Here is a 115,343-nt window from a genome sequence, read left to right as displayed (position 1 = left end):
GACCTTCGAGCAGCGCGGCGACGTCGCGAACCTGCTGCGCATCGGTGCATCGAACGATGAGACTCGATGCGCCGAACACCTCGGCCTGTGCTGCCTCGGAGGTCAGGAACGTATCGGCATCGGTCTCGAACAGCGCTGCGCGGCAGGCGTTCGGGGCGTCCGTTTCGGTACCCCGGGCGATCTCGGTGACCGAGTTGGAGAGCTTAGCAACCCCGTCCGCATAACTCGACGCGATGTTCGGGGTCAGCATCGTGCTGGGGGTCGACTCCTGTACCGCGGCCCTTGCTGCCTCGGTGAAGGACTGCAGTCCGGGCCCGTCCACGGCGATGACGAGACCGGGGTTGGTGCAGAACTGACCCGAGCCCATCGTCAGCGATGCGACGAAGGCGCGGCCGAGTTCGGTGCCACGGGCGGCGAGTGCGCCGTCCATGACGAACACCGGGTTGATGGAACTCATCTCGGCGTACACCGGGATCGGCTCACGCCGACCGGCTGCGGCGGCGACGAGAGCAGTTCCACCCGAACGTGATCCGGTGAAGCCGACGGCCTTGATGCGAGGGTCGGTCACCAGAGCGGTGCCGAGTCCACGGCCGGAGCCGAAGAGCAGAGAGAATGTGCCCGAGGGCATTCCGGTGGAAGCGACGGCGTCGGCGATTGCGCGACCGACCAGTTCGGACGTTCCCGGATGAGCATCGTGGGCCTTGACCACAACGGGGCATCCGGCCGCGAGAGCGGAAGCGGTGTCGCCGCCGGCGACGGAAAAAGCGAGTGGGAAGTTGCTGGCTCCGAACACTGCAACCGGGCCCAGCGGAATCTGCCGCTGGCGGATGTCGGCGCGGGGGAGTGGCGTGCGATCGGGCTGGGCCGGATCGATGCGGGCACCGTTCCAACTACCCTCGCGCAGAACCGAAGCGAACAAGCGGAGCTGCCCGGTGGTGCGACCGACCTCGCCGGTGATGCGGGCCAACGGAAGTCCGGACTCGGCGACGGTGCGCTCGATCAGCGTGTCGCCGAGAGCTGCGATGTTGTCGGCGATGGTGTCGAGAAACTGTGCACGGGTCTCCGAGGAGGTGGCACGGTAATCGGCGAATGCTTCGGCCGCTGCGACACAAGCCTTCTCGACGTCGGTATTGTCGCCGTGACCGTAGGCGGGTTCGAGGTTCGCGCCGGTGCTGGGGTCGATTCCGTGAATCTGCGTGCCGCCACCGAAGACCGGGACGCCGGCGATGATCATCCGGCCGGTGAGGTGGGTGGACTGTGTCGTCGACGCTGTCATGGGGTGACTCCTAAGGCTGTGGTGCGGTGCGTGCGCTGACGCCAGGGCGTGACCTGGCTCATAGGTCACCACGCTAGAAGGCTGATCGATACATGTCCAAGTCTAAAAAAGTCGTATTTGATTCAGTCTCGGTATCGATCTTGCTGCCAGGCGCGATGAGCACCGACTGCAGTTGCCGATACCTCTACTGCATCGGTCGATGCGTAGATGGTCTTGGACATGCATCGATCCGGAGTCCTACTGTTTCATGTGAGCCCAATCACTGGGTCGATCCATGCCTGTGCCGGTCACACTCGCGCATCGGTAGCGGGAAACCGCTCGAGCCACAGAACGGAGCGATCGATGTCGATCACTCTCCCGCCGACGCCGGCAGTCGATTCTGCCGTCGCGAAGATATTCCGGCGAGTCGTGCCCTTGTTCATCATCATGCTGATCTGCAATCAGCTGAACCGATCGAACATCGGCTACGCCCGCGAATACCTCGAAGCCGACGTCGGTATCGGAGCTGCGGCATACGGATTCGGTGCCGGCGTGTTCTTCATCGCGTACGCGCTCTTCGAGCTTCCGAGCAACGTGATGATGGAGAAGTTCGGTGCCAAGATCTGGCTGACCCGCATCATGGTCAGTTGGGGCACCATCTCGTTCGCCATGGCCTTCGTCAACGGTCCCGAGATGTTCTACATCCTGCGGTTCCTGCTCGGAGCGGCCGAGGCCGGATTCTTCCCGGCCATCATCTTCTACTTCGCCAAGTGGTTGCCCAACAGCCACCGCGGCCGTGCCACCGCGTTGTTCGTCGCAGGGTCGTCGGTGGCCGCGGCGATCTCCGGCCCACTGTCGGGTCCGCTGCTTTCTCTCGACGGACTCTTCGGGGCCCGAGGCTGGCAGTACCTGTTCGGCATCGAGGGCCTGCTGTCCGTTGTCGTCGGCATCATCGCCTACTTCCTCATCGACTCGCACGTCAAGGATGCGAAGTGGCTGACCGACGAGGAGAAGCACGATCTGAACGCTGCTATCGCCGTCGAGGAAGCAGAGAAGGCACGTACCTCCGGCATGGGCGACGGCAGGTCGCGCTGGAAGATGTTGCTCGATCCCAAGCTGCTGCTGTTCATCTGGATCTACTTCGCAATCCAGCTCTCGATCTACGCCAACACATTCTGGCTCCCGTCCATCGTCCGACGGATCGACGGAACCAACGACATCACCGTCGGCTTGCTCTCGTCGCTGCCATGGATCTGCGCCGTGTTCGCCATGTACTACATGTCCAAGATCGGCGACCGCACCGGAAACCGTCGACCACTGTTGATCATCGCTCTGCTCACCGCTGCAGTCGGCACACTGTTGGCCGCCGTCGCGACGCCGTGGATCGCGCTGATCTTCCTGTGCATCGCTGCCATGGGATTCAAGAGCGCGAGCCCGCTGTTCTGGTCCTTCCCGCAGTCCACTCTGCATCCGATGGTGCTTGCCGCCGCCATCGCCGTCATCAACTCGGTGGGCAACCTCGGCGGCTTCGTCGCACCGTTCGGATTCGGATTGATCCAGGAGGCCACCGGTTCGGTGACCTGGGGACTGTATGCGCTGGCCGGTGCATCCGCACTGGCTGCGCTGTCGGTCCTACTGATCAAGAAGCCGCGCGGAGTGGTGGCCGATACCGAGGGCAGCGTCGAACCCGTCACCCTGACCAAATAGCATCCGATACCACCGGCCGAGAGGGTCCGATCATGAACTCCCAGAACAGCACCCCCGTCGTCACCGAGATGCGCGTGATTCCGATTGCGGGCCACGACGACATGCTGCTCAACCTCAGCGGAGCCCACGCCCCGTACTTCACCCGCAATCTGGTGGTGCTCACCGACTCGGACGGGCGCACCGGCGTCGGCGAAGTGCCGGGCGGAGAGGCGATTCGGCAGACTCTCGAGGACGCTCGTTCGCTCGTCGAGGGTAAGGGTATCGGCCGCTACAACGCTGTGCTGGCCGAGATGCGTCGCGCGTTCGCCGATCGTGATGCCGGGGGACGCGGAGCGCAGACCTTCGATCTGCGGGTCGCGATCCATGCGGTGACCGCGGTGGAATCGGCGTTGCTCGATCTGTTGGGTCAACACCTCGGGGTCAGCGTCGCAGCGCTGTTGGGAGAAGGTCAGCAGCGTGACAAGGTCCAAGCTCTGGGCTATCTGTTCTTCGTGGCCGATCGGAACAAGACCGATCTCGCGTACCGCAGCGCAGCCGACGAGGCCGCCGGAGCCGACGACTGGATGCGCATCAGGCACGAGGAAGCGATGGATCCCGAGTCGATCGTGCGCCTCGCCGAGGCAGCCCAGGCGCGGTACGGGTTCCAGGACTTCAAGCTCAAAGGTGGTGCGCTGCCCGCGGCCGAGGAGGCTGCTGCGGTGCGCGCGCTGGCCGAGCGATTCCCCGAGGCTCGAATCACGTTGGATCCCAACGGTGGCTGGCTTCTGAAGGACGCGATCGACACCTGCCGTGGCCTGCGTGACGTGCTGGCCTATGCCGAGGACCCCGTCGGACCGGAGGGTGGATTCTCGGGCCGCGAAGTGATGACCGAATTCAAGCGCGCCACCGGATTGCAGACCGCCACGAACATGGTCGCCACCGACTGGCGCGAGATGGGCCACACCATCCGATCCGGTGCGGTGGACATCCCACTCGCCGACCCGCACTTCTGGACGATGGCTGGTTCCGTCCGCGTAGCGCAGCTGTGCGATGCGTGGGGTCTGACGTGGGGTTCGCACTCCAACAACCACTTCGACGTTTCACTGGCCATGTTCACCCACGTCGCCGCGGCCGCTCCAGGGACGATCACTGCCATCGATACGCACTGGATCTGGCAGGACGGACAGCGAGTGACCAAGGAGCCGTTCACGATCGAGGACGGCTACCTCACCGTGCCCGACAAGCCAGGCCTGGGTGTCGAACTCGACTTCGAGCAGATCGATGCGGCGCACGAGTTGTACCAGAAGGAAGGTCTCGGTTCGCGCGACGACGCCATCGGCATGCAGTATCTCATCGAGGGTTGGACGTTCGACAGCAAGCGGCCGGCCCTGGTTCGATGAGTTCTGGTCCGCTGGTGAAGATCGTCGTCGGCGATCGAAACGTGCTGCCCCATCGGGAGCAGTTCGAGGCGGGCCTGCCCGCCGACGTCGAGGTGATCTGGTGCGTGCCGTTCGACGAGACTCGGGTCATCGCCGAACTCGCCGACGCAGACGTCTACGTCGGTGGCAAGTTCAGTGCGGCCATGGGTGCCGCAGCGCCGAAATTGCGTATGGTCCACGTCGCGGGTGCCGGAACGGACAACGTCGATCGCTCCGGACTGGGCCCCGATGTGCAGGTGTGCAACACCTTTCATCACGAGCAGTCGATCGCGGAATACGTCGTGGCTGCGACCGTGATGCTGCGCCGCAAGTTTCTGGAGCAGGACCGCGCACTCCGCTCCGGAGTGTTCGCCACCGCCGTCTACGACCCGACCATCGCGCAACCGTTGTCGCTGAGTGGTGCCCGCATCGGATTCGTCGGCTTCGGGCACATCGGCAGGCGAACGTGGCAGCTGTTTCGGGCATACGGCGCAGTGGGCGCTGCGGTCACCGGAAGCGGGCGGGCTCCGGACGAGGGGCTCGAATGGGTCTCGGGGACAGATGATCTGGGATCACTGGTCGATTTCGCCGACGTCCTGGTGGTCTCCGCACCCCTGAACGAGCGAACGCGCGGCATGATCGGTGCCGAGGAACTCAGCAGGCTCGGCAGCGACGGGGTACTCGTCAACGTCGGTCGTGGGCCATTGGTACAGGAGCAGCCACTGTTCGACGCCCTGTCTCGCAACGAGATTGCCGCAGCCGCGATCGACGTCTGGTACCGCTACCCCGGGCCGGACGGGGTGGGAGAGCCGAGTGTGTTGCCGTTTCGCGATCTCGACAACGTGCTGATGACCCCACACTCGTCCGGCGTCACGCATCACACGTTCGTGGGCAGGGTTGCCGATATTGCATCCAACATCGATGCACTGTCGGCATCGATCGGCCGATAAATGGTGTTGGACGTGCATTGTTCGTCGAAATAGGCTGTTAAGCAACACAATCGACGATTTTGAGGAGTCACAGATGACCATCGGCACTGACACACCGACCAGCGGACTCTCTGCCCCGGATGCTGCGATCACGGCGCTTGCTCCCGGTGCGGCGACCATCGACCGCATCGTCGAGGTGACACTGTCCTCGATCGTGTTGCCGCTGAAGAATCCGATCAGCGATGCCAAGGTGCTCACCGGTCGGCAGAAGGCGATGACCGAGGTGGTGTTCCTGTTCGCCGAAATTCGCACCGAACAGGGCCATGAGGGAATCGGATTCGGGTACTCCAAGCGTGCGGGCGGGCCGGCCCAATTTGCGCATGCCCAGGAAATCGCTCCGGTACTCATCGGCGAGGACCCGAACGACATCGGCAAGATCTGGACCAAGCTGGTGTGGGCAGGAGCCTCGGTGGGCCGCAGTGGTGTTGCGACGCAGGCGATTGCGGCGATCGACATCGCGCTGTGGGATCTCAAGGCCAAGCGTGCCGGGTTGCCACTGGCCAAGCTGATCGGCTCGGCGCGTGACTCGGTGCAGACGTACAACACCTCCGGCGGATTTCTGCACACTCCGATCGAAGAGGTCATGGAGAATGCCGCCATCTCCCTCGCAAACGGAATCGGTGGCATCAAACTGAAGGTGGGTCAGCCGGATTGGCGCACCGACATCGCCCGCGTCACCGCGGTGCGCGAGTTTCTCGGCGACGACGTTCCGCTGATGGTCGACGCCAATCAGCAATGGGATCGGCCCACGGCGCAGCGTATGGGCCGCATTCTCGAACAGTTCGATCTCGTGTGGATCGAGGAGCCCCTCGACGCCTATGACGCAGAGGGGCATGCGCAGCTCGCTCGTAGCCTCGACACCTCCATCGCGACGGGGGAGATGCTGGCCAGTGTCGGCGAGCACGTCCGCCTCATCGAGGCCGGTTCGGTGGACATCCTGCAGCCCGACGCTCCGCGCATCGGCGGAATCACGCAGTTCCTGAAATTGGCGACGTTGGCCGAGCACCACAATCTGCAGCTCGCCCCGCATTTCGCCATGGAGATCCACCTGCACCTCGCGGCGGTGTATCCCCTGCAGACGTGGGTGGAGCACTTCGACTGGTTGGACCCATTGTTCGACGAGCACCTCGAGACCCGAGACGGACGTATGCATCTGTCCGCTCGCCCGGGATTGGGCTTCACGTTGAGCGAGCAGGGTCGTGCCTGGACCGTCGCGAAGGCTGTGGTGCGCTGACGTGGAATGCTGACGCGTGGAGCGCTGACGCGCAGGTGAGCGGAAACTCGACCCCTGCTACGAAGTTTCGCTCACATGCCGCGAAGCGGCTCTACCGCACTCCCTCGGCCCGAAGCTCCCGGGCCCAGGCGGCGGCGTGGTCGGTGAGCACCCCGGCGATTCGTTCGAGTTCGCCCGGGTACGAGGCGACTTCCGCGGGCATCGAGACGCTGAGCGCATCGGTGGCCGGGATCCGATAGGGCACGACGGTCGCTATGCAGACCACGCCGGCGGTGCCCTGCTCCTGTTCCAACGACCAACCGCGACGGCGAACCTGGCCGAGTTCGGCGATGAGGGCATCACGATCGACGATGGTGTTCTCGGTGTACCGCTCGAGTTTCTTCGGCAGCAGCTGTGTCACCTCGTCGGTCGTGAGTTCGGCGAGCAATGCCTGGCCGAGGGCAGTGACGTGGCACGGCAGCTTGCGTCCGACGCGGTGCATGCGCCGCACCTCGAGCTTGGAACCGCGGCTGGCGAGGTAGATGACGCAGTCCTCGTCGCGTCGGGCGAAGTGGACGGTGTGCCGGACGTCCGAGCGCAGCGTTTCCAGTACTGCCGCCGCTCGACCGACGACGGAATCCTTGTCGAGGTAGGACGTGCCGGTGAGCAAGGCATGGGTGCCGATGCCGTACCGCGAGCCGGACTCGTCGGCCTCGATCCAGCGCAGGTCCTTGAGCGTCCTCAGCAAGGCGTGCAGACTCGATCGGGGATACCCGCACGCCTCCTGCAGTTCGCCGAGGCTCATGCGCGTGGGGGATGCGGCCAGCGTCTCGAGGATGTGGATCGTGCGTTCCGCGGATTTCACCGGCTGGCTCTCGGACACTGCAGCAGCCGCGACATCGTTCACCATGGAGACAGTGTCCCTCATGATGAACGATGCTTCATACGCGGACACGGATGTCGTCGACGGACACTAGTACTCGGCAATCAAATTGTTCGAGATGTACTCCAGGTCGATGTCCTCACCCAGGCCTGGTCGCAATGGCATCTGCACCATCCCGTTCGCGTCTATCGGATCGACGATGGACTTCAGATGCGGCGGCACCCAGTCGTAGTCGACCAGTGGATGCAGCAGGCCACGTTCGTACCACTGGATGTTCGGAGCGCCGCCTACCAGTGCGAGATTGGGGGCACCGTTGCCGTGGATCTCGCACTCGAGCCCGAAGCCGTCGGCCATGTGCACGGTCTTCAGTGCCGGGGTGATGCCGCCGCCGTTCATCGCACCGACGCGCAGGATGTCGCAGGCATCGTCGGCAATCCAGTCCGCTCGCGAACGATGCCGACCGGGAGTGGTCTCCGGGCCGATGACGGGAGTATCGATCTGATCCGCCAACCACTTGTACGAGCGCATCGAGAATTCGTCCATGGGCTCCTCGAACCAGTCGAACTTCAGTGCGTCGAGTTCCCGGCCGAGCTTGAGGGCGTCGGTACGTGAGTACCAGTGATAGCCGTCGAGCATCAACGAGAACCCTGGTCCGACGGCATCTCTCACCGCCGCGCAGGCCTCGATGTCCCGCGTGAGGCTCGGTGCCCCTTCGAGCGGCGGCATCCAGGTGTGCAGTTTGATTCCCTGGTAGCCCTGATTCTTCAGCGCCACTGCGAAATTCGCATACTCCTGTGGACTGGACAGGCCACCCTCGATGGTATCGCCGCACATGGTGCTCGCGTAGGCCTTGACCTCGCTGCGCGCTCCGCCCAGCAGCTTCCACACGGGGGTATCGAATCGGTTGCCCGCCAGGTCCCACAGTGCCTGATCGAGGTAGCTGCAGGTGTGTTCGGGAAGTTCGACGGCTCGCGTCCGTTGCCGAATTGCGAATTTGCGGTCCATTTCCTCGCGGTGCAGCGGATCGGTGCCGATGAGGACCGGTCGAAAGTGTTGCTCCACTTGATCTTCACGCAGATAGTTGGTCTTGCCCAGGACGTAACCGCTGACGCCGTCGGAATCTGTGATGCGCAGCAGTGCCTGAGTGGTGGGTATCGACGGACCGGGGTGTCGATGCCCGTAGGAATCGACGGCGGTGCGAGCCTCGGTCTTGAAGACCTGGACGGCAACCTCGGTGATGACGCTGGACATGGTGATGAGTCCCCTATTTACCCTGTCGGGCATCGTATTTGGCCTTGGAGCGGTTGAGCTTCTCGGCGAAGTCGTCGGCGAAATCCTGGGCGCTGAGCTGTCCGATGAGGACCTTCTGCCACTGACCCAGCATCTGGACCTGCACGATCTTGCCGAAATCGGGCAGATAGTCGGGCGGGGTGACCAACACGGTCTCCGGATCGTCGAGGGCGGCCTGGGCGGCTTGCACGGACGGCATCGCCCCGAAGGCGGGCGCGGAGCGGGCGTCGGCGTTGACCGGGATCTGCCCCACGTTCTCGTTCCAGTAGGCCTGCGACTCCGGAGAGGTCATGAACTCGAGGAACTTCCAGGCCGCTGCCTGGTGCTGGCTGCTCTTGAACACCGTGTACGACGGGAACGGGTCGGTCATCACGGTGCGGACGCCGTTGTCCGCGAGAGGCAGGGCGACGGCACCGACCTTGTCGCCGAGCGCCTTGCGGTGATTGCTCAGTGATCCGAGGTTGTGCTGCATCATCGCCACCGAACCACCACCGAAGCTGGCGACCATCTGTGGAAAACCGTTGTTGACATCGGCGGTAGGTGTGTCGACGTCGTAGAGGGCCGCGAAACGTTCGATGGCTCGAACCATCTCGGGCCGGTTGACGGTGGATTCGCTGCCGTCGAAGAAGTTGTCGATGCCGGTGACGGCGAACATGTGTTGCAACAGTGGATAGATCGAGCCGGCACCGCCTCGGATGGTGAACCCGTATCTTCCGGCGGACTTGTCGGTCAGTTCGTCTGCGGCGTCGTAGAACTCGTCCCAGGTATCGGGTGGCTCGATTCCGGCCTCGTCGAACCAGTCCGCTCGATACCACAGGGTGGCGTTGTTACTGGTGAACGGCAGACCGTACAGGTTCTCGCCGCCGCCGGACTCCATGGCCGATTCGATGATCTTGGGATCGTATTGGTCCTTCTGAGGAGAGGATGCCATGAAGTCGTCGAGCGGGATCACGGCGTTCTGCGCGACGAGGGGCGCGAGATATGCGGTGGAGACGATGCCCAGGTCGGGTGCGGACCCACCCGCGAGAGCCGTCTGATATTTCTGCTGCGCACTGTCGGATGGTAGACCGACGTACTGAATGTCGATGCCGGGATTGATCTCCTCGAAACGTCGAATCAGCTCCTCGTACAACGGGGTTCGATCCGGCCCGGCATTGTTGTCCCAGAAGGTGAGGGTGCCGCTGTTCGGATCTCCGAGGGCACCGTCGGGCAGGGAGGTTTCGGAACTGCAGGATGCCAGCACGAGCGTGGCTACCGCACCGACGAGGGTGGTGCGCAGCAGGGTGCGTCGATTCATGTCGATTCTCTTTCCGTACGTCATGATCAGCCCTTGACCGCGCCGGCGCTGAGGCCCTGGACGAGATACTTCTGGATGACGGCGAACACAGCGACCACCGGTACCGCGGCGATCAGACCGCCCGCTGCGAGCACACCGAAGTCGACGTTGTACGAGCCGATCGTGTAGCTCAATCCGACTGGGAGGGTGAACTTGTCCTGGCTACTGATGAACATCAGGCCGAACAGGAAGTTGTTCCAGCTGCCGATGAACGCGAAGGAGCCGACGGCGATCAGGCCGGGCCGCAGCAGCGGCAACATGATGATACGGAAGGCCTTCAGGCGTGAGCAGCCGTCGACCATGGCTGCCTCCTCCAGTTCCACCGGGATCTGAGAGATGAACCCTGCCATCAGCATTGCCGCCAACGGTAGTTGGAAGACGGTATCGGCGACGATGAGTCCGAACAGGTTGTTCACCAGTCCCATCTCGCGGAACACCTGGAACAGTGGGATGAGCAGCATCGCACCGGGGACGAACTGGCTGCACAGCAGGGCCATCACCAGGGGGATCTTGGCGCGGAACTTGAAGCGTGCCAACGCATAGCCGGTCGCCAGTGCGACGAAGGTGGTGAGTACCAGCGACAGACCGGCGACGATGAGGCTGTTCTTGAAGAAGAAGCTGAAGCCGAGGGTGTTCCAGACGGTATCGAAATGGTCGAGCGTGATGGGCCAGGGGAGCATCGAATTGGACCCGGCAGGCCGGAACGCGAAGACGATCATCCAGTAGAACGGGACGAGCGTGAACAGCAGGTAGACGGCCAACGGGAGGCCCACGCTGAACACGCGGGGCTTGGTGCGGTGCACGCGCACCTTCTCGGAATGGTCCGCCGGCGGACTGGTCACGACGGGACGGTCTGCGGTAGTTGTCATGTGCGTCAGGCCTTATCGCTGTTGAATTTGCTGAGGCGCAAGTAGAGGATCGAGCAGAAGAGCAGGATGACGAACGCGACGGTGGTCAGAGCCGAGCCGTATCCGAAGTCCTGCGCGGTGGTTGCGAGCTGAGAGACGTAGAGCGGCAAGGTGGTCGTGACGTCGGCCGGTCCGCCTGCGGTGAGGGTGTAGAGGAGATCGACGTTGTTGAACTCCCAGACCCCGCGCAGCAGGGTGGACAGAATGATCACGGCTTTGAGGTGTGGCAGCGTCACGAACCGGAAGCGTTGCCAGCGGTTCGCGCCGTCGACGTTCGCAGCCTCGTACAGATCCTTGGGCGCACTCTGCAGTTCGGCGAGAATGAGAATGGCGAAGAACGGAACCCCGCGCCAGAGCTCGGCAACGCTGGTGGCCCAGAACGCGGTGTCCGGATCGGCGATCGGCGCGGCGGTACCGTCGCCGATGCCCATGTTGCCCAGCAGTTTGAACAATCCGGTCGACGGGTTGTAGATGAGCAGCCAGATGCCGGTGGTGAGCACGCCGGAGACGGCCCAGGGAGAGAACACCAGGGCACGGGCCAGGCCGCGTCCGCGGAATACCTCGTTGACCAGCAGGGCCAGTCCGAGGCCGAGGATCAGCTGGAACACGACCTGTACGCCCACCCACTTGGCGGTGACGACGAGGCTGTTCCAGAACAGGTCGTCGGCGAACATCAGCTTGAAGTTCTCCAGGCCCGCAAAGCCGTTGTCCCACGGCGTCGTCGGGTTGTAGAACTGCAGGCTGTAGTAGAAGACGCTGCCGACCGGGTAGAAGATGAACACTGCCAGCAGGATGACGACGGGCGCGATCAGGATGTACGGGGCCGAGATGCGGCGCTTGCGTTTCGGTCGAACGGGAGGGACGGCAGCGCTGGGCGCGCGGGTACCTCCCGACCGGGGTGGTGTGGTGGTGACCATGGGGACGCTCCGAAGCGTTCGGGGCCGGATGGAAAGCCGGCGAGCGGATCTGGCGGGATGTCTTCCGACCCTGAGCGAGCCGGGCCGTGCAAGTCTTGGTTGTTCACATATCTGAACGAATGTCTTCTATGTGAATTTCTGGACCAACTATGACGGCAGTCACAAGCGCTGTCAAGCATTCCCGGTCACACGTGCAGGCTCAACCAGCCGGCCGCCGCGTCCTGCATGGTCGTCGTGAATCGATGCGGTTCCGAAAACCATTGTGTGAACAGTGTTTCCGATTCTCTGTAGTCGCGGCGGAGCGCCGCCTCGGCGTCGCGCATGCCGGGGAGGCCGAAATGGGAATCCAGCTCAGCGAATTGGACCAACAATGGGGTCGGGGCTGCTGCCCCGGCGATCTCCGGCCAGTCGCACACCGTAGGCAGGCCCGGGGTGATCATCAACCAGGTGGTGTCGTCCGCGTGACCGTTCGCGATATCGGCGAACGTGCTCATCGATGCCGTGATCACCCCTGCCCGTAGGCGATCGCTGCACGCCAGTAGATGTGCGACGCGCACTCCGCCACCGGAGAAGCCGGCAGTGGCGATGCGGTGTGCGTCCACCTCGGGGCACTCCGCCAGTGCCTGCAGCGCGATCAGGTCCTCGCTCAGCACCTTCCCGGCCAATGAACTGCCCTGCAGCGCTGCCACTTTTGCGAGTCCGTGCTCGTGCTCGCGGGCGGCCGCCTCGTATCTCGGCAGCCCTTCCAGCTGGGCGCCTGCACGTCGAGCCCGCTCGGGGAGGTCCTCCCACGGCACCCGGCGACTGCCCCACGGGAACACGTCGTGGACCAGGACAGCGAAACCCGCTGCAACCAGACGGGCGGCGGGCGCGCTGCCGCCGTATCCGCGCCTGCGCAACTCCTCGAGGTCGGGTGCCATGCCGTCGGGGCCGTCGGCCACCTTCTCCTTGCCGTAGAACTTCATCCCGTCGTGACCGTGCATGAGCAGGATCGCGGGCAGTGGAGTCTCTGCGTCCGGGGGCGTCAGCAGCCATGCGGACGTGTTGTCCCAGTTCAGCTCCACGCCGGAGATGCCATCGCGTGTCCAGGTCCGACCACGGGTCACGTGCGGACGCCGAGGATCGTCGAATGCCCCCAGGGCTCGCCGGATCTCTGCTCGTCGCGTGAATCGTGGACAGTTGGGCTCGAATTGTGTTCCCATGTGTGAACTCAGTTCTCTCTATAGAACAAATCAGCCATCGAAGGATGATCTTCATGACCGTCGACCGCATCGTCGCGCACGCCTACCCTTGGGACGTCCTGGGCGACCCGCATTTCGTCGAACGCGCCAACAGACTCGGGGTGCGTGAGATCTCGCTCGCCGCGACATACCACTCCACCAGGGCGGCAACCCCGCTGCATCCGCAGCACAAAGTGGTCGACGCCCACCACGCAGCGCTGTATCGACCGGTTCGTCCCGACGCTTGGGCCGGGCGCACGATCACTGCGCGGACGGCCGCCTGGGGCGGTGCCGAGGACGCGTTCGGCGAGGCAGCGAGTGTGCTGCGGGAGGCCGGATTCCTGGTGAACGCGTGGATCGTGCTGACGCACAGCACAATTCTCGGCCACGCCCATCCCGACGCGACCGTCGTCAACTGTTTCGGAGATGCCTATCGGTATGCCCTCGCACCAGGGCATCCCGATATCGTGCGGTACAGCGCCACGCTCGCGGCCGAAGCGATCCGCGGCGTCGAGGTACACGGGGTGTCCGTCGAGGCCTGCGGGCAGCTGGGCTTCGCTCATGTCGGACCACACGAGAAGACGGACGGCGCGTTCCCGGGCATCGGCGACACGCTGATGTCGATCAGCTGCACGCAGCGCGAGCTCGACGCGTGGGCCTCGCGAGGCGTCGATTCGGCCAAGGTGACGCAGAAGCTGCGCAACGGCATCGATGCCCTGTCGGCCGGAACTTTGCCTACGGATGCTGCGATCACGGACGTGTTGGACGCCGACGAGATCGACGCGGTGGTGGCGGTCCGACACGCCGACGCCGATCACCTTCGTGCGGAAGTGCTTGCCGCAGTGAGTGAACAGGCTCCGTCGGCACGCGTGACGCTGCACGGTCACCCGGATCCGTGGAAGACCGGACCCTCGCCTGCGTTGACCGCCTCCGCGCCAGCCGATGTCGATGCGGTGCTCGTGTCGGCCTGGCCGGGAACGGCCGAGACGGTGTCGGTGGTGAAGGCAACCCGCGCGGCCGTCGGCGACGGGGTGGATGTGGGTGCGTATGTTTCGGTACTGCCGCCGAAGAAGCTCGACGAGGTGGCCGCGCATGTGGCCGCGACCGTCGACGCCGGGGCGAACGAGCTGCACCTCTACCACCTCGGTCTCGTCAACCGCCTCCAGCTCGATGCGCTGGGGTCGATCGTCACAACGTATTCGTAAGGCGGACTGCAACAGGCGCTCCACTCGACCGTCCGCGGCGCGGAATCCCCCGCCCGAGGACGTCGAGTGGAGCAGGGGGTGCGTCAGCGCATCCGCTGGCCGAGCGGGTGATCGCAGAATGCGCCGCCGACTCGTTGCAGGATCGGATCGCTGAACGTCCACTCGTGTTCGGCCAGGAACTGCTCGGCGAACTGTTCCGCGTCGTCGCGAGGTAGGTACCCGATCTCCGCGCCCTCGTTGCCGGACCACCACGCGCGCGAGTTCTTCGAGATGCCCCACACGGTGTGAAAACCTTTGGCGCTGTCCGACAGTGACGCCTCGATCAGTCGCGCAGTGTCTGCGGGGGACATCCAGGTGGCCAGGCCTCGGTAGTTGGGCGGCGCGGCGAAGCTCGAACCGATACGCAGGTTGATGACGTCGATGCCGAAGCGGTCGTGGTACATCCTGCCCAGGGCTTCGACCGCGGCCTTGCTCCACCCGTAGAAGCCGTCGGGTCGCGGAGCGGCGTCGCCCGGAAGTGGCGAGTCGCCTGCCTCGTCGTGCGTCCAGAATCCGACTGCGTGATTGCTCGACGCCACCACTATCCGAGAAACCCCCTGCGCCACTGCGGCTTCGAAGACCGCCTGGGTGCCGTCGACGTTCACCGACAGAATGTTGGCCCACGAGTCCTCGGTGCTCAACCCCCCGAGGTGCAGGATTGCATCGACACCGTCCACCGCGGCGGCCACGGCAGCGCGATCGGTGACCGAACCCTGTACGAATTCCTCGGTGGCCGAATCGATGTCGGTGATCTCGGCGATATCGAACAGGCGCAGCGTGCGGCCGGGTGCCGCCAGCAGAGGCCTGAGCATCGCACCCATGTTGCCTGCGGCCCCGGTGATGAGCACTCGTGAAACGGTGTCGGTCATTCTTCTCGAACTCCTTCGATGGAAACCTTGTAATGGGCATCACAGTAATACATACTTCTAAACGAAGTCAGCATTCTGGCATCCATTCACATATATGAACCTCACTCGGATCGTCCGGCACGTTCCTGCCGGTGAAGGGACCACCATCATGGCCACCGTTGCATTTCAGGGCGTCACCAAACTCTTTCCCGGCGGCGACAAGGCCGCCGTCGACCAGCTCGATCTCGACATCCAGGACGGTGAATTCCTCGTCCTCGTCGGCCCGTCCGGCTGCGGAAAATCGACGTCGCTGCGCATGCTCGCCGGTCTCGAAGAAGTCGACAGGGGAGCCATTACCATCGGCGGCAAGGACGTCACCGACCATCAGCCCAAGGATCGCGACATCGCGATGGTCTTCCAGAACTACGCCCTGTACCCACACATGACGGTCGGCGAGAACATGGGATTCGGACTTCGCATCGCCGGCGAGGACAAGGCCGAGATCAAGCGCCGCGTCGAGGACGCTGCCAAGATCCTCGACCTCACCAAGTTTCTCGACCGCAAACCCAAAGCGCTCTCCGGCGGCCAGCGTCAGCGAGTGGCCATGGGCCGCGCCATCGTTCGCAAGCCACAGGTGTTCCTCATGGACGAGCCGCTGTCCAATCTCGACGCCAAGCTTCGAGTACAGACCCGCGCGCAGATCTCTGCACTGCAACGCAGGCTCGCCACGACAACCGTCTACGTCACTCACGATCAGGTCGAGGCCATGACGATGGGTGATCGCGTGGCCGTCCTCAAAGACGGTGTGCTGCAGCAGTGCGACTCCCCGAGGCGCATGTACGAACACCCGAACAACGTGTTCGTCGCCGGCTTCATCGGATCGCCTGCAATGAATCTGCTCGAGCTTCCCCTCGTCGACGGCGGCGTCCGCTTCGGCGGCGAAGTGGTTCCGGTTCCCCGCTCCGCCATCGCCGGAATCGGGGAGAGTTCCGTGACACTCGGCGTGCGGCCCGAGGACCTGCAGATCACCACCGGGGCAGGCCTCGAAGTGACCATCGACGTCGTCGAAGAACTCGGAGCCGACGCCTACGTCTACGGCCAGGCCGATATCAACGGCACGCGTCAGCCCATCGTCGTTCGCGCCGACGGCCGCATCCCACCGGAACGCGGATCGAAGATCACGCTCTCCTACGCCGCCGAGCGCACCCACCTGTTCTCCACGGTGACCGGGGAGCGCTTGGTCGACTGATGCCCTGGGCGGTGGAGCGCTGACGTGGAGCGCTGACGCGCAGGTGCGCGGGAGTGGAGCCTGCGGAATGACCCAGGTGAGCGGGAGTGGAGCCTGCGGAATGACCCAGGTGAGCGGGAGTGGAGCCTGCGGAATGACCCAGGTGAGCGGAAACTCGACCCCTGCTACGAAGTTTCGTGCACGTGCCGCGAAGCGGCTCGTCCCACCGGTACTGTCTGCCGAGTGACAGACGCTCGCCCGGCATCGCGATGGTCCACGGTCTTCCGGCCGACACCGGTCCGGCTCATGGCGTCGGGATTCGCACTGGCCATCCTGGTCGGAGCCGCAGTGCTGATGATTCCGGCGGCCACCGTGCCCGGGTACGACACCGATATTCTGCAGGCATTGTTCACCTCGACCTCGGCGGTCAGTCTGACGGGACTGATCGTGGTGGACACGCCGGTGTACTGGTCGGGTTTCGGGCAGGGTGTGATCCTCGGCCTGATCCAGATCGGCGGATTCGGGATCATGACGATCGCGTCGTTGGTCGGATTGGTGCTGGCCGATCGAATCGGGTTGCGAAGCAGGCTCAACGCGGCCGCCGAGGTTCGCACATCCGGGCTGGGCGACGTCAGGAGTGTCGTCGTCGGTGTGTTCCGCACCAGCCTGATCATCGAGAGTGTCGTCGCGATCGTCCTGGCGGCGCGCTTCGTCATCGGCTACGACGAGCCACCGGGTCGCGCACTGTGGCTGGGGATCTTCCATGCCGTCTCGGCGTTCAACAACGCTGGATTCGCGCTCTTCAGCGACAACATGATCGGGTTCGCCACCGACCCGTGGATCTGTGTGCCGCTGTTGATCGCGGTCGTGTTGGGAGGCATCGGATTTCCGGTTCTTTTCGAGATCGCCCGTCACCTCCGCGCACGTGCCGGCGGTGTTCGGGCACGCAAGCGATGGTCACTGCACACTCGAATGACGCTGTCGGTCACCGGTGTTCTGTTGATTCTCGGACCCACGGTGGTGTTGCTCTTCGAGTGGTCGAGGACCTTGGATGGATTCGGCTTCTGGGACAAGATGCTCGTCGCGACGTTCCAGGGCGTCATGCCTCGCACCGCAGGATTCAACAGCGTCGACTATGCGGATGTGGACAACGCGACCCTGCTCGTCACCGACGTCCTGATGTTCATCGGTGGTGGCAGCGGCGGAACGGCGGGTGGCATCAAGGTCACCACGTTCGCCCTACTGCTGTTCGTCATTCTGGCCGAGATCCGCGGTGACCGTGAGGTATCGGTGTTCGGTCGTCGAATCGACGCGCGCGTGCAACGTCAGGCGTTGACCGTCGCGTTGATCGGCGTCGCGTTGGTCATGCTGCCGGTCGTGGCGCTGTTGGCCGGCACGAATTTCGATCTCGACGTGCTGCTCTTCGAGGTCGTCTCGGCGTTCGCGACGGTAGGCCTGTCCACCGGAATCACCGCACAACTACCCGGCTGGGGTCAGGTGGTCCTGATAATCCTGATGTATCTGGGCCGCATCGGTTCCATCACTCTGGTCAGTGCCCTCGCCGCCCGCGACCGCGGACGGCGCTACACGCTTCCCACGGAAAGGCCGTTCATTGGCTAGGAAACCATCCTCCGATGTCGTCGTCGTTCTCGGTCTCGGCCGCTTCGGTAAGTCTCTCGCACTGGAACTGATGGACCAGGGAGTCGAGGTGCTCGGCGTCGACAGCGACGAGGCCGTAGTGCAACGCGTGGCAGACCGTTTGACGCATGCTGTGGTGGCCGATACCACCGACGAGGAGTCTCTTCGGCAATTGTCGGTGCACGAGTACGACCGTGCCGTCGTGGGTATCGGTTCCAATCTCGAAGCGAGCCTGCTCACCGCATCGGCTCTGGTGAATCTGTCGATGTCGACCATCTGGGCCAAGGCTCTGAGCAACGCACACGCCAAGATTCTCAGCCAGATCGGCGTCCACCACGTCGTCAGGCCCGAGCACGACATGGGTAAGCGAGTAGCTCACCTGGTACGTGGTCGGATGATGGACTACATCGAGTTCGACGACGGGTACGCCATGGCGAAGACCTCACCGCCGGCCTCACTGATAGGAAAGACTCTGGGCGAGAGCGGAATCCGTACCAAGCACAGAGTAACCGTCGTCGCAGTCAAGCGTCTGGGTGAAGGGTTCACCTACGCAACAGCGGACACGGTGATCGGTGCGGGCGATACCGTCATCGTCTCCGGTCAGGTCCGAGACACCGAGAAATTCAGTGAGTCGACATGAGCGCCTCCAGGGTTGCGCGCGCACCGTTCTCCTGAAGTGATGTCAGCTGTTTCGTGTATTCGGCGACAAATCGTTCGTTGTCGATCAGATCGCCGAACACTGCGCGGTTCGCGATGAACGCCGTGGGGTTCTCACGCTGGCTTTGCGCGATCGGAACGAGTGAGTCCTTCAGCTGGTCGACGATCTGGATCGGCTCGCCGGACTCGTCGACGGCCTCGGCGTAGCGAGCCCAACTCGCGACGACCGCGGTGGACAGGACGATCTCACCGCCGGTCTCGAGGTTCTTGCGGATGACGGGCAACAGCCACTTGGGAATTCGATCCGAGGACTCGGCGCACAGTCGCGCTACGGTGTCGCGTATCTCCGGGTTGGAGAACCGCTCGATGAGCGTGTGCTTGTACTCGGTCAGATCGATACCGGGCACGGGCTGCAGTGTGGGCGTTGCCTCCTCGTCCATATAGGCGAGCAAGAACGCAGCGAACTGCGGATCTTGACAGACCTCGTGCACCAGGCGGTAGCCACTGAGATAGCCGAAATATGCGAGGGCCTGATGGCTGGCATTGAGCAGCCTCAGCTTCATCAGCTCGTAGGGAGTGACGTCCTCGACAACCTGCACGCCCACATCCTCCAGGGGTGGACGGCCGAGGGTGAAGTTGTCTTCGAGCACCCACTGCGTGAACGGCTCACCGGCGACGGGCCACTGGTCCTCGATGGCGTATCGCGACGAAAGTTGTTCGATCACTTCCGGTGTCGTCACCGGCGTGATGCGATCCACCATCGAATTGGGGAATGCGCCCTCCGCCGCGATCCATTCGGCCAACGTCGGGTCCTTCAGGCGCGCGAACGTCGTGAACGTCGATTGCGCCATGTGGCCGTTGCCTTCGATGTTGTCGCAGGACATGATCGTGAACGGCTTCATGCCACGATCCTTCCGACGAGCCAAAGCTTCGACGACGAGTCCGAAAGTTGTTGCCGGCACGGCACCGTCGGCGAGATCCGCGACGATCGCCGGATTCTTCTCGTCGAACTCCCCGGTGGTGGCGGAGAAGTTGTAGCCGCCTTCGGTGATGGTGAGCGAGACGATCTTCACCGCCTCGGATGCCATCTTCTCGATGACGGCCTCGGGATCCTCGGGGGCGAACAGATACTCGACGATCGACCCGATGACGCGAGTTTCCCAGGTGCCGTCGGAGTGCTTGAGGGCGAGGGTGTAGAGGCAGTCCTGCTGATCCATAACCTCTTTCATCTTCTTGTCGTGCGGCAGTACACCCACACCGCAGATCCCCCAGTCCGACGCCTCGCCGCGCTCGAGCAAGCGGTCGACATACATGGCCTGGTGGGCGCGGTGAAAGCCGCCGACGCCGAAGTGCACGATCCCCGTGGTGACTGCGGCCCGGTCGTAGGTCGGTACCTCGACGTCGGTGTGGAATTCTGCCAGAGTGCTCGCCCGAAGCTTCATGCGTTCTTTCCTTCTCCTCGATAACCAGGTATCACAACAGCTTTGATGCTTCCGGCCAGCTTGTCCGCGTTCAATGCATCTTCGACGCCGTCGAGTCCGAACCGCGCCGTCACCATCGCGTCGAGATCCACCATGCCCGACGCCACCAGGTCGCGTGCGATGGGCCACGTGTTGGCGTATCTGAAGACTCCGGTGAGCACCAACTCTCGGTTCTGAATGACCGAGATCGGTAGGGGGTAGTCGGATCCGCCCATGCCGACGAGGACGACGGTGCCGGCCGGCCGCACCGCATGAATGCCGTCGAACACCGCCCGCGCCGCACCGGATGCGTCGATGAAGGAATCGACCGACAACGCACGCACGTCCTCGGTGGTGGGGTCGAGGACTCGTGTTGCGCCGAAAGTTGCGGCGTTGGCGCGGCGGGAGGCGTCGAGGTCGGTGACGATCACCTCGGTGGCTCCGAAGGCCCGGGCCACCTGTGCGGTGACGATCCCGACGGGGCCTGCGCCGGCGATGAGCACGCTCGAACCGGCCGAGATTTTCGCCTTCTGTACCGATGCGATGCCGACCGACAGCGGCTCGAAGAGAGCTGCGGCCTCGTCGGAGATGGTGTCCGGAACGGCGTGCGCGAACGTCGATTGGATCAGCACGTATTCCGCCAGTGCACCGTCGATGGGCGGGGTCGCGAAGAATTCCATGGCCGGGCACAGGTTGTATCGGCCGGCGCGGGATTGGGCGCTGGTGGGATCCGGTCGTTGCGGCTCGATGGACACGCGCTGCCCGACGCGGGTGTCGGGGACGTCGGAGCCCACGGCCACGATCACGCCCGCAGCCTCGTGCCCGAGCACGAGGGGGCCGTCGACCACGTAGTCGCCGATGCGTCCCTCCCGGTAGTAGTGCGCATCGGATCCACACACCCCCACGGCCGTGACCTGCACGAGAACCTCATCGGGTGCGGGTGTGGGGACGGGCCGTTCTTCGAGTCGGATCTCGTGCACGCCGGTGAGAACGCTGGCCTGCATGGACTGTGGCACGGACCGCTGGTCGCGAGGGGGTGTTGTGTAGATCACACCTTAATGTTAGCTTAATGAGCAGATGAACACGAGCTGAGCATCTGCTCACAAACCGGGGAGGCGTCATGGACGGATCGGAGCCCAATGGGGCAAAGTCCACGCGGTCCGGAGAGGATCTCCGTCTGGCTCTGCGCGCCGCCACCATGTACCACCTCGAAGGTGCGACGCAGGCCGAGATCGCCGTGAAGCTGGGTGTCTCGCGCCCGACCGCAGGACGGTTGGTCGCGCGGGCCCGTTCCCAAGGGCTCGTGACGATCGAGATCAACGTCCCCGACGATTTGCAGGGCACCGTGCACGCGGACGTCGAGCGTGAGCTCGAGGCGCAGTACGGACTCACCGAGGTACTGGTCGTCTCGGACGTCATCGACGGAACGGACGCCGGCTACGGGTCTCTGGGCCGCGCGGCAGCGACGTTGCTCTCCCGTCGACTCAAGGATCAGGACGTTCTCGGTTTCACCTGGGGACCCGAAACGGTGGCCGTCGCGAGTTCGCTCAAGACCAGGTCCACCAAATGTGCTGCGGTGGTGCAACTCGACGGTTCCATCACCTCGGCCGACTATCAGACCGGTGTCGAGTACACACTCGGGCGGTGCGCTGCCTATCTACAGGCGACGCCCATCCGGCTCAATGCTCCGTTGTACGCCGACCAGGCGACAGTGGTTGCGCTGGAGCAGGATTCCGTGATCTCTCGCGCCCTCAAAGCCGGGGCCGATGCCGATGTGATGATGTACGGCATCGGTCCCGTTTCCACCTCCACCACGTTGTTCGAGGGCAGCTTCATCGACCTCGAGGTTCTCGACGAACTGCGCCGCCTCGGCGCGGTGGGCGAGATCGGCGGGCGGTTCTACGACGCCGACGGACAGGACACCGGAGGATCGCTCCCCGGCCGAACCGTGTCGGTGGGGCTCGACGCCATCAGGGCGTGTGATCGGGCTGTGCTCGTCACCGGTGGACAACGTAAACACGAGGCGCTGCTCGGTGCTCTGCGCGGCGGACTGGCCTCGATCCTGGTGACCGACATCGAAAGTGCACGTTGGCTCGTTGCGCAAGCTCCTGCAACGGCAACCTCCAATGGAAGGGTATTTCAGTGAGGGTTTTACCGAAAGTGGCTGTCGCGGCCTCGCTCGCGACAACCTTGGTGCTGTCCGGATGTGCCGGAGCCGGCTCGTTCGGTGGTGACGGTGATGGCAAGACGATCACCGTTGCGATCGTCTCGAATTCACAGATGTCCGATGCCATTTCCCTTGCTCCGGAGTTCGAGGCGGAGAACCCGGGCATCAATCTGAAGTTCGTGTCGCTGTCCGAGAACGAGGCGCGCGCGAAGATCACCGCCTCGGTGGCCACCGGCGGTGGTGAGTTCGATGTGGTGATGATCAGCAACTTCGAGACCCCGCAGTGGGCGGAGAACGGGTGGCTGACCAATCTGTCCGAGTATGCCGACGCCACACCGGGTTACGACGAGGACGACTTCATTCCCACACTGAAGGAATCACTGTCCTACGAGGGCAGCATGTACTCGGTGCCGTTCTACGGTGAGTCGTCGTTCCTGATGTATCGCAAGGACCTGATGGAGGCCGCCGGCATCACGATGCCCGAGGAGCCCACCTGGCAGCAGGTTGCCGATGCTGCAGCGAAGCTCGACAGCCCCGATGTCTCGGGCATCTGCCTGCGCGGAAAGCCCGGTTGGGGTGAGGTTCTGGCACCACTCGACACCGTCATCAACGCCTTCGGTGGACGGTGGTTCGACGAGAACTGGAACGCCCAGCTCAACAGCCCAGAGGTGGAACAGGCCGTTCAGTTCTACGTCGACCTGGTCCGTGAGCACGGTCAAGCCGGTGCAGCGACAAGTGGTTTCAGCGAGTGCGGAACGCAGCTCTCGCAGGGAAACACCGCGATGTGGTACGACGCAACGTCCGCAGTGTCGGTGTTGGAGGATCCCACCTCGAGCAACGTCGTCGGCAAGATCGGCTATGCCAAGGCACCGTCGGCAGCCAAGGGCGACAACGGGTGGCTGTACTCCTGGGCACTCGGTATCCCGAAGACATCCGAGAATCCGGACGACGCCTGGAAATTCGTCTCGTGGATGACCAGCAAGGAGTACCTGAACAAGGTGGGCAACGAGTTGGGTTGGGAACGGGTACCACCTGGTAGCCGCCTGTCCACCTACGAGATCCCCGAGTACGAGGAAGCATCCGCGGCTTACGGCCAGGTCACCCTGGATTCGATCAACGGTGCCGACCCGAACAACCCCACGGTGGATCCGGTGCCGTACACCGGTGTGCAGTTCCTGACCATCCCCGAGTTCCAGGACCTGGGAACCCGTGTCAGCCAACAGATCAGCGCCGCAGTGGCAGGACGAATCAGCGTCCACGACGCGCTCGAACAAGCGCAGCAGTACGCCGAAGTGGTCGGCAAGACGTACCAGGAGGGCCAGGGATGACCACCACCGAAACACGTTCGGCGCAAGCCGATTCCGAGGAATTCGTACCGAGACCCAGGACGATCTCGAAGGCGGAAGGGTGGCGTCGCCGCGGCCCGCTGCTGCCGGCCATGGTGTTCGCCATTCTGGTCACCCAGGTTCCGTTCCTGTTCACGCTGTACTACTCGACGCAGTCGTGGAACCTCGTTCGACCGGGTTCGCAGAAGTTCAACTGGCTCAACAACTATGTCGCGGTCTTCCAGGACAGCCAGTTCCGTGAGGTCGCCCTCAACACGGTGATCATGATCGTCGGAACCGTCATCATCTCGGTGGTTCTCGGGTTGTTCCTGGCTCTGCTGCTCGACCGGAAGTTCATCGGCCGCAGTCTGATCCGCACGCTGCTGATCACTCCGTTCCTGATCACCCCGGTGGCAGGCGCGTTGATCTGGAAGACCACGATGTTCGATCCGGTCTTCGGCCTGATCAACTTCGTCCTGAGCCCGTTCGGAGTGGACCAGATCGACTGGGTCTCGCGTTACCCATTGCCCGCCGTCATGGCGAACCTGATCTGGCAGTGGACCCCGTTCATGATGTTGCTCATCCTCGCCGGCCTGCAGTCGATGCCCAAGGACATCGCCGAGGCGGCACGGGTCGACGGTGCGGGCCCGGTCAAGCTCTTTCGTGAGCTCACCCTCCCGCATCTGCGCCGATTCATCGAGCTCGGTGCTGTTCTCGGAGCCATCTATCTCGTCAACACCTTCGACGCCGTCTACATGATGACCTCGGGCGGACCGGGTGTGGCCAGCGCGAACCTGCCGTTCTACATCTATCAGCGTGCGTTCCTCGGCTTCGACATCGGGCAGGCCGCCGCCATGGGTGTCGTCACCGTCGTGGCCACCATCATCGTCAGCACCCTGGCGCTGAGACTGATCTTCAAGAGCTTCAGCGGAACCGAGGAGGCTGCGTGATGAGCACCGCAACTGTAGACAAGAAGTCGACCGACTCCGCGCCGATCAAGCGCAAGAGCAAGTGGGGTCCGGGTTCGATCTGGTCCTTCGTGGCCTGGGTCGCGGGTATAGCGTTCTTCTTCCCGGTGCTGTGGATGGTTCTCACCGGCTTCAAGCAGGAGGCCGACGCCTACTCCGACCCACCCAAGCTGTTCTTCACGCCGACCCTGGATCAGTACCGCGGCGTGCTCGAGAGCGGCATCGGCACCACGTTGCTGAACTCGGCGTTCGCGACGGTCGTCTCGACGATCTTCGTTCTGCTGCTGGGTGTTCCGGCTGCCTTCGCACTGTCACTGCGACCGGTCAAGAAGACGAAGGACGTGCTGTTCTTCTTCATCTCCACCAAGATGCTCCCGGTAGTCGCTGCGATCGTCCCGCTGTACGTCATCGTCGGCGACATCGGAATGTTGGACAACATCTGGACCTTGGTCGTGCTGTACACCGCGATGAATCTTCCCATCGCCGTGTGGATGATGCGCTCGTTCTTTCTCGAGGTGCCGAGCGAACTGCTCGAGGCCGCGAGTATGGACGGGGCATCGCTGTGGACCTCGGTGCGCGAGGTGATCCTTCCGCTCGTCTCGCCCGGTATCGCGGCGACGTCGCTCATCTGCGTCATCTTCTCGTGGAACGAGTTCTTCTTCGCGGTCAACCTCACTGCCGTTCAGGCCCAGACGATTCCGGTGTACCTCGTCGGATTCATCACCGGCCAGGGCCTGTACTGGGCCCAGCTTTCCGCTGCTGCGACGTTCGCAGCACTTCCCGTCGTCCTTGCCGGATGGTTCGCGCAGAACAAGCTCGTGCGCGGTCTGTCCTTCGGCGCAATCAAGTAGGAGAAAGTCTCATGGCTGCAATCACGTACAAGAAGGCATCCTGCGTCTACGAAGGTGCCGACAAGCTGGCCGTCGATTCACTCGACCTCGACATCCAGGACGGCGAATTCGTCGTTCTGGTCGGGCCTTCCGGCTCCGGCAAGTCCACTGCTCTGCGCATGCTCGCCGGCCTCGAGGAGATCGACGGTGGTGCCATCGAGATCGGTGGCAAGAACATGGTGGGTGTGCCGTCGAAGGACCGCGACATCGCGATGGTGTTCCAGAACTACGCCCTGTACCCCAACAAGACCGTCGGGGAGAACATGGGCTTCGCCCTCAAGATGCGCGGTGTCTCTCTCGAGGAGCGCACGAAGAAGGTGGCCGAGGCCGCGAAGATCCTCGACCTCACCGAGTACCTGGACCGCAAGCCCGGCAAGCTCTCGGGTGGTCAGCGTCAGCGAGTTGCCATGGGGCGCGCCATCGTTCGTGAGCCGCAGGTGTTCTGCATGGACGAGCCGCTGTCCAATCTCGACGCGAAACTGCGAGTCCAGACGCGTACGCAGATCGCGGCGTTGCAGCGCCGGCTCGGCACCACGACCGTCTACGTCACCCACGACCAGGTCGAGGCCATGACGATGGGTGATCGTGTTGCCGTGTTGCGCGGCGGCAAACTGCAGCAGTTCGCCTCTCCCACAGACTTGTACGACAACCCCGTCAACGCATTCGTTGCCGGCTTCATCGGTTCGCCGGCGATGAATCTGATGACGGTGCCCATCGGCTCGGGTGGCGTGCAGATCGGTAGCTTCCTGCTGCCCCTCGAACGCGACGAGCTCACCAAGCTCGCGAGCCTGGGTCTCGACAACGTCACCGTCGGGCTACGCCCGGAGCAGCTCGGCATCGTGCACGGCGGCGGTGAAGGCTTCGAGGGCAAGGTGGATCTGATCGAAGAACTCGGCAGCGAGTCCTACCTCTACGCGCACCTGGACGACCCGAAGGTCAAGGGTCTCGACGGGGGACCCGTGTCGTTGGTCGCGCGTTCGGCAGTGCGTGCCCCGGCCAAGATCGGCGAGAGCATCGGACTGACGCGACTCGACGGTGCGATCCACCTCTTCCACCCGGAGACGGGGGAGCGGATCTAGCGCGGTTGGTACGCGGCTTTCCTGGACAGGATCAGTGCCGTCAGAAGCGCGGCACCCCAGAGCAGGAATATGCCGTCGAAGAACAGGTGACCGTATTTGACGCCTCGGTTCTCGTCCGAGACGACCAACCCGATCACCGCGCCGACGAACGATGCTCCGCCCCAGAGAATCAGCAGTACAGAGCCGGGCCAGGATATGCCGAGGATCAACGACGGCACCCAGGTCCGGTTCTGTGCGGCCAGGCGGGGCCTGTTCATGTACGCGAGGGCCGGAAGAATTGCCGCTGCGAGTTTGACGAGTGCAAGCACCAGCAGTGCCGTTCGTGCCGTTGCCGGTTCGGAGTCGACCCACTCCGTCGCGAAGGCTCCGACGGTGTCGAGCATCCATCGGCCACCTGCAGCCCAATAGGCGGAAAACGCGGCGTGGACTATCCCCAGTGCACATGCGATAGCGAAGTATCTGATGGTCACGGTGATCGAGGCTAGCCGAGTTGTCACCCCCGTTCGGGGGTAGCGAGGGATTGTTCATCTCCCTTAGCGTGGCGGTGATGGGCATCACAGGCGCAGGAGGAAACATGGCCGAATCGGCGTACACGGCATTCAGGAACGCTCGCGATCTACTGCTCGACGCATACGGCGAGTACGACCGAGCCGTCGAAACTTTCGAGTGGCCGACGTTCGGCGAGACGTTCAACTGGGCGATCGACTGGTTCGACGCGATTGCCCGCGGCAACGACGGCACCGCGCTGTGGATCGTCGAGGAGGACGGCAGCGAGGCCAAGTACAGCTTCGACGATATCGCGCGTCGCTCCGATCAAGTGGCTCGGTGGCTCGAGCAGCAGGGGATCGGTGGCGGCGATTCGGTGATCCTGATGCTGGGCAACCAGGTCGAACTCTGGGAGTCGATGCTCGCGGTGATGAAGCTGGGTGCGGTGCTGATGCCGACCACCACGGCCATCGGCTCCAGCGATCTGACCGATCGGGTGGTGCGCGGCAATGCCCGCGCCGTGATCGTGAACCCCTCGGACACCGGCAAATTCGACGACGTTCCCGGTGACTACCTGCGCATCGCGACCTCCGCACACGAAGGCTGGCTCGATTACGCCGATGCTCGATCCGCGGAGGCGCGGCCGTTCGAGTCCGTCACTGCACCCGACGACCGCCTGTTGATGTACTTCACCTCCGGAACCACCAGCAAGCCCAAGCTCGTCGAGCACACTCAGATCTCCTATCCCGTAGGACATCTGAGCACCATGTACTTCCTCGGGCTTCGTCCGGGCGATGTGCACCTGAACATCAGCTCGCCCGGTTGGGCCAAACATGCGTGGAGTTGCTTCTTCGCGCCGTGGATCGCCGAGGCGACCATCTTCATCTACAACTACGGCAAGTTCGACGCGTCGGCTTTGCTCGAGCAGATCCGACGCGTCGAAGTGACGACCTTCTGTGCGCCACCGACTGTGTGGCGCATGCTCATTCAAGCTGACCTCACCGGCGGTGGGGGTTCGCTCCGTGAGGCAATCGGTGCCGGTGAGCCACTCAATCCCGAGGTGATCTCTACCGTGCAGCGGGAGTGGGGCCTGAACATTCGCGACGGATTCGGGCAGACGGAAACCACTGCCCTGGTGGCCAATACGCCCGGCGCGGTGCTCAAGTCCGGTTCCATGGGCCGGCCACTGCCCGGAGTGCCGGTGGTGATCGTCGACCCCACTACCGGTGAACTCGCCGACGAGGGTGAGATCTGCCTCGACCTGGCGCAGAATCCGTTCAACCTGATGACCGGCTACCTCGGGGACCCCGAGCGCAACGCCGCTGTCATGGCCGACGGTTACTACCACACCGGTGACGTCGCATCGCGGGACTCGGAGGGGTACATCACCTACGTCGGCCGCACCGATGACGTCTTCAAGGCCTCCGATTACAAGATCTCCCCGTTCGAGCTCGAAAGTGTTCTCATCGAACACCCCGCAGTGGCCGAGGCTGCAGTGGTGCCCGCTCCCGACGAGACGCGATTGGCCGTCCCCAAGGCGTATGTGGCATTGGCGTCGGGCTGGGAACCCAACGAGGACACGGCATTCGAGATCTTGAAGTATGCCCGGGAGCACCTGGCCCCGTTCCTGCGTGTCCGTCGTATCGAGTTCTTCGAGCTGCCGAAAACCATCTCGGGCAAGATCCGCCGAGTGGAATTGCGCGCCCGCGAGGACGCTGCCGTCGGGCCACTGGAGACCGAGTGGCGTGACGACCAGTTCCCCGCGCTGAAGGCCTGAGGTCAGTTGCTCCAGAACCGTTCGAGGACTCCGAGCACCTCTGCGGACGCGGCCATCGTCGTCGCGTGGTCGAATCCGCGGATGATGTGCAATTCGGAGTCCGGAACCAGCGCGGCGGCTGCCCGTGTGTCGTCGAGTCTCGTACCGTCCTGGCTGCCGACGTAGAACAGCGACGGCTGGCTGAACTGCTGCAACACCTCGTCCGGTAGGCCGGGATCGGCGTCATTGGCTCGGATGTACGCGGCCAAGGCCTGAGCATCGTTGGCGGAGAACACCGCTCGCGTACCTGCATCGATCGGGAACATGCGGTGGCTGTTCCACGCCTCGAGGAACCCGTCCATGCCGCGCTGCTCCAACACATCAGCGCACCCAGGGAAGAAGAGGCGGTCGAACGCGCCTGCCTGAGCGCCGTGACTACCGCCGCCGACGGCCAGTGATCGCACTCGCTCGGGCTTCGCGGCCGTCAACGCCAAGCCGGCTCGGGCCCCGAACGAATACCCGAGGTAGTCGACTGTCGGCGCGCCTACCGCATCGAGTACCGCAGTCAGATCGCCGACGATGTTGCCCATCGCATAGGCGTCGGGAGTGTGTGGCTTCTCGCTGCGCCCATGCCCGCGACTGTCGATCAGAATCAATTGCCGACTCCCGCGCAGCGCCTTCACGTAGCCGAACGTCCGCCAAATCGTGTGCGTCAGAAAACTGCCGTGCACCATCAACAACGGCGGCCCGGACCCCACCACCGTGTATGCGATCCGTGTCCCATCGTCTGCATTCGAGGCGTACTCCACCCCGCGATTGTCTTCCTTCGAGTCCACTCGACGTGACATTGACCCCCACAAAGGCCACCAAATGTCACATCGAGTCCCCAAGGGTGGGCGCTTCTTCGGCGGATTCGGCGGACGCAGCGATCGGGGTGAGGTCGATGGTGCGGGTGGGGGCGATGGCGTCGAGGAACGGCCGATCGTGGCTCGCGACGATCAGCGCACCTTCGAATGTCTCCAAGGCTTCGATGAGGTGTTGTCGGCTGGCGATGTCGAGGTTGTTGGTGGGCTCGTCGAGCATCAATAGTTTCGGAGCAGGCTCTGCCAGCAGAATTCGCGCCAGTGCGGCCCGCAGTCGTTCTCCGCCGGAGAGGGTGGCGACTACGGCGTCGGCGTCGGATCCGCGGAACAGGAAGCGGGCGAGTTGTCCCCGGATCTTCTCGGCCGTGGCGTGCGGTGCCACGTCGGCCACGTTCTCGGCGACGGTGCGAGCTTCGTCGAAGACGTCGAGTCGCTGGGGCAGATACTTCCACGGGACCTCAGCCCCGGTGGCGTCCAGAGCCCGCAGCAGAGTAGTTTTGCCGCTGCCGTTGGGCCCGATCAAGGCGATGCGTTCGGCACCCACGACAGTCACCTCGTTGTGGTTCAGAACCACCTGTCCAGGATGGACTTTCGTAGCCGGGAGGTCGACGCGTATCTCACGGTCGTCGCGTAGGAGATCCTCGGCGGCCGACAGCGATGATCGGGCGTCGTCGACGCGATCGGTGTGGGTGCCGCGCAGCTTTCCGGCCGATTCCTGTGCGGCCCGCTTGCGACGTCCGGCAAGGATCGAAGGCACGCGCTTCTGCTCTTCCATCTTCTGGCCGTAGCGCAGGCGTCGGTCGAGTTTGATTCGGGTGTCGATCAATTCGCGTTCCTGCTTGCGGACGTCGTTCTTGGCATCGCGGACCGTCGCCCGTGCCGCATCCTGCTCGGCGTCGATGACCGACCGATAGTGCCGATAGTTGCCGCCGAACATGCGCAACCGCGAGACTCCGCTGCGCTCTGCCCGCACCTCGGCGATGGAGTCGACCCGCTCGAGCAGTTCCAGGTCGTGGGTGCAGACGATCAGCACACCCGAGTAGCCGTCGACAGCTGTGTACAAGCGTTCTCGCGCAACCCGATCGAGGTTGTTCGTCGGCTCGTCCAACAGCAGGACATCGGGTTCGATCAACAACTGCGCGGTGAGAGCCAACAACATGGCTTCGCCGCCCGACAGGGTGCCGACTCGTCGATCGAGGTCATCGATCGAGCCGACGATATTGCCGAGTCCGAGCTTGTCCAGCAACGCCAGTGCGCGCTCCTCGATATCCCACGCAGATCCGACGACGGTGAAGTCGTCCTCGGTCGATGTGCCGGATTCGATGCGGTGCAATGCTTCTCGGATATGGTCGATGGCCAGCACCGAGTCCACTGGGAGATCGGGATCGAGTGCGACATCCTGGCGCAGATAGCCGAGTACGCCGGGAATCGAGATCGAACCGTGTTGCGGCGTCAAATCTCCGGCGAGCAACTTCAGCAGTGTCGACTTACCGGCACCATTGGAGCCGATGAGACCTGTTGTGCCGCTGGGAAAGATGGCCGACAAGGCGTCGAACACGGGGTCGCCGTCGGGCCAGGAGAACGTCAGATTCGAGACAGAAAGGGAGGATGAATGAGGCATGGGCGCTCCAAAGGTGTGCATGCGGACGATCTGCAGGCGTCTAGAACCTTTGGAAGAGCAATGGCCTCTCCGAATCTGTGGACGACAAGGCAAGGATCACGGTAACCCCGAGCCTGACGTCCGCGCAATCGAATTAGACCGACGGCCCCTTCTTGCGTAGCTCGTCGACCGTCTCCATGGCCCCGCGTAGCTCGTCCAGCCATTCCTGCGTGTGTTCGCCGACCAGCTTCACGGCCCAGGCCAAGGCGTCCGCGCGGGAGCGAGCGACCCCGGCATCGACGAGGGTATCGAGGACGCGACGCTCGGGCTGACGCAGGCGCGTCATGACCGGAACGGCGAGATGGGTGAACAGGACGACCTCGGATTCGGTCCGAACTCCCCACGCGACCTTGCGGCCGTATCGCTTCTCGGCCTCGGCTGCGATCTGGATGCGGTCACCACGGGTAGTTTCCCGAAAGCGAGCGATGCGGCCCTCGACGGCGGCGGGTGAACTGTCCTGTTCGGCGGGCAGAGTGCCGACGACGAGGATCTCCTCGCGATCGACCTCGATCGAGGCGTCCCCGTCGAACCAGGTTCCGGGGAGTCTGCCGCCGAACCACTCGGCTGCATCGGTGGCATTCGGGATGTCTGCGTGCTGCCAGCCGCCGGGGCGTCCGAACGAGCGTCCGTTGGGTTTCATGAGGTCTCCTCTGTGTAAAGTAATACTGATTACATGATTACTCTGATTTTCGGAATCGCGCCACCATCGGTTGGTCGGTGGCCTGGGGCATGATCGACGTCGTGCGCACATCGAGAAAATCGACGACGTCGGCAGCCATCCTGACCGTTCTGGCATTGGTGCTCGCCGCCTGCGGTCAGAGTGGTCCCGATCAGCCGCAGACGGTCGCCGAGCAGTTCGCGTCCGCGGTGAACAGCTCGAACATCGAGCAGGCGGCCGCGCTGACCACCGATCCGGCCGGAGCGACGGCAGCGCTCACCGCGTTGTACGACGGGCTCTCGGGCGGCGGAACGGTGACGGCCACTCCGGATTTCGAGGCTGTCGACGCCAACGAGGATGCCGGCACGTTCACGTTGAACGCCGGCTGGCGTTTCTCGACGACCAGCGACGGCACCGCCGAACCGGACGGTGAACCGAAGGAGTGGAACTACACCACGTCGGCCACTGCAGCCGAGACCCAGCAGGGGTGGAAGATCACCTGGGATCCGGCGATGTTGGTTCCGGGCCTGACGGCCGACTCGTCGGTGCGATTCACTCCGACTGATGCTCTGGTGGCACCTCGCATCTTCGACGGCAACGGCGTCGAGCTGATGTCGCAGCAGGTGGTCACCCTCGTCAACGTCGATGCGACGGCCGATCCCGTAGCTGTCGCGAACCTCGTCGGATCCGTCGTTCCGGGTGTCACGGCCGAGTCCGTCGCTGCGACTGTCGCTGCTGCACAGGGTAATTCAGCCACGATCGTCTCCCTCCGTCAGTCGGATATCGACCCCATCGGTGCCCAGCTCGCCACCATCCCCGGAGTCACGCTCGCGCCGCAGACGCGACTGTTGGCCACCGATCGCAACCTCGTCTCGCCGGTGCTCAGTGATCTGACGACGCTGTGGGAGCAGGAGCAGGCCGCCAATCGTGGCTGGGCGATCCAAGCGGTCGCAGCCGATGGCACCGTCACCCAGCTCGCCGGACGCGATGCAAGCACCGGCGAGGACATCGCGACCACGGTCGACTCGGCGCTGCAACTCAAAGCCGAGAACGCCCTGGCGTCGTTGCCACAGCAGGCTGCGATCGTCGCGCTTCGGCCGTCGACGGGAAATGTTCTGGCCGTTGCCCAGAATGCCGCCGCGGACGCCGAGGGCCCGATCGCCTTGACCGGCCTGTACCCGCCGGGGTCGACGTTCAAGACGGTCACCACCTCGGCTGCCCTGCAGTCCGGTGCGGTCACCCCCGATACCGTGCTGCCGTGCCCGGCGACCGAGAACATCGAAGGCAGGCAGATCCCGAACGACGACAACTTCGAACTCGGTGACGTGCCGCTGCACACCGCCTTCGCAAAATCGTGCAATACGACGATGGGCCGCCTCGGCGTCGCACTCCCGCCGAACGGTCTGACCGACGCGGCGGCGCAGTACGGCCTCGGCGTCGACTACGTCACCCCGGGCCTGACGACCGTCACCGGCTCGGTGCCGTCGGCCGACACCCCGGCGCAGCGCGTCGAATCCGCCATCGGCCAGGGGCAGGTGACTGCGTCACCGTTCGGGATGGCGCTGGTCGCGTCCTCGATCGCCAACAACGCCTTGCTCCCACCGACGGTTGTCGCAGGTAAGCCCGGCGTGGGCAACATGCAGCCGGCAGCAGTGAACCCGCAGGTCACCGAGCAGATCAAGACCATGATGCGCGAGACCATCACCGGCGGAACGGCCACGGCGTTGAATGACATCCCCGGATTGCTCGGTAAGACCGGCACCGCCGAGTTCGGTGCCAACAACGAAGGCGCTCACGGTTGGTTCGTCGGAATTTCCGGCGATCTTGCGTTCGCGGTCTTCGTGAACAACGCGGGCAGCTCGACGCCGGCCATCGAAGCTGCGGGTCGCTTTCTGAGGTAGACCGGCCAGGACGTATCTCAATCGTGACCGGCTCGTATGAATACCGTGCTTGTTACTCGTGTGACTACAGTGAATATTGTGACTCATGAGTTCTATGAGTCGTGTCCGTCGTGGCCCGCGCAAGGTTCGCGGTCGCTACCTCGTCGCTGTGGCAGCTTCGGCGACATTGACGGTCTCGGCCGCGTTCTGGATGGTCGATCGGCCACCGAGCGAAGCCGAAGTGTTGGTCTCGAAGTTCGTCGATGCGCTGGACAACCGCGATGTTGCTGCCGCCGCCGCGCTCACGACCTACCCGAACGCCGCGACAGCAGCTCTCAACCAGATGTTCGACGGCTTGTCGGCCGACGGCACGTCCACGGGCGATTTCGACCTGACCCAGTACATGGACCTCTCCGACGAGAGCGGCTTCTTCACTCTGGCGTCGGCGTGGAACTTCGGCGAGGGCAAGGATTGGAAGTACAGCGCGCAGGGCTCGACCAAGAAACTCAGCGTTGGCTGGCGCATCGCGTGGGATCCGGCCACCCTCGTACCCGACCTCACCTCCGGTGGCTCGGTCCGCTACACCCGTACCGACGCCGCGCCGCCGCTGATCTTCGACGCCGCGAACAACGTGCTGATGAGTGAGCGGACCATCAATGCCATCTCCCTCGACCCGGCGCAGACGAGTGATCCGGTTGCGTCCACGACGCAACTCGCCGACATCATCGATGTCGTCGCACCGCTCATCACCTCCGAATCGATGCTGGCAGAGCTGAATTCGGCCGGCGGTGCACCGATCACCGCGGTGACTCTGCGCGACGACGACTTCGCCGTTCTCGAGGACGATCTGCGCGCCGTGCCGGGTGTGGTGGTCTCCCCGCAGCCGAAGCTCATCGTCGACGACCGGCGCATCACCTCACCGGTGCTCGATTCTCTGCGCACCGCATGGCAAGCCGGGCGCGACGCCACCGCGGGCTGGGCCGTCGACACCTACACCGTCGACGGAAGCGGCGAGCGACGCGTCGGATTCCAGGGTCCGGGTGGGCCGGATCTGCACTCGACGCTCGATCCGCGCGTGCAACTCGCGGCCGAGAACGCTGTGGTGATGGCGGGGACGTCCGCGTCGATCGTGGCACTGTCCACCTCGACCGGCGCGATCATCGGTGCGGCACAGAACAGTTACGCCAACGAGCAAGGAGACGTGGCCTTCGGTGGTTCCTACCCGGCCGGCACCGCGTCGGACCTGGTCAAGGCCGTGCAGTCCGATCGTGGTGACGACAGTGGCGAGGATGCAGCCGCGCGGCTCGGCCTGGGAATTCACTACTCCATGCCCGGGCTCGACGCCTACACCGGAACTCCCGCCGGAAGTCGTAGTGCAATCGACGGCATCCGCACCGTGTCCACGGCCTCCGGGGACGAGGCGACCGTGACGCCGTTCGGACTCGCGCAGATGGCAGCCGCGATCTCCCGGGGCAGCGCACCGACCCCGATGATCGTCGCCGGACAGACTGCCGTCGCCGATCGCGAAGCCGAGCCCATCGGAACGGACGCGACAAACCGGTTGCGCGGCATACTCGCCGACTCGTCGAGCAGCAGTGGCCTCGATACGTTCGATGGTGTCCAGGGCTTCGCCGGGGAAAGCGGCGACGATCGCTTCGTACTCGCCACCAGTGGTGACGTCGCTTTCGCGGTGTACATCGAGGACGCAGACGGCGGGGATCAGGCAGTGCGGATGACGAGTCGGTTGCTGCAGGAGATGGCGAACCCCGTCGAGTAGTCGGGATCGTTAGTCACGGTAGTTTTGTTCGGTGACGGTGCTCGATTTCGGACTACTGGTGGTGGCCGGGTTCTTCGCCGGCCTCATCGGGTTCGTCACCGGGCTCGCCTCGCTCGTCTCGTATCCGGCGCTGCTGGCGGTGGGCTTGCCCGCGGTGTCGGCCAACGTGACGAACACGGTGGCTCTTGTCGCTGCCGGCGTCGGTGCGACGGCGAGTTCGTCGGCCGAGCTGGCCAAGGACGGCAAGCAGCTTGTTCGCTACGCGATCTACTCCGCGCTCGGCGGCACCACCGGCGCGATCCTGTTGCTCAACACGCCTGACGGTTCGTTCGAGGTAGTGGTGCCGTTCCTGGTGGCGATGGCCGCCATTGCACTGCTGCTGCAACCGAGCATCCGAAAGTTGTCCGGAGGCAAACAGTTTCCGACGCTCTACCCCTTGGCGCTGTTCGCTGTCGCGATCTACGGCGGCTACTTCGGTGCCGGAGCCGGTGTCATCTTCCTCGCGCTGGCGCTGATCTGCACGTCGGATACCTTCTGGCGCGCAAGCGTTCTGAAGAGCTTCTTTCTCGGCATCGCCAATCTCATTGCCGCGATAATCTTTTCGTTCTCCGGCCAGGTGCACTGGCTGGCTGCGCTCGCACTCGCGATCGGGTGCTTCGTCGGCGGAGCCTGCGGGCCGCCGACGGTCAAGGTGATCTCGCCGATCGTCCTGCGTATCGGTGTCGGGATTCTGGGCCTCGGACTCGCCGGCTGGCTGGGGTACCAGGCCTTCGGCTGAGTGACTCCTTCGCCGCGGTACGACGATCAGCCGGACGCAGAACGGGTGACCGTCGCGGTGATGCCCCCCTGGGCGAAGCGCAGCAACGCCCGGTGCCGTTCGTCCATGTCACGCGCATGCATCCGGCCCTCGGTGAGACTGTCGAGCCGGAGATTGTTGGAGTAGGTGTGCATCGCGGCGGCGACCAGATGCAGGTACGCGTCGTGAATTTCCGCCTCGTTCGCGTGTGGGAACAGTGCGTGCATCCGGGTCATGAAATCGATGGCGATGGCGTTGAAGTCGTCGACGATCAGACGACCGATCGGGTTGCCGGAGTTGGAGAGTTGAGCAATGAGCCGAAAGTAGTTGTCCCATCCGGGAGCACCGGCACGGCGACGCATCGGTTCGGTGAACGCCTCGATCAGTGCGCGTAGACGTTCGGGCTGGGTTCCACGCGTCGGTAGCGCCGACAGGTGGGCGCGCCGATCGTCGTTGAGAGGGCGGATGCGCCGCGCCAGCACGGCCTGAAAGAGTGCTTCTTTACCGCCGAATTGCTCACTGACCGAGGCCAATCGGGTGTGTGCGCGGTCGGTGATATCGCGGACACCGACACCGAAGTAGCCGCGGTCGGCGAAGAGTTCCTCGGCTGAGTCGAGCAACCGGGTCCGCAGCTCGGCGCGATTGGCGTCCCGTTTCGAGCGAGCAGGCGATTCTTCGGAGTCGGGGAACGTCACGAATCGAGTATGACGTGGCTGATACTGCCGATCCCGTCGATGCTGAGTTCGACGGTGGACCCGGGTGTGAGCCAGTGCCCGGTTTCCATCCCGCTGCCGCCGGGCAGGGTGCCGGTGGCGAACAATTCACCGGGCCGAAGTATCTCGCTGCGGGAGGCATGCGCCAGGACTTCCCCGATGGTGTGCTGCATCCCGGCGCTCGAGACGGTGGACACGGTGGTGCCGTCGATGGTGACCGTTCCCCGCAGGGAATCGATCGTGGGCAGGATCTCATCGGCGGTGACGGCTACCTCCGAGAGCGAGGTCGCGAAGTGTTTGGACTTCTGTGGCCCGAATCCGCTGTCCATCTCGGAGCGCTGGACATCGCGAGCGCTGAAATCGTTGAGGACGACGAACGCTCCGATGGCGTCGAGAGCCTCGTCCGCGGTGGCGTCGAACAAACTCCGAGCGAGGACGAAGCCGATCTCGAGTTCGTAGTCCAGCGCTTTCGCATAGGACGGGGCGGCGAGCGCCGTCCCCGAGGGGACGAAAGTGAGCGCATTGGACATGTAGTAGATGGGTTGGGTGTAGAACAGCGGCTTGGGGCGCAGCAGCGGAAAGGGGCGTCGGGTGAGCGCTTCCACGGCAGCCACTGCCCGGCTCTGCTTCCGATGGAAACGCCGGAGCAAGCCCCGACTTGCGTCGAGAACATGCTGCTCGTAGAGCATGAAGTCCCGGAACGAGGCCGGCTGGAACGGCAGCACCAGCGCACTGTGCTCGAGGTGTTCATCGGCGCGGGCCAGTTCCCACTCGGAATCGAAAACGCTCCCGCCCAGAGCCGACCGGTCGAGTGTCGGCTGCCAGGACTCACCTGTGGTCGAAGTCTGCAACTGCAATCCGTCCGCGGTCCGTATCCGTCGCAGTTTCACCGCACTATTCCTTTCGATAACGGAACGAGTGTTCCAAGTAGCAGGGTTCGATGTTAGCCGCGGAACGATCGTTCCGAAAGGGCGCGGCGGTCCGCATCTTGTTCACCTCCCGGGTCGGCTGACGGTCAGATCAGTTGCGCCTCAGTCTCGCGGGGGACGCTGCAGCAACCGCCGGTCGACGGCGCGTCGGGTTCGTCGAACAGGCCCGCGCCGCCGCAGACTCCGGTGTCGGGCAACGTCAGCTCCACCTTCCGTGCGCCCTCGTGGTCGCCGGCGAGTTCGGCTGCGATGCTGCGAACCTGCTCGTAGCCGGTCATCGCGAGAAACGTCGGAGCGCGGCCGTAGCTCTTCATGCCGACCAGGTAGAAACCGGGCTCGGGTTGAGTGAGTTCTTCGACGCCGTGTGGGGACACCGATCCACACGAATGCATGTTGGGGTCCACCAATTCCGCGACGAACTTCGGTGCCTGCAGGGTGGGATCGAGATCGAGGCGCACCTCGGACAGCCACGACAGATTCGGTCGGAACCCGGTGAGTGCGACGATGCTCTCCACGTTCTCGATGCGAGCGCCGGTGTCACCGATCAGAGTGATCCGATCCCCCTCCACCGCAACGGTTTCGGTGCGGAAGCCGGCGACGACGGTGAGGAATCCGTCGTCGACCGCCTTCCTGGCGCGTTGACCGAGAGCGCCGCGAGCAGCCAGTTCGTCCGCGTCCCCGCCGCCGAACACATCGGCGGTGACGCCTCGGCGGACGGCCCAGGTGAGTGTCGTTCCTGGTTCCTCGGCGGCGAGTTCGGCGAAGGTGATGATGGCGGTCAGGGCGGAGTGGCCGCTGCCAGCGATGACTGTGTGCTTGCCCGCGAACTGGGAGCGAATCGCCGGATCGGTGAGATCGGGAACTCGGTAGTCGATCCGATCTGCGGCGGCCTTCTCTCCGACGGCCGGAAGTCCCTCGCTGCCCAGTGGATTCGGTGATCCCCAGGTGCCCGACGCGTCGACGACCGCGCGGGCGAGAATGCGTTCATCGCTGCCGTCTGAATGCCGGATGTGGACGGACAGCGGCTCCGTGTCGCGGCCGGCGTCGACCACGCGGTCGCGTCCGCGGCGGGCTACACCGACTACCTCGGAGTCCACGCGAACGGCGTCACCGAGTACGGCGGCGAGGGGCGCGAGGTACTGCTCCACCCATTCGCGTCCGGTGGCGTAGGTCTCGCCGTCCGGCTCGGTCCAACCGGTGGGCTCGAGCAACCGCGCGGCCGCGGGGTCCACGACCTCGGACCACGGAGAGAACAACCGAACGTGGTTCCATCCGGACACTGCTGCTCCTGCGGACGGACCACATTCGAGAACGACTACGGCAGAGCCGGTTTCGGTCAGATGCGCCGCGGCGGCGAGACCGATGGGCCCTGCGCCGATCACCACTACGGGGTATTCGTTCATGACTGATCTACCTTTCTTCCACGAATGACGGTGTCCACGGCTGCCCGAGCGGTCCGGCCGACACCTATGAGCGTTGCCGACGCGGTGCCGGTCCAGTCGCCGTAGCCGAGAAAAATCAGGGTCGGCTCGTCTCGAACATGGTTGCCGTCCAGCACAATTCCCGAACCATCGGCGTGCAAGTGCAATGCTCGCAGGTGGCGAAGTGCCGGACGAAAACCGGTGCACCACACGATCGCGTCCAGAGTCTCGGTTGTGTGCCCGTCGGTGACGCCGTCTGAGGTCAAGGCGGTGAACATCGGCCGAGCATGCAGAACTCCACGATCGCGTGCGTCTCGCACCGGCGGCACCATCACGATGTCTCCCAGGCCGGTGACCCCGCCGGAGTCCGCGTCGCCCGCGGCAAGGGCGCGAGCCCGATCGCTGGCGACATCGAACAGCACCCGGCCGTCGACATCGTCGGGCAGAAACCGAGGTTCACGGTTGGTGAACCACAGGGTCTCGGCGACGGTGGAGATCTCGGCGAGGATCTGCGCCGCCGAATTGCCTCCCCCGATGATGCCGACTCGCTTGCCCGCGAACGGATCGGGCACCCGGTAGTCGGCGGCATGCAGCTGGGTCCCGCCGAACCCGCGCATTCCGGGGTAGCTCGGCCAGAAGGGTCGAGACCACGTTCCCGTTGCATTGATGACGGCCGCGGCACCGTACGACTCGCCATCGGTGTCGATTCGATAGCTGCCCTCGACTCGATGCACGGACTTCACCTCGACGGGCCGGTGAACCGGCAGTTCGTACTTCTTCTCGTATGCCCGAAGGTAGTCCACCACATGTGATGCCGGTGGAAAGCCGTTGTGCCACGGCGGCATCGGCCAGCCGGGTAGGCGTGAGTACTCGGCGGGTGAGAACAGATGCAGCGATGGCCAGTAGTCCTGCCAGGACCCGCCGGCATGTGTCTGATTGTCGAGAATGACGAAGTCCAGACCGGCCCGTCGCAGGTAGTAGCCGGCGGACAGTCCCGCCTGACCGCCGCCGATCACCACTACCTCCGGAGTCATTCGAGTCAACCGTTGGTGCGGCGCAATCGGGACGCGAGCTCCTCGACCCGAGCGGCAATGTCGTCGCGCACCAGGCGCATTCGTTCGATCCCGTCGATACCGCGCTCGGACGGCTCGTCGGTGTTCCAGTTCTCGAATGTCGGACCGTCGATGGGATCGACCTTCGCTTCGCTCCCGAGGGTGACCACGTAGTCCATGCGAGACAACAGGTTTGGGTCGATCGGCTTGGGCTGCTCGTCGAAGAGGTCGACGCCGACCTCGAGGAGGGCCTCGGCCGAGAGTGCGTTGATTGATCCGCTGGGCTTGGTCCCAGCCGAGTGCACCTCGACCGAATCGCCTGCGGCCTTGCGCATCAGACCGGCGGCTATCTGAGATTTACCACCGTTCTTGACGCACACGAACAGGACGCTGGGAGTGTTGGACATCAGGACTCCTTGGTCACGGTGGTCGCGGATGGATTGGGGGAGAATCGTTTACGCAGGGCGAGTGAGACGTAGACGAGGCCAACCAGTACCGGCACCTCGATGAGTGGTCCGACGACTCCGGCGAGTGCTTGCCCGGATGTCGCGCCGTAGGTCGCGATGGCGACAGCGATCGCCAACTCGAAGTTGTTGCCTGCAGCGGTGAACGCGAGGGTGGTGGTGCGCTCGTAGCCCAGACCCATCGCGGCACCGAGGGCGTAGCCGCCGCCCCACATCACCGCGAAGTACACCAGCAGTGGCAGCGCGATGCGCACTACGTCGAGCGGCTGCGATGTGATTCGATCACCCTGCAGCGCAAAGAGAATGACAATGGTGAACAGCAGACCGTACAGCGCCCAGGGGGCGATCCTGGGGATGAACTTCTCCTCGTACCAGTCGCGGCCCTTGGCGCGTTCACCGAAGAAGCGCGACGCGAATCCCGCTATCAGAGGTATGCCGAGGAAGATGAGTACCGATTTCGCGATCTGCCAGGGCGACGCCTCGATGGTGGTTTGCTCGAGTCCGAGCCAACCGGGAAGGACCGAGAGGTAGAACCACCCGAGAACGGCGAACATGAAGACCTGGAACACCGAGTTGATCGCCACCAGCACGGCGGCGGCTTCCCGGTCTCCGCAGGCGAGGTCGTTCCAGATGATGACCATCGCGATGCAGCGTGCGAGCCCGACGATGATCAGCCCGGTCCGGTACTCGGGCAGATCGGGGAGGAAAAGCCATGCGAGAGCGAACATCAGAGCCGGACCGAGGATCCAGTTGAGGACCAGCGATCCGATCAGCAGGCGTTTGTCGCCGGTGACGGTGTCGAGACGGTCGTAGCGCACCTTGGCCAGCACCGGGTACATCATGATCAGCAGGCCGATGGCGATGGGGAGCGAGACGCCGTCGATCGAGATGGACGACAAGGCGTCGTTCAGCCCGGGGATCATGCGTCCCAGGAGCAGCCCCACGACCATGGCCACGCCGATCCATACGGGCAGGAACCGGTCGAGAGTGGAGAGCTTGCCGACTACGGCAGTTTCGGTCGATGTGCTCATGCCATCACCGCCGTCGGGTCGGCCGAACTGAGAACCGACGACAGTTGTTGCAGCGCAGTAGGAACCACCCAGTAGTAGACCCAGGTGCCGCGGCGCTCGCAGTCGAGCAGACCTGCCTCGCGTAAGACCTTGAGGTGGTGGGAGATGGTGGGTTGGGAGAGGTCGAATGCGGGGGAGATGTCGCAGACACATGCTTCGCCGCCGGCGTGGCTGGCGACGAGGCTGAGTAGGCGAAGACGCACGGGATCTCCCAGTGCCTTGAACATCCGAGCCAGATCTCCGGCCCAATCGGCGTTCAGGGGTTCGCGGATCAGCGGCGAGCAGCAGTCACCATCGAGGAACGACCGTTCTTGATTCGACATTCGTCTATATTGACGTTTGTCGAATCAGCCGTCAAGTGAACAGTCGTCGGCCTGTTCGGTAGAGGACACCGAGCACGACCACGATGGTTCCGACGACGATGGACGACACCGGCAACGTTGCGATCAGTACCACGCACCCGATGCTGCCGATCACCGGTAAGGCCCGCGGGTAGCGGCGATTCTCGGCATCCTGGGTGTACGCGCTGAGATTGGCCACCAGGTAGTAGAGCAAGACTCCGAACGACGAGAAGCCGATGGCGTCACGCAGATCGACCACCAGGACCAGCACGACGACGATCACGGCGAGGGTGATCTCGGCCCGGTGCGGAACCGAATAGCGCGGATGGACCGCGGTCAGATACGACGGCAGATCGTCGTGGCGGGCCATTGCCAGCGACGTGCGTCCGATGCCGGCGATCAGCGCCAGCAACGCTCCCAGTGCGGCGAGGCCGGCGCCGATCCGCATCAGCGGCGACGCCCACGACTGTCCCGACGCCCCCACGAGATCGACTAATGGGGCAGGCGACGAGGCCAGGAGATCGGGGCCGAGAACCGACAGCAGTGTCAACGCAACCACCGCGTAGACCACCAGCGCGATACCGAGGGCGGACACGATGGCACGCGGAATGGTGCGCTCGGGTCGGACGACCTCCTCGCCGAGGGTGGCGATACGCGCGTACCCCGCAAAGGCGAAGAACAGCAGCCCCGCCGACTGCAGAATTCCGTACCACCCGTTCTCGGTGAACGAGCCCAGTCCGCCGACGGCGGGGCCGGACGAGCCTGTGAGGCCGAGGACCACTGCGATGACGAGGACGGTGAGCACGGCAGCGACGAGGATCTTCGTCAGCATGGCCGTGCGGGTGATGCCGAAGTAGTTCACCGCTGTCAATGCGATAATGGCAAGCGCCGCAACGAGTTCTGTGTAACCGGCAGGTGCGACATACGCCGCGAACACCAGTGCCATGGCCGCCGAACTCGAGGTCTTGCCGATGACGAAGCTCCAGCCGGCCACGAATCCGGGCCACTCGCCGAGTCGTTCACGACCGTAGATGTACGTGCCACCCGAGGTCGGGTACTGGGCGGCCAGCTGCGCGGACGAGGTGGCGTTGCAGAACGCCACGACCGCGGCAATGGCAAGACCGATGAGCAGGCCCGCACCTGCAACGGCCGCAGCGGGGGCGAACGACGCGAACACTCCGGCCCCGACCATCGAACCGACACCGATGACGATGGCGTCGAAGAGCCCGAGTCGACGGGCCAGTGGCTGCGTCACGCTCGAAACCGGTTCTCGATCACGGCGGTAACTGTAGGTGCTGCAATCGGCCCAGCGTAGGTCGTGTCAGCATAGGTCCTGTCAGCGCAGTTCCTGGAACTCCGACAGCAGCGCGAAGGTGGCCTCGCACAATTCGGTCTGCGTCAGCAAGATGCCGATGGTCCCGTCCGGGTCGACGAAGAAGTCGGTGCCCTGCCCGCCGGACCAGCCGTACCGACCGAGGTGATCTCCTTCGGTGACGACCGAGACGCCGAATCCCCACCCCGTACCCGGCCAGAAGCCGGGGTAGAAACTCTCGTCGGTCTTGATCGACGCAGGCACCTGGTCGTGTGTCATCAGCTCCAGGTGCTCGGTCGACACCGACGTCGTGATCGCGCGAAGGAAGCGGTGAAAATCGGTCACCGTGGACACCAACTCGCCGTGACTCACGTCGACAGGGTGCGGTCCCGCGTAGGGCCCGCCTGCGGCGGGTTCGGTTTCGATCAACGACCCGTCCTCGAACCGGTAGGCCGCCGTCAGGCGATGGCACCGGTCGGTCGGCACCCACAGTCCGGTGTCGGGCATATCGAGTGGTGTGAACAGGTCGTCGCGGAGGTGATCCTGCAGAGACCGGCCGACGATGCGGGAGACGAGGATGCCGAGGATCGCGAAGCCGTGGTGGTAGCGCCACCCAGCACCGGGCTGAAAAGCCAGCGGAAGATCCGCCATGCGTGTCAACCACTCGTCCGCGCCGAGCGGAGACGGCGCGGATCCGGCTTCCGTGTCGTTGTCCCTCATCGCCCGGGCCAGCGGGGTGTCTCCCATCTGAATTCCGTACCCACTGGTGTTGGTGAGCAAGTGCCGCAACGTGATCGGTCGGTCCTGAGGAACGGTGTCGTCGAGTGCAGCGTCGGGGCGGGTGAGCACGGGGCGGCCCGCGAGTTCGGGAAGCCAGGGCACGACGTCGTCGTCCAGCGTCAGTCGGCCCGCGTCCACGAGCCGCAGGGCGGCCACGCTGGTGACGATCTTGTTCATCGACTGAATCCGGACGATGGCGTCGATTGCCATCGGTGGACCGCCGACCGCCGATGATCCGACCGCGATGGGTTCCGCATCAGGGCCGCCCAGGAGTGCTACCGCCCCCGGCATCAGTCCGGCGTCGACGTGCCGGGTCAACAGTTCGCGCACGGTTCCGCTCACGGACTCATCGTGTCACCGGAGCCATCCGGATGCCAACGATCGCTACTTCTTGTTCTGATACACGTCCGGGATGCCGTCGTGGTCGTCGTCGCGGGTCTCTTCGATGTAGATGTCCCGGTACGCCTTGTTGCGGGTTCGCAGAATGATCGAGGCGATGGTGGCCGCAATGATCGAACCGGTCAGCACCCCGACCTTGACGTGATCGTCGCGCTGAGTTCCTTCGCCGAAAGCGAGGTCGCCGATCAGTAGCGACACGGTGAAGCCGATACCGGCGAGCATCGCTACGCCGAAGACGTCGAGCCATTTCAGTCCGGCATCCAGTGTCGCCCTGGTGAAACGGGATACGAGATACGTAGTGCCGAAGATGCCGATGGCCTTGCCGATGACGAGGCCGGCGATGATGCCGATGGCGATCGGATCGGTCAGTGCACTGCGAAGACCGGAGAATCCACCTACGGTCACGCCGGCAGCGCAGAAGGCGAAGAGCGGCACCGCGATTCCCGCGGAGATGGGCCGAATCTTGTGCTCGAAGTGTTCGGCGAGACCGGGGCCCGCTTCGGGGCCGCCGTTGGCCTTGCTCCGGATCACCGGAACGGCGAAGCCGAGCAGAACGCCCGCGACGGTGGCGTGGACGCCGGACTCGTGCATGAGTACCCACGTCACCACGGCCAACGGAATGAGAACCCACCACGAGCGGACGCGCATCTGCACGGCAACGGCGAACAGGGCAAGCGGAATCAGCGTCAGTCCGAGCGCGACGAAGTTGATGTCGTCGGTGTAGAAGATTGCGATGACACTGACGGCCAGGAGGTCGTCGACCACGGCCAGAGTCAGCAGGAAGGTTCGCAACGCGGTCGGAAGATGCGTGCTGATCACCGCGAGAACGGCGACGGCGAACGCGATGTCGGTTGCGGTGGGAATGGCCCAGCCGAGGAGCGCGCCGTCCCCGGTGCCTAGGTTGAACAGCACGAAAATGACTGCGGGAACGATCATTCCGCCGACGGCCGCGGCCACCGGCAATGCGGCGCGTGCCGGATCGCGCAGATCACCGGCAACGAATTCGCGTTTGAGCTCGAGTCCGACGACGAAGAAGAAGATGGCCAGCAACCCGTCGGCGGCCCACGTCGAGAGCGTCAGATCGAGATGCAGTGCCGAGGGCCCGACGCGGGTGCTCATCAGCGAGTCGTATGCCGCGGACCAGGGTGAGTTGGCCCAGATCAACGCGACAAGAGTGGCGACGAGGAGCAATGCGCCACCGACGGTTTCCTTGCGGAGAATCTGCGCGACCCGGTCGGCCTCGGACCAGGAGCCGCGAGAGAACAGCGGCAATCGTGCTTTCGGTGTGGTTGAACCAGTCGGACTCGGTGAATCAGACACAGTGACAAAGCCTTTCGGTAGCAACGTCGTGCCGTGCGAACCCGTCGAATCGAAGGGCATGTGCGCAGCACAGAACAGTTGCCGACCAGACTTCCCGGCGCACCGTGGATGATCCTATCGCGCCGAGGCCGATCTCGACGAACTCTTCAGTCAGCGGACGCTGGGTACGAACTTCGCCAGCGCGCGCCAGCCGAGCAGCAGAACCGCGGTGGACAGGGTTGCCACGACGATGAACGACCCAGCTGTTCCTTGCCCGGTCACCGCACGCAGGACCATGCCGAGAGCGACCGTCATCACCCACACGACGATGCCCGTCGGGACGATGAGGAACGCGTCGAACTTGTTGCGGTACAGCGCGAATGTGACGGTCCAGCCGATGGCCGCACCGACGACGAACGGCCAGGCGGTGTGGAGCAGGCCGGACAGCGCGGTGGCCTCGGCATGGCTGCGACGGCCGATCGCGGCGAAGAGCAAGACCATCAGCAGGTCGAGGACGGCAGCAACTACGGGGGATCGAAACTTCACGCGCCCCACTGTAGACACCGATAGCGAACGGCCCGTACCGCGAATGCGATACGGGCCGTTCGGTGGGCCTCCCGGCGTGGATCAATGTGGGTTTCAGTCGCTTGGACTGCAACAAAGCCGCATTGATCCGGAAGGGGGGGAGGGTGAAGCGGGGCAGAATTACGCCTGCAGTCCGGCTTCGATTTCCAGGTTCAGCGTGATCTTGTCGCCGACGACTGCGCCGCCGCCTTCGAGGGGCATGTCGATGCTGATGCCGAAGTCCTTGCGGTTGATGACGGTGCTGGCCTCGAAGCCGGCGACCGGTCCGTTGCCCATGCCGGCGTTGACGCCGTTGAACTCGAGCTTGAGATCGATGGAGTTGGTGACGCCGTGGAGGGTGAAGTCACCGGTGACGATGAAGTCTCCGCCGTCGGCCTTGACCGAGGTGGACTTGAACGTTGCGGTGGGGAACTTCTCGACCTCGAAGAAGTCGGCGGTCTTGAGGTGGCCGTCGCGCTGGGCGTTGTCGGTCGTGATCGAGGTGACGTCGATCTCGGCGTCGACAGAGGGGGTGCCGTCGGCAGCGACGGTGATGGTGCCGGTGAAGGCCTGGAAACGGCCGCGGACCTTGCTGACCACCAGGTGGCGGACGGTGAATCCGACGGTGGAGTGGGCTGCGTCGATGGCCCAGGTGCCTGCGGTGAGCTCGGGAAGTGCAATGGCGGTGGTCATGGTGACTCCTAGTGGGTTGAAGTTTCAATGCTCATAGTACACAAGCGGACCAGGGTCCGTATATATTCCAGGTGAACGGAAAGTGACGAACGCCACTGACCGTCTGCGTTTATGCCGGCTCCGGATCGCCATTCGCGTCCCGGCTGTTCTCGGTGCGTCGCAGCTCGGCGGTCTCCTGCTGTTCGAGCGCAATATCGAACTCGAGATCGGCGTGCTGGTGCTTGCGGAAGAGCACCAGAAACACGACCCACCCGACGATGGCGACAAGGATGAAACTGACCCCGCGATAGACCAGCGCCGACGCGACCGCCTGCGACGCGGTGATCGATGCGGCGCTGGTCAAGAACGCGATGAGGGTGGCGTCGACGACAACCAGGCCGCCCGGCGCGAGTGGAACGGATCCGACGGCTTTGCCCGCCGCGAAGGCGATGAGCAAACCGGACAGTCGTGGATCCGCGCCGACGGCGAAGCACGCGAACGCCAGGCAGGCCACGTCGCCGAGTCGATGTACCGCCGACCACGACAGCGTGAGCGCCCCGTCGCGTTTGCCGAGCTGGACGGACTGAATCTGACCGATGATCTTGTCGATGCCCTCGGCCCCGGCATCGAGCTCGTGGTTTCGGAACGCGTTGTAGCGACGCAGTCCCCAGCGCGCGACGGTCTTGATCGACTGGGGGTGATTCGAGATGTAGCGGACGGCGACGACGATCGCGATGACTCCGGCGATCGGCAGCACCACGGTGAACGTGTTGAACGAACTGCCGACGACCAATCCTCCGGCCACCCCGAGGACGGCCAGTCCCGCTGCGGCGATGACGCCGGAGATGGCCAACTGCCACGACGCCACCACCGGGCTCGCGCCCCAGCGACGGGTCTCGCGATAGGTGAACGCCGTCGAGAAGACCTGCCCGGCGGGGAGGGTGAGCGCCATCGCGGTACTGCCGTAGATGACGGCCACGGACTTACGCTGACGTACTTTCACGCCGCCTGCGTCGAGTAATTGTTTCTGTACTCGGCCGAATGCGCTCAGCGACACTGCCTGCGCGAGGATGCAGGCCGCCAGCCAACCCCAGTGGATTTCACGAACGGCGGTCCAGGATTCGTGCAGCCGCGGCCATAGGTAGATCGCCTCGCCCACCAGCAGCGCAACCAGGGCGATTCCAGCGATCCATTTGAGCCACCGGAGCCGGTTTCGCGGACGCCGCACTCCGGGTCCGCGGGTGGAGCTGGGGTCGGGCACCTTGTCAGACTAACCGTCGCCGGGTGTGGCGTCGGGATACTCGACCGGCCAGGCCAGGTGGGTGGCCCGTCGTCGACCACGCAGTTGAACCTGGTCTCCCAACTCCCACTGTTCCTGTTCCTCGTCGTCGGCGAAGTACAGGGCCGAGGTCGACGCCAGGACGCGTCCAGGGCGCAGTTTCGCCAGCTCGGTGAGTCGCGATGCCTCGTTGACCGGGTCTCCGATGACGGTGTACTCGAAGCGTTCCGAGGCTCCGATGTTGCCGGCGACGGCAAGACCCGCCGAGACGCCGATGCCGATGTCGAGGCCGGTGATCTCGTTCAGTGCGAATCGCAGTTCACGGGCGGCGGCGAGCGCGGCGGTAGGGGCGTCCGGACGATCGAGTGGGGCTCCGAATATCGCGAGGGCCGCGTCGCCCATGAATTTGTTGACGAAGCCGTGATGACGTCCGACGACATCGACGACGACGCGGAAGAACTCGTTGAGCAACACCACGACCTCGCTCGGTGGGCGCTCGGAGGCGGTGGCAGTGGAGCCGACCATGTCCACGAACAGGACCGCGACGAATCGTGTCTCGCCGCCGAGTTCGGTACCGAACTGCAATGCGCGACGCGCCACGTCCTCGCCGACATGCTGGCCGAACAGCTCTCGCAGGACGCGTCGTTCGGCTGATTCCTCCATCATGCGGTTGAAGCCGACCTGCAGGCGCCCGATCTCGCTGCCGTCGAACACGTCGACCTCGACGTCGGTCTCGCCACGCTGAACGCGTTCGATGGCGCTGTGCAGCTGGCTGATTGGGTCCGAGATCTGGCTCGCGGTGAGCATCGACAGGACGAATGCCTGCACGATGGCCAGCACACTGAGCAGGATGATGGCGACGGCGAGGGCGTTGGGGGAGAACACCAGATCGGTGGTCAGCTGGGTGGCGCACAGCAGGATGATGCCGATGACGGGCATCAACGTTCCCAGTCCCCACGTCATGGCCATGCGGGTACCGACGCCGGGCGTCATCGTGCGATCGAAGCGGCCCTCGCTCAGAGCCATCGCCGCGACCGGCCGCAGGATGCGCTCGCCGAGCATGTAGGTGAATCCGAAGGTGACCGTCGCGGCCATTCCGACGGTGACGATGACCGCGATCGACAGCGACGGCATCTCCGCGATGGTCAGCAACACGAAGATGATGCCGCCGATGATCCACAGAATCAGGTGCACGATCGCCTGACGCAACGGCGCGTGCAGCGTCGTCATCTGTTCCTTGCGGGTGGGCGGACCACCGCGGAGCTGCCACCTGATGACCGAGCGCAGCAGTGTGTACGCGTAGATCAGGCTGACCACCAGGGCGACACCCAGATAGGCGCCGAAGATGTACACGTTGCGGACACGATCGGCGACGATCGATTGCGATTCGGGGATGGGCAGGCCGTAGCGCACGAACGCGAACACGAGCACGGCCCCGAAGACATTGGCGATGAGCATCGAGAACATATAGAGCGGCCAGCGACTCTTCAGAGTGAGCGAGACCGCTCGGAAAGATGCCAGCACAGGTTAAATTTAGCGGGTGAGCACCGACGAGTTGCGGGCGCAAGGTACGGGGGCGTCCCCGGGCCCCACTTCGGCGGCAGATTCGGTGCACCCGCTGGTGCGGGTCGGGGCGGAATGGACGTGGCGAATACTTGTCCTGTTCGCCGGATTCATCACTTTCGCGTACGTGGTGGCGAAGCTGAGCACCGTCGTCATTCCGTTGGGTCTTGCACTGTTGGCGTCGGCGATGCTCGTGCCGGTCGTCGACTGGATGCATCGACGCGGAGTGCCGCGAGCCGTCGCGGTGATCATCGTGATCATTGCCAGCATCGGCGTCGTCGCCGGGATCATGACCTTCATCGTCGAGCAGTTCATCGAAGGTCTGCCGCAGGTGGGCGATCAGTTCACCCAATCGATCAACGGCGTCGAGGAATGGCTCAGCAGCGGACCGCTGCACATCAGCGAGGACCAGATTCGGCAGGCCACCGACAACCTGGTCAAGGTCATTCAGGACAACCAGGAAGCCGTCACCAGCGGAGCACTGACGACCGCCGCGGTGATCGGTGAGATTCTCACCGGCGCACTGTTGACACTGTTCACGCTCATCTTCTTCCTGTACGGCGGCGATCAGATCTGGCAGTTCGTCACCCGGCTCGCGCCGACCGGAGCCCGCAGGAAGATCCGTACCGCGGGCATCCAAGGTTTCGGGTCTCTGGTGGGATACGTCCGCGCGACGGTTGCCGTGGCGGCCGCGGATGCCATCGGCATCGGTGCCGGTCTCGCCATTCTCGGTGTGCCGCTGGCTCTCCCGCTGGCCTCGTTGGTGTTCATCGGCGCGTTCATCCCGATCATCGGTGCCGTGTTGACCGGATTCGTGGCCGTGTTCATCGCCCTGGTGACGAAAGGCCTGATCACCGCAGTGATCACCCTCGGCATCGTGGTCGCCGTCATGCAGCTCGAAGGGCATGTGCTGCAACCACTTCTGCTCGGACGCGCGGTACGGCTGCATCCACTGGCGGTGGTGCTGTCCATCACCGTCGGAATTCTGCTCGCCGGCATCGTCGGTGGCCTGCTCGCAGTGCCGATCGTCGCAGTGCTCAACACCGCCGTGCGGTCGCTGCTCGCCGACGATCCGGAGGAGGTCTACGAGGAACTCGAACCGACCGACCCGCTGTACGCGGCCGAAGCGAGTGATCCGCACACACCTCCCGGTGCCGACGAGCCCGATCGACTTGCCAAGGGAGAACTGAAGATTCCGGGCCAGAACACCGATGCGGACGGCTGATCGGGTGCGGACCACGCTCACCTCGTCCGATCCCGACACCCCGCTGTGGCGGGCCTCGCAGGCCTTTCGCCTGATCACCCTCGTCTACGCCGTCAGCTACCAGGTCGCCACCGTCGACAACTACACCAATCCCCGCTTGAGCTGGGTGTTCGTTTCCCTGATGGCCGTGTGGTCCGGGGCATCGGCGTTGATGCTGGCGCGCGCATCGCTGCCACGGTGGCAGGTGGTGCTCGCCGATCAGGTGATAGTCATCGCCCTGATGGCCTCGACGCGGCTGGTGGCCGATTACGACTGGTACAGCACCCGCCAAACCCTGCCCACCACGCTGTGGGCCACCAATGCCGTCATCTCCGCGGCAATCCTGTTGGGCCCCAAGGGAGGGATTGCATCCGGTGTCGTGATGTCGGTGGTCAGCGCGCTCGTTCGCGATCGCTTCGACTCCGACCTCTGGTCCGACGCCACTGCTCCGGTATTGCTCTCGGCCGGGCTGGCGCTGGGGATGGCGTCGAACACTGCCCGTCGCGCTCACGAGGAGCTGCAACGCGCAGCCCGATCGGCCGCGATCACCGAGGAACGTGAACGACTTGCCCGGCAGGTGCACGACGGGGTACTGCAGGTACTGGCCCTCGTGCGCCGGCGAGGGCTCGAAATAGGCGGGCCTGCTGCAGAACTCGCGAATCTTGCCGGTGAGCAGGAAGTCGCGCTGCGCGTGTTGATCTCGGAACAGGCCGCTCCGCGCGATGATCACACCGGTTCGATCGTGGACGTGCGCGCGTTGCTGCGCACGCAGGCCGGTACTGCAGTCTCCGTCTCCACTCCGGCCGACCCGGTGCTCGTCGAATCCGAAGTGGCCGAGGAACTCGCCGCAGTGGTGGCAACTGCACTGTCCAACGTCGAACTCCATGCAGGGTCCGAGGCCAAGGCGTACGTGTTGCTCGAGGACGTCGACGGAGAGCTGATCGTCAGCATCCGCGACGACGGCCACGGCATTCCCGCCGGACGGCTCGCCGCCGCCGAAGCCGAGGGTCGGATGGGCGTCTCGAAATCGATACTCGGCCGCGTCGAATCCCTTGGTGGCACAGCACTGCTCGATACCGCCGACGGCGAGGGGACCGAATGGGAGATTCGTCTTCCGAGAACGAAGGGACTTCGATGACAGAGGAAACGAATTCCGAGATCGCGGTGATGGTCGTCGACGATCACCCGATGTGGCGTGACGGCGTCGCCCGAGATCTCGAGGCCGCCGGATTCAGGGTCGTCGCCACCGCGGACGGCGTCGCCGCTGCCGGACGCCGCGCCCGAGCCACCACTCCCGACGTCGTGCTGATGGACATGCACCTGCCAGACGGCAACGGGGCCGACGCCACCGTCGCTGTCCTGGAGGCGTCGCCCGAGACCAAGATCCTGGTGCTCTCGGCTTCTGCCGAACGCAGCGACGTGCTCGACGCGATCAAGGCGGGCGCGACGGGTTACCTGGTCAAGAGTGCATCGGCGGAGGAGCTGTTCGACGCCGTCCGCGCCACCGCAGCCGGGCAAGCCGTGTTCACTCCCGGTCTCGCGGGCCTGGTCCTCGGGGAGTTCCGGCGGATGTCGTCGTCGCCCGAACCGGAATCCGATACGCGCCCCACGCTGACGGACCGGGAAACCGAGGTATTGCGACTGGTGGCAAAGGGTCTGAGCGCCAAGCAGATTGCGACGCGATTGACGCTCAGTCACCGTACCGTCGAGAACCATGTGCAGGCGACGTTGCGGAAATTGCAGCTGGCCAACCGTGTCGAACTGACTCGCTATGCCATCGAGAAGGGGCTGTAGGGGTTTGCGTCTCGGGCCGACGGGCACTCTTGACCCCATGACCGACAACAAAGCAGTGGACACCACCGTCGACCCGGCGAAGCACTCGAAGGGCGTCGACGCCGATCTCGATCAGACCGGTGCCGAACGCGACGAGGCGGTCGACGAGTTCGACGGCCATCTCGACGGATCGGGTGACGAGCCTTCTCTACCGACGCCCGAGCCGACCCACGTGGCCGACAAATCCGACGAGAAGACCGTCACGCGCTCCGAGTAGCGCTACTGCGCACACAGCTTGCCGAGCGCGAACTTGGCGACCGGTACGTACGGCAGGACCAGGGGCATCGGTCCGTCGATCGTCAGCCAGGCCCTGGTCCCGTTGGGGCGTGAGACGACGCCGTGCGTCAGGTCGACTCCGATGGCCTGGTTCTGGAACCACGCCGACCATGCCCAGGTCCACGACCGCTCGTCGACCGAGTGCACCCGAAAGTCGATCGGCAATCCCAGCGGCCCCAGCACTCGGCCGGTGCTGTCCGCGGTGAGTCGCTCGCCACGATATTCGACGCCGATGATCTGGGGAGCCCAGGTTTTCCATGCCGTCGGCTCCATGTAGCGCTCCCAGACCTCGGGCGCTGCGGCGTTTCCGGTGGATTGCAGTGTCACTCGCATCTGTTCCACCTACCCGCTGGTAGCGCTCCCCACACAGAAATTTCGCGAGGGTTCGGCCACTGTCCATCGCTGCGGTGCCCGGTGGACGTCCGGGTGGGAAGACTGGTCGGGTGCGCATCGTGCAGGTGGCCAACTTCTACGGACCTCGGTCCGGCGGTTTGCGGACGGCCGTCGACGAGCTGGGATCGGGCTACGTCGCTGCTGGTCACGAGGTGGCGCTGATCGTGCCGGGAGCGCAATGGAGCGAGGAACTGCTGCCCTCGGGGGTGGTGCGCATCGAGGTGCCCGCCCCGCAGATCCCGTGCACCGGCGGCTACCGGGTTGCCGACCCGCGGAGAGTGTCGGCGGTGGCGTCCGGGCTGCGGCCGGACGTGATCGAGGTATCGGACCGGCTGACGCTGCGCGGCATGGGAAGCTGGGCCGCGCGGCGGGATGTACGCAGCGTGATGATCTCGCACGAACGCCTCGACCGTCTGCTGGCACAGACGATGCCGATGCGCTGTGCGCGTCCCATTGCCGATCTGGCCAACCGCCGCACCGCCGAGCAGTACGACGCCGTTGTGTGTACCACCGAGTTCGCGCAACAGGAGTTCGAGCGCATCGGGGTTCACAACGTGCATCGGGTGCCACTCGGAGTGGATCTCGACCTGTTTCATCCGCGGCGTCGGCACGTGGGTGATCGGTCTGCATGGTTGGCCAACGCGGATCGTCTGCTGGTGCACTGCGGCCGCTTGTCGGTGGAGAAGCACGTCGAGCGAAGTATCGATTCACTTGCTGCACTGAATGATTCGGGCATCCGCGCGCGATTGGTCATTGCCGGCGACGGTCCCCGCCGGGCCGGCCTCGAACGACGCGCCCGAGGCCTCCCGGTGGACTTCCTGGGCTTCGTCACCGGCCGGTCGACCGTCGCCGCGCTGTTGGCCTCGGCCGATATCGCCCTTGCCCCCGGCCCACACGAGACGTTCGGACTCGCCGCGCTGGAATCACTGGCAGCAGGTACACCCGTCGTCGTCTCCGAGACCTCGGCGCTGGCGCAGATCGTCACCCCGCACTGCGGAGGATCCTCGAAGAACACTGCCGACGGGTTCGCTGCGGAGATCGAGCGAGTACTCGAACTGCCGGTGGACGGCCGTCGTATCGCCGCCAGGTTGCGTGCCGAGGAGTTCGGCTGGCCCGCATCGGTGTCCGGAATGCTGTCGGTTCTCGGCGGTCGCGCAGCCTGAGATCTTCGCTACCCTGAGTGCATGGAGGCAAGGGATCTGCGAGTGTCCGATGCCGAACGTGAACACGTCGGGCAATTGCTGCAACGCGCGGTGGGGCAGGGCATGCTCTCGCTCGGTGAGTTCACCGAGCGAATGGACACCGCCCTGGCGTCGAAGACGCGCGGTGAGCTGAACTCGGTTCTCGTCGACCTGCCCGGGATGCACCTGGCCGAGGAGCATGGCCCGGCACCGAAACCCTTCGCCGCGCCGACCCCGCAACAGCCTCCACGCCGTGTTGTTCAGGAGCATTGGGGGCACGGCGGCGGCGCGTCGGACACACTGCGCGGCACCATGTCCACCATCACCCGCAAGGGACCGTGGAACGTGCCGCCGAGCCTGCGCGTCTCCACCCGCATGTCCACGGTGACGCTCGACTTCACCCAGGCAGTCATGTCGACGCAGGTGGTCGAGATACACGTCGACGACTACTGCAGCACCGTGACACTGATCGTGCCCACCGAAGCGACCGTCGACCTCAACGGTGTCGACACGGTGGCGGGCAGCGCCACCAACAAGGTCCGCACCGGCCCGCCCTACGGGCCGCTGCATCTTGTCGTGTCGGGCAAGGTTCGGTTGGGCTCGGTGACCGCAAAACATCCCTTCGGCAGCTCGATCCGCAGGATGTTCGGCTAGAGATTCGGCTGTTTTACTCGAGAGAACCGAGTAGCACTACTCACGCTTTTCGGCGGCAATGCTCGCAGTATCTAACCCATGACTTCTTCCCAGAACTCCGGGCTGGATCCGCAACTCGTCGCGCGACTGTCCAGTCGCTTCGATTCCCTGGGCGACCACATGCGTCAGGTGGCCGTCGATCTGCAGACCTTGCAGTCGCAACTCGGTGCCGCTCCCCAGGCTCCTGCTCGTGCTCCTCAGGCCCCTGCCCCGGTGCCGCCTGCTCCCGTTGCGCTGTCCTATGCGCCGCCTTTCGTGCCGCAGCAGCTCCCACCGCAGAACTACGGTCAGCCGATGTATCGGACCATGGGGCAACCCGCGGGTCAGCCTGCGGGTCAGCCGGTGGGCCAGCCGGTGGGTCGCACTCAGCCGGCCGCCCCTGGTCCGGTTGCAACGCCACGCGGGCCTGTGGTCGCGCCGCGTCCCTCCGCTCCGCCGAGGGAGCCCTGGTGGCAGCGCGACGGGGTCATCAGTCGTCTGCTGGCCGTCGCCGGGGCCGGCGTCACCCTCGTCGGTGTCGTGATGCTGTTGGTGCTCGCGGCGCAGGCCGGGTGGTTCGGCCCACCGCTGCGGGTCGCGGCCGGAGCCGTCTTCTCCGTTGCGCTGATCGGTGCGGGCGTTCGGGTGTTCGGGCGCTCCGGTGGACGGGTCGGCGGAATTGCTCTCGCTGCCACCGGCATCGCGGGCCTGTACCTCGACGTGCTTGCGACCTCCGTTCTGTACGGCTGGCTCGATCCCGTGATCGGGCTGATCGTCGCATTCGGAATTGCAGCTGCCGGAACAGCTCTGGCGGTGCAGTGGAAGTCGCAGCCGATGGCAGTGTTGATTCTGGTCGGCGTCGCGGTGTGCGGCCCGGTACTGACCGAGGGCCTCACCCTGGCGTTGATCGCATTCTTCATCGCCACGTATGTCGCCGGCTTCCCCGCCCAGATCGGTCGGAATTGGCAGATCCTGCAGGTTGTTCGGACCGTTCCCCTCGTCGGCACGGTGTTGACTGCGGTCGCCACTGCCGACATGAACGGCTCGACGGATAACTACTGGCTGCTCCTGGCAATCGTGCTCACGGCTGTACTCGGTATCGGAATGTCGCTGGAGCTGTTGCGCCGCAACGTCTCCGATGTGGTTGCGACCGTGATGATCGCCCTGCCGGCGCTGCCGGTCCTGCTCTCCGTCGACATCTTCGACCGCGGTGTTACCGTCACCCTTCAACTGGTTCTCGCTGCTGCCGCAGTAGCGATCGTGGCTGTGGTGAGCTGGTTGCCGGGACATGCTCGCATCACGGTCGCGGTGATCGGTGCCCTGGCCACGTTGCAGGCTGCAGTCGAGTCGACGACCCTCGAAATCCGTCCGGTCGTGCTGTTCGCTGTCGCCCTCGCTCTGCTCGCCGTGGCGCACAGCACTCGCTCGACACTTGCATACCTGATCGGCAGCGGATTCGGCGTGATCGGTGCACTGATGTTCGTCTCGGTCTGCCCGCCCCGGGCGCTGTTGGACTCCGATTTCGCCGTCGGCAGTGCAGGCATCGTGATCGGTGGAATCCTGCTGGCTGCAACGGCTTTCGCCTTCGCCTATGTACTGGCCGAGTTGGACCTGGTCGACGACGGAATGCAGACCCTCGCCATCGTCTGCGGTGTACTCGCGCTCTACGGACTGACGGCGTCGACGGTCATGCTCGGCATCGGAATCGGCGGCGAATCAACAGGATTCACGGCAGGTCACACTGCCGCGACCATCGAGTGGATGATCGCAGCCTTCGCGCTCCTGGCCTTCGGGCTGCGTAGCGTCACGCACGCCCATGCGGCACTCGTGGCCGGACTGGCCCTGACGGCGGCGGCCATCGCGAAACTGTTCCTCTTCGACCTCGTCGCGCTGGACGGACTGTTCCGAGTCATCGCTTTCATCGCAGTGGGTCTGCTGCTGCTGATCGCGGGCACCCGATACGCCAAGGTGTTCGCCGATCGCGAGAGTGCGGCAGTTTCTTCCTGATCCCCTGCTGCGTCGATGGACCATTGCACACGTCTCGGCGGTGCAATGGTCCATTCACGCGTTGCGGGGACAGGCGCGTCAGTCGTCTTTCGGGACGGTCTCGCCGAGTCCGAGCTTGCGCTGCATTCGTTTCATTCCGGCCGGTGCCCACCAGCTGGCGTCGCCGAGCAGTTTCATCGTCGCGGGCACCAGGAACATGCGGATGACGGTCGCGTCGATGATCAGAGCGGCGATCATGCCGTACGCGATGTACTTCATCATCACCAGATCGGAGAACGCGAATGCCCCCGTGACGACGATGAGGATCAAGGCCGCGGCGGTGATGATGCGACCGGTGTGAGAGGAGCCGATATGGATGGCTTCGCTTGTACTGGAGCCCTTTTCGCGAGCCTCGACCATCCGGGACAGGAGGAATACCTCGTAGTCGGTGGAGAGTCCGAAGACGATTGCCGCGATCAGCAACAGAATCATCGCCATGATCGGTCCGGGGGTGAAATTCATCCAACCGGCTCCGTGGCCGTCGATGAAGATCCACGTCAGAATTCCCATCGTGGAACCGAGCCCGAGCGTCGTCATCAGTACCGCCTTGATGGGCAGCACCAGCGATCCGAATGTCAGGAACATCAGTACCGTGACGACGACGACGACCAGTGCCGCCATCAGAGGCAGGCGGTCGACCATCGCATCGATCGAATCCCGTTCGATCGCAGGCGTTCCCGTCACCTGCATCGTCGTGCCGTCCGGAGTGTCGATGCTGCGAAGGAATTCGATGGCGGGCGCGCTGTCGTTCCGATCGATCAACCCGGCCTTGAAGACGATGATGCCGTCCTTGCTGGCACCGACCGGGGTGAATTGCTCGATCAGGCCGGGTGCGTTGTTCGCCTGGGTGGTGATGGCTGCGAGTGTGGAACCCTGCGCGTTCTGGATGACCAGTTTGATGGGCTCGGTGCGTTGGCCGGGGAACAACTCGTCGAACTGTTCCTGCGCCACTCGCGTCGGATTATCCGGTGGCAAATACGTTTCGTTGATTCCGCCGAACGCGAGATTGCCGATGGGCAACGTCAGGGCCAGCAGTCCGAGAACGATGGTGACGACCACTTTGATGGGATTGCGCATGACCCAGTGCGTGAGCTTGCCCCACCTGCCGTTCTCGATCTCTTCCGAGGACTTCGTCTTGCGCATGAACGCGAGGCCGAGCGCATCGACGCGTGGGCCGAGAATCGACAGAATGGCGGGCAGGATGGTGATCGCGTTCAGGGCCGCGAGAGCAACCGTCGCAATCGAACCCAGGGCGACCGATCGCAGAAACCCGTGCGGAAACAGCAACAGGCCACCGAGGCACGCGACGATGATCGTCGCCGAGAACGCCACCGTGCGCCCGGCGGTCATGACTGTTCGACGGACCGCATCGGGCGTGGATCTGCCGTCTCCCAGCTCCTCGCGGAAACGGGAGACGATGAACAGGCCGTAGTCGATGGCCAAGCCGAGCCCCACCAGCGACACCACCGGTGCGACGAAGGTGTTGACCTCGGTGACGTGGGTGAACAGCTTCACGATGCCGTTGGCCCCGATGACCGTCAGCGCGCCGACGATGAGGGGAAGCGCGGCAGCAACAACGCCGCCGAAGACGAAGAACAGCAGCACCGCGACGGCGGGGATGGCGAGGACCTCCATGCGATGGATGTCGTCGGTCATCGTCGACTGCAGAGAGGCCGCCACCGCCTGCTGTCCGGCGACCTGCACATCGACACCGTCGATGTAGAAGGCGTTCTGCACGGCCTCGAAGTTCTCGGTCAGTTCGGTGTCGTTGCTTCCGACGATCGCGATGCTGGCGATGGCATGCTGCTTGTCGGCGGTGCCGAGCGCCGCGAGCACCGGTGCTTCCGCAGTTCTGAAATAGCTGCCGTTGATCTTCGCGATGCGGTCCGGGTGGTCGGCGACCAGCGAATCGAGATTCTGGATGATCGCGGCATCGAACGACGGATCGTCGATGTTCGAGCCCTCGGGAGCTGTGTAGAGCACGATGACATCGCCCTCGGTGTCACGCCCGAACGTCTCGTCCGCAAGATTGCTGGCCGCGGCCGACTGCGACGTCGGATCGTCGAATCCGCTCTGGCTCAGGTGGTCCGGTAGATCCCAGCCGTACGCCGCCAAGATCGCCAGCCCGGCCACCATCACCCCGAGAACGCTGTACCGAAGGCGGTGGACGAAGTTTCCCCATCGAACGAACACGTGTGTGTCACTCCCCCTCGGTGCACGCGGCGTCACCGCCTCGTGAATGAAACTTCGACCCCACTACGAGGCAGGAGTGTAGCCTGCGCAACGACCTATGCAGGTGAGCCGCTCACCTGCGCGGCAGCGCTCCATCAGCGTGAACGGTTGCGTTCCCTCGCAAGCAATTCGCTGACACTGAGTACCTGCCCGTTCTCACCGCCGCGATGACGGCCACTGTCGCCACCCTCGGTTGCCGGTGTCGCTCGACGGCCCGACGGCCTGTCGGACTCGGATCCGTTGGTGCCGGTGCGCTCGGAACCGGTGCGTTCGGACCCGTTGCGCTCGGACCCACGGTGTTCGGAGCCACGGTGTTCGGATCCATTGCTGCCGTTGTGCTCGGTGTCGTTGCCGGCGCGATGCTCGGTGCCATTGCTGCCATTGCTGGCGTTGTGGCCAAATCCGTTGCTGCTGTTGCCGTTTCGATTCGAGCTGTTTCCGGCTGACCCGTTCGGTGCAGAGCCGTTGTCAGCAGAGCCGTTGTCAGCAGAGCCGTTTCGAGCAGAGCCGTTCTCGCCGTGACCGTTCCGATCGGATCCGTTGACGGTCGCGTTCGGTCGACTCGGCGGCGACGCACTGGGTGCGCGCAGATCGGCGAGCCAACTCTCGATGGACCGTGAGTCCGGTTCCTCGGCTCGAGGTGCCCGAGCGGGGCGGGGTCGGCTGGGCGGTGCGACCGGCGGACGCGGTGTGCTCGGTGCGCGCGGCGGCTCGACCGACGGAGAATCCGCAACCGGATCGACCGAGGGCGCAGGTCGAACTACCTCTGCGGCCTGGGTCGGTTCCGGCTCGACGGCCGGACGTGGCCCTGCAGTAGGACGCGGCCCTGCGTTCGGATGCGGCTCCACGGTCGGACGTGGACGTTGTGGCGTCGGCTGATTCGGGGCAGAGCGCGGAGCTTGCTGCGCAGGGGGAGCGGCCGGAGTTTCGCGGGTCGGCTCGGGTGGTGTTGCCGGCCGTCCCGTCACACTGCGCCTCGACTCTTCTTTCGCGGCGTGGGTCGCCCGGATGGGGCCCGAACCATGGGGCGCGACAACAGGAATGGGCTCGGTGAGCGGTTCGCTGCGGCGCGGTGCCGGACGCAGCGGCGGTGCGACCGTGGTGGACGGTGCACCCCCGGCGAGGGCGAGCTCTGGCACATCGGCGATGGGGAGGAGCTCGTCCTCGAGGATGGTCTCGCCGAGTCCGAGCTTGCGCTGAATTCGCTTCATCCACTGCGGAGCCCACCAGCAATCGTCGCCGAGCAGTTTCATCGTGGCGGGCACGAGAAACATGCGGATGAGGGTGGCGTCGATGATGAGTGCGGCGATCATGCCGTACGCGATGTACTTCATCATCACCAGATCGGAGAATGCGAACGCTCCGGTCACGACGATGAGGATCAGGGCCGCGGCGGTGATGATGCGACCGGTGTGCGAGGTTCCGATTCGGATGGCTTCGCTTGTGCTGGCTCCCTTTTCGCGAGCCTCCACCATGCGCGAGAGAAGGAACACCTCGTAGTCGGTGGACAAGCCGAACACAATCGAGATGATCAGCACCAACACCGGAGCCATGATCGGACCAGGGGTGAAATTCATCAGCCCCGCACCGTTGCCGTCGATGAATATCCACGTCAGAATGCCCATGGTGGCACCGAGACCGAGGACGGTCATGAGCACCGCTTTGATCGGCAACACCAACGATCCGAACGTCAGGAACATCAGCAGCGTCACGATGAACACCACGAGGACGGCCATCAGTGGCAGTTTGTCGATGAGCGCGCTGATCGAGTCCTGCTCGATGGCAGGTGTGCCGCCGACGAGAACCGACGCTCCGTCCGGCACGTCGATACTGCGGAGGAAGTCGATGGCGGGTTTGGAATCGTTGCGATCGACCAGACCGGCCTTGAAGACGATGATGCCGTCCTTGCTGGCACCCACAGGGGAGAACTGTTCGACCAACCCGGGAGCGTTGTTCGCCTGGTTGGTGATCGCGGCTAGGTTGGCGCCCTGCGCATTGCTGATCACCAGTTTGATCGGCTCGGTGCGCTGACCGGGGAAGAGCGTGTCGAACTCGCCCTGCGCGACGCGGGTGACGTTGTCGGGAGGCAGGTAGGTCTCGTTGATGCCGCCGAATTTGATGTTGCCGACGGGCAGAGTCAGCAACACCAGACCGAGCACGATGGGCACGGTGACCTTGACGGGGTTGCGCATCACCCAGCGGGTGAGGCGGCCCCACATGCCGTTTTCGATTTCCTCGCTCGACTTGGTCTTGCGCATGAACTTCAGACCGAGCGCGTCCACGCGTGGGCCGAGGATCGCCAGCATGGCGGGCAGGATCGTGATGGCCGTCAGTGCCGCGAGCGCGACGGTGGCGATGGAGCCGTAGGCCACCGACTTCAGGAAGCCCTGCGGGAACAGCAGCAGTCCACCGAGGGACGCGACGATCATCGTCGCCGAGAACACCACGGTGCGACCGGCCGTCATGACGGTCCGGCGCACGGCCTGTGGCGTCGTGTAGCCGTCGCCGAGTTCTTCTCGGAATCTCGACACGATGAACAGTCCGTAGTCGATGGCCAGGCCGAGGCCGACCAGTGAGACCACGGGCGCAACGAACGAGTTGACTTCGGTGAAGTTGGTGAACACCTTCACGATGCCGTTGGCTCCGACGACGGTCAGGCCACCGATGATCAGCGGAAGCGCGGCTGCGACCACGCCACCGAAGATGAAGAACAGCAGCACCGCGACGGCCGGGATCGCCAGTAGCTCCATGCGGTGGATGTCGCCGGCCATCGTCGACTGCAGTGCGCCCGCCACGGCTTGCAGTCCGGTCACCTGCACGTCGACGCCGTCGATGTAGAAGACGTCCTTGACGGCTTGGAAGTTGTTGGTCAGCTCGGTGTCGTTGGCACCGGCGATGGCAACGCTGGCAATGGCGTGTTGCTTGTCGGTGGTGCCGAGCGCGGCGAGGTTCGGAGCAGTCGCCGTCCGGAAGTAACTGCCGTTGACCTTCTCGATCTGGTCGGGGTGGTCGGCGGCCAGAGAGTCGAGATTGGCGACGATCTTGGACTGGAAATCCGGGTCGTCGATGGTCGATCCCGCAGGGGCCGTGTAGAGCAGGATGACGTCACCCTGCTTGTCACGACCGAACGTGGTGTCCGCCAGACGGGCAGCCTGGGCCGATTCCGACGTCGGATCGTCCCAACCGCTCTGACTGAGATGGCTGTTGAGATCGAGACCGTAGGCTGCGAAGCCCAACAGCCCGGCCACCATGACACCGATAACGGTGTACCGCAGCCGGTAGACGATGTCTCCCCATCTGGCGAACACTTAAGAAACTCCTTGGCGCCCGACGAGCAGGGCGGACAGCGGTCGGAAGGGCTGCAGCCACGCGCCCTCGTCGGGGAGGGAGTCGAGACTCACCCGTGGCAGTGGCTCACGGAAGACGCCAGGAATGTCCTCGAGATCGAGAAATTCCAGGATGTCCGACGTGACAGCCCAGCTTGCGTGCTCCCGGAAACCCAGTACCTGGACCGGCACTCCGGTTGCTGCGATGGCCTCCAGCGGGCCCTTGAACGCTTGACCGTCGGCGGACGCGACCATGACCCCGGCGAGGCCGCCGTCACGGTTGCGGAAATCGATGTGGTCGAGCATGTCGGCGTCGACATCGCTGTCTTCGTCGACCTTGGGCTTGGCGAACACCGCGAAGCCCACGTTACGCAATGCTTCGACCCAGGGTCGGACGACATCGGCGCTACCGGGAGCAATATTGGTGAACACCGTCGCCTCGGGTTCGAGCGTCGCGGTGCCCGAGGTGGAGAGTTCGGCGGTGCGGCTGAGCAGCCAACGGCCCAGTGCATCGAACCGTGGGCGGTAGGCGGCGGTGGGTCTGCCACCCAGAATTGCACCCAGTCCCATGTCCAGGTTGGGGGCGTCCCAGACCAGTAGGACGCGCTTGCTGTGGCGCGATTCACCGATCGCGCCGAGTTCGGAGGGGTCGATCACGGTGTCGGGCATGTCCGTACTGACGCTCATGCTGTCTTCTTTCCCCAGATCAATTCCGTCACCGAGCTGCCGACCAGCTGTGCCTTGCCCTCGAACTTGGTCACCGGCCGCTCGTGCGTCATGGGCGATTCCCAATCGAGAACGGTCAAACCGGGTTCGGCGTTCCCGGCCTCGGCAATCCACTCAGCGTATTCGGCATGATCGGTGGCCACGTGCAGAACGCCGCCCGGCTTCAGTCGATCCGCGATCATCGCGAAGGTCGGCCCCTGCAGCAGGCGACGCTTGTGGTGGCGAACCTTGGGCCAGGGATCGGGAAAGAAGACCCGGACTCCGGTCAACGACTCCGACGACAACATGTTCTCGAGCACGTCCATGGCGTCACCGCGAAGCAGCCGGATGTTCTCGATGCCTTCTCGTTCGATCTGCTGCAGCGTCTGCGCCAGGCCGGGACGGTAGACCTCGACGGCCATGAGGTTGACGTGCGGCTCGGCCGAGGCCATCGCCGTAGTGGCCGTGCCGGTGCCCGACCCGATCTCGAGAATCGCCGGTCCGCTGCGGCCGAACCAGGCGGCGATGTCGATCTGCTCGTCGGCGACATCTCGGCCGATGCGCGGCCACAGGCTGTCCCAGGTGGTCTGTTGAGCCTCGGTCAGCGCTCCACGCCGAGAGCGGAAGCTCGTCACTCGTGGGTACAGCCGTGAGCCCCGTTCGTGGGTGCGCGCTGCGTTCTCCTCGGTGTCGACAGAGGTGTCCTGAGACTCGTTCACGGCTCCATTGTCGCGCATCGACGGGGCGTGTGACACGTGGGTCTCGAGTTGAAGTTGAGACTTGGCGTCCTGCCGCTGATCAGGGGCAGGAAGTCCGCGACTAATTACAACGGTGCAATTCTTCGGGGCGGGTCGTGCAGCTCACCGATGTGCCAGAATCGGTGCCGCAGCAGGGGGCTGTGCGCCGCGTCCGGGGGCAGACGGCGGTCGTTCTGGGGGGATCGAATATGAGCGTGGCGGGTTTCGGACGACTGCGTGACCGCACCGCCGTGAGCTCGATCGGGGTGACTGCCGACGACGGTGCTCGGGAGGCCGTCGACATCGCGCTGCAGGATCGACTACGGCCGCTGATCGTGCGGGTGACGGGTCGAACCGGAGTGGGCAAATCTGTGATCCTCGCCATCCTCGAGTCGGTGCGCCTCGACGCGGACGGCCTCGATGTGCGGGTGCGCGAAGACAGCGGCACCGACAACACGGACTTCGACGTTCTCGTCTACGTCATCGCGGGCGCGGTGTCGCCGGTCGACACTGCGTTCCTGAGTTCGCCTCCCGGCGGCGCGCAGGACGGGACCGTCGTTGTGCTCACCAAGGCGGACACCCTCGACGATCCGACGGCAGCGGCTGCGGCGGCCTCCCACCAGCTCGCGCGGACGGTGCTGCCGGTGATGGGTGCGACCGCAGCGGGACTGCGCGGCGCGGGACTGGGCGGCACGGGGGGATCCGGGGCTTCGCTCGTCATGGCCGACGTTCGCGCCGTCGCTGCGAGCGAGGTGAGCCCAGCAGACCTGTTGACCGTGGATCGCTTCCTCGCCGCCGATATCACCGTCTCGACGCGTCGCCGAGAGGCACTGATCGAGTGCATCGAGCTGCGCGGCGTCGCCCTGCTGATCGACGTGCTGCGGCAGAGAACCGCTGTGTCCGACGATGATGCGCTGCGTGAGCTGGCCGATGCCACCGGTGTCGACGCGGTGCTGGCCGCGGTGTCGACGGCGGTGTCGGTTTCCGCAGCGAACCGTGACGCCCACCTGCATCGGAGCCTGCAGCAGATCGGCGCTCGGCATCGGCAAGTGCGCGGTGCCGTCGAGTCGTATCTGGCGTCGGACGAGGCCGTGGCGGCGGAAATGCGCTGCGCTGCTCTGTATTTGGGGGTGCCGATCGAGACCGGTTCCGAGCAGGTCGTGGTGGAGCAGGCAGCCAGGTGGAAGCACCGCGCGGCCGCGTCCGAGGACTCGGGAGTGCGTCGGTCGGCGCTCACGCTGTGTCGGGGCTACGTGCGGATGCTGCGGCGATGACTCCGTTGTCGGAGGACATGAAAAGCGTTCTTCGGCGCTGGAACTCGGATGCACTCGATCGGATCGCCCGGGCGCGGGAGAGCCGACCCGCCGGGGTGCACCTGACCGGCACGGCCGGATCGGGGAAGTCGGAGCTGCGCCGCGAGCTGTCCCGGCTCGGTGGCGTCGAATTCTCGGATTCGGTAGCCGACGCAGCCGTCGTGCTGATCGTCGTCGACGCGTCGGCTCCGGTCGATCGTGTCGAGATCGAGCGATGGCGAGGGGCACTCGAATCCACGCCGGTCGTGTTCGTGGTGAACAAGATCGACGTGCACAGGCACTGGCGTGAGGTGGTGATCGCCGACGGTGACCTGGTGGCCGAGTGTGTTCCGCGAGCGGTGGAGTGCACGTTCCACCCGGTCTCGGTCCGGTTGGCACGGGTGGGGAGGGACAGCGGCGACGCAGCAGTGTGCGTCGAATCCGGCCTCGGGGCTGTGACGGACCGGCTCGGTGTGCTGCTGCTGGACGCTACAGCTCTCGGAGCGCAGCGCAAATACGCTGCGGCGGTGCATGACTGCGCCGCAGGAGCCAAAGCGTCGATTGTCGCGAGAGCTCGCGCAGTGACCGGGGGTAGCGACTCCGTTCCACTTCGTGCGCGACGAGCCGCACTCGTCGGCGAACGAGAGAGCCTCGGTGGTGATCGACGTGCGCTGTTGCACAATCGGATTCAGCGGCTTCGGGTGGAGTCGCTCCATGCCGCCGCCGAGGATCTTCGCGAACTGGGCGTCGAGGTGAGGGGATCGATCGACGGGGCACGGCGGGCCGAGCTGAAGCACTTGCCCGCGCATGTCGCCGAGTCGGCGCGAGGTGCGCAGAGGCGAGCCGACGCTGCGCTCACCGCGGGACTGCGAGCGGTGGAGTCCGATCTGGGGCTCGGCCAGACGGTGGCCCAGGCGAGCGCGGAGGACGCGTCGCTCGACATCGGGGCACCGTCCCGGCGTCGCGGTATCGAGGACGCCATCATGATCGTGGTCGGGGCGTCGGCGGGAGTCGGCCTCGGACGCCTGATCGTCTCTCCGATGGCACTGGTGCAGGCGTGGGCGGTGGCCAACACCGTGATCACCCTCGTTCTCGGCGGGGCGCTCGCGTGGTGGTTGACGCGGTCGCGGGCGTTGGTGTCGGATCGGTCGCACATGCGGAGCTGGACGCAGGAATGTCTGGCCCGAGTGAAGTCCGCGGTGGAGCAGCGGCTGCTCTCGCGCATCCTCGAAGCCGAGTCCGCTCTCGCGGCCGCCCTCGCGGTGGCGGACCGGGAGGCCGCGGCCCGCATCGACGTCGCGCTTGCCGAGGTGGATGCCGAATTACGCGCGCTTGCCGACCACCGATCGGCGTTGCTGTCGGCGTGCGATCGGGATCTCTCTGCACTCGAACAGGGGCTGGAGCGATTCCGCGGCCCGGTGGAACCGTTCGATCTGTCCGTGCGTCGGAGTCAGTAGGTGCAGTGTCGGTCGAACTGGATGAGGGGCGTCGATGATCGCGGTGGATGGCTTCGCAGCGGAGGGTTTTCCCACGGATGACGTGGCGCAACACGAGTTCGACGCGGGTGCGCCCGTCGTCTCGGCCGACCTTCTCGATCTCGACGGCGACGGTCACTACGAGACCACCGTGCGGCACACCGATGCCGGGATCACGGTGGCGACCGACGTCGACGGGGATGGTGTGACAGACAAGTTCACCGCCTTCGGACGTGACGGCCAATACCGAAGCTGGGAGATTTTTCGCGAGGCGAACGGTATTGGCAGGGGTGAAATGTCCGAATCGGGCGAGCTGTAACGCCACGGCACGGACAGCGTATCGCCCCTGGTCGAAGCCTTCTTGCGCGGATCTTTCCCAATCTGAATCGGTCTTGTGACCAATCGGACAACACCCTGTTTCTGGATTCACGTCGCTCGGCGTTAACCTGATGAACAGGACATCCGGCGCTCGGTCCTCAGCTTGCCGTACCCAGTAACATGGTGTACTGCAGCTCGAACGGCCGAGCAGCGCCCCGCCGAGAGGGGAAAACCGAGATCTACTCGTGCGTGCTTGCCCACAGCGATCGTGCGAATTCTTCCCGGTTCCGGCTAACCCCAGGAGAGTTAGATGACCTCAGCGACCATTCCCGGTTTGAGCGGCACCGACAGCGTGCCGACTCGACACAAAGAACTGCTTGCCTGGGTTGCTCAGGTAGCCGAACTGACCGAACCGGACTCCGTGGTGTTCGCTGACGGATCCGACGCCGAGTGGGAGCGCCTGACCGACAAGCTGGTCGAGGCAGGCACCTTCACTCGTCTCAACGACGAGAAGAAGCCCAACTCGTTCCTCGGCAACTCCGATCCGTCGGACGTCGCCCGTGTCGAATCGCGCACGTACATCTGTTCCAAGGAAGAGATCGACGCCGGTCCCACCAACAACTGGATGGACCCGTCCGAGATGCGGACGCTGATGACCGATCTCTACCGCGGCTGCATGCGCGGACGCACCATGTACGTCGTTCCGTTCTGCATGGGCCCGCTCGACGCCGCCGATCCGAAGCTGGGCGTCGAGCTCACCGATTCCGAATACGTCGTCATCTCCATGCGCGTGATGACCCGCATGGGCCAGGCTGCGTTGGACAAGATCGGCGAGGACGGGTTCTACGTCAAGGCGCTGCACTCGCTCGGCGCACCGCTCGCGGAGGGCCAGGCCGACGTGCCGTGGCCGTGCAACGACACCAAATACATCACGCACTTCCCCGAGGATCGCGAGATCTGGAGCTACGGATCCGGTTACGGCGGCAACGCTCTGCTGGGCAAGAAGTGCTACTCGTTGCGTATCGCCTCGGCGATGGCCCACGACGAGGGCTGGCTCGCCGAGCACATGCTGATCCTCAAGCTGATCTCGCCCGAGGACAAGGCCTACTACATCGCGGCGGCATTCCCGTCCGCGTGCGGCAAGACCAACCTCGCGATGATTCAGCCGACCATTCCGGGCTGGCGCGCCGAGACCATCGGCGACGACATCGCGTGGATGCGCTTCGGTGAGGACGGTCGTCTCTACGCCGTCAACCCCGAGTTCGGTTTCTTCGGCGTCGCGCCCGGCACCAACTGGGACTCGAACCCGAATGCGATGAAGACCATCGATCAGGGCAACTCGGTGTTCACCAACGTCGGCCTCACCGATGACGGCGACGTGTGGTGGGAAGGCCTCGAAGGCAAGCCCGATCACCTCATCGACTGGAAGGGCAACGACTGGACCCCCGAGTCCGGAACCGATGCCGCACATCCCAATTCGCGTTACTGCGTGCCGATGGCCCAGTGCCCGTCCATGGCTCCCGAGTGGGACGACCCGCAGGGTGTGCCGATCTCGGCAATCCTGTTCGGCGGACGTCGCAAGACCACCGTCCCGCTGGTGACCGAGGCCCGCGACTGGCAGCACGGCGTGTTCATGGGAGCCACCGTCGGCTCCGAGCAGACCGCTGCCGCCGAGGGCACCGTCGGTACCGTCCGACGCGACCCGATGGCGATGCTGCCGTTCCTCGGCTACAACGTGGGCGATTACTTCCAGCACTGGATCGACCTCGGCAAGAACGCCGACGAGTCCAAGCTGCCGAAGGTGTTCTACGTCAACTGGTTCCGCCGCGGCGACGACAAGCGCTTCCTGTGGCCCGGATTCGGTGAGAACTCGCGTGTGCTCAAGTGGATCGTCGAGCGCATCGAGCACAAGGCCGCTGGCGTCGAGACACCGATCGGCGTGGTCCCCACCGCCGAGGCACTCGACATCGACGGTCTCGACACCACCGTCGACGACGTGGCCGAGGCACTCGCGGTGAACACCGAGGAGTGGAAGGCCGAGATCCCGCTGATCCAGGAGTGGTTCGACTTCGTCGGCGAGAAACTGCCCACCGGAATTCAGGACGAATTCGACGCCCTCAAGCAGCGTTTGGGCGCGTAGTATTCACGACACGGAACGGGGCTCACCGAGGGGTGGGCCCCGTTCTGGCTGTGTGGGTCAGGTCGTGAGCGCGGCGATGCATCACCGGATCAGTGATGGCGGTCCGTAAGTGACCCGCCGGATCAGCGTTTCGAACGGTCCTCGCGACCCCGCCCGTCGCAGCCGGTCGGCGAGTACAACCGTGAGTACCCATGTGGTAACGGCCAGCATCGCGACGCCGATGACGGACAGATCGTCCGAGAGGTCGAGCAGCACCGGAGTGAAGGCGATCGTCCAGACCACCGACTGTGCGAGGTAGCAGGTCATCGATCGTTGTCCCGCCGCCTGGACGGCAGTGATGAACCAGCCGGGATGGTCCGAGACCCGGTGCGCGATCAACGCGAGCAATGCGGCGTAGCCGATTCCCCCAGCAACGCCCGACGCGTCGTGCCACGGTCCGATCAGGCTCAGGGTCTCACTGTTCGGGATGCTCACGAGGCCGAGGTGGATCGCCGCGACGGGTTGCGCGCCGACGACGGCAACGCCGATCCCGACGGTTGCGACGGTGCGCAGCAGCCGAAGGTGATTCTCGGGTCGTTCGAGTATCCGTCGTCGACCGGCCCAGAGTCCCGCCGCGAACGGGCCGAGGAATCCGAACGGCCCCAGCGCTGCCACGTACAGCGAGACCCCGGAGCGGCTGCCCAGGTCGGCCCACGACCGGGGTAGTGCGGTCTCATCGGGTCCCATCAGGCTCGTCGCGAGAGAATCACCGGACGGCATCGTGATGAGAGCGAGCATCGCTGCGGCGACGGCAAGCAACCACCCGCCCCGCCAGTGGACCATCCAGGCACCGAACAGGAGTAGGACGCCATAAGCCGTGAGGATGTCGCCGGCGTAGAGCAGCGTCGCGTGCAGGAAACCGACCAGGATCAACACGACTGCTCTGCGCCAGAGCAATCGCCGAACCGTTCTGCGGGATGAATCCCCTTGGCGTCGAACGATCTGGGCCACACCGTATCCGAAGAGCAAACCGAACATGGGAAACGCGCGTCCGTCGACGAACGTTGTGAGCAGCCAAGCGACGGCTCCGTCGACGCGCCCGCTCGCGTAGGGGAAGCCGCCGAACCACTCTGGGGACTGCAGGAAGTAATGCGAGTTCGCCAGTGCGATGAAAAGAAGCATGAACCCACGGGACAGGTCAGGGCCGAGAGCACGCTCGGTCAACGAAGTGGGCGCTGCGTCGGACGGCATGAGTCGACTCTGCGGTACGAGCTGGTACTCCCGCATCGGCCGAAAGTTGCTTCTGAGCCCGTCGAAAGGCTCGTCAGGTCGTGAGAGCGGCCGCCCCGGCGAGAGTTCCCAGGCCACCGAGTGCAGCGGGAACTACCTGCAGGCCGCCGAGGAATGTCAACCGGGCGTGCAAGGCGATCGACTCCTGTATCGGGTCCCACAGTGGCGGGCCGGCCTGAGCGAAGCCGCCGCCGATCACCACCATGCGAACGTCCGTCAGTGCGACGGCCGAGGCAATCGCCTGGCCCAGGGCCACTCCGGCGCGTTGCAGTGAGGTGATGGCGCGCGGTTCGCCTGCGGCGGCGTCCGCGGCCAGTTCGACACCGGTACTTCCCGGCCACCCCTGCTCACGTGCCCACCGCACCGCCGAGGGCCCACTCGACACCGTTTCCACGCACCCTATTCCGCCGCACGCGCAGGGCGTCGTCGAACCGGGAACGACGATGTGGCCGATGTGACCGGCGTTGCCGCTGGCTCCGGCGACGATCTTTCCGCCCAGCACCAACCCACCGCCGATCCCGGTCGAGACGACCAGGCTCAGTACGTCGGGCACACCCACAGCGGCACCGAAGCGATACTCACCCAGCGCCGCTGCGCTGCCGTCCATCGCCAGACGTATTTCGGCATCGGGAAGCACGGCGGAGATGTGCTCGCCCAGACCGAATCCGTTCTTCCACTCGTCGATGTTGATCGGTGCGACCGATCCGGTCTCGAGGTTCACCGGCCCGGAGCAGGCGACGCCGATGCGGTCGATGTGCTGTCCAGGAGCGATCTTCCGAAGCAACGACGCGCATGCAGGCCACACCCCGGACTCGGGAGTCGGGACCGTCACCGGGTTCTGCGGCCGACCGTCCTCGCCGACGAGTGCCGCTGTCATCTTGGTGCCGCCGATGTCGAGCGCGAGTGCCGTCATCGATCCAGGCTAAGCGGTGGGCCGCATGACAAGCACCAGGTTGCTGCCCAAGAATTCGCGGAGTATCGGAACGCGCATCATCCACCATGCCCAGCGCGGGTGGTAGCGCGGGAAAGCAGCTATTAACGTTGCGTTGGGAGTGCTTCGCGCCCAACGTAATCCGTCCGAAGCGCTGATGTCGAACAGTGATTCGCCGAATCGATTCTTCGGTTCGTGACCGGTGTTGCGGGCGTAGCGGCGGGCCGCGTATTCGCCGCCGAGGTAATGCCAGGGCCGGGTCTCGTGACCGCCGAACGGGCCGAACCAGATGGTGTACGAGAGCACCGTGAGGCCGCCGGGTTTGGTGACACGGAGCATCTCCTCGGCCATGGTCCAGGGCTCGCGCACGTGTTCGGCGACGTTGGAGGAGAAGCAGATATCGACGCTGTCGTCGCGAAAGGGCAGTGCCATGCCGGAGCCGCGCACCGAACCGGGAATCTGCAGACCCGCCGCGTGCATCTCCGAGGCATCGGGTTCGACGGGCAGGTAGCGCGCGCAACTCGCACCGAAGACCTCGGCGAAGTAGCCGGGTCCGCCGCCGACGTCCAGCACCGTTGCCGCCGACATGTCGGTGCCGGTCAGGCCCCGATACAGATCACCGATCAGCTCGACGGAATCGCGCGCCAGGGCCCCGTAGAAGATGTCCGGAGCGCTCTGCTCGTGGCCGAAGTCCTTCAGCAGCTTCACCGAGCGGCGCAGTGTCGCGCGGGAGGCGAACAGACGTGTCACGGCGGAAGTCACGAAAACGAACCCTAGCGGTTACTGTGGCAGCGGTAATCGACGGCGGTCGAGACGAGCATGCGGAAATTGGGTGAAGCGAGCTGTGCGCGAGGTTCTGTTGCTGTGCTGGCGCGATACCGGGCACCCGCAGGGCGGCGGCAGCGAGCGTTACCTCGAGCAGGTAGGCGCAGGTCTGGCTCGACGCGGTGTCCGCGTCACGCTGCGGACGGCGTCGTACCCCGGAGCTCCCGCCGAGGAGATCGTCGACGGCATCCGCATCAGTCGCGGCGGTGGTCGCCTGTCGGTGTATCCCCGCGCATTGGCCGCCATCGCAGCCGGGCGACTCGGATTCGGCCCGCTCAAGGGCATCGCACCCGACGCGGTGATCGATACCCAGAACGGCATTCCCTTCTTTTCACGTGCCGCGCTCGGCGTTCCCGTCACGTTGCTGGTGCACCACTGCCATCGTGAGCAGTGGCCGGTCGCCGGGCCGATGATGGCCAAGCTCGGCTGGTGGCTCGAATCGACCGTGTCTCCCCGAGTGCACCGTCGCAATCAGTACTTGACGGTGTCGTTGCCGTCCGCGGACGAGCTGATCGCCCTCGGCGTCGACCGAGAGCGCATCGCCGTGGTCCGCAACGGAGCCGACGAGATTCCGCAGTCGGTCCCCGAGGGTGACGACAGCACCCGCACCGCGTACCCGTCGCTCACCGTGCTGTCCCGGTTGGTTCCGCACAAGCAGATCGAGGACGCTCTCGACGTCGTCGCGGCGCTGCGCGGCCGGATCCCCGCCATCCACCTGGACGTCATCGGTGGCGGCTGGTGGGAGCAGAATCTCCGCGACTACGTGCGCGAACTGGGGATCGAGCAGTACGTCACCTTCCACGGCCATGTCGACGAGCAGCGCAAGCACGAGTTGCTCGGCCGTTCGTGGGTGCACGTCATGCCCTCGCGCAAGGAAGGTTGGGGCCTCGCCGTCGTCGAAGCTGCTCAGCACGGCGTTCCCACGGTCGGCTATCGCAGCTCCAAAGGGCTCACCGATTCGGTCATCGACGGCGTCACCGGCATTCTGGTGGGTGGACAGTCGGTCGAGGACCGGGACGTCTCCGGTCTGACCGCTGCCGTTTCGGAGCTGCTGCAGGACGCCGAAGCCCGCACTCGCCTGGGCGAGAAGGCGCGAGTGCGCGCAGGAGAGTTCTCCTGGGAGCAGTGTGCGCAGGGTGTGTACTCGGTGCTCGACGCGACGACGCGCGGAACGTGGTCGTCAGGTCTCGTTGGAGCGTCCGACGTTGCGTTGCAAGGTGATTCGGCTGGAGCGTCGAAGGCGTCCCAGCCCTACCGCTAGGCCCCCGAGAAGCAGCAGTGCCCAGGCCAGGTGGGCGACGACGACGGCCGTGTTCGAGCGGCTCTCGGTGATCACGGGATCGGGTACCCGGTAGAGCGTGAGCTGCTCGTCCCTGTACACGGCGTCCAACCGGTTCAGCGTCTGCGCGGAGTCCCCGAGCTCGCCGGGGGTGGTGTTCTCCACCAACACCCACCCGACGCCCAATTCTGCGAGTGTCTCCGCGGATTCGCCTGCGAGCAGAGCGTTCTGGACGTCGGTGGCACGAGTGCCCTCGCCCCGCACCGTGCCGCCTGCGACGATGAGCTCGCCGGTCTGCAACACGTCCAGTGGCAGCATGCGCGGCGCAGGATCGAGCACGGGAGCAGTGCCGCTGTAGGTAAAGCGGCGGAACATCCCGGCCGGTAGCACCGCGACATCGCCGGCGCTGCCCTGCAATTCGGCTGCGACCGCCTGCCAGGAGGCCGGATAGACGACGGGCCGCATCGAGTTCCCGACGCCCCAACCCAGGTCGGGTAGTGCAATCAGCAGGGCCAATGTCGCAACGGCGCTGCCGAATCGGGTGCGCTGGACCGCGCTCAGCGCGGTTGGTTGCACCGGATTCGGTCGATGCCGGGGAGTGAACGCAGCCGCGGCGGCCAACGCATAGATCGGCATCGCCAGCGCGACCCATTTCTGAGAGTCCCGGAGCAACCCGGCGCCGGGCACCGTCTCGCCCACCGCCCGGGCGACTGCCAGCCCCGGTCCCGTTGCTGCCAGCGCGGGGACTGCGATGGCAAGCAACGCAACGACAGCGAGTCCCAGGATCACCGGATTTTTCCGACGCCGGATCAGCGGCCGCACACCGAACGCGACCACGGTCAGCAGAATCGCGGTGCCCACGACTGCGAAAATGCTTGTACGAGAAGCGGATACGGCATCGGAGTTCCAGATTCCGCCGAGGCCGGCCAGGGAGCCGAGCGTGCCGAGTCCCGGCTCGGCCCGCGCCGCGAATGCCGCCCATCCCGCCGGATCCGCCTGCTCGACGCCACTGCCGGACACGGCTGTCGCCACCAGCCACGGCGCCGACGCCACCGCCGCGATCACCAGGGTGACGACCACGCGCAGGCCGCGTCGGGCACCCCCGGGGAGGGCGAGAATCACCGACGCGAGAGTGGCGGCAAGCAGTGCGCCGGTGGGGGTGAGGCCGGCGACAGCGAGACAGACGGCAAGGGCCCACCAGGAACGCCCCTGTCTGACCGCGAGCGCTGCGACCACGGTCCAGGGGAGGGCGGCGTAGCCGACGAGCAGACTCCAATGTCCTTGTAGCAAGCGCTCGGCGACGTACGGGTTCCACATCGCCACGGTCGAGGCGACGAGCAACGCGGGCAGGGGAGCGGTCGGTAACACCGCACGAGCCATGACGGCCGCGCCCCAGCCGGCCAGCCACAGCGCCAGCAGCAGGATGGTCTTGACGACGAGGCCACCGTCGAACACCGTCGTCAGCGCTGCGATTGCGGCGTCCTGCGGGACGGCTCGCGCGGCCGCGTCGGCGATTCCCCAGGCGGAGTCGGTGAAGTAGGAACGGGGAGTACTGACGGCGTCGCGCAGCAGGAGGTATCCGGGGCCGAGAAGTGGTCCGAGAATCACCAGCGCCAGCAGCAGAGTGTAGAGCGGTGGCGTCCACCTCGACCTCGACCGCGCCATGATCGGCACCCTATACCGTGGGCTCATGTCTTTCCGCGCCTCGTCCGAGGCAGACCACACGCCGGGCGCGTCGGTCGCCGGGATGGGGATGGTGACGGCCGGTTCGATGTTCGCGAACGTTGCGGCGTATCTGCTGCAGGTGCTCGCGAGTCGGATGCTCGGCGTGGAGGGGTACGGCGAGTTCGCGAGTCTGCTTGCTGCGCAACTGGTTCTCGCAGTTCCGGCGTTGGCGTTGCAGTCCGTCGTCGCGCGTGAAGTGGTGCGCGGGCGCAGTTCGCGGGAGTTGCGGACCGTCGGGTATCGGTGTGCTGCGGTCGTGGGTGTGCTGGCGGTGGCGCTCGCTCCTGCTCTGTCCGCTGCCATGGACATCTCGATGGCAGCAACCGTGTCGGCGGTCATTGCTGCGCCCGTGTTGGTATTGCTGGCCGCCGAACAAGGCTTGTTGCAGGGGCGGGGGCGCTTCGGGGCTCTGAGCCTCGTGCTGGCTGCGGCCGGTTTCGGCAAGGTGGCACCCGCAGTGGTGGTACTCGTGCTCGGCGGCGGACCCGGTTCGGTCCTGCTGGCCACGGCTGTCGGAATCGGCGCAGTGGCCGTCGGTGCGCGATGGACCGCAGGCGCGCCGGTGAGCTCGGTGTCGGAAACCAAGGTCACGGTACTGGCCGTGCTGCAGGCATCGCAGGTGCAGTTGGTGCTGATCGCGATGTCGGCGCTGGATCTGGTTCTTGCGCGCACGCTGCTCAGTAGCAACGAGGCCGGGCTGTACGCCGTCGGTGCCGTTGCGTCCAAGGCGGCGTTCTGGTTGCCGCAGGCCGTGGGGGTGGTGCTGTACCCGCGGATGGCGAACCCACTGCATTCTGCTGCTGCGGTGCGCTCGGCTCTGGCCGTCGTCGCCGGTCTGGGCACGGTGCTGGTGATCGGCGGGGCACTGGCGTCACCGTTGCTGCCGTTGGTCGTCGGCGACACGTATTCCGGTGTGCAGAACTATGTCTGGCTGTTCGTGTTGCAGGGCGCGTGCCTGGCCGTGTTGCAGAGCGCGTTGCTGTGGGCCATCGCGGGTGAGCGCACCCATCTTGCCTTCGTCGCCTGGTTCGCCCTCGCCGCAGAGGTGTTGCTGTTGCTGTTCGTGGCCTCGACGCTGGCGCAGTTCGTCATTGTCGCTGCGGCCACTGCCGCAGTGACGATGGTCGTCGTGTGCGGATTGGCGTTGTGGGGCAACCGCGTCACGGCATCGTCGTGACATCGAGATACATGTCGTGGCCGGATGTCGGGTTCGGCACGTACCCGAACTTCGCGAAACTTTCATCTGTGAAGTGCAACTCGATTGCTCTCGCGCCGGCGTTGGCGAGGGTGTGCGTAATCGAGTGCACGAGCTGCGTCACCACCGATTGCGGAGTGCCCGACACCACTTCGAGCACGTCGATACGCGCGGTGGTGTCGTCGATCCATCGCGCGGCGGCATGTCCTACGAACGGACGCGCCTCGCGATTGTCGACGTGCGCCTGCAGCCAGCACGCGAGTACACCGGATTCCAGTGCCTCTCGGGCCGCGCCAATGTTCAACCCGGCTCGGGCGAGCCAAGAACCTGAGGTGTCGTGTCGAGGTACCGCTGCCACCCGATGTTGTCGACTGCCGGTCATCTCGGTGATCGGCCACGAGATGTGTACGGCGCCGTCGTCCAGTCGTGTGCGTTGTCCCCACACCAGCAAGCCTGTTCGCAGATTCTCCCGCCAGTTCGAAAGGCACACGGCCACAATAGAATCAGGGGTATCCAATGGGGGGCTGGAAGATTCGTCCCCAGATTGGGGAAGCCGCAACGTCATCGCGAAAAGATTCGGATTTTTTGCCCAACGAAAGTAGACGCGGACTTGGTCCAGCTCGACGTGGACGCGGGTGGGGCGAAACCTGCTGGAGACTGGTCCGCGAACCCGCACCCTCCGAATCAAACTTCGCGCGGTAGCGGCCGCCGGTGTCGGGAGAGTTTCTGTGTCGTCACCGGTGATGTGGAGACGCCATCCGCCATCGGCCTCGGTATTCGGGTCGCGGATGTCGGCGGTCTTTAAAAATGGACCCACGGCCACGAGGTGCGCTGCCACAGCGGATGATGTCGGGATGAACTTGCGGGCCGAGTCGATCCCGTTCCACACTCGCTGAAAAGCGAAATTGTCGGGCGCGAGTGTCGGCTCGCCGTCGGCATCGAGCAACAGCGCATAGACGCGCTGTGCGAACAACATTGGCTTCGCCGTATTCGTCTGTTTCGGAGTGCGCACCAATTCGTACGCATAGTCGGCCCATCGCTGGCCCAGGAGCGCACGCGTCCAGGCCTCGCTTTCAGGATCGGTCACCGAGTCCACCAGATTGGACCGTGCAGCTTTGCGGTCCTGGTATTCGTCGGAGAACCCTTGGACGTGGATGCGTAGAAGGAGCGGATTCGCCTCTGCCGGGAACGATCCCAGATCGGCCGCGTTCTGGTAGCTGTGCCGCACGTGGATTCGCAGACCTGGAACAGTGAGCGAGGGCCCTTCCACCGGGTGGTCGTCGACCGGCCGGCGAGGCTGGGGCGAAGTGCGATCGACGGCAATATGCCGCAGCAAGTCTTGGTAGACCGCGATCTCATCTGCATACATCGACGCGATGTGGTCGGCCATGGCGACGATTTCGGGCACACCGTTCGATGGCGTGCCGTCGTACTCAGTGGGCCGAGACATTCTTTCTGCGTGTTGTCAGCATTCCGACACCGTAGACCATCGTCGGCCCCCGCACAGACGAGTGGCGTGGTTGTGTGCCCCCACGGGCACTCAACCACGCCACTGCGCGTAGGCGCACTTACTCCTTGGAGAGGTTCGTCCTCGGAATTTCTTCCGTGCGATCCGTCGTCCAGTCGCGGTTGGGTGCGGTTCCGCCGCTCGGGGTCGGGCGCGGAGCCGCGTCGGTACGGGCAGGCTGACGGTGTCCACCGTTTCCGCCGCGCAGGAGCAGGAACGCTCCGGCGATCAGCGAGATGACGCCCAGGATGCCGGCGACGATCGGAACCGTGCGGCCGAAGAGCGAGAGCTTGTCCTGGCCGTCCTTGGCCTGCTGGATCTGGTATTCGACGGTGTTCTCGTCGAACGTGATCGGTGCGTTGAGCACGTCGACCTCGGGCTTGCCTGCCTCACGTCCGTAGTACTGGTGAATTTGCTCTTCACCCTTGACGACGACACCGGTCTCGGGCTCGACCCACAGGGTCCGGGTGTTCTCGTACCAGCGGGTCATCGTCACCGGCGCAGTTCCGCCTTCGACACCCCATGTGTCGGCGGGCAGGGTCACCTTGTTGGTCGGCAGGTTGACCACCGTCGACAGGTCCACGGGGCCGACGGTCTGCTGGTACTGGTACACCGGCGTGCCGTTGATCTCGGTGGCCTCGACGAAGTCGATGTCCTTGGACGCACGAGCGTTGACGTCGAAGTACGGGTAGCTCTTCTGCTCGGAGTTGAACGGGAACTTGTACTGCAGACCGGTGTGGGCAACTTCCTCGGCAGGCTTGTCGCCGGCCACCTGAATGGTGCCGATCGGGCTCTCGACGGGCATCGAGGTCTTGCGGTCGATGGTGACGCGGTCGACGCTGGCGGTCAGCAGTCCGGTGTCGGCCTGCTTGTCGCTACGTCGCAGGGTCTGACCGGCCTGCAGCGTCATGATGTCGGCGTCGGAGGGATCCTCGACGGTGACGAATCGCTGTGAGACGAGCGGAACGTTCTGGTCGACGACCGCGCGGCCGGCGGCGAGGGAGCTCGCGTTCAGCACACTGCCTTCGCCGGTGGAGACGGTGGTGACTTCGAGGTCCAGCGGCGTCTTCTCGAGCGCCGAGACCGTATAGGTAGGAATGAGGATGGCGGCGACCACCAGAAATGCACCCAAGCCGATGAGTACAAGAGCCAATATCCGGCTCGGCCCTGAGCGCTCCGCCATGCTGATTCTCCTTAGTCGACCGCTTCACTGGAAGACACCGCAGGCGAGACCAGCGTGCGCCCCCGACCCGATGCCCGATTTCTTACGACACGTCGCAGGTGACAGTAACAGTCGACAGTGGTGCCGGTCTCGTCCGAGCCGGTTCGACACGGCACACTTGAGCCACCATGAGTACTCGAGTCGATTCGGCATCCGTCGTACCGCTGCGTGCGTTCGTCCCCGCACTCGAAGGAATGCGCGCGCTGGCCGCGATCGGCATCGTGGTCACCCACGTGGCCTTCCAGACCGGTGCCGCCGAATCCCCGCTCATGGGTCGGATCTGGGGCAGGTTCGATCTCACCGTGGCGATCTTCTTCGCGCTCTCGGGGTTTCTGCTGTGGCGTCCCCATGCCGCGCAGGCCAGGGGGCTCACGCAGGCGCAGTCCGCTCGACGCTACTTCTGGTCGCGCGCGGTGCGCATCCTGCCCGCGTACTGGGTCGTCGTCGTGCTGGTGCTGCTGTTTCTGCCGCATGCGGGCGGCGACTACCGGGTGTGGTTGGCCAATCTCTCGCTGACGCAGGTGTTCGTACCGTTGACGCTGACCGAGGGAATGACGCAGATGTGGTCGCTGTCGGTGGAAGTGGCCTTCTATCTACTGCTGCCCGTCTTCGCGTGGCTGATGGCCCAATTGCGCGGAGCCTCGGCCCGATACCGAATCTCGGTGCTGCTCGGTGCATCCGCGGTGACGCTGTCCTGGGGGTTTCTACCGATCACGACTGCCGACGCCATTCACCACGACAACTGGCTACCTGGCTACCTCCCCTGGTTCGCGGCCGGGATGGTGTTGGCCGAGGTGTCCGTCGGACCGCAGACCTGGGTCCATCGGTGGGCTCGGCGCAGTTGGGTGATGCCGTCGATCGCAGTGACCGCCTTCGTGCTGTCGGCGACTCCACTGGCAGGCCCGCAGGGATTGGTTCGGCCCGAGCCGTGGCAGTTCGAGCTCAAGATCGTCTTCGGTGCGGTTCTCGCATTCGCGATGCTCTCGCCCCTGGTACTCGCCGACACCGGCCGCAGGCACCGACTGTTCGAGCATCCGGTGATGCTCACGCTGGGTCGTTGGTCGTACGGAATCTTCATCTGGCACTTGGCCGTTCTGGCTGTGGTGTTCCCGGTGTTCGGCATCATTCCGTTCTCGGGCGGAATGTGGTTCGTGTTGACGGTGACTCTTGCGCTGTCGATCCCGGTGGCCGCGGCCAGTTACGCGCTGGTGGAAGAACCTGCTCGACGGCGATTCGCGCCGAAGAAGTCACCTCTCACGGACGCCGTATCGCACTGATCGCCAGCGCGACGATCCCGATCAACGTTGCCAGCTGAACTACGTAGGATCCGCCCACGTACCCGTCGGACGATCGCCACGGACCGAGCGACAACAGCGCGGGGCCGAGCATGGCGAATCCGCCTGCGATGCAGACCGATACACGCGAAGACAACGCGCGATCGAAACGGCGATCCAGATACACCGCACCGACTCCGATCACGGCAACAGTGACCGCGCCGGCAATCCCGGCCAGTACGACGGTCGCTGCGAGCAGTGCCACGAATGCGGCCGTGATGCTGCGCCACGGGCGCGGCGGCTGGCCCGGATTCGGTACCGTGCGGGGCGCGCGAATCGCCGCGAACAGCAACGGGATCAACAGCAGTAGCCCACCGAAGATGCCCAGTCGGTACCAGCGATCGGTGGTGAAATCCAACGAGATCGTGCCCGACGCCCCCGCCGGAACCATCCAGGCCTGCTGCCACCCGTCGACGACCACAGGGGACAGCTCCACACCTCCGGGCATCGTTGCGTGCCAACCGATGTTGTTGCTCTCCGGGATCACCAGTAGTCGATCCTCCGTTGCGGAGGTGAGCGTCACCTCGCGGTGATCGGGGCTCCAGGCCGTGGTCCTTGCCGCCTGCGGTGCCGAGCTCGTCGGCCAGTCGGCCGGAATAGGCATGGTGCGCAGTCGAATGCCGTCGACGAAGAACGACGCTCCAGGCTCCACCACCACGTCCTGACGGCCCTCGGGCAACGACACCGGGTTGACGAAGTTCTCGTTCACGGGGGTGTCGGCGTCGCACACCGACGCCTTCAGCGGTTCGCCGGAACGGAATCGGTCGGCGGTAGCGGTCACCGACGTGCGCACCGTTTGCCCGGCAATGGAGATGATGGGACCGTTGAAGCAGTCCACCGTGATTTCACGGTCACCGTCGTACGGGGCACCGATCGGCTCGCCCGCGGACAGCGGCGTCACTTCGGCGAAACCCGGTGGTTGAGATTGGACGAAGCCCAACGAGTTTCGATCCAAGACGCCGTCCCAGTCCACGATGGACAGCACGATCTTGTCGGTCACATACGGTGCCAGCTGGACTGTCGTCGAACCGTCGGTGTCGACGTCGCGGACCATCGGGCCGTTGCCGAGATTGACCGCGACCCGGGTCGGATGGGCCGGAAGTGCGCCGAGGCTCGGGCTGAGCTCGAGCCCGTCCACCAGTGTGGGAGCGGGCAATTGGATGGTCAGAGTGGGGTTGGTGCCGGCCCGGTCGGTGATCGACTTCTCCGGTGCGGTCCAGGATGTGCGCGGGTCACCGTCGGTGGCGGCGAAGGCGGAACCCTCGAGATCTGCGACGTCCGACGCCCCGCTGGCCAGCGGTCGACCCGGCTGCGCCAACAGTGCCTCGAGTTCGGGCGACTGCCGTGTGCGCACCGTCAGATCGGGGATGACCGCGGTGCCCATCGGCACCTCGATCGTGCGCGAGAAACGCCCCAGTTCCTCGGGAGATTTGGACAATCCACTGCTGCAACGGATTCGATCCTCGGTGTCGAGGCATCCGGAGCGCCCAGGGAATTCCTGACCGAGTTCCCACGCGTCGACGCTCGCCCCGGCCGGAGTGTCCGGCAACACGGCACGGTGCACGATCGGCACCGGCTTCGGGTTGTCTCGATCGGAGTAGTCGTCCACCGAGACCTCGCTGATGCCGAATTGGCTTCCTCGGGTTCCATCGACCGTCGACTTCGCGGTGATCCGTAGCCACGGTGTTTCGCCACCCGGCAGGGACACCGTCATCGGGTCCCCGGGCTTGTCGACCCGCGCCGCGGTCGAACCGTTCGGGGTGGTGACCTCGACCCATTTCACCGGGTCGCCGATCGTTCCGGGACTGGTGCGCAGGTGCAGCAGACCGCCGCGAACCGGGGTATCGAAATCCAACTGAAGCCATTGCCCCACAGCGCGTTCGATACCGTTGCTGATCCAACTGGTGGCCAGATCGCCGTCCACTGCGGCTGCGACACCGCTACCGGGTGCGCTGCCACCGATCTGCGTTGCGTCGGATGCCGAGCTCGACGCGGTCAGCGTCGCGCCTTCCCACTCGGCGTCCACGGTCTCCGCCCCGTACACCGGGTAGTCGGGAACCTCGTTCAGCGATCGCCGGGGCTCGTCCGCGGCCCGCAGTGCGGAGTTGTGGTTGTCGACCTGGCCGAAGTCGGTCTCACGGTTCATCGGGGTGTCAGTCACCGTCACCGAGTCGACGGGTATGCCTGCGGCGGCTGCATCCGACGCCAGCAGTGTCGGCCCGGCCGGCACAGGAGTACGAATCCCGTTGTTGCGCAATTCGTTCGAGCGTAGGATCGACTCGGGTCCGCCCTGTATCACCGGGACCCGATCGAGATCGACCGTGTAGGGGCCGGACGCGGGAGTATCGGCCGAGCCGTTCACCGAATAGATCTCGACAGCGGGATACGGCGGCCGCAGATCACCGTCGAGCACAACGCCGTCGACCTGACCGGGAGCAACGTCCTCACCGAATTCGGCCACCCGGGCCAACCCCGGCGAACCGTCGAGCACCTGGTGCACCGATGCCGGACGGGTGGACCGAGAATTCTCCGGATCGAGGTCGTTGCGCACGACGACGTAGCTGATGCCCTGTCCCTCCAGTGTGTCGGCCAGGCCGCTGGACGGACGCCCGTCGGCGAAGAGTCGCTGCACGGAATCCAGCGCGCGAATGGCCCCGGGCGGGGTGAGCGGCACGGCGTCGCGAACGGCCCAGGGCGTCGTGGCGAGAGCCTGCAACGGCTCGTCGCGGGTCAGTCCCCAGGTCTGCAATGCGAACGGTGCACCGGGCACGATCAGTGCGCGCTGCGCGTCGGAACCGTCGGGACTCGACCCGGACGCGTGGGCGGTGAGCCAGTCCGCGGCGTCGTGCCAGTACTGCGGAACGGCCTCGTACGCACCTCGTGGCGCGAGCTTGCCCGTCCATGCCAGCGAGGTGGACAGCGCCAACGCCACCAATACCAGTGCGGTCACCGCCATCATCGGATTCTTTTCCGGATGCGCGACGGCCGATCGCCACTGCGGCCGCGGGACCGACCCGGGCAGCGGAACACGGCCCAACAGATGAGCCAGGCCCAGTACCAACGGGATTCGAATGACCGGCTCGAGTTTGTGGATGTTGCGTAGCGGCGCGCCCGCAGAATCGAGGAAGACCCGCACTGTTGCCGCGAACGGACCGTCCAGATCGCCGACGAACCCGGCACCGAGCCCGACGAGACCGACGAACAACATGATCGTCACCCGGCCTCGGGCCGGCATCGATCGCATCGCCAAGCCTGCGATTCCGGCAGCCGCGATCAAGCCCGTTGCGATGACCGCGGCAGGCTGGGTCACCAGAACCGCACCGGCCACCCGCTCGGGTGAGACGAACGGCGTCCAGCTGCCGGTGCCGCGCAGCACCTCCGTCAACGACGTCCACTGGGTGGTGGTGCCGGAGGACTCTATGTAGTCGAGAAATGGTGGAGAGACTTTGCCCAACAACAGCAATGGCACAATCCACCACAGCGTTGCGAGCACGAGGAAGCCGGCCCACCAGGCGCTGAACACAAGCCAGCGCCTGTTCGGCCGATGAGACAGCATCCAGATCACGGCCACCAGAACGGCGGCGGCGGTGGCGACGGCATTGACCGCGCCCATCAACGCCACTGCGAGCGCAGATTGCGCCGCGGCCCGGCGAGCCGTCTGCTTCGCGTAGTCGCCGGTGAGACATCGCACGATCGGGATCAGCACCCACGGCGCGAGCATCATCGGCATCGTCTCCGAGGAGATCGACGCGAGGGTGGTGATCACTCGAGGAGACAGGACGAAGGCCGTTGCCGCGATCAGGCGAGAACTGCGGCTGCCGATTCCGAGGGCCTCGGCGAGTCGGATGATTCCCCAGAACCCGGCGATGAGCAGCAGCGCCCACCAGATGCGCTGCGTGATCCACGGTGGGATGGACAGGAGGTCACCGCCGGCGAAGAACGCTCCGTGCGGAAAGAAGTAGCCGTAGGCCTGGTTCTGCACCTGGCCCAACGGTGCCGCGCTGTTCCACTGATGGGAGGCACGTTCGAGAAATCCGAGGGGATTCTGCGCCAGGTCGTATTTGGTGTCGGCGACGGTGAAGCCGGGGACCTGCAGAAAGGTGAGAAGAAATGCCAGAGCCGAGACGCCGAGAAGCCATTTACGGCCGAGCGGCTCGGCCGAGATCATCGATCCACGAATGCGACCAGCGTCAGCGGCTGCCGTACTCAACCTGGTTCAGCAAGGACGAGTCGGCGTTTCCGGTGCGATCGATATCCGGACGAGAGTTGTCGGCTGCAGCGGCGGTGACTCCGAACACGACGCCCGCACCCAGTACGGCTCCGACGACGGCGGCAATGACACCCGGGACAGCGAACTTCATCTCGGTTCTCCAGTCAGTCGGCTCACAGATCAAAAGGGTGAGGTGGACCCCCACGCGGGCATCACGGTATCACCCGTACCTCAGCAACAGGCCGGTGGACGCGTTACTTGCCGGGGGGAACGATCAGGACAGGGCGGTGACTGTGTCGCAGCACGTGCTCGGCCACCGAACTCTGCAGTAGTGCACGTAGACCGGTCGTGCCTCGGGTGCCGGTGACGATGATGTCCACGTCCATCTCGTCGGCTTTCTCCACGATTGCGCTCCAGATGGCGGTGGTGCATTCGGTGCACTGACCTTCCACCTTCAGGCCTGCGGCCTCGGCCAGCGCGACGCCTTCGCTGTTGGTCACTTTCGCGTCGGTGAGCGCAACGTCCTCGGCCTCGTCGTCGGGCACCCATTCGGGCTGCATGACTCCGGACAGGCCGGACATTCGAGCTGCCTGACGCACCATCGGCTCCCATGCCGTGACAACGATCGCGCGGGAGGTGGTGAGAAACCGGCCGGCGTAGTCGATGGCTCGTTTGGCGTTGTCGGAGCCGTCGTAGGCAATCAGGATGAGGTCTGCGGTCATGGTCGAGCTCCTCCTCATGTCGCGTTCGTCCAGATTACCCCCACCCCTTGGCGGATCAATGTGGGTTTCAGTCGGTCAGAATGCAACAAAGGCGCATTGATCCCAACCGGAGGGGCGGCAGCGACACCGACGATCTCGACTACCGTCGTGTCCATGCGATTTCGGTACTCGGTTCGGTCCGCTGCGGTGATGACGGTCGGTGTGGGGTTGTTGGTCTCGTGCTCGAGCGAGTCCACCCAGGTCGCGTCGACGCAGGCAGCGCCCCCTGCTTCGACGACGACAGCAGCCGACACGACCGTCCCGCAACCGGTTCCGCCGGTCGACGATTGTGCGGCGTTCGTCGGCGGATTGTCGGAGCGTCAGCGACTGGCTCAGTTGCTCACCGTCGGAGTCACCGGCACTGCGGACGCGGTGCAGATCATGTCGACCGAGCAGGTCGGTGGCCTCTTCGTCGGCAGTTGGACCGACGAGTCGATGCTCGGTAATCGGGAGGTACCGCAGGTGCGGGGCGCGTCTGCGGTGGCCCCGATGATCACGATCGACGAGGAGGGTGGACGGGTTTCGCGGGTCGCGGATCTGCTGGGGGAGGCACCGTCGGCGCGGGTGTTGGCACAGACGATGACGGTGGACGAGGCATACCAGGAGGCGTTGACGCGGGGCCGGGGTCTGAAGGATCTCGGGGTCACCGTCGACTTCGCTCCGGTGGTCGATGTGAGTGCACAACCCGATGATTCCGTCATCGGCGATCGGTCGTTCTCCGATGATCCGCAGGTCGTCATCGAGTACGCGGGGGCCTACGCGCGAGGTCTGGAAGACGCGGGAATCAAGCCTGTCATCAAGCACTTTCCCGGGCACGGCTCGGGTTCGGGCGATTCGCACACCGGTGCCGTCACCACTCCGTCGCTCGACGAGCTGAAGACCAAGGATCTGCTGCCGTTCGCGGCATTGAACAACAGCGGCATCGGCGTCATGGTGGGGCACCTCGACGTGCCCGGACTCACCGAGCCCGGGGTGCCGGCGAGCATCAGCCCGGCGGCGATGGCGTTGTTGCGCGACGGCGTCGGATACGGGGCTGCTCCGTTCGACGGTCCGATCTTCACCGACGATCTCAGCGGCATGGCGGCGATCACTGCGCGGCTCGGAATCGTCGACGCGGTGGAGGCGGCACTGGTTGCGGGTGCCGATGTGGCGTTGTGGCTCACCACTGATCAGGTGCCCGCAGTGTTGGACAATCTCGAAGACGCAGTGGCGACGGGACGCCTTGCCGCGGCGCAGGTGGACGAGGCCGCCGCGACGGTTGCTCGGTTCAAGGGGGCGTGCGGGGCCTGATTGCGCGGTACTCGACCTTACTGTGGAGTAACGTCTAGTACTTCGTACGTATTGGAGGGTCCATGGCTGGCGGCACCAAGAGATTGCCCCGCGCCGTCCGCGAGCAGCAGATGCTCGACGCGGCGGTGGATGTGTTCTCCGACAACGGTTTTCACGAGACATCGATGGATTCGATCGCCAAGAAGGCGGCCATCTCCAAACCGATGCTGTACTTGTACTACGGGTCGAAGGACGAGTTGTTCGCCGCCTGCATCCATCGTGAGGGCGTCAAATTCGTCGAAGCTCTGACGCCGGCCGCAGACCCGACTCTGACGCCGCGCGAGCAGCTGCGCAAGGCGCTGATCGGCTTCCTCGGATTCGTCGGTGAGAACCGGAAGTCGTGGATGGTGCTCTACCGTCAGGCTATCGGCCAGCAGGCATTCGCCTCACAGGTGCAGAGCAGCCGTGATCGGTTGATCGAATTGACGGCAGGTTTGCTGGCGATGAGCACCAGGGACCCGGAGCAGTCACAGAATTTCGGGCTGATGGCCGTCGCGTTGGTCGGTGCAGGCGAGGCCGTGGCCGACAGGGTGGCGGGCGGAGAAATCGAGGTCGACGCTGCAGCCGACCTCTTGGAAAATCTGGCGTGGCGCGGCCTGGCCGGAAAGAAAACCGCCGCAACCTAGGCCGCAGCCACCTACACAGCCGAACTCGAAGTTATGGTCGGAAATCCGGGGAAATCCGTCCATAACTTCGAGTTCGAGCAGTCAGCGCAGGGTTCCCGTCAGATGCGGGTAGCCCTTCTTCGGGTTCTTCAGCGACAGGTCCCAGCCGGTACCGACGGCATCGGCGTAGGCGTTGATCGTCGCGGGCAGGATGATCGGCTTGCCGAAGCGGATGCTGTAGTTCACGGCCTCCGGGATTCGGCCCTCGACGGTCTGCAGTACGGCTGCCGCACTCCACATTCCGTGCGCGATGGTCTTCGGGAATCCGAATGCCTTTGCGCCGAGCGAGGATACGTGAATCGGATTGCGGTCTCCGGAGATGGCCGCGTACCGGCTGATGATCCGCTGATCGACGCGCAGGGTGCGGGTCGGGGGCGGCGGAACCTCGTCTGCAGGCGGTGTTTCACGAGGTCCACCCGACAGTGAGGTCTTCTGCAGGCTCAGGAAGCTGGAGGTCTGCTTCCAGACCAGCTCGCGTCCTACCTTGACCTCACTGATCAGGTCCACCAACAAGCCCTTGCGGTGCTCGCGCAGGTTCTCCGCGTGCACTCGGATGTCCAGCGGCTCCGATGCCGAGATGCCGCGGAACTGCTCGATGACGTTCTCGGCGTGTACCGAACCGATGGCAGCAAACGGAAAGCCTTTGGAGACCATCAGTTTCATCACCGTCGGGAACACCAGCGTGAACGGGTAGGTCACCGGCAGCTGATCGCCGAATCGCAGACCCGTCGCGCGGCAGTACCCAGCGAGGTTGTCGGGGTCCACTCGCAGACCCTTGAGCTCGTACACCGTGCTGGGAACCGAAGACGACCTGGATCCGAAGAACGGCAGCGCACCGAGCGCAGCCGAGGTGTAGATGTCGGATGTCTTCGGCTGCGCGGTGAGCGTGACGGTGCTCATGCGCCGAGCAGGCTCTGGCCGCACACGCGCACGACCTGGCCGGTGACGGCATTGGATGCGGGAGAAGCGAAGTACGAGACCAACTCCGCGACGTCGACGGTCTCGCCGCCCTGCAGCAGCGAGCTCATGCGTCGTCCGGCCTCGCGGGTCGCGAACGGAATTGCAGCGGTCATCGCGGTTTCGATGAAGCCGGGAGCAACGGCGTTGATCGTGATGTTCTTCTTCGCCAGCACCGGCGCGGATGCGTGCACCAAGCCGATGACGCCGGCCTTGGACGTGCCGTAGTTGGTCTGGCCGCGGTTGCCCGCGATGCCGGCGATCGAGGAGACGTCGACGACGCGGCCGCCGTCCTTGAGTGCACCGGAGGCCACCAGCTCGTCGGTGATGCGCTGCGGCGCAGCAAGGTTGACGCCGATGACCGAGTTCCAGCGGGCGTCGTCCATGTTGGCGAGAGTCTTGTCGCGGGTGATGCCGGCGTTGTGCACGATGATGTCGGCCCCGCCGTGACGCTCGAGGAGGTGCTTCGAGAGGACCTCTCCGGCGTCGGGCGAGGTGACGTCGAGTGCGAGCGAGGTGCCACCGACCTTGTTGGCCGTCTGCGAGAGTGCTTCTCCGGCAGCAGGAATGTCGGCTGCGATGACGGTGGCTCCGTCGCGGGCGAGGACCTCGGCGATGGTGGCACCGATGCCGCGGGCGGCTCCGGTGACGACGGCTACCTTGCCGGCCAGAGGCTTGTCCCACGAGGCGGGTGCCTGTGAATCGGCGTCACCTACGGCGATCACCTGGCCGTCGACGAATGCGGACTTGGCCGACAGGAGGAAGCGGAGAGTGGATTCGAGGCCGGACAGGCCGGTCGACGCGTTGGGGGAGATGTAGACGAGCTGCGCCGTGGCACCGCGCTTGACCTCTTTGCCGACGCTGCGCGTGAAGCCTTCGAGGGCGCGCTGAGCGATGTGCTCGTCGACGCTCGAGGTCTCTTCGGGAGTGGTGCCGATGACGACGACGCGAGCCGACGGTGCCAGGTTGCGGATGACCGGCTGGAAGAACTTGAAGAGCTGCTCGAGCTCGGCGACGTTGCTGATTCCGGTGGCGTCGAAGACGAGTCCGCCGTGCTTGTCGTCGTGCGGCTGCGACTGCGGGTAGTCCGAGAGCAGCTCACGCAGGGGTTCGACGAGGCGGCCGCTGCCACCGATCAGGACCGGGCCGGCCAGTGCGGGCTCGCCTGCCTTGTAGCGACGCAGCTTCTCGGGCTGCGGCAGGCCTGCCTGCTTGGCGATGAAAGCTCCCGGCGCGGACGCGAGGAACGTTGAGTAGAGATCTGGGGCTCCCTTGGAGGCTGCCACTGTCGTACCTTTCATTCAGCGCTGCTCGCTCGAGGAGCAAGGCGCACGACCGGGTGTCGACAACCAACTTACTCGCCAGTAAGATGAAACTCCACCAGGGCCATTCCCCACATGCTGGGGACGATGTTTGGAGACGTCAGTGACAAGCAAGCAGCTACGACCGGTCGCAATCGTCGGTGGCAACCGCATTCCGTTCGCGCGTTCGGACAAGAAGTACGCGCTGGCGTCCAACCAGGACATGCTCACTGCCACCATCGACGGTCTCGTGTCGCGATTCGGTCTGCAGGGCGAGCGCCTCGGCCTCGTCGCCGCCGGTGCCGTGCTCAAGCATTCGCGCGATTTCAACCTCACCCGCGAGGTCGTGCTCGGCAGCGCGCTGAGCCCGTACACCCCGGCCTTCGACATCCAGCAGGCCTGCGGCACCGGCCTGCAGTCGATCATCGCGGTCGGCGACGCCATCGCATCGGGCCGTATCGATGCCGGTATCGGCGGCGGTGTCGACACCACGTCCGACGCACCGATCGGCGTCAACGACGAACTGCGCGAGTTCCTGCTCTCCCTGAACCGGGCCAAGAGCACCGGCGATCGCATCAAGCTCCTCGGCAATGTCCGTCCCGGCATGCTCGGCATCGAGATCCCGCGCAACGGCGAGCCGCGCACCGGCTTGTCCATGGGTGACCACGCCGCCATCACCGCCAAGGAATTCGGCGTCCGCCGCGAGGACCAGGACGAACTGGCCGCAGCGAGCCACAAGAACATGGCAGCCGCCTACGACCGCGGATTCTTCGACGATCTGGTGACGCCGTTCCTCGGTCTCACGCGCGACGACAACCTGCGTCCGGGGTCGACCGTCGAGAAGCTGGCCACGCTCAAGCCGGTCTTCGGCACCAAGCTGGGCGACGCCACCATGACGGCCGGTAACTCGACGCCGCTCACCGACGGTGCGTCGGCTGCACTGCTGTCGAGCGACGAGTGGGCTGCCGAGCGCAACCTCCCGGTGCTCGCGCACCTGGTCGATTCCGAGACCGCAGCGGTCGATTACGTTCACGGCAACGGCTCGTTCAAGGACGGTCTGCTGATGGCTCCGACCTACGCGATTCCGCGTCTGCTCGCACGCAACGGCCTGACGTTGCAGGATTTCGACTACTACGAGATCCACGAGGCGTTCGCTTCGGTTGTACTCGCAACTCTGCAGGCATTCGAGAGCGACGAGTACTGCAAGGAGCGTCTCGGACTCGACTCCGCACTCGGTTCCATCGATCGCAGCAAGCTCAACGTCAACGGATCCTCGCTCGCCGCGGGCCACCCGTTCGCCGCGACCGGCGGACGCATCGTGGCGTCGTTGGCGAAGATGCTGGCCGAGAAGGGCTCGGGCCGTGGCCTGATCTCGATCTGCGCGGCCGGTGGCCAGGGCGTCACGGCCATCATCGAGCGCTGATCACTGCAGCTTCGGCTGCTCACGATTCGGGGGACACAGGGTCGGCGGATCCGGTAATCGAGGGGTTCTCGGATCTGCCGACCACTACGTGAGAAAAGGGCACGCAGAGTTTTCTCTGCGTGCCCTTTCTCGTCGGATCAGCCGGGGATGCCACTTTCCGGCGGGGTCGATTCGGCCCCGGTGTATTCCTCGACGGCCGAGTCGCCGATGTCGGTCTGCAGCACCGGAGTCAGGTACTCGGGAACTCCGCCGCGAATCTGGAAGACACTGGCACCGGAGATTCCGAGGTGACTCGAATCCGAGTACCGGAACGGGGCCAACTGCGGTCCCTCGAAGTCCATCCCGCCGTCCTGGATTGCCGCGACGATGCCTTCACGAGTGGGATTCTCGCCTGCCGCCTCCAGCGCCTGCACGAATGCGTATGCCTGGCTCAGACCGTAGATGCGGTAGTTGGTCAGTGGGTCACCGGTTCCGTTCTCCGCCCAGACCTTCTGCCACAGTTGGGTCCACGGATTCTCCGGGGAGTCGACGCCCGGGATGTACTCCAGCGAGATCATGCCTTCGAGCGACTGCGCGCCGTCGGTGACCGCACCCTGCGAGAAGCGTCCGAGCAGGGAGCCGACGAGGTCCACGTCGGAACCGATCGAGCTGTAGAACCACTCGGGGTCGTAGTTGAGCCGCATGGCGGTCAGTTGACTCAGCGCGGTGTACGAGGGCACGTTGAAGCCGAGAATCAGATCTGCTCCGGCACCCTGCAGGGCCGCGATCTGCGGTGCGACGTCGGTGTTGCCCGAGGTGTAGCGCACGACCTCGACGATCTGGTCGTCGAGATACTGGCGCACCGCCTCCTCGCTGTCTCTGCCGAGGTCGTCGTCCTGGAGGAACAGGCCCACCTTGGCGTCGGGCCGGTTCTTCGTCACCCAGTCGCCGATGATCTTGCCCTCGACCTGGTAATCAGGCTGCCAGCCGAAGGTATTCGGGTACTTCTCCGGATCGTTGCCCCACATGATCGCGCCGGAGGAGACGAACAGATCCGGTACTCCCTCTTCGTTCAGAAAGTCGATGACCGCGCTGTGGGTCGCCGTGCCGAGTCCGCCCACGACGGCGAACACCTCGTCCTGCAACACGAGTTCGTTGACGACCTGAGTGGTGGTGGTCGGATCGTAGGAGTCGTCTCGAACCACGTACTCGATCTGCCTACCGTTGATGCCACCCGCGGCGTTGACGTAGTCGAAGTACGCCTGTGCGCCCGTGGGGATTTCGCTGTAGCCGGGTGCTGCGACCCCGGTCAACGGAAAGTGGGCACCGATCTTCACCGAGGTGTCGGTGATGCCGACCGTCGAGCCTTCCGAGGATTCCGTCGCCTCGTCTCTACCGCCTGCACCGCACGCTGCGGCCAACGAGACGACGGCGACGAGCGCGGTCGTTCTGACCGCCACCGATCCGATTTTCTTCATTTCATCTCTTTTCTGGTTGAACGCAACCTTCGATACGTGCCCACCAGACCCAGTGGGGCGAACAGGATGACCAGGACGGTGAAGATTCCGGTCACCAGTGGTGCGAGTTCGGCGGATTGCAGACTGCTCAGCCCCAGATCGAGTCCGAGGTTGGTGACCACCGGCGGGATGTAGGTCAGCAGTATTGCCCCGATCAATGCCCCGGACAGAGTTCCGAGCCCACCGATGACGACGGCCGAGAGCAGCGTCAGTGAGAGTGTCAGCGTGAATCCGCTCGGTGCCGCGATCCGGGCCGACATCGCCAGAACAGCACCTCCCGCGCCCGCGCAGGCCGCGCTGACGACGAACGCCAGAATGCGTGCGCGCCCGAGGTCGATGCCGGCCAGTTCGGCGGCCACTTCGTCGTCCCGGACGGCCCGCCAGCGGCGTCCGATTCGGCTCGACGAGATGTTCGCCAGGAGGAAGAACACGAGGACGAGCAGTACCCAGCTGACGTAGGCGACGAATTTCGTTCCGCTGAGTTCGTTTCCGGTGACGAAGTACATCACGTCGTCGATCAGCTCCGGCACTTTCGGCGCCGGGACGACGAGGCCTTGTTCTCCGCCGAGGTAGTCCGAGAAGTACAGGGCCAGGCCCGGTACGGCGACGGCGAGTGCCAGCGTGGCACCGGCCAGGTACGGCCCGTGCAACCGGGCGGCGGCCACTCCCACCACAACACCCACCACCGCCGAGATCACGGTGGCGGCAAGCAGAACCAGGGGCACCGACCATCCCGAATCGTTGGCCCGCAGCATCAACGCTGCGGTGTATGCGCCGACGGCCATGAACGCACCGTGTCCCAGGGAGAGCTGGCCGCTCAACCCGGTCAGCACGGTCAGGCCGCCGGCCGCGATCGCCAGGTAGGCAACCGAGGTGAGCTGGCTCTGGCGGAAGGTGCTCAGTGATTCGAGTGCGAGCACGATGACGACGAGTCCGATGACAGCGCAGAGGAAGTGACGTCGAACCGGAGTTGCAGCGAGACGAGTGAGAACCGCGTTCATGTCACACCCTCCTGGCGGCGGTGCTGGCGAACAATCCGCTCGGGCGGACCAGAAGTACGACGATCAGGATCACCAATGCCGCACTGGACACGAGATCCTGGCCGAGGTAGCCGCTGACGAAGCTGAGTCCGATGCCCATCAGCAAGCCGCCGACCACTGCACCCGCCGGGCTGTCCAGGCCACCGAGAACTGCAGCGACGAAACCGAATACGACGATCGAGTCCATGTAACCCGGATGCACCAACGAACCTCCCGCGATGAGCAGGCCTGCCAATGATCCGACGACTGCGGCGAGAGCCCAACCGAGGGTGAGCATTCGGCTCACGCGTACTCCCAGGAGTTTGGCAACCTCCTGCTCGAAGGCGCTCGCCCGCATCTTCAGCCCCAGATCGGTGAAGCGGAACAACAGGATGAGCAGGGCCAGTACCACCAGGACGGCGATGATCTTGAAGATGTCGTACCCGGTCAGCGCTACGTTGATCTCCCCGATTCGCTGGCCTGTGAGTCCGAACGGAGCTGGGAAGGAACGGAATTGGTTGCCGAAGATGATGGCTGCCACCGCGTGGATGATGATGAACAGTCCCAGCGTCAGAATCACCGGGTTGATGTGCGAGGAGCTGTCGACGAACCGGATGACGAGTCGTTCGATCAACGCTCCCAGCAGTAGGCCACTGAGGAGTGCGACTCCGAACCCGATCCAGTACGAATACCCGGCGTCGATGACGACGAGCGCGACGTAGGTGGTGATCATGGCCATCGGAGCCTGGGCGAAGTTGACGATGCGTGTCGATCGCCAGATGAGCACGAGAGCGAGCGCGAAGGCGGCATAGATCATGCCGGTCGTCACGCCGTTGATGAGGATGGTCAGCAGTTGTTGCACTGTGGCAGGCGTCCTTTCGGCTTGCTCTAGAACCCGAGGTAGGCGTGTCGGAGGGCGTCGTCCCCGGCCAGGGTGTCGGCGGGGCCTTCCATCGCGACCTTGCCCAGATCCAGGACTACGGCGTGTTCGGCGATCGACAGCGCGCTCCGCGCGTTCTGTTCTACGAGCACGACGGTCATGGATTCGGAATCGACGAGTGCACGGAGCGTCTCGAAGATCTGCGCGACGACTTTCGGAGCGAGCCCGAGAGACGGTTCGTCGAGAAGAAGGACCGACGGTGTCGCCATCAGAGCTCGACCGATCACCAGCATCTGCCGTTCCCCGCCGGACAGGGTGTGCGCAGAAGACGCTCGGCGGTTGGTCAGGGGCGGGAACATCTCGTAGATCCGATCGAGAGTGACGGCGTCGTGACTTCTGTTGCGTCCCAACGCGCCGAGTCGAAGATTTTCGTCGACGGTGAGTTCGGCGATCACTCCACGACCCTCGGGGACGTGCGCAAGTCCTTTGCGAGACATGCGATCCGGTGCCACGCCGACAACGTCGACACCTGCGAGATCGATCCGTCCCGATACCGGTCGAATGAGGCCGGAAACGGTGCGAAGCAGTGTCGTCTTTCCTGCTCCGTTGGCCCCGAGCACGGCGGTGATCGCCCCGGCCGCGACGGTCATCGACACCGAATCGAGGGCGGTGACGGGCCCGTAACGCACCGTGAGGTCGGTGATCTTCAGGTGTGCCGCGTCAGTCGTCATGTGCCACTTCGTTTCCGAGGTATGCAGCGAGCACGGCGGGGTCCTCGCGGATCTGATCGGGTGTCCCCTGAGCGATGACCTTGCCGAAATCGAGTACGTAGATCCGGTCGCACACACTCATCACGAGGTCCATGTGATGCTCGACGAGCATGACCGATGTGGCAGGCCTTTCCGGATCGGAATCGGTGGAAACTGCTGCCAAAGAACGAATCTCGTTGCCGAGCTCGCTCATTTCGTCGCTGGACAGTCCCGAGGCGGGTTCGTCGAGCAGGAGCAGTGTCGGTTCGCTGACGAGAGCCCGCGCGAGCGCGACTCTCTTGCGCACCGCGTACGGCAGGCTCGGCGGCAAGCGGTGGGCGTGGTCGTCGATGCGCAGTCGCTGCAGCATGGCCATCGCGATCGATCGGACCGCAGCGTCGTCGGAGGCGCTCGACGGCAGCCCGAGAAGGCCGGCCAGGACTCCGGTTCGAGCCGTTCGGTCGGCACCGACCATGACGTTGTCCAGAACGGTCATCCGATCGAACAAGCCGAGTCCCTGCAGAGTTCTGCTCATGCCGAGTCGGGGGAGGTCGTGTGGTCGGAGTCTTGGCAACGTTTTGCCGTGTCGGCCGAGTGTGCCCGATTGCGGGCGTACGAGTCCGCACGCAACGTTGAACAGGGTCGTCTTGCCGGCCCCGTTGGGTCCGATGACGCCGAGGACTTCGCCGGGGCGCACGTCGAGACTGACTCCGGAGAGCGCGACGATTCCGCCGAACGACACGTCGACGTCCTTCATGGTGAGAACCGGGTCCATCGTGTCGAGAGAGTTCAAGTGACGCACCTCACAATCTGTTGCGTTCACTATGGTGCGTCGCGCACAACGGGCGATATGGGCGCTGCGCACAGAATCTTTGGGTCGCTGGGCACCAGTACCGGTCAAATCGCCCTGTGATGTGGGCTCTGTGCGCAAAACTGTCAGGGTGGGTGCTCCTGGTGGTCGACACGCATCGACGCGATCCGCTGCCCGCGGCGCGGTGACGGCCTCGGATCAGGAGAAGATCCGGAGCGCATGGGCGGCCCTGACGCCACGGGCCGACACGATCGCCGACTCCATCACGTTGGCGCTCATCGAGCAGGAACCCGCCTACCTGGCCAGCTCCGCTCCGGACATCGCCGGCGAGATCAGGCGCAGTACCCGCGAGCACATCGGTCAGGGTCTTCGCACGTTGTCCGGGCTGCCGGCCGCGAACGACAACACCCGTGAGGTGTGGCGTCGTACCGGGAGGGAACGCGCTCGCCAAGGCATTCCGATGGAGTTGGTACTCAAGGCGTACACGCTCGGTAGCCGAACGCTCTGGGAGGAGTTGATGCTCGAGCGAGAACAATGCCGATCCAGCATCGACGAGCATCTGCTTCTGGTGGCGGGTCAGCAGTTGTGGCGTGCGCTGGACAGCCAGTACGAAACTCTGGTCGAGGCGTATCGGCAGGAGAGTGCCCGAATGCAGCAGCGGGACCTCGCCAACGTCCTGGAAATTCTCGACGGTCTTCGATCGGGGCGTGGTGGAGATCCGGCATTCGTCATCGAAACTCGTGCCACACTTGGACTTTCGGCGTCACAGCAAATTGCGTGTGTCGTCGGTCCACTCGACGATCAGGGATCGCCGCCGCTGCCTGCGCCCGAGGATGCGTTGGATCAGATAGGCGCGGTATCGCATTGGAACACCAGGGACGGCCATCAGTTCGCGCTCGTGGCTCTCGGAACCGGGTCGTGGAATTCCGTCGTCGATTCCCTTGCGGCGCAGGCCGTGGGGCCGGTCGGCGTCGCGCATTCACCCGAAGGCGTGTCTTCGTTCGCGGCGGCGTACCGATTGGCGGCGTTGACGGCCGAGACCATCACCGAGGGCAGCGGCGTGGCGTTGGCGACGGAGCGTCTGCCCCGCGTGATCATGGCTGCCGACCATCAATCGTCGGAGTTGCTCGTGCGCCACGCTCTCGGCAGTTTGTGGACGCACCCGGAGCCGCATCGCGGAACGCTGCTCGACACTCTGGCGCACATGCTTGCCTCCGACGGTTCGCCGACCAATGCCGCAAAGGCGCTCTACTGCCACCGAAACACGGTGATCTACCGGGTTCGTCGGATCGAGGAGTTGACCGGGCACGATCTGACCGATCCGCGAGATCGGCTTCTGCTGACGCTCGCCCTGGTCAGGACGGGGCACTGGACTCGTGCCGTCGGGCAAGGTGACAGCTCGACGCCCCGTGGATCATTCAATCGAATGAATTGACGAGACATTTTTTTACTCGGTGTAACGCGCGGTCGAAGAGTGCATATATTCCAGGTGGCTCCGTGCTGCTGCCTGACCCCCGACCCGGCAGCAGCGCGGAGCCTTTGTTCGTTCGGATACCGAACATCGCCGAGTGAGCGTCGTCGTTCGGTTTGCGTAAGCTCGTGCGCGGGGTACTCCGTGCCCACGGGTGGAACTTTCATCGAACGGTGGTCCTGGAAGGGTCGAACGTGAGCGAGGGCAAGAGTAGGTCGGGCGATGGGCCGAAGGGCGACGAGACCCATCCCGACACACCGCCGTACGACGCTCCCACCGAGGCATTCGGGGCTGTCGGTGATGACATGTCGAAGCCGGCGTCCGAAGCCGATCGCCTGTCCGACGACGTGACGGTCGACCCCGCGGCCGATGTCGAGGGCACGGACGCCACAGAATCACCTGTTCACGAAGCCTCGACCACAGAATCCGTCACTACTGATTCCGTCACTACTGATTCCGTCCCCACTGATGCCGCCACCACGGAGGTCGTCGAATCAGCCGGTCCGACGGATGCAGTCGAGTCCGATTCGTCGACCTCGTCCCCGCAGCAGACGCCGGTCGCGGATGAGTCTCCGACTGTGGCGCAGCCCGTCGTCCCTGAGCAGCCCGAGTCTCCTACGGAACCACCCTCGACTCCTCCCAGCGACGGTAGCGCGCAGGCAGATGGAGCAGGCGTCACGCCGCCGTGGCGGAAGATTGCCATCGGCACCGGTGCAGTGTTCGCCGTCTTCGCACTGCTGTATGTCGCGGATTGGTTCACTTCGAGTGACCGTGTGCCCCGCGGTGTCACCGTTGCCGGAATCGACGTCGGCGGCAAAGCTCACTCCGACGCCGAAGACACGTTGCGCTCCGAACTCGGCCCTCGCGCCGAGCAACCCGTTCAGGTCGACGTCGGCGATCGGCAGGTCGACGTGCTCCCTGCCGCTGCCGGTCTCGGGGTGGACTGGAATGCGACGCTGGACCGCGCGGGGTCTCAGCCGATCAATCCGATCACCCGGCTGACGTCTTTCTTCGGTAGCCGCGAGATCGGCGTCGTATCGACCACGGACGAGCAAGCATTGAACGTCGCCATCGACGGCCTCCGCGCCGAGACCGATCGTGCTCCCGTCGAAGGCGACGTCGTGTTCGACGGTGTCACTCCTGTTGCTGTTGCACCACTCGAGGGTCGGGTGTTGGATGCCGACGGGACGCGTCGAAATCTGCAGACCGAATGGGCTTCGGGGGCAACGGAAGTGGTCTACGAGTCCACCCCCGTATCGGTGACGCAGGACGCGGTCGACCGAGCCTTGGCCGAGATCGCAGTTCCCGCTGTCGAGGCACCGGTGATCATCGCCGGTCGCGAGAACGTCGATGCGACGCTGCCGACCGACCGCGTGGGCGAGATTCTGCGCTTCGATCCGGACGACCAGGGCGGGCTGACTCCGATCTACGACACCGATGTCGCCACGGGGATATTGGCACCACAACTCGTTCGCACCGAGGTACCGCCGAAGGACGCGTCGTTCACGTTCTCCGGCGGTGCGCCGACCGTCGTGCCCGGGGTGATGGGTGAGCTCGTGGAGTGGCGTAAGACTCTCGAGCAGCTGCCCGCACTGTTGTCTGCGGACGGCCCCCGCACCACCGAGGCGATCTACGAACCGGCTCCGCCCGCTCTCACCACCGAGGCCGCGCAGAATCTCGGTGTGCGAGAAGTGATCGCCGAGTACACCACCGGCGGGTTCGAGTACGCGTCGGGCGTCAACATCGGGCTGACGGCGCAAATTGTCAACGGTGCACTCGTGAAGCCGAAGGAGACATTCTCGCTCAACGGATACACCGGTCCGCGAGGTACGGCGCAGGGCTTCGTCGAGTCGGGGATAATCGACAACGGCAGACCCGATCGCGCCGTCGGCGGTGGCATCAGCCAGTTCGCGACGACGCTGTACAACGCGTCCTACTTCGCCGGCATGGAAGACACCGATCACACCGAGCACAGCTACTACATCAGCCGGTATCCCGAGGCCCGCGAGGCGACGGTCTTCGAGGGTGCGATCGATCTGAAGTTCACCAACCCCAACGACACCGGCGTGGTCATCGAATCGTTCGCCGATTCGTCCAGCGTCACCGTTCGACTGTGGGGCACGAAGACCGTCGACGTCGAATCCATCACCGGGTCGCGAACCAACCCCACGTCACCCAACACGGTGACGCTGCCCGCCGGCGCAGGCTGTGTCGCATCGGGTGGAGGACCGGGATTCACGGCCAGCGACACCAAGGTGATCAGCGATGCCGCGTCGGGCAGGGAATTGTCGCGGAACACGAGAACGGTGAAGTACGACCCGATTCCGATCGTGAAATGCGTCCAGCCCGATCGCCCGGACCCTTCGCCTGCACCTCGACCCGACCCTGCGCCGGAGCCGGAACCGGATGAGTGACGCCCGAGCTGCGAGGACACAGTTCGAATCACCTCGAGTCGGACTGTGGCGTCGCCGCCCGATCGGGTGTTTGCTGGTAGCAGGGAACTGCTCGAAATGAATGTGCCCGTGCGGGGGTTGCACAGCACAGGTGCTTCACTGCACTCGACCACCGAAAGGGAGCATTGCCGATGACGCTCACACGTACCGTCCTCGATCAGCAGACGCTGCGTGAGGCGTACGCGCAGTTCCCCAGCGGCGTTGTGGCGATCGCCGCGAAGATCGACGGCGTGCTGGTGGGGTTGGCAGCGAGCAGCTTCGTTTCGGTGTCCATCGATCCGCCTCTGGTGGCTGTCTGCATTCAGAACACGTCGACGACGTGGCCCAAACTCGAATTGGCACCCAACATCGGCGTCAGCGTTCTCGGTGAGGCGCACAACGATGCCGTTCGTACGCTGGCGGCCAAGACCGGTGACCGATTCGCCGGTCTCGATCTCACCGTCACGGACGGCGGAGCCGCCTTCATCGTGGGTGCAACAGCGTGGCTCGACACCACCATCGACCAGCAGATCCCCGCGGGCGACCACTTAATCGTGTTGCTGCGCATACATTCCCTGGATGTGCAGAGTGAAGTGAACCCAATCGTGTTCCACGGCAGCAAGTTCCGCAAACTGCAGCAGTAATCTCTGGTTCGACTTCGTTCGGCCTGTTCACCCATCGCCGGTCGTCCGTTCGCCCCTCCGGTTTTCGCAAACGCGCGCGCACTTGCGGCAGCACAGGTCGGGAGCGAGCAACCCACACCCAGCACACAAAGAACAACGGCCGCACCCGTGAACAGGTGCGGCCGTTGCAATGTCAGTGGATCAGAACGCTGCTTCGTCCAGTTCCATGATGTCGTTGTCGATGTTGGTCAGGATTGCTCGCGTCGAAGTGAGCTGCGGCAGGATGTTCTTGGCGAAGAACGAGGCCACTGCGATCTTGCCCTCGTAGAACGCCTTCTCCTTGCCCTCTGCACCGTTGTCGAGTGCGGCGATGGCAATTTCGGACTGGCGCAGCAGCAGCCAGCCGATGAGCAGATCGCCGAAGCCCATCAGGAAGCGCACCGATGCCAGGCCGACCTTGTACAGCTCGGTGGGCTGGTCCTGTGCACCCATGAGGTGCTGGGTCATCGAGGTGACGATGGCCTGCACATCTTCGAGTGCGGTGGCGAGCAGTGCGCGCTCGGCCTTGAGGCGGCCGTTGCCTGCCTCACTGTCGATGAACGACTTGATCTGTCCGGCAACGTGAGCCAGAGCAACGCCGCGGTCGCGGGCGATCTTGCGGAAGAAGAAGTCCTGCGCCTGGATGGCGGTGGTTCCCTCGTACAGCGAGTCGATCTTGGCGTCACGGATGTACTGCTCGAGCGGGTAGTCCTGCAGGAAGCCGGAGCCACCGAAGGTCTGCAGCGACTCGGCCAGCACCTGGTAGGCGATTTCCGAACCGACGCCCTTGACGATGGGAAGCAGGAGGTCGTTGACGCGGTATGCGATGTCTGCGTCGGCGTCCGAGACCTGCTTGGCGGTGATCGGATCCTGGTGTGCGGCGGTGTAGAGGTACACCGCGCGCAGTCCCTCGGAGTACGCCTTCTGCAGCATGAGGCTGCGGCGAACGTCGGGGTGGTGTGTGATCGTGACGCGCGGCGCGGTCTTGTCGGTCATCTGCGTCAGATCGGCACCCTGGACGCGCTCCTTGGCGTAGTCGAGTGCGTTGAGGTAACCGGTGGAGAGGGTGCCGATTGCCTTGGTGCCGACCATCATTCGAGCGTGCTCGATGACGTCGAACATCTGCGCGATGCCCTTGTGGACCTCGCCGACGAGCCAGCCCTTGGCGGGGACGCCGTGGCCACCGAAGGTGAGCTCACAGGTGGCGGAGGCCTTGAGGCCCATCTTGTGCTCGACGCCGGTGACGAATGCGCCGTTGCGCTCGCCCAGCTCGCCCTTCTCGAAGTCGAAGAGGACGGACGGTACGAAGAACAGGCTCAGGCCCTTGGTGCCCGGTCCGGCACCTTCGGGGCGAGCGAGCACGAGGTGGAAGATGTTCTCGAACAGGTCGTCGGAGACAGCCGAGGTGATGAAGCGCTTGACGCCCTCGATGTGCCACGAGCCGTCGTCCTGCTTGATGGCCTTGGTGCGACCTGCGCCGACGTCGGATCCGGCGTCGGGCTCGGTGAGCACCATCGTGGCACCCCAGCCGCGCTCGACGATGACCTTGGCCCACTCCTTCTGCTCGTCGGTTCCGTTGTGGTACAGGATGTTTGCGAAGCCGGGGCCTGCGGAGTACATGAATGCTGCGGGCTGCGAGCCGAGGAGCATCTCGTTGATGCCCCACAGGAGATTGCGCGGGGCAGGCATGCCGCCGATTTCCTCGTCGAGTCCGACGCGCCACCACTCACCGTCGTAGAGCGCCTTGAACGACTTCTTGAAGGAGTCGGGCAGCTTCAGGCTGTGGGTATCGGGATCGAAGACGGGCGGGTTGCGGTCCGCATCGGCGAAGGACTCGGCCAGCGGTCCCTCGGCCAGGCGTACGACCTCACGCAGCATGTCGCGGGCGACCTCGCCGTCCATGTCGCCGAAGTTGTCGCCTTCGAGCGTCTCGTCGAGTCCGAACAGCTCGAAGAGGTTGAACTCGAGGTCCCGAAGGTTGCTCTTGTAATGGCCCATTGCTCGTTCGCTCTCCAGTCGGTGGTGCGGTCTCGTGAGTACCGCCCAAGTTAGCTACTCGTCGGTAACTTAAGGGATATTACCCCCGATCCGTTTCGCTGCCAAGGGCGGACCTACTCGCCAGTAGCAGTGCATCGATCGCAGTGCCGTCGCTCACGTCGCGATACCGATTCTCGGCGGTCACAATGGTCAGCCGGGAGTCGATGTCGGAGACCAAATCCTCTGGCGTGTAAAGGATTTCGATTTCCTGTGGGCCGCCGATGCCGGACTCGATGTTCGACGTGTGGTGCCCGAGAATCATGAGGATTCCTTCAGGTTTCAGCGCCGAAATTGCGGCCGAGACGGCCTTCCGTCGTCCTTCCGGGGACAAGTGCAGGTAGAACATGAGAACCAGGTCATAGTTGGGTTCCGTTGCCAATTGCGTCACATCGGCATGAATCCAGGTGAGGCGTTCGCGAACGGACGCGGGTGCAGTGGCGGCGATACGACTCGCCCTCGTCAACCCCACCGAGGAGAAATCGACCGCGTCGACGGTCCAGCCGCGGGTGGCCAGCCAGATGGCGTTCCGACCCTGGCCCGACGCGAGATCCAGTGCGCGACCACGCTTCAGCGTTGTCGCGACCTCGACCAATGTCGCATTCGGTGCCTCGCCGTACACGAGTTCTCGGCCGTCGTACTTGCGATCCCACTCTGTGGCGTCCACCTTCGGAAGCCTAGTGGGGGCTACTACAACGTGGTGCGCAGCAGCAGGACGTTGTAGTTCTGGTAGACGGTGGCCAGGAAGTACAGGTCTCGGCCGGTCGAGAACGGGTGGATGTACGGCGCATAGATGGAGCTGACCTCGCGGGTGTCGACCAGAACCTCCGGTTCGCTCCACGGACCGACCGGTGACGGTGAGCGCCGCAGCACGATCGAGTTGGCATTGTCGGTCGTCATCATCAGGTACTGCCCGAGCGTGGCGTTGTACGTGACCGAGAGTTCTCCCACTCCGCCGACGATGGGTGCCGCCGCGGCCGGGTCGCCCTTCTTCCAGTCCTGGCCGGTCCAGTACTCGTATTCGCCGAGCTTCGCGATGTCCTGCTCTTTCACGCGGGCAACGTGGCCGAGGTTGAACCGGCCGGGCGGGGTGCCGTATTGATAGACGTAGCCGCCGTCCTTCAGGTATGCGCTCTGCTGGAAGTTACGGTCGCCGCCGACGCTGGGGCGCTGGGTCTCCGGCAGCGGTGCCCAGTTCTCCCCGTTGTCGTTCGAGACCGCAAGCCCCGAGAAGTTGGTCTCCCAGGTTCCGGCCGGGCCCCAGTTCTTCACCGACATCAGGTTCAGATACTGGGTGTCGCCGACGGCCACGCCGGCCGTCGGGATCCGACTGATCTCGACGAACGGGATCTTGGGACTGGGAACGACCTCTTTGGTCTGGCCCAGCGGGTCTTTCACGATGCTGTCGAAGTTCATGCCGTCGGCGAGGTTGCGGTCGGTGCTGCGGACGATGGCATTGCTGCGCCACGACCACAGACTGCCTTGCAGCAGGTTGGGTATCCCGAGTCCCGCGGTGTCGCCGAATGCCGTCAACACCTCTCCGCGGCCGTTGTCCCACATGATTCCGAGATCGGTGCCGATCATGTTCACGTTCTGGGTGTTGTTGGGGCTCGACATGCCGGTCACCTGGGCGACGGCCTGGGCTCGGCCGTGCAGCTGCGGCAGCCCGAACGTGCCGTTGAGCCCGGCTATGGGATTGACCGCATTGGGATCCGCCATGGCATTGGGGCCTGTGACCAGCAGCGACGCCGCCAAGGTCACGGTAGCGATGGTCAATGCTCTGGAACCTACGCGACTCAAGACGTCCCCCCGATTTCGATCTCCCACCCCGACAACCTCAGGAACCATATCAGCGGTTTGTTCGAGGGGTAATACATTGAGTGATCCGCTGTTTCGGAGGAATCGGGCGAATGCACCTCGATGTCGTAATCTGGACACGTGAGTGATCTACCCGATTCCGGGCTGGCCAGGGATCTGTCCGTCAGTGCGATGAGGCTGAATCGGAGGCTGCGTCTGCGCCATTCCAGCGACAGATTGCCCGTCGCTCAGCTGTCGATTCTGACGACTCTGCTGCGAGAAGGGCCGATGACGACGGGTGAGTTGGCGGCGCGGGAGCGAATAAAGCCACCGTCGGTGTCGCGGTCATCGCACACGTTGGTGGAATCCGGTTTGATCTCTCGGGCACCGCACCCGACGGATGGCAGGCAAGTGGTTCTGCAGCTGACCGATACCGGGACTGCTGCCGCGCGGGAAGAGGTCGCGTCTCGGGAGATTGCGCTTGCCGAGCAGTTGGAGAACCTGACGGCACAGGAGCGGGAGACATTGGCCGCCGCCGCCGGCATTCTCACCGAGATCGTCGAACAGGTCGACTGAGCTTCGTCAGTTGTCGTTCCGTACTTCGTGATCGAGGGTGTCGATGTCCCACTCGAGAGTCGAGCCCAATTCTTCCGAATCGCCCCGGCGTGCGACGCGACCGAGGACGGTGGCGACGACTGCCGCGCACACCATCCATACGGTAACGACTATCCACAACCCGGTCATGACACACTTTCTAGCACCCGTGTCTGTGAAATCGCCGTGAAACGGTGATTCGGCTTTGTTGCGATTCGATATTGGTCGTCGATGGTTCGACAATCAGGACATATCGAAGGCGCTGTTCCACAACAGATGTGGAGTTTCGGGCTTTACGGAACCAATTCGGGCAAAACAAACCTCACGTAACGGACTCGAAATCCTGTTTCGATCGAATTCGGTCGACGGCAATGCGGAACCGACTCTCCGGTGCGCACTTGTGGGATACCGGGTCCAGATCCGACTCGAAATCGACATCCCGCAATTCTTCGAGCATTGTCAGAGACGCCCCCGCGGCCGTCAGCGCGGCGTGTGTATCGGTGCCCGTCGACGGTGCCGACATGGGCACGTCGAGTAGGGCCCGTGCCATGGCCGGGTCACGCAGGCCCAGCGCCCACCAGCCGCCGTCCTCGGCCGATCCGAGCACGTCGCCATGGTTCAGCCGCGCGGCTGCGTCGGACAGTATCTGCGCGGTCACCTGGGGTGTGTCCATACCGATCTGCAAGACGGCTCCGTCGGTGGCCGCGTCTGCGTGTGCGTTCGCCAGCCGTTCCCCCAGTCCGTCGCCGCGTTGCGTGATCACCGTGAACGACGCCAGAGCCCGAGTCAGTTCGTCGGAGCGGGCCGCGTCGGCAAGGGTGCCGGTGAGAGCCACGACGCGGTGATCGACGTCGGCCGTGGAGACCGCATCGAGGCTGTCCAGCAGCGAGGCCGCAGCCAGCTCGGCCGCAGCGGCATCCCCGATCGTGGCGGCGAGGCGTGTCTTGGCCAGACCGGGAACGGGAGCTTTGGCAACGACGAGAGCGGTGACGATCACGAAAGAACCTTCCAGAAATCTCGCACGGCGACGATCGTTCCCTTCATCGAGCCCGAAACCTTGGATGTACCAGCAGTTCTCGGACGGTAGTCCACATCGTGTTCGGCAACGGTCCACCCGGCTTCGGCTGCCAAAACGAGCAGCTGCAGCGGGTAACCCGAGCGACGGTCGGTGACGCCGAGGTCGAGCAGGGCCTGGCGGCGGACCGCGCGGATGGCACCGAGATCGTGCACCGGAAGCTTGTACTTGGTCCGGAGCCGAAGGGACAGAACGGCATTGCCGATCCTCGCGTGCAGGGGTGAGCTTCCCCTGGCCGGTCGTCGACGGCCGACGGCGAGGTCGGCGTGATCCAATGCGGCCACGAGCGTCGGCAGGTCACCCGGATCCATCGAGCCGTCTCCGTCGAGGACGCACACGATCTCGGTGTCGGCGGCGAGGACGCCCGCGTGCACGGCAGCCCCGTAACCAGGTACCGATTCCGACACCACGGTGGCTCCGTGCGCCGCGGCGACGGCGGCGGTGTCGTCGGTGGAGTTGTTGTCCACCACGATCGTCCGATACCCCGACGGCATCGAATCGAGAACTGCAGGAAGCGATTCGGCCTCGTTCATGCAGGGAACGACGACGGTGACCGAGCCCGGGTCAGACACGAGGGGGACCCGTACCCTCGGCGTCGCGCAACGGTGCGTCGGCGAATGCGGTGAGGCCCTCGCGAGGCATGACCTTCGCGCGGAATCCCAGAGTCCGTTCGGCGAGTTCCGAACTGGCGACGATGTGCCGCACATCGCCCGCTCGGTACTGTCCGGTGGTCTCGGGTGCCGGTCCGCCGCGTGCGTCTGCGAGGATGCCTGCGACTTCACCGATGGTGATCGGTTGTCCCGAACAGACGTTGAGCGCGGTGAAGCCGTCCAGTGCGGCCGAGATCGACGCGATGTTGGCCGCCGCTACGTCGTGAACGTGGACGAAGTCACGGGCCTGCTTGCCGTCCTCGTAGACCGTCGGAGCCTGGCCGCGTTCGAGGGACGATCGAAACATCGCTGCCACACCGGAATACGGGGTATTGCGCGGCATGTGCGGGCCGTACACGTTGTGGTAGCGCAGTGCTACCACCGATCCGCCGGTAGCAATTGCCCAGGCGGAGGCGTAGTTCTCCTGAGCAAGCTTGCTGGCGGCGTAGGTACTCCTGGGCTCGAGTCTCGAATCCTCCTCGACCAGAAGCCAATCGAGTGGCTCACCGGACCTGGGATCGCGGTTGTCGAACATGCCTGCGTCGAGGTCGGCGCGGGAGCGGGGCCGAGGAACGACGGTCTCGCCCGACGAATTGAGGTACCGCCCCTCGCCGTACACGACCATCGACGAGGCGAGAACCAGTCGGGTGCAGCCCGCCTCGTACATGGCTGCGAGCAGGACTGCCGTCCCGTAGTCGTTGTGGCTTGCGTACGCCGGGGCATCTGCGGCGTCGACGCCCGCTCCGACGACTGCGGCCTGATGACACACGACGTCCACTCCGCGCAGTGTCTCGACGAGTGCGTCCTTGTCTCGCACATCGAGGTCGATGATCCCATCGGCATGCGCGCCGGGGCCGTGCGCCGATTCGAGCATCGCGTCGACGCCGACCACGTCTAGGTCGGCGGTTCGCGCGGCGTCGAGGATGTGGCCACCGATGAATCCGGCTGCGCCGGTGAGGAGTACCCGTGTCATGGCAGCTCGATCGGCAGGGTGATCCCGGTGTGCACGCGGCACGTAGGGCAATCACCGGTCGGAGCGTCACGAACGGCCGATCGCACGAGGGTCTTGAGTGGTTCGATGTTCTTCTGGAATTCCGCGAACACGTCCACGGCCTTGACGCCCTGACCGGATTCGATGCCGGCATCGAGGTCGGTCACCAATGCGATCGGTGCATAACAGAGTTCGAGCTCGCGAGCGAGAACGGCTTCGGGGTGGCCGGTCATGTTCACCAGTGTCCAACCCTGGCGGGCGAACCACTGGCTTTCCGCGCGAGTGGAGAATCGCGGACCCTCGACGACCACCATGACGCCGCCGTCGATCGCAGTGTCCTGGACGGCCGCCCTGCGCAACTCCCCGCAATAGGGATCGGCGAACTCGACGTGGATGCCGCCCTGATCGAAGTAGGTCTGCGTTCGCCCGGAAGTGCGATCGACGAGCTGATCGGGAATCACGACGGTGCCGGGGCCGTACTCGGGCACCAGTGATCCGACGGCGCACGGCGCGAACACTCGACTCACCCCGAGCATCCGCAGCGCCCACATGTTCGCGCGGTACGGCAACGTGTGCGGGGAGTACTCGTGATTCCGCCCGTGCCGAGGGAGGAAGGCAACATCTCTACCCTCCACCTCGCCCAATGTGATCGGAGCGCTCGGGACTCCGTAGGGCGTATCGAGCACGATCTCCTCGGCGTCGTCGGCGAAGAACGAATAGAAGCCGCTGCCGCCGATGACGGCGATCTCGGCCCGTCCCTGCGCGTCCTTGTTCATCTGTTCATCCTCCATCACCGTCGGTCGATATGCTGATCGGAAGTCGTGTTCGTCTCGAGGTCCGCAGGGAGAAAACACTATCCGTTACTGGAGAGAAGCCGTCGCCGGTGCGCTCGCCGTCGCGCTCGTCGTGGTCGCGTTCATCGTGCCGTATCTGGGAAACGAACTCGTCACGCCCATCATCAACAGAACCCCTCAGCAGGTGCGCGATTTCGCAGACGCGGCACCGCTGTTCGGATTCCGTGAGATTCACTTCGGGTGGGGAACTCCGTTCGCCGTACTCATCGCCGTGGCCACCGTGCTGTGGGGGCCTACGGTGGCCCGCCGGTTGTCCTGGACGCGCTTGCTGTTCGTCGTCTGGGGCGCGTCCGCAGCATGGACGATGTCGTTGGCGATGGTCGATGGGTGGAAGCGCGGTTTCGTCGACCGGCTGGCGTCGACGGACGAGTACTTGCACGAGGTACCGGGGATCACCGACATTCCCGCAACTCTGCGCGGATTCTCCGAGAGAATCCTGGATTACCAGGCGGATTCGTGGACCACGCATGTCTCGGGACATCCGCCGGGCGCGTTGTTGACCTTCGTCTGGCTCGATCGACTCGGCCTCGGCGGTGGGGCGTGGGCGGCGACGCTCTGCGTGTCGGTCGGGACGAGTGCCGCAGTCGCTGTCGTCCTCACGCTGCGGGTGTTGGGCGACGAGAAGATGGCCAGGCGCGCAGCGCCGTTCGTGGCCATCGCGCCGGCCGCGATCTGGATCGCCGTGTCGGCGGATGCGTTCTATGCCGGGGTCGCCGCGTGGGGTGTCGCGCTGCTGGCGATCTCCACGAAGCGGTACCTGTGGCCCGCGTCGATCGGTGCGGGAGTGCTGCTCGGTTTCGGTATCTATCTGAACTACGGGCTGGTACTGATGGGCTTGCCCGCGGTGGCGGTACTGATTGCCGGTCGAAAGATTCTCCCGTTCGTGGGCGCGGTCATCGGAGCGCTGATCGTCGCGGGAATCTTCACGGCGTACGGATTCTGGTGGTACGACGGTTACGAGTTGGTGCAAGAACGTTACTACCAGGGCATCGCCAAGGATCGCCCGTTCGAGTACTGGGGTTGGGCCAACTTCGCGGCGCTGTTCTGTGCGCTGGGTGTGGCTGTGCCAGCGGCATTCCCGCGAATTCTCACGCGAGTGCAGCCGATCAACCTGCTGGTGATCGGCGGCGTGGCGGCGGTGGTGATGGCAGATCTGAGTCAGTTGAGCAAGGCCGAGACCGAGCGAATCTGGTTGCCGTTCGCGATGTGGATGCTCATTGCGCCCGCGGTGTTGCCGATGCGCACGCACCGATTCTGGTTGGCACTGCAGGTGATCGGCGCATTGGCGGTCAATCATCTGCTGTTCACGAATTGGTGAGCGGTGCAGGCGTCATCTGGGCGAACCAGCGCCCGTCGATCGGTGCGACGTCGATCATTCGAAGGCCTGCTGCCCGAGCGAGATCCGCGGTGGCGTCGGCGCTGACACTCGACCACGCGAACCAATCTCCGACCATGGTGTCGGTTTCCCAGCGCACGGTGCGGTGCCGCACTCCGTAGTTGCTCGGCGCATCCACCTCGGCGATGACGGCTCCGTGCGGTGCCAGTAGGTCGGCAGCGCGGCGCAGCAGCCGAACCGGATCGCCGCCGATGCCGATGTTTCCGTCAGCAAGCAGCACGCAGGACCATTCGCCGGTGTCGGGCAGTGGCTCGAAGATGTCCTTCAGGACGGCGTTTCCGCCGCGGCCGATGGTCAGGTCGACGGCTGCCTTCGAGGTGTCGACGCCGAGTGCCGACACTCCCCGTCGAGCAAGTGCTTCGGTGAGGCGCCCGGGCCCGCAACCGAGGTCGAGGGTGGGGCCGGTACATCGACTGATCATCGCGTGGTCCGCACGGCGATCCTCCAGGGACGAGGCATCCCCGCCCATCCAGCGGGCAGTGGGTAGACGTTCTCGTGTGCCGTCGGAATCGCCTATCCAACAGGGCAATCCGGCTGCTGCGCGGTGGAAGAGTGTATCGGCGGTGACGCTCATGCTCGGCTCCGTACGAGGATCAATCGAATGAAGTAAGCGGCTGCGCTCACGGTGAACAACGCGGCGGTGAGCGCGAGCCAACGACCGAGGAAGGGCTCTTGCGTCAAACCGGTTGCGGCCCGGTACGACTCCGCACCCTGGGTGAGTATCCCGGGAAAGAACATGAGAAACGTCAGTCCGGCTCCGAGAGCGGGAACGCGAACGTAGTTGACCGGAGACAACATCCAGGGGCGGTGTGTCGATCCGGTGAGAAGTCGGTCGGCGAGCGAGTAGAGCGGATACAGCACGGCGTCGTGCAGCAGGACCGAACCGAAGAACCACACGATGATGGACTTCCACCACACGTCGTTGTTCCACAATGTTTCCGGTCCGGCAATCGCGATGACGTAACCGACGAGGGCGAACGAAAGCAGCAGACCGACTGCGTGCAGTGGGTGCCCACCGTAGATCTTCGTGAACGCTCTCATCCGAGGCTCCTGACCTTGCTATGCAAAAAGACCCGTGCGCGAGAGCCACCGTCTGTCACGGTGTGCTCTCGCGCACGGGGTCAGGCAATGGTTATGCGGCGGTCTTGACCGTGATGGTCGCAACGCCCACGAGCAGGCCCGGGGTCACAGCATCGGTGTTGAAGGTGCTGTTGAGCAGTCCGGCAGCGGTCTCCGAGATCTTCACCTGGGTGCCCTGCAGGATTGCGGTGTTGTCGGGTCCGGTCGCCAGCGGCTGCAGGGTGCGGCCGTCGAGATCGAACAGGACGGCGTCCGCAGCAGCCTCTTCGCCGTTGACGGTGACGTCACCGGTGAGAAGTGAAGTGCCCGGGTCGATGTCGAAGTTGGTGAGCTCGACGACGGTTTCGCCGGCGGTCAGCGACAGGCCGCTGCCGTCGTGCATGATCTCGCCCTGGACGTAGGGATCCACGGTGCCGGGCTCCCAGTACTTGACGTCTCCGCCGGTGATCGGGAAGCGGATGGAACCGTCTGCGAGAGTGGCGGTTCCGACTACGCCGGGCGTCAGGCCCAGGGTGGTCAGTGCGCCCAGGAAGCCGGGATCGAGTGCAACCGCGGTGTCGACGCCGTTGCTGAGGTCGGCGACCTCGGCAGCGGGCTCGGGGGTGCTTTCGGTGGTTTCCATGGCCGATGCGGCCGAGGACGTGGCTGCATCGACTGTGCTGGAAGCGTCGTCGCTGGAGCATGCGGCAAGCGGGACGATCGTCATTGCACCGATTGCGGTGGCGGCCAAAGCTTTACGAACAGTGAACATGTCGGTCAACCTTCCGTGCTCGTCTCTCGAGCGTTGTGGGTCATTCGGCGCTGCTTGCCGAGCGGATGGGTTACATCTCGATCCCTGCTGGGAGCGTGACAACCTGTTACCCGACAAACCGGACCGTCAAACCGGAAAGATTCCTGATGTTCGGTGCAGACTCAGCGAAGTATCAAATCCGCTGCCCGTTCTCCGATCACCACCGACGGCGCATGGGTGTGTCCGCGAATGATGCTCGGCATGATCGACGCATCGGCCACGCGAAGGCGGTCGACTCCCCTTACCCGGAGCTCGGAATCGACGACGCTGTCGGCGTCGTTACCCATCCGGGCGGTGCCCACGGGGTGGTACAGAGTGTGCGCATTCTGCTCGAGGGCCTCGGTGAGCAGGTCCGCCGGGGAGATGTTCGACGCCACCCTGGGGCGGAGGATGTCGCCGAGCTCGCCCTTCAGCGAGGGGGTTTCCGAAATCGCGACGCAGGCCCGTAGCCCTTCGATCATGGCGCGGCGGTCGAGTCCGCCGGGGTCGCTGAGATAGCGCGGCTCCACGATGGGCTTCGCCAAGGGGTCGGCAGAGCGCAGGGTGATCTCGCCGTGGCTCTCGGGTTTGACGAGTACCGCGCCGATGACGGCGGCGTGTGAGTCCTGGCCGACGAGTCCCTCGTCGAAGAACGGTGCCGGTCCGAAGATGAGTTCGACGTCGGGCAGGGCAAGGTCTTCTCGGCTCTTGATGAATCCGTACGCCTCGGCGACGTTGGAGGTGAGCATGCCGCGTCGGCGCGTGAGGTAGTTGACCAGCTCGGGGATCTTCTCGGCATGGAAGAGGGAGTCTCGTTCGGTTTTCCAGCCGATGAGGGCGGCCAGGTGGTCGAGGAGATTCTGTCCGACGCCCGGTGAGTGATGCTGAACGGTGATTCCGTGCGATTTCAGTTGTTCCTGGTCGCCGATGCCCGAGAGCATGAGCAGCTGTGGGGTGTTGATCGCGCCACCGGAGAGGATCACTTCCTTGTGTGCGCGCACGGTGTGTGTCTCGCCGCCGGAGATGTATTCGACGCCCACGGCCGCAGTGCCCTCGAACAGCACGCGAGTGGCGTGTGCCTCGGTGAGGATGGTGAGGTTCTTGCGCTTCTTCGCCGGTCGCAGGTATCCATCCGCGGTGCTCCACCGTGCTCCGCGCTTCTGGTTGACCATCGTGCGGGTGAAGCCCTTGGGCTCGGGCAGGTTGGCGGTTTCCAGCGGATAGCCCGCTTCTTCGACGCCGTCGAGGAACGACGACGTCAGGTCGCGAGGGCTGCGCTGGTGCGAGACGATGAGTGGGCCGTCGGTGCCCGCGTCGAGTGCTGTTGTCCCCTCGATGTTCTCGATCTTGCGGAAGTATCCGACGAGGTTACGGAACGACCAGGAGTCGTCGGAGACTGCCGCCCACTCGTCGTAGTCGGCGGCGAATCCGCGCACCCACATCATGGCGTTCATCGACGACGAGCCACCGAGCATCTTGCCGCGCGGCCAGTAGATGCTGCGATCTCGGAGCTCCGGCTGCGGTTCGGTCAGGTAATCCCAATCGACCTCGCTACGAAAGAGTTTGGAGAACGCAGCCGGGATGTGGGCGAACTTGTTCTTGTCCTCGGGACCTGCTTCGAGCAGTATCACCTCGTTGCGAGGGTCGGCGCTGAGGCGATTGGCCACCACTGCGCCTGCGGAACCTGCGCCCACCACGATGTAGTCGGCAGTCTTGTGCTGTGAGCTCATCTTTGTCCTTGAAGTCGTGGCGGGCGCAGGGGTGTCAGCCGCGCAGGGCGGAGGCGAATATCGCGGGCAGTTTGGCCCAGGACGGTGCACCGGCGAATGCAGTGAGCAATTTGCCGGTCGATGCTGCGGTCTTGTTGGTGACGAACCACGGCGGCTTCGGGGAGATGGAGAGTTCCCCGTTGATCAGTGAACGCGACAGGGGACGGAAGGGGCCACGGACCACTGTTCTTTCGGGCCCGTCGATCAGCAATGCGTTGTGCACGATGCCGATTCCACTCTGCACGTCGTCGACGGTGTGACCTGGGTAGGCGCCCCAGGTGGCCGATGCGGTGAGGAAACCGAGTGCTGTCCATGCGTTCACGGCGATGGTGCCGTACCGCAGTTCGGCGAGCATGGTGTCGAACTTCTCGCCGAGTCCCTTGATGGTGGCAGGGGAGCCGATGATGTTGATACCGAGGGTGCCGGTGAATTCCTCGTTCGCGGCCTGGACGGCCTTGGCTGCGAATGCTGCACCGCTGTAGGGCAATTCGATGACACCCATAACCGGAGCGAAGTATTCGGTTTGCAGCAGGGGTGCGTATTCACCGGGGTTCAGATCGGTGATGAGCACGCGGCCCCCACCGTCGCCGAGTCGTTCCGCGGCCGGGTAGGTGGCGGTGGCGTCGGACACCCTTTTGTCGCTGCCCGGGTAGTAGGGA

Annotated in this window: 101 protein-coding genes (2 of these 101 running past the window's edge); 39 read left to right on the top strand and 62 right to left on the bottom strand. The window is 64.7% G+C overall.

Annotated elements, in window-relative coordinates:
• A protein-coding gene (locus CH286_RS06540; protein WP_094608706.1) for an aldehyde dehydrogenase (NADP(+)) crosses the window boundary here: on the bottom strand, window positions 1-1,276 show its 5' portion. It extends 323 nt beyond the left edge of the window; the window shows 1,276 of its 1,599 coding nt (coding positions 1-1,276); its start codon is at window positions 1,274-1,276; its stop codon lies beyond the left edge, outside the window.
• Window positions 1,277-1,618: 342 nt separating this feature from the next.
• Between CH286_RS06540 and CH286_RS06535 the strand changes: the two genes are divergently transcribed.
• The 4 genes from CH286_RS06535 to CH286_RS06520 all read left to right on the top strand — a co-directional run bounded on the left by CH286_RS06535 (window position 1,619) and on the right by CH286_RS06520 (window position 6,582).
• Complete coding sequence (locus tag CH286_RS06535) at window positions 1,619-2,962, top strand: MFS transporter (protein ID WP_032405227.1); 1,344 nt, start codon at window positions 1,619-1,621, stop codon at window positions 2,960-2,962.
• A gap of 32 nt (window positions 2,963-2,994) precedes the next feature.
• Window positions 2,995-4,341, top strand: a complete 1,347-nt coding sequence (locus CH286_RS06530; RefSeq protein ID WP_037147372.1) for an enolase C-terminal domain-like protein — start codon at window positions 2,995-2,997, stop codon at window positions 4,339-4,341.
• Between the two features lie 14 nt (window positions 4,342-4,355).
• On the top strand, window positions 4,356-5,309 hold the full coding sequence (locus CH286_RS06525) for a 2-hydroxyacid dehydrogenase (RefSeq protein WP_176458166.1): 954 nt from the start codon (window positions 4,356-4,358) through the stop codon (window positions 5,307-5,309).
• A gap of 73 nt (window positions 5,310-5,382) precedes the next feature.
• Window positions 5,383-6,582, top strand: a complete 1,200-nt coding sequence (locus tag CH286_RS06520; protein ID WP_032405230.1) for an L-talarate/galactarate dehydratase — start codon at window positions 5,383-5,385, stop codon at window positions 6,580-6,582.
• A 91-nt stretch (window positions 6,583-6,673) separates the two neighbouring features.
• Here CH286_RS06520 and CH286_RS06515 read toward each other — a convergent pair whose 3' ends face one another.
• From CH286_RS06515 to CH286_RS06490, 6 genes are all read right to left on the bottom strand, one after another.
• A complete protein-coding gene (locus CH286_RS06515) occupies window positions 6,674-7,489 on the bottom strand; it encodes an IclR family transcriptional regulator (protein ID WP_230592631.1) in 816 nt (271 codons plus the stop codon).
• A gap of 45 nt (window positions 7,490-7,534) precedes the next feature.
• Window positions 7,535-8,695: an enolase C-terminal domain-like protein gene (locus CH286_RS06510; RefSeq protein WP_032405232.1), complete on the bottom strand. Its 1,161-nt coding sequence runs from the start codon at window positions 8,693-8,695 to the stop codon at window positions 7,535-7,537.
• A 13-nt stretch (window positions 8,696-8,708) separates the two neighbouring features.
• Window positions 8,709-10,031, bottom strand: a complete 1,323-nt coding sequence (locus CH286_RS06505) for an ABC transporter substrate-binding protein (RefSeq protein ID WP_255182587.1) — start codon at window positions 10,029-10,031, stop codon at window positions 8,709-8,711.
• A 26-nt stretch (window positions 10,032-10,057) separates the two neighbouring features.
• The gene (locus CH286_RS06500; protein ID WP_032405233.1) at window positions 10,058-10,939 is read right to left on the bottom strand and encodes a carbohydrate ABC transporter permease; all 882 of its coding nucleotides are present in this window, start codon (window positions 10,937-10,939) and stop codon (window positions 10,058-10,060) included.
• 5 nt (window positions 10,940-10,944) lie between these two features.
• Window positions 10,945-11,895 (bottom strand): carbohydrate ABC transporter permease, encoded by a 951-nt coding sequence (locus tag CH286_RS06495; protein ID WP_032377519.1) that lies wholly within the window; start codon window positions 11,893-11,895, stop codon window positions 10,945-10,947.
• A 185-nt stretch (window positions 11,896-12,080) separates the two neighbouring features.
• Entirely contained in the window at window positions 12,081-13,097 is a 1,017-nt protein-coding gene (locus CH286_RS06490) for a dienelactone hydrolase family protein (protein WP_094608704.1), read from the bottom strand.
• Window positions 13,098-13,150: 53 nt separating this feature from the next.
• Between CH286_RS06490 and CH286_RS06485 the strand changes: the two genes are divergently transcribed.
• On the top strand, window positions 13,151-14,320 hold the full coding sequence (locus tag CH286_RS06485) for a hypothetical protein (protein WP_255182586.1): 1,170 nt from the start codon (window positions 13,151-13,153) through the stop codon (window positions 14,318-14,320).
• A gap of 83 nt (window positions 14,321-14,403) precedes the next feature.
• Here CH286_RS06485 and CH286_RS06480 read toward each other — a convergent pair whose 3' ends face one another.
• Window positions 14,404-15,228 carry an NAD-dependent epimerase/dehydratase family protein gene (locus tag CH286_RS06480; protein WP_032405236.1) on the bottom strand — a complete coding sequence of 275 codons (825 nt, stop codon included), beginning with the start codon at window positions 15,226-15,228 and terminating at the stop codon, window positions 14,404-14,406.
• Window positions 15,229-15,376: 148 nt separating this feature from the next.
• Between CH286_RS06480 and CH286_RS06475 the strand changes: the two genes are divergently transcribed.
• The 3 genes from CH286_RS06475 (at window position 15,377) to CH286_RS06460 (ending at window position 18,713) form a co-directional block, all read left to right on the top strand.
• A complete protein-coding gene (locus tag CH286_RS06475) occupies window positions 15,377-16,456 on the top strand; it encodes an ABC transporter ATP-binding protein (RefSeq protein WP_032378355.1) in 1,080 nt (359 codons plus the stop codon).
• 285 nt (window positions 16,457-16,741) lie between these two features.
• Window positions 16,742-18,055, top strand: a complete 1,314-nt coding sequence (locus CH286_RS06465; protein ID WP_052057862.1) for a TrkH family potassium uptake protein — start codon at window positions 16,742-16,744, stop codon at window positions 18,053-18,055.
• Window positions 18,048-18,713 (top strand): potassium channel family protein, encoded by a 666-nt coding sequence (locus tag CH286_RS06460; protein WP_094608702.1) that lies wholly within the window; start codon window positions 18,048-18,050, stop codon window positions 18,711-18,713. The genes CH286_RS06465 and CH286_RS06460 overlap by 8 nt, the downstream gene beginning before the upstream one ends.
• Here the strand turns inward: CH286_RS06460 and CH286_RS06455 are convergent.
• Together CH286_RS06455 and CH286_RS06450 are read right to left on the bottom strand one after the other, a co-directional pair.
• Complete coding sequence (locus CH286_RS06455; RefSeq protein WP_094608701.1) at window positions 18,697-20,172, bottom strand: mannitol dehydrogenase family protein; 1,476 nt, start codon at window positions 20,170-20,172, stop codon at window positions 18,697-18,699. The genes CH286_RS06460 and CH286_RS06455 overlap by 17 nt on opposite strands.
• Window positions 20,169-21,194 (bottom strand): NAD(P)-dependent alcohol dehydrogenase, encoded by a 1,026-nt coding sequence (locus tag CH286_RS06450; protein WP_094608700.1) that lies wholly within the window; start codon window positions 21,192-21,194, stop codon window positions 20,169-20,171. The genes CH286_RS06455 and CH286_RS06450 overlap by 4 nt, the downstream gene beginning before the upstream one ends.
• 116 nt (window positions 21,195-21,310) lie before the next feature.
• On the opposite strand from CH286_RS06450, the gene CH286_RS06445 reads away from it, so the two are divergent.
• The 5 genes from CH286_RS06445 to CH286_RS06425 are packed head-to-tail and all read left to right on the top strand — an operon-like array spanning window position 21,311 to window position 26,619.
• Window positions 21,311-22,336, top strand: a complete 1,026-nt coding sequence (locus CH286_RS06445) for a sugar-binding transcriptional regulator (RefSeq protein WP_032405240.1) — start codon at window positions 21,311-21,313, stop codon at window positions 22,334-22,336.
• On the top strand, window positions 22,333-23,685 hold the full coding sequence (locus CH286_RS06440; protein ID WP_230592636.1) for an ABC transporter substrate-binding protein: 1,353 nt from the start codon (window positions 22,333-22,335) through the stop codon (window positions 23,683-23,685). The genes CH286_RS06445 and CH286_RS06440 overlap by 4 nt, the downstream gene beginning before the upstream one ends.
• The gene (locus tag CH286_RS06435; protein ID WP_032405242.1) at window positions 23,682-24,632 is read left to right on the top strand and encodes a carbohydrate ABC transporter permease; all 951 of its coding nucleotides are present in this window, start codon (window positions 23,682-23,684) and stop codon (window positions 24,630-24,632) included. Before CH286_RS06440 ends, CH286_RS06435 begins: the two co-directional genes overlap by 4 nt.
• Window positions 24,632-25,501, top strand: coding sequence for a carbohydrate ABC transporter permease (locus tag CH286_RS06430; protein ID WP_032405243.1), 870 nt, complete (start codon window positions 24,632-24,634; stop codon window positions 25,499-25,501). Before CH286_RS06435 ends, CH286_RS06430 begins: the two co-directional genes overlap by 1 nt.
• Before the next feature lie 11 nt (window positions 25,502-25,512).
• On the top strand, window positions 25,513-26,619 hold the full coding sequence (locus tag CH286_RS06425; protein ID WP_032374789.1) for an ABC transporter ATP-binding protein: 1,107 nt from the start codon (window positions 25,513-25,515) through the stop codon (window positions 26,617-26,619).
• On the opposite strand, the gene CH286_RS06420 is transcribed toward CH286_RS06425, so the two are convergent.
• Window positions 26,616-27,089: a DUF3995 domain-containing protein gene (locus CH286_RS06420; protein WP_207309280.1), complete on the bottom strand. Its 474-nt coding sequence runs from the start codon at window positions 27,087-27,089 to the stop codon at window positions 26,616-26,618. The genes CH286_RS06425 and CH286_RS06420 overlap by 4 nt on opposite strands.
• Before the next feature lie 104 nt (window positions 27,090-27,193).
• Between CH286_RS06420 and CH286_RS06415 the strand changes: the two genes are divergently transcribed.
• The gene (locus CH286_RS06415) at window positions 27,194-28,882 is read left to right on the top strand and encodes an AMP-binding protein (RefSeq protein ID WP_094608742.1); all 1,689 of its coding nucleotides are present in this window, start codon (window positions 27,194-27,196) and stop codon (window positions 28,880-28,882) included.
• Between the two features lie 2 nt (window positions 28,883-28,884).
• Here CH286_RS06415 and CH286_RS06410 read toward each other — a convergent pair whose 3' ends face one another.
• From CH286_RS06410 to CH286_RS06400, 3 genes are all read right to left on the bottom strand, one after another.
• Complete coding sequence (locus tag CH286_RS06410) at window positions 28,885-29,670, bottom strand: alpha/beta fold hydrolase (RefSeq protein ID WP_094608741.1); 786 nt, start codon at window positions 29,668-29,670, stop codon at window positions 28,885-28,887.
• Window positions 29,671-29,734: 64 nt separating this feature from the next.
• A complete protein-coding gene (locus CH286_RS06405) occupies window positions 29,735-31,345 on the bottom strand; it encodes an ABC-F family ATP-binding cassette domain-containing protein (RefSeq protein ID WP_094608699.1) in 1,611 nt (536 codons plus the stop codon).
• Between the two features lie 133 nt (window positions 31,346-31,478).
• The gene (locus tag CH286_RS06400) at window positions 31,479-32,024 is read right to left on the bottom strand and encodes a hypothetical protein (protein WP_094608698.1); all 546 of its coding nucleotides are present in this window, start codon (window positions 32,022-32,024) and stop codon (window positions 31,479-31,481) included.
• An 89-nt stretch (window positions 32,025-32,113) separates the two neighbouring features.
• On the opposite strand from CH286_RS06400, the gene CH286_RS06395 reads away from it, so the two are divergent.
• From CH286_RS06395 to CH286_RS06385, 3 genes are all read left to right on the top strand, one after another.
• Window positions 32,114-33,943, top strand: coding sequence for a penicillin-binding transpeptidase domain-containing protein (locus CH286_RS06395; RefSeq protein WP_032405247.1), 1,830 nt, complete (start codon window positions 32,114-32,116; stop codon window positions 33,941-33,943).
• Window positions 33,944-34,037: 94 nt separating this feature from the next.
• Window positions 34,038-35,699, top strand: a complete 1,662-nt coding sequence (locus CH286_RS06390; protein WP_176458165.1) for an NTF2-like N-terminal transpeptidase domain-containing protein — start codon at window positions 34,038-34,040, stop codon at window positions 35,697-35,699.
• 31 nt (window positions 35,700-35,730) lie between these two features.
• Complete coding sequence (locus tag CH286_RS06385) at window positions 35,731-36,477, top strand: sulfite exporter TauE/SafE family protein (RefSeq protein ID WP_032405248.1); 747 nt, start codon at window positions 35,731-35,733, stop codon at window positions 36,475-36,477.
• 26 nt (window positions 36,478-36,503) lie between these two features.
• On the opposite strand, the gene CH286_RS06380 is transcribed toward CH286_RS06385, so the two are convergent.
• The 14 genes from CH286_RS06380 to CH286_RS06315 all read right to left on the bottom strand — a co-directional run bounded on the left by CH286_RS06380 (window position 36,504) and on the right by CH286_RS06315 (window position 50,257).
• Window positions 36,504-37,190, bottom strand: a complete 687-nt coding sequence (locus CH286_RS06380) for a TetR/AcrR family transcriptional regulator (RefSeq protein WP_032405249.1) — start codon at window positions 37,188-37,190, stop codon at window positions 36,504-36,506.
• Entirely contained in the window at window positions 37,187-38,098 is a 912-nt protein-coding gene (locus tag CH286_RS06375) for a fumarylacetoacetate hydrolase family protein (RefSeq protein WP_094608697.1), read from the bottom strand. The genes CH286_RS06380 and CH286_RS06375 overlap by 4 nt, the downstream gene beginning before the upstream one ends.
• A gap of 125 nt (window positions 38,099-38,223) precedes the next feature.
• The gene (locus tag CH286_RS06370; RefSeq protein ID WP_094608696.1) at window positions 38,224-39,540 is read right to left on the bottom strand and encodes an NAD(P)-binding domain-containing protein; all 1,317 of its coding nucleotides are present in this window, start codon (window positions 39,538-39,540) and stop codon (window positions 38,224-38,226) included.
• Window positions 39,537-40,592 carry an ArsO family NAD(P)H-dependent flavin-containing monooxygenase gene (locus tag CH286_RS06365; RefSeq protein ID WP_094608695.1) on the bottom strand — a complete coding sequence of 352 codons (1,056 nt, stop codon included), beginning with the start codon at window positions 40,590-40,592 and terminating at the stop codon, window positions 39,537-39,539. The genes CH286_RS06370 and CH286_RS06365 overlap by 4 nt, the downstream gene beginning before the upstream one ends.
• A gap of 5 nt (window positions 40,593-40,597) precedes the next feature.
• Window positions 40,598-41,017, bottom strand: coding sequence for an arsenate-mycothiol transferase ArsC (locus tag CH286_RS06360; protein WP_094608694.1), 420 nt, complete (start codon window positions 41,015-41,017; stop codon window positions 40,598-40,600).
• The gene (gene arsB / locus CH286_RS06355; RefSeq protein ID WP_094608693.1) at window positions 41,017-42,105 is read right to left on the bottom strand and encodes an ACR3 family arsenite efflux transporter; all 1,089 of its coding nucleotides are present in this window, start codon (window positions 42,103-42,105) and stop codon (window positions 41,017-41,019) included. The genes CH286_RS06360 and arsB overlap by 1 nt, the downstream gene beginning before the upstream one ends.
• Window positions 42,102-42,467, bottom strand: coding sequence for an ArsR/SmtB family transcription factor (locus CH286_RS06350; RefSeq protein WP_094608692.1), 366 nt, complete (start codon window positions 42,465-42,467; stop codon window positions 42,102-42,104). Before CH286_RS06350 ends, arsB begins: the two co-directional genes overlap by 4 nt.
• A gap of 31 nt (window positions 42,468-42,498) precedes the next feature.
• Window positions 42,499-43,740 (bottom strand): APC family permease, encoded by a 1,242-nt coding sequence (locus CH286_RS06345; protein ID WP_037147327.1) that lies wholly within the window; start codon window positions 43,738-43,740, stop codon window positions 42,499-42,501.
• Window positions 43,741-43,821: 81 nt separating this feature from the next.
• Complete coding sequence (locus tag CH286_RS06340; RefSeq protein WP_217902908.1) at window positions 43,822-44,919, bottom strand: serine hydrolase domain-containing protein; 1,098 nt, start codon at window positions 44,917-44,919, stop codon at window positions 43,822-43,824.
• 42 nt (window positions 44,920-44,961) lie between these two features.
• Window positions 44,962-46,296: a Na+/H+ antiporter NhaA gene (nhaA, locus tag CH286_RS06335; protein ID WP_037147690.1), complete on the bottom strand. Its 1,335-nt coding sequence runs from the start codon at window positions 46,294-46,296 to the stop codon at window positions 44,962-44,964.
• Between the two features lie 150 nt (window positions 46,297-46,446).
• The gene (locus tag CH286_RS06330; RefSeq protein ID WP_037147322.1) at window positions 46,447-46,821 is read right to left on the bottom strand and encodes a DUF3054 domain-containing protein; all 375 of its coding nucleotides are present in this window, start codon (window positions 46,819-46,821) and stop codon (window positions 46,447-46,449) included.
• Window positions 46,822-46,980: 159 nt separating this feature from the next.
• The gene (locus CH286_RS06325; protein ID WP_032405259.1) at window positions 46,981-47,532 is read right to left on the bottom strand and encodes a YceI family protein; all 552 of its coding nucleotides are present in this window, start codon (window positions 47,530-47,532) and stop codon (window positions 46,981-46,983) included.
• A gap of 109 nt (window positions 47,533-47,641) precedes the next feature.
• Window positions 47,642-48,772 carry a lysylphosphatidylglycerol synthase transmembrane domain-containing protein gene (locus CH286_RS06320; RefSeq protein ID WP_094608691.1) on the bottom strand — a complete coding sequence of 377 codons (1,131 nt, stop codon included), beginning with the start codon at window positions 48,770-48,772 and terminating at the stop codon, window positions 47,642-47,644.
• Between the two features lie 9 nt (window positions 48,773-48,781).
• A complete protein-coding gene (locus CH286_RS06315) occupies window positions 48,782-50,257 on the bottom strand; it encodes an adenylate/guanylate cyclase domain-containing protein (RefSeq protein ID WP_032378364.1) in 1,476 nt (491 codons plus the stop codon).
• Between the two features lie 73 nt (window positions 50,258-50,330).
• Here CH286_RS06315 and CH286_RS06310 point away from each other — a divergent pair, with 73 nt between their 5' ends.
• Genes CH286_RS06310 through CH286_RS06295 form a run of 4 tightly spaced genes read left to right on the top strand, consistent with a single transcriptional unit; the run spans window position 50,331 to window position 53,646 of the window.
• Window positions 50,331-51,578, top strand: a complete 1,248-nt coding sequence (locus CH286_RS06310; protein ID WP_052057858.1) for an AI-2E family transporter — start codon at window positions 50,331-50,333, stop codon at window positions 51,576-51,578.
• A complete protein-coding gene (gene macS, locus CH286_RS06305; RefSeq protein WP_176458162.1) occupies window positions 51,565-52,734 on the top strand; it encodes a MacS family sensor histidine kinase in 1,170 nt (389 codons plus the stop codon). Before CH286_RS06310 ends, macS begins: the two co-directional genes overlap by 14 nt.
• A gap of 29 nt (window positions 52,735-52,763) precedes the next feature.
• Window positions 52,764-53,390, top strand: a complete 627-nt coding sequence (locus CH286_RS06300; RefSeq protein WP_170944630.1) for a response regulator — start codon at window positions 52,764-52,766, stop codon at window positions 53,388-53,390.
• Between the two features lie 37 nt (window positions 53,391-53,427).
• Window positions 53,428-53,646 (top strand): hypothetical protein, encoded by a 219-nt coding sequence (locus CH286_RS06295; RefSeq protein WP_032405263.1) that lies wholly within the window; start codon window positions 53,428-53,430, stop codon window positions 53,644-53,646.
• Window positions 53,647-53,648: 2 nt separating this feature from the next.
• Here the strand turns inward: CH286_RS06295 and CH286_RS06290 are convergent, their stop codons facing one another.
• A complete protein-coding gene (locus tag CH286_RS06290; protein ID WP_032405807.1) occupies window positions 53,649-54,038 on the bottom strand; it encodes a hypothetical protein in 390 nt (129 codons plus the stop codon).
• A gap of 110 nt (window positions 54,039-54,148) precedes the next feature.
• Here CH286_RS06290 and CH286_RS06285 point away from each other — a divergent pair, with 110 nt between their 5' ends.
• The 3 genes from CH286_RS06285 (at window position 54,149) to CH286_RS06275 (ending at window position 57,958) form a co-directional block, all read left to right on the top strand.
• On the top strand, window positions 54,149-55,261 hold the full coding sequence (locus CH286_RS06285) for a glycosyltransferase (protein ID WP_037147313.1): 1,113 nt from the start codon (window positions 54,149-54,151) through the stop codon (window positions 55,259-55,261).
• A gap of 21 nt (window positions 55,262-55,282) precedes the next feature.
• A complete protein-coding gene (locus tag CH286_RS06280; RefSeq protein WP_032405265.1) occupies window positions 55,283-55,933 on the top strand; it encodes a DUF1707 SHOCT-like domain-containing protein in 651 nt (216 codons plus the stop codon).
• Window positions 55,934-56,011: 78 nt separating this feature from the next.
• The gene (locus CH286_RS06275; RefSeq protein ID WP_176458161.1) at window positions 56,012-57,958 is read left to right on the top strand and encodes a DUF2339 domain-containing protein; all 1,947 of its coding nucleotides are present in this window, start codon (window positions 56,012-56,014) and stop codon (window positions 57,956-57,958) included.
• Between the two features lie 78 nt (window positions 57,959-58,036).
• On the opposite strand, the gene CH286_RS06270 is transcribed toward CH286_RS06275, so the two are convergent.
• The 4 genes from CH286_RS06270 to trmB form a co-directional block, all read right to left on the bottom strand.
• On the bottom strand, window positions 58,037-60,190 hold the full coding sequence (locus CH286_RS06270) for an MMPL family transporter (RefSeq protein WP_032405266.1): 2,154 nt from the start codon (window positions 60,188-60,190) through the stop codon (window positions 58,037-58,039).
• 134 nt (window positions 60,191-60,324) lie between these two features.
• Complete coding sequence (locus CH286_RS06265) at window positions 60,325-63,537, bottom strand: MMPL family transporter (RefSeq protein ID WP_094608689.1); 3,213 nt, start codon at window positions 63,535-63,537, stop codon at window positions 60,325-60,327.
• Entirely contained in the window at window positions 63,538-64,224 is a 687-nt protein-coding gene (locus CH286_RS06260; RefSeq protein ID WP_230592732.1) for an NYN domain-containing protein, read from the bottom strand.
• 14 nt (window positions 64,225-64,238) lie between these two features.
• The gene (gene trmB / locus CH286_RS06255) at window positions 64,239-64,997 is read right to left on the bottom strand and encodes a tRNA (guanosine(46)-N7)-methyltransferase TrmB (RefSeq protein ID WP_094608688.1); all 759 of its coding nucleotides are present in this window, start codon (window positions 64,995-64,997) and stop codon (window positions 64,239-64,241) included.
• 209 nt (window positions 64,998-65,206) lie between these two features.
• Here trmB and CH286_RS06250 point away from each other — a divergent pair, with 209 nt between their 5' ends.
• From CH286_RS06250 to CH286_RS06235, 4 genes are all read left to right on the top strand, one after another.
• Entirely contained in the window at window positions 65,207-66,271 is a 1,065-nt protein-coding gene (locus CH286_RS06250) for a hypothetical protein (protein ID WP_094608687.1), read from the top strand.
• The gene (locus CH286_RS06245) at window positions 66,268-67,746 is read left to right on the top strand and encodes a hypothetical protein (protein WP_141215808.1); all 1,479 of its coding nucleotides are present in this window, start codon (window positions 66,268-66,270) and stop codon (window positions 67,744-67,746) included. The genes CH286_RS06250 and CH286_RS06245 overlap by 4 nt, the downstream gene beginning before the upstream one ends.
• Before the next feature lie 34 nt (window positions 67,747-67,780).
• Entirely contained in the window at window positions 67,781-68,083 is a 303-nt protein-coding gene (locus tag CH286_RS06240) for a DUF6802 family protein (RefSeq protein ID WP_052070345.1), read from the top strand.
• Window positions 68,084-68,392: 309 nt separating this feature from the next.
• Window positions 68,393-70,222, top strand: coding sequence for a phosphoenolpyruvate carboxykinase (GTP) (locus CH286_RS06235; RefSeq protein WP_032405271.1), 1,830 nt, complete (start codon window positions 68,393-68,395; stop codon window positions 70,220-70,222).
• An 81-nt stretch (window positions 70,223-70,303) separates the two neighbouring features.
• Here CH286_RS06235 and CH286_RS06230 read toward each other — a convergent pair whose 3' ends face one another.
• From CH286_RS06230 to CH286_RS06220, 3 genes are all read right to left on the bottom strand, one after another.
• Entirely contained in the window at window positions 70,304-71,452 is a 1,149-nt protein-coding gene (locus CH286_RS06230) for a DUF418 domain-containing protein (RefSeq protein WP_052057916.1), read from the bottom strand.
• A 73-nt stretch (window positions 71,453-71,525) separates the two neighbouring features.
• Window positions 71,526-72,404: an ROK family protein gene (locus CH286_RS06225; RefSeq protein WP_032405272.1), complete on the bottom strand. Its 879-nt coding sequence runs from the start codon at window positions 72,402-72,404 to the stop codon at window positions 71,526-71,528.
• Window positions 72,405-72,413: 9 nt separating this feature from the next.
• Window positions 72,414-73,172, bottom strand: coding sequence for a class I SAM-dependent methyltransferase (locus CH286_RS06220; RefSeq protein WP_037147296.1), 759 nt, complete (start codon window positions 73,170-73,172; stop codon window positions 72,414-72,416).
• A gap of 94 nt (window positions 73,173-73,266) precedes the next feature.
• On the opposite strand from CH286_RS06220, the gene CH286_RS06215 reads away from it, so the two are divergent.
• The gene (locus CH286_RS06215) at window positions 73,267-74,508 is read left to right on the top strand and encodes a glycosyltransferase family 4 protein (protein ID WP_037147682.1); all 1,242 of its coding nucleotides are present in this window, start codon (window positions 73,267-73,269) and stop codon (window positions 74,506-74,508) included.
• On the opposite strand, the gene CH286_RS06210 is transcribed toward CH286_RS06215, so the two are convergent.
• Entirely contained in the window at window positions 74,428-76,191 is a 1,764-nt protein-coding gene (locus tag CH286_RS06210) for a hypothetical protein (RefSeq protein WP_094608737.1), read from the bottom strand. The genes CH286_RS06215 and CH286_RS06210 overlap by 81 nt on opposite strands.
• Window positions 76,192-76,216: 25 nt before the next feature.
• Between CH286_RS06210 and CH286_RS06205 the strand changes: the two genes are divergently transcribed.
• Window positions 76,217-77,428 (top strand): lipopolysaccharide biosynthesis protein, encoded by a 1,212-nt coding sequence (locus CH286_RS06205; RefSeq protein WP_176458160.1) that lies wholly within the window; start codon window positions 76,217-76,219, stop codon window positions 77,426-77,428.
• Here the strand turns inward: CH286_RS06205 and CH286_RS06200 are convergent.
• Entirely contained in the window at window positions 77,412-78,896 is a 1,485-nt protein-coding gene (locus tag CH286_RS06200) for a hypothetical protein (protein ID WP_094608685.1), read from the bottom strand. The two genes, CH286_RS06205 and CH286_RS06200, sit on opposite strands and share 17 nt — an antisense overlap.
• A gap of 118 nt (window positions 78,897-79,014) precedes the next feature.
• Window positions 79,015-80,136: a DUF3068 domain-containing protein gene (locus CH286_RS06195; protein ID WP_094608684.1), complete on the bottom strand. Its 1,122-nt coding sequence runs from the start codon at window positions 80,134-80,136 to the stop codon at window positions 79,015-79,017.
• 167 nt (window positions 80,137-80,303) lie between these two features.
• On the opposite strand from CH286_RS06195, the gene CH286_RS06190 reads away from it, so the two are divergent.
• Window positions 80,304-81,452 (top strand): acyltransferase family protein, encoded by a 1,149-nt coding sequence (locus CH286_RS06190; RefSeq protein WP_094608683.1) that lies wholly within the window; start codon window positions 80,304-80,306, stop codon window positions 81,450-81,452.
• Here the strand turns inward: CH286_RS06190 and CH286_RS06185 are convergent.
• From CH286_RS06185 to CH286_RS06175, 3 genes are all read right to left on the bottom strand, one after another.
• Window positions 81,430-85,677, bottom strand: coding sequence for an alpha-(1->3)-arabinofuranosyltransferase domain-containing protein (locus CH286_RS06185; RefSeq protein WP_094608682.1), 4,248 nt, complete (start codon window positions 85,675-85,677; stop codon window positions 81,430-81,432). The genes CH286_RS06190 and CH286_RS06185 overlap by 23 nt on opposite strands.
• Window positions 85,678-85,699: 22 nt before the next feature.
• Window positions 85,700-85,870, bottom strand: a complete 171-nt coding sequence (locus CH286_RS06180) for a DUF2613 domain-containing protein (RefSeq protein ID WP_080730504.1) — start codon at window positions 85,868-85,870, stop codon at window positions 85,700-85,702.
• 103 nt (window positions 85,871-85,973) lie between these two features.
• Window positions 85,974-86,441, bottom strand: coding sequence for a universal stress protein (locus CH286_RS06175; protein ID WP_032377566.1), 468 nt, complete (start codon window positions 86,439-86,441; stop codon window positions 85,974-85,976).
• Window positions 86,442-86,594: 153 nt separating this feature from the next.
• Between CH286_RS06175 and CH286_RS06170 the strand changes: the two genes are divergently transcribed.
• Both CH286_RS06170 and CH286_RS06165 read left to right on the top strand, forming a co-directional pair.
• Complete coding sequence (locus tag CH286_RS06170) at window positions 86,595-87,770, top strand: glycoside hydrolase family 3 N-terminal domain-containing protein (protein WP_094608681.1); 1,176 nt, start codon at window positions 86,595-86,597, stop codon at window positions 87,768-87,770.
• A 62-nt stretch (window positions 87,771-87,832) separates the two neighbouring features.
• Window positions 87,833-88,435 (top strand): TetR/AcrR family transcriptional regulator, encoded by a 603-nt coding sequence (locus CH286_RS06165; RefSeq protein ID WP_032377568.1) that lies wholly within the window; start codon window positions 87,833-87,835, stop codon window positions 88,433-88,435.
• Between the two features lie 81 nt (window positions 88,436-88,516).
• On the opposite strand, the gene CH286_RS06160 is transcribed toward CH286_RS06165, so the two are convergent.
• Together CH286_RS06160 and CH286_RS06155 are read right to left on the bottom strand one after the other, a co-directional pair.
• Window positions 88,517-89,374: a MaoC/PaaZ C-terminal domain-containing protein gene (locus CH286_RS06160; protein WP_032405280.1), complete on the bottom strand. Its 858-nt coding sequence runs from the start codon at window positions 89,372-89,374 to the stop codon at window positions 88,517-88,519.
• Window positions 89,371-90,717 (bottom strand): 3-oxoacyl-ACP reductase, encoded by a 1,347-nt coding sequence (locus CH286_RS06155; RefSeq protein WP_032378373.1) that lies wholly within the window; start codon window positions 90,715-90,717, stop codon window positions 89,371-89,373. The genes CH286_RS06160 and CH286_RS06155 overlap by 4 nt, the downstream gene beginning before the upstream one ends.
• A 139-nt stretch (window positions 90,718-90,856) precedes the next feature.
• On the opposite strand from CH286_RS06155, the gene CH286_RS06150 reads away from it, so the two are divergent.
• Entirely contained in the window at window positions 90,857-92,155 is a 1,299-nt protein-coding gene (locus CH286_RS06150; RefSeq protein ID WP_032377570.1) for an acetyl-CoA C-acetyltransferase, read from the top strand.
• Between the two features lie 137 nt (window positions 92,156-92,292).
• On the opposite strand, the gene CH286_RS06145 is transcribed toward CH286_RS06150, so the two are convergent.
• From CH286_RS06145 to CH286_RS06125, 5 genes are read right to left on the bottom strand one after another with little or no spacing between them, the layout of a single operon-like run.
• On the bottom strand, window positions 92,293-93,612 hold the full coding sequence (locus CH286_RS06145) for an ABC transporter substrate-binding protein (protein ID WP_094608680.1): 1,320 nt from the start codon (window positions 93,610-93,612) through the stop codon (window positions 92,293-92,295).
• Window positions 93,609-94,652 carry a branched-chain amino acid ABC transporter permease gene (locus tag CH286_RS06140; protein WP_032405282.1) on the bottom strand — a complete coding sequence of 348 codons (1,044 nt, stop codon included), beginning with the start codon at window positions 94,650-94,652 and terminating at the stop codon, window positions 93,609-93,611. Before CH286_RS06140 ends, CH286_RS06145 begins: the two co-directional genes overlap by 4 nt.
• Before the next feature lies 1 nt (window position 94,653).
• On the bottom strand, window positions 94,654-95,532 hold the full coding sequence (locus CH286_RS06135; protein ID WP_037147280.1) for a branched-chain amino acid ABC transporter permease: 879 nt from the start codon (window positions 95,530-95,532) through the stop codon (window positions 94,654-94,656).
• Between the two features lie 26 nt (window positions 95,533-95,558).
• Entirely contained in the window at window positions 95,559-96,281 is a 723-nt protein-coding gene (locus tag CH286_RS06130; protein WP_052057854.1) for an ABC transporter ATP-binding protein, read from the bottom strand.
• A complete protein-coding gene (locus tag CH286_RS06125) occupies window positions 96,271-97,092 on the bottom strand; it encodes an ABC transporter ATP-binding protein (protein ID WP_230592640.1) in 822 nt (273 codons plus the stop codon). Before CH286_RS06125 ends, CH286_RS06130 begins: the two co-directional genes overlap by 11 nt.
• Before the next feature lie 148 nt (window positions 97,093-97,240).
• Between CH286_RS06125 and CH286_RS06120 the strand changes: the two genes are divergently transcribed.
• From CH286_RS06120 to CH286_RS06110, 3 genes are all read left to right on the top strand, one after another.
• Entirely contained in the window at window positions 97,241-98,545 is a 1,305-nt protein-coding gene (locus CH286_RS06120; protein WP_255182585.1) for a PucR family transcriptional regulator, read from the top strand.
• A gap of 230 nt (window positions 98,546-98,775) precedes the next feature.
• Window positions 98,776-100,995, top strand: coding sequence for a VanW family protein (locus CH286_RS06115; protein WP_094608735.1), 2,220 nt, complete (start codon window positions 98,776-98,778; stop codon window positions 100,993-100,995).
• A gap of 170 nt (window positions 100,996-101,165) precedes the next feature.
• Window positions 101,166-101,657, top strand: coding sequence for a flavin reductase family protein (locus CH286_RS06110; protein WP_032405285.1), 492 nt, complete (start codon window positions 101,166-101,168; stop codon window positions 101,655-101,657).
• A 180-nt stretch (window positions 101,658-101,837) separates the two neighbouring features.
• Here CH286_RS06110 and CH286_RS06105 read toward each other — a convergent pair whose 3' ends face one another.
• The 3 genes from CH286_RS06105 to CH286_RS06095 all read right to left on the bottom strand — a co-directional run bounded on the left by CH286_RS06105 (window position 101,838) and on the right by CH286_RS06095 (window position 105,428).
• The gene (locus tag CH286_RS06105) at window positions 101,838-103,673 is read right to left on the bottom strand and encodes an acyl-CoA dehydrogenase (RefSeq protein WP_032405286.1); all 1,836 of its coding nucleotides are present in this window, start codon (window positions 103,671-103,673) and stop codon (window positions 101,838-101,840) included.
• 79 nt (window positions 103,674-103,752) lie between these two features.
• Window positions 103,753-104,376, bottom strand: coding sequence for a class I SAM-dependent methyltransferase (locus CH286_RS06100; RefSeq protein WP_094608678.1), 624 nt, complete (start codon window positions 104,374-104,376; stop codon window positions 103,753-103,755).
• Window positions 104,377-104,399: 23 nt separating this feature from the next.
• Window positions 104,400-105,428 (bottom strand): DUF4185 domain-containing protein, encoded by a 1,029-nt coding sequence (locus tag CH286_RS06095; protein WP_242640352.1) that lies wholly within the window; start codon window positions 105,426-105,428, stop codon window positions 104,400-104,402.
• Window positions 105,429-105,647: 219 nt separating this feature from the next.
• Here CH286_RS06095 and CH286_RS06090 point away from each other — a divergent pair, with 219 nt between their 5' ends.
• Window positions 105,648-106,082, top strand: coding sequence for a MarR family winged helix-turn-helix transcriptional regulator (locus CH286_RS06090; RefSeq protein ID WP_032377579.1), 435 nt, complete (start codon window positions 105,648-105,650; stop codon window positions 106,080-106,082).
• 6 nt (window positions 106,083-106,088) lie between these two features.
• On the opposite strand, the gene CH286_RS27790 is transcribed toward CH286_RS06090, so the two are convergent.
• The 5 genes from CH286_RS27790 to CH286_RS06070 all read right to left on the bottom strand — a co-directional run bounded on the left by CH286_RS27790 (window position 106,089) and on the right by CH286_RS06070 (window position 109,592).
• On the bottom strand, window positions 106,089-106,250 hold the full coding sequence (locus tag CH286_RS27790; protein ID WP_165712864.1) for a hypothetical protein: 162 nt from the start codon (window positions 106,248-106,250) through the stop codon (window positions 106,089-106,091).
• Window positions 106,251-106,422: 172 nt separating this feature from the next.
• Window positions 106,423-107,097 carry a TIGR04282 family arsenosugar biosynthesis glycosyltransferase gene (locus CH286_RS06085; protein WP_094608677.1) on the bottom strand — a complete coding sequence of 225 codons (675 nt, stop codon included), beginning with the start codon at window positions 107,095-107,097 and terminating at the stop codon, window positions 106,423-106,425.
• Window positions 107,094-107,747, bottom strand: a complete 654-nt coding sequence (locus CH286_RS06080; protein WP_094608676.1) for a glycosyltransferase family 2 protein — start codon at window positions 107,745-107,747, stop codon at window positions 107,094-107,096. Before CH286_RS06080 ends, CH286_RS06085 begins: the two co-directional genes overlap by 4 nt.
• A complete protein-coding gene (locus tag CH286_RS06075; RefSeq protein WP_094608675.1) occupies window positions 107,740-108,798 on the bottom strand; it encodes an NAD-dependent epimerase/dehydratase family protein in 1,059 nt (352 codons plus the stop codon). The genes CH286_RS06080 and CH286_RS06075 overlap by 8 nt, the downstream gene beginning before the upstream one ends.
• Window positions 108,795-109,592, bottom strand: coding sequence for an S-methyl-5'-thioadenosine phosphorylase (locus CH286_RS06070; protein ID WP_094608674.1), 798 nt, complete (start codon window positions 109,590-109,592; stop codon window positions 108,795-108,797). Before CH286_RS06070 ends, CH286_RS06075 begins: the two co-directional genes overlap by 4 nt.
• 79 nt (window positions 109,593-109,671) lie before the next feature.
• Here CH286_RS06070 and CH286_RS06065 point away from each other — a divergent pair, with 79 nt between their 5' ends.
• Entirely contained in the window at window positions 109,672-110,988 is a 1,317-nt protein-coding gene (locus CH286_RS06065; protein ID WP_037147672.1) for a hypothetical protein, read from the top strand.
• On the opposite strand, the gene CH286_RS06060 is transcribed toward CH286_RS06065, so the two are convergent.
• The 5 genes from CH286_RS06060 to CH286_RS06040 form a co-directional block, all read right to left on the bottom strand.
• Window positions 110,975-111,640: a methyltransferase domain-containing protein gene (locus CH286_RS06060; RefSeq protein WP_094608673.1), complete on the bottom strand. Its 666-nt coding sequence runs from the start codon at window positions 111,638-111,640 to the stop codon at window positions 110,975-110,977. The two genes, CH286_RS06065 and CH286_RS06060, sit on opposite strands and share 14 nt — an antisense overlap.
• Complete coding sequence (locus CH286_RS06055) at window positions 111,637-112,107, bottom strand: hypothetical protein (protein ID WP_032405292.1); 471 nt, start codon at window positions 112,105-112,107, stop codon at window positions 111,637-111,639. The genes CH286_RS06060 and CH286_RS06055 overlap by 4 nt, the downstream gene beginning before the upstream one ends.
• Window positions 112,108-112,198: 91 nt before the next feature.
• Window positions 112,199-112,897, bottom strand: coding sequence for a hypothetical protein (locus CH286_RS06050; RefSeq protein WP_032405820.1), 699 nt, complete (start codon window positions 112,895-112,897; stop codon window positions 112,199-112,201).
• Between the two features lie 161 nt (window positions 112,898-113,058).
• Complete coding sequence (locus CH286_RS06045; protein WP_094608672.1) at window positions 113,059-114,645, bottom strand: GMC family oxidoreductase; 1,587 nt, start codon at window positions 114,643-114,645, stop codon at window positions 113,059-113,061.
• A 34-nt stretch (window positions 114,646-114,679) separates the two neighbouring features.
• On the bottom strand, window positions 114,680-115,343 hold the 3' end of the coding sequence (locus tag CH286_RS06040; RefSeq protein ID WP_094608734.1) for an aldehyde dehydrogenase family protein. 1,061 nt of this gene lie beyond the right edge of the window; 664 of the gene's 1,725 nt are visible here — the last part of the coding sequence; its start codon lies off the right edge, out of view; its stop codon occupies window positions 114,680-114,682.

This window comes from Rhodococcus sp. WWJCD1, assembly GCF_002258735.1.
Lineage (GTDB): Bacteria > Actinomycetota > Actinomycetes > Mycobacteriales > Mycobacteriaceae > Rhodococcoides.
This window is presented reverse-complemented; position numbering and strand designations above follow the sequence as displayed.

Excerpts from the sequence above, each read along its gene's own strand:
- CH286_RS06535 (WP_032405227.1), top strand. The coding sequence starts at position 1,619 with ATGTCGATCACTCTCCCGCCGACGCCGGCAGTCGATTCTGCCGTCGCG.
- CH286_RS06530 (WP_037147372.1), top strand. The coding sequence starts at position 2,995 with ATGAACTCCCAGAACAGCACCCCCGTCGTCACCGAGATGCGCGTGATT.
- CH286_RS06520 (WP_032405230.1), top strand. The coding sequence starts at position 5,383 with ATGACCATCGGCACTGACACACCGACCAGCGGACTCTCTGCCCCGGAT.
- CH286_RS06515 (WP_230592631.1), bottom strand. The coding sequence starts at position 7,489 with ATGAGGGACACTGTCTCCATGGTGAACGATGTCGCGGCTGCTGCAGTG.
- CH286_RS06510 (WP_032405232.1), bottom strand. The coding sequence starts at position 8,695 with ATGTCCAGCGTCATCACCGAGGTTGCCGTCCAGGTCTTCAAGACCGAG.
- CH286_RS06505 (WP_255182587.1), bottom strand. The coding sequence starts at position 10,031 with ATGAATCGACGCACCCTGCTGCGCACCACCCTCGTCGGTGCGGTAGCC.
- CH286_RS06500 (WP_032405233.1), bottom strand. The coding sequence starts at position 10,939 with ATGACAACTACCGCAGACCGTCCCGTCGTGACCAGTCCGCCGGCGGAC.
- CH286_RS06495 (WP_032377519.1), bottom strand. The coding sequence starts at position 11,895 with ATGGTCACCACCACACCACCCCGGTCGGGAGGTACCCGCGCGCCCAGC.
- CH286_RS06490 (WP_094608704.1), bottom strand. The coding sequence starts at position 13,097 with ATGGGAACACAATTCGAGCCCAACTGTCCACGATTCACGCGACGAGCA.
- CH286_RS06485 (WP_255182586.1), top strand. The coding sequence starts at position 13,151 with ATGACCGTCGACCGCATCGTCGCGCACGCCTACCCTTGGGACGTCCTG.
- CH286_RS06480 (WP_032405236.1), bottom strand. The coding sequence starts at position 15,228 with ATGACCGACACCGTTTCACGAGTGCTCATCACCGGGGCCGCAGGCAAC.
- CH286_RS06475 (WP_032378355.1), top strand. The coding sequence starts at position 15,377 with ATGGCCACCGTTGCATTTCAGGGCGTCACCAAACTCTTTCCCGGCGGC.
- CH286_RS06465 (WP_052057862.1), top strand. The coding sequence starts at position 16,742 with ATGGCGTCGGGATTCGCACTGGCCATCCTGGTCGGAGCCGCAGTGCTG.
- CH286_RS06455 (WP_094608701.1), bottom strand. The coding sequence starts at position 20,172 with ATGAAGCTTCGGGCGAGCACTCTGGCAGAATTCCACACCGACGTCGAG.
- CH286_RS06450 (WP_094608700.1), bottom strand. The coding sequence starts at position 21,194 with ATGCAGGCCAGCGTTCTCACCGGCGTGCACGAGATCCGACTCGAAGAA.
- CH286_RS06445 (WP_032405240.1), top strand. The coding sequence starts at position 21,311 with ATGGACGGATCGGAGCCCAATGGGGCAAAGTCCACGCGGTCCGGAGAG.
- CH286_RS06435 (WP_032405242.1), top strand. The coding sequence starts at position 23,682 with ATGACCACCACCGAAACACGTTCGGCGCAAGCCGATTCCGAGGAATTC.
- CH286_RS06430 (WP_032405243.1), top strand. The coding sequence starts at position 24,632 with ATGAGCACCGCAACTGTAGACAAGAAGTCGACCGACTCCGCGCCGATC.
- CH286_RS06425 (WP_032374789.1), top strand. The coding sequence starts at position 25,513 with ATGGCTGCAATCACGTACAAGAAGGCATCCTGCGTCTACGAAGGTGCC.
- CH286_RS06415 (WP_094608742.1), top strand. The coding sequence starts at position 27,194 with ATGGCCGAATCGGCGTACACGGCATTCAGGAACGCTCGCGATCTACTG.
- CH286_RS06405 (WP_094608699.1), bottom strand. The coding sequence starts at position 31,345 with ATGCCTCATTCATCCTCCCTTTCTGTCTCGAATCTGACGTTCTCCTGG.
- CH286_RS06400 (WP_094608698.1), bottom strand. The coding sequence starts at position 32,024 with ATGAAACCCAACGGACGCTCGTTCGGACGCCCCGGCGGCTGGCAGCAC.
- CH286_RS06395 (WP_032405247.1), top strand. The coding sequence starts at position 32,114 with ATGATCGACGTCGTGCGCACATCGAGAAAATCGACGACGTCGGCAGCC.
- CH286_RS06390 (WP_176458165.1), top strand. The coding sequence starts at position 34,038 with ATGAGTCGTGTCCGTCGTGGCCCGCGCAAGGTTCGCGGTCGCTACCTC.
- CH286_RS06370 (WP_094608696.1), bottom strand. The coding sequence starts at position 39,540 with ATGAACGAATACCCCGTAGTGGTGATCGGCGCAGGGCCCATCGGTCTC.
- CH286_RS06365 (WP_094608695.1), bottom strand. The coding sequence starts at position 40,592 with ATGACTCCGGAGGTAGTGGTGATCGGCGGCGGTCAGGCGGGACTGTCC.
- CH286_RS06360 (WP_094608694.1), bottom strand. The coding sequence starts at position 41,017 with ATGTCCAACACTCCCAGCGTCCTGTTCGTGTGCGTCAAGAACGGTGGT.
- arsB (WP_094608693.1), bottom strand. The coding sequence starts at position 42,105 with ATGAGCACATCGACCGAAACTGCCGTAGTCGGCAAGCTCTCCACTCTC.
- CH286_RS06350 (WP_094608692.1), bottom strand. The coding sequence starts at position 42,467 with ATGTCGAATCAAGAACGGTCGTTCCTCGATGGTGACTGCTGCTCGCCG.
- CH286_RS06325 (WP_032405259.1), bottom strand. The coding sequence starts at position 47,532 with ATGACCACCGCCATTGCACTTCCCGAGCTCACCGCAGGCACCTGGGCC.
- CH286_RS06315 (WP_032378364.1), bottom strand. The coding sequence starts at position 50,257 with ATGTTCTCGATGCTCATCGCCAATGTCTTCGGGGCCGTGCTCGTGTTC.
- macS (WP_176458162.1), top strand. The coding sequence starts at position 51,565 with ATGCGGACGGCTGATCGGGTGCGGACCACGCTCACCTCGTCCGATCCC.
- CH286_RS06300 (WP_170944630.1), top strand. The coding sequence starts at position 52,764 with ATGGTCGTCGACGATCACCCGATGTGGCGTGACGGCGTCGCCCGAGAT.
- CH286_RS06295 (WP_032405263.1), top strand. The coding sequence starts at position 53,428 with ATGACCGACAACAAAGCAGTGGACACCACCGTCGACCCGGCGAAGCAC.
- CH286_RS06290 (WP_032405807.1), bottom strand. The coding sequence starts at position 54,038 with ATGCGAGTGACACTGCAATCCACCGGAAACGCCGCAGCGCCCGAGGTC.
- CH286_RS06280 (WP_032405265.1), top strand. The coding sequence starts at position 55,283 with ATGGAGGCAAGGGATCTGCGAGTGTCCGATGCCGAACGTGAACACGTC.
- CH286_RS06275 (WP_176458161.1), top strand. The coding sequence starts at position 56,012 with ATGACTTCTTCCCAGAACTCCGGGCTGGATCCGCAACTCGTCGCGCGA.
- CH286_RS06260 (WP_230592732.1), bottom strand. The coding sequence starts at position 64,224 with ATGCCCGACACCGTGATCGACCCCTCCGAACTCGGCGCGATCGGTGAA.
- trmB (WP_094608688.1), bottom strand. The coding sequence starts at position 64,997 with ATGCGCGACAATGGAGCCGTGAACGAGTCTCAGGACACCTCTGTCGAC.
- CH286_RS06250 (WP_094608687.1), top strand. The coding sequence starts at position 65,207 with ATGAGCGTGGCGGGTTTCGGACGACTGCGTGACCGCACCGCCGTGAGC.
- CH286_RS06245 (WP_141215808.1), top strand. The coding sequence starts at position 66,268 with ATGACTCCGTTGTCGGAGGACATGAAAAGCGTTCTTCGGCGCTGGAAC.
- CH286_RS06240 (WP_052070345.1), top strand. The coding sequence starts at position 67,781 with ATGATCGCGGTGGATGGCTTCGCAGCGGAGGGTTTTCCCACGGATGAC.
- CH286_RS06235 (WP_032405271.1), top strand. The coding sequence starts at position 68,393 with ATGACCTCAGCGACCATTCCCGGTTTGAGCGGCACCGACAGCGTGCCG.
- CH286_RS06230 (WP_052057916.1), bottom strand. The coding sequence starts at position 71,452 with ATGCCGTCCGACGCAGCGCCCACTTCGTTGACCGAGCGTGCTCTCGGC.
- CH286_RS06225 (WP_032405272.1), bottom strand. The coding sequence starts at position 72,404 with ATGACGGCACTCGCGCTCGACATCGGCGGCACCAAGATGACAGCGGCA.
- CH286_RS06210 (WP_094608737.1), bottom strand. The coding sequence starts at position 76,191 with ATGGCGCGGTCGAGGTCGAGGTGGACGCCACCGCTCTACACTCTGCTG.
- CH286_RS06205 (WP_176458160.1), top strand. The coding sequence starts at position 76,217 with ATGTCTTTCCGCGCCTCGTCCGAGGCAGACCACACGCCGGGCGCGTCG.
- CH286_RS06200 (WP_094608685.1), bottom strand. The coding sequence starts at position 78,896 with ATGTCTCGGCCCACTGAGTACGACGGCACGCCATCGAACGGTGTGCCC.
- CH286_RS06195 (WP_094608684.1), bottom strand. The coding sequence starts at position 80,136 with ATGGCGGAGCGCTCAGGGCCGAGCCGGATATTGGCTCTTGTACTCATC.
- CH286_RS06190 (WP_094608683.1), top strand. The coding sequence starts at position 80,304 with ATGAGTACTCGAGTCGATTCGGCATCCGTCGTACCGCTGCGTGCGTTC.
- CH286_RS06185 (WP_094608682.1), bottom strand. The coding sequence starts at position 85,677 with ATGATCTCGGCCGAGCCGCTCGGCCGTAAATGGCTTCTCGGCGTCTCG.
- CH286_RS06180 (WP_080730504.1), bottom strand. The coding sequence starts at position 85,870 with ATGAAGTTCGCTGTCCCGGGTGTCATTGCCGCCGTCGTCGGAGCCGTA.
- CH286_RS06175 (WP_032377566.1), bottom strand. The coding sequence starts at position 86,441 with ATGACCGCAGACCTCATCCTGATTGCCTACGACGGCTCCGACAACGCC.
- CH286_RS06170 (WP_094608681.1), top strand. The coding sequence starts at position 86,595 with ATGCGATTTCGGTACTCGGTTCGGTCCGCTGCGGTGATGACGGTCGGT.
- CH286_RS06165 (WP_032377568.1), top strand. The coding sequence starts at position 87,833 with ATGGCTGGCGGCACCAAGAGATTGCCCCGCGCCGTCCGCGAGCAGCAG.
- CH286_RS06160 (WP_032405280.1), bottom strand. The coding sequence starts at position 89,374 with ATGAGCACCGTCACGCTCACCGCGCAGCCGAAGACATCCGACATCTAC.
- CH286_RS06145 (WP_094608680.1), bottom strand. The coding sequence starts at position 93,612 with ATGAAGAAAATCGGATCGGTGGCGGTCAGAACGACCGCGCTCGTCGCC.
- CH286_RS06140 (WP_032405282.1), bottom strand. The coding sequence starts at position 94,652 with ATGAACGCGGTTCTCACTCGTCTCGCTGCAACTCCGGTTCGACGTCAC.
- CH286_RS06130 (WP_052057854.1), bottom strand. The coding sequence starts at position 96,281 with ATGACGACTGACGCGGCACACCTGAAGATCACCGACCTCACGGTGCGT.
- CH286_RS06110 (WP_032405285.1), top strand. The coding sequence starts at position 101,166 with ATGACGCTCACACGTACCGTCCTCGATCAGCAGACGCTGCGTGAGGCG.
- CH286_RS06105 (WP_032405286.1), bottom strand. The coding sequence starts at position 103,673 with ATGGGCCATTACAAGAGCAACCTTCGGGACCTCGAGTTCAACCTCTTC.
- CH286_RS06095 (WP_242640352.1), bottom strand. The coding sequence starts at position 105,428 with ATGGCGGATCCCAATGCGGTCAATCCCATAGCCGGGCTCAACGGCACG.
- CH286_RS27790 (WP_165712864.1), bottom strand. The coding sequence starts at position 106,250 with ATGACCGGGTTGTGGATAGTCGTTACCGTATGGATGGTGTGCGCGGCA.
- CH286_RS06075 (WP_094608675.1), bottom strand. The coding sequence starts at position 108,798 with ATGACACGGGTACTCCTCACCGGCGCAGCCGGATTCATCGGTGGCCAC.
- CH286_RS06070 (WP_094608674.1), bottom strand. The coding sequence starts at position 109,592 with ATGAACAAGGACGCGCAGGGACGGGCCGAGATCGCCGTCATCGGCGGC.
- CH286_RS06060 (WP_094608673.1), bottom strand. The coding sequence starts at position 111,640 with ATGAGCGTCACCGCCGATACACTCTTCCACCGCGCAGCAGCCGGATTG.
- CH286_RS06055 (WP_032405292.1), bottom strand. The coding sequence starts at position 112,107 with ATGAGAGCGTTCACGAAGATCTACGGTGGGCACCCACTGCACGCAGTC.
- CH286_RS06050 (WP_032405820.1), bottom strand. The coding sequence starts at position 112,897 with ATGTTCACTGTTCGTAAAGCTTTGGCCGCCACCGCAATCGGTGCAATG.
- CH286_RS06045 (WP_094608672.1), bottom strand. The coding sequence starts at position 114,645 with ATGAGCTCACAGCACAAGACTGCCGACTACATCGTGGTGGGCGCAGGT.